The sequence below is a fragment of the Cereibacter sp. Soil_C_27 genome (genome assembly GCF_057657095.1).
In genome coordinates this window covers 403293-513233 of record NZ_JBDGJD010000002.1, presented here as the reverse complement: position 1 = coordinate 513233, position 109941 = coordinate 403293, and the positions used below count along the sequence as shown (strand labels likewise).

General features: G+C 68.2%; 111 protein-coding genes and 3 tRNA genes (2 of these 114 running past the window's edge). 49 read left to right on the top strand and 65 right to left on the bottom strand.

Features of this window, described 5'->3' with window-relative positions; translation table 11 throughout:
* On the bottom strand, positions 1-1407 hold the 5' portion of the coding sequence (locus AC3A5Z_RS09440; RefSeq protein WP_487519102.1) for a heavy metal translocating P-type ATPase. The gene continues 1029 nt to the left of window position 1, outside the view; 1407 of the gene's 2436 nt are visible here — the first part of the coding sequence; it begins with the start codon at positions 1405-1407; its stop codon lies off the left edge, out of view.
* 133 nt (positions 1408-1540) lie between these two features.
* Between AC3A5Z_RS09440 and AC3A5Z_RS09435 the strand changes: the two genes are divergently transcribed.
* The 3 genes from AC3A5Z_RS09435 (at position 1541) to AC3A5Z_RS09425 (ending at position 2467) form a co-directional block, all read left to right on the top strand.
* Complete coding sequence (locus AC3A5Z_RS09435) at positions 1541-1741, top strand: heavy-metal-associated domain-containing protein (protein WP_487519101.1); 201 nt, start codon at positions 1541-1543, stop codon at positions 1739-1741.
* Between the two features lie 186 nt (positions 1742-1927).
* On the top strand, positions 1928-2059 hold the full coding sequence (locus AC3A5Z_RS09430; RefSeq protein WP_258186475.1) for a hypothetical protein: 132 nt from the start codon (positions 1928-1930) through the stop codon (positions 2057-2059).
* Between the two features lie 81 nt (positions 2060-2140).
* Entirely contained in the window at positions 2141-2467 is a 327-nt protein-coding gene (locus AC3A5Z_RS09425) for a TfoX/Sxy family protein (RefSeq protein WP_487519100.1), read from the top strand.
* A gap of 20 nt (positions 2468-2487) precedes the next feature.
* On the opposite strand, the gene ndk is transcribed toward AC3A5Z_RS09425, so the two are convergent.
* Complete coding sequence (gene ndk / locus AC3A5Z_RS09420; protein ID WP_107662089.1) at positions 2488-2910, bottom strand: nucleoside-diphosphate kinase; 423 nt, start codon at positions 2908-2910, stop codon at positions 2488-2490.
* Positions 2911-3047: 137 nt separating this feature from the next.
* On the opposite strand from ndk, the gene AC3A5Z_RS09415 reads away from it, so the two are divergent.
* From AC3A5Z_RS09415 to AC3A5Z_RS09400, 4 genes are all read left to right on the top strand, one after another.
* A complete protein-coding gene (locus tag AC3A5Z_RS09415) occupies positions 3048-4895 on the top strand; it encodes an ABC-F family ATP-binding cassette domain-containing protein (protein WP_107662088.1) in 1848 nt (615 codons plus the stop codon).
* Between the two features lie 9 nt (positions 4896-4904).
* Positions 4905-5522: a MarC family protein gene (locus tag AC3A5Z_RS09410; RefSeq protein ID WP_107662087.1), complete on the top strand. Its 618-nt coding sequence runs from the start codon at positions 4905-4907 to the stop codon at positions 5520-5522.
* 45 nt (positions 5523-5567) lie between these two features.
* Complete coding sequence (locus AC3A5Z_RS09405) at positions 5568-6143, top strand: retropepsin-like aspartic protease family protein (RefSeq protein ID WP_111467363.1); 576 nt, start codon at positions 5568-5570, stop codon at positions 6141-6143.
* A gap of 76 nt (positions 6144-6219) precedes the next feature.
* Complete coding sequence (locus AC3A5Z_RS09400; RefSeq protein WP_258186474.1) at positions 6220-6345, top strand: hypothetical protein; 126 nt, start codon at positions 6220-6222, stop codon at positions 6343-6345.
* Between the two features lie 2 nt (positions 6346-6347).
* On the opposite strand, the gene AC3A5Z_RS09395 is transcribed toward AC3A5Z_RS09400, so the two are convergent.
* Together AC3A5Z_RS09395 and AC3A5Z_RS09390 are read right to left on the bottom strand one after the other, a co-directional pair.
* Positions 6348-6803 (bottom strand): DNA polymerase III subunit chi, encoded by a 456-nt coding sequence (locus AC3A5Z_RS09395; protein ID WP_487519099.1) that lies wholly within the window; start codon positions 6801-6803, stop codon positions 6348-6350.
* Positions 6804-6823: 20 nt separating this feature from the next.
* The gene (locus tag AC3A5Z_RS09390) at positions 6824-8293 is read right to left on the bottom strand and encodes a leucyl aminopeptidase (RefSeq protein ID WP_487519098.1); all 1470 of its coding nucleotides are present in this window, start codon (positions 8291-8293) and stop codon (positions 6824-6826) included.
* Positions 8294-8432: 139 nt separating this feature from the next.
* On the opposite strand from AC3A5Z_RS09390, the gene lptF reads away from it, so the two are divergent.
* The 6 genes from lptF to rsmA all read left to right on the top strand — a co-directional run bounded on the left by lptF (position 8433) and on the right by rsmA (position 15993).
* A complete protein-coding gene (gene lptF / locus AC3A5Z_RS09385) occupies positions 8433-9563 on the top strand; it encodes an LPS export ABC transporter permease LptF (protein ID WP_487519097.1) in 1131 nt (376 codons plus the stop codon).
* Positions 9560-10654 (top strand): LPS export ABC transporter permease LptG, encoded by a 1095-nt coding sequence (gene lptG, locus AC3A5Z_RS09380; protein ID WP_487519096.1) that lies wholly within the window; start codon positions 9560-9562, stop codon positions 10652-10654. The genes lptF and lptG overlap by 4 nt, the downstream gene beginning before the upstream one ends.
* Positions 10654-12795, top strand: coding sequence for an LPS-assembly protein LptD (locus AC3A5Z_RS09375; protein ID WP_487519095.1), 2142 nt, complete (start codon positions 10654-10656; stop codon positions 12793-12795). Before lptG ends, AC3A5Z_RS09375 begins: the two co-directional genes overlap by 1 nt.
* 87 nt (positions 12796-12882) lie before the next feature.
* Complete coding sequence (locus AC3A5Z_RS09370) at positions 12883-14097, top strand: peptidylprolyl isomerase (protein ID WP_487519094.1); 1215 nt, start codon at positions 12883-12885, stop codon at positions 14095-14097.
* A gap of 14 nt (positions 14098-14111) precedes the next feature.
* Positions 14112-15068, top strand: a complete 957-nt coding sequence (pdxA, locus tag AC3A5Z_RS09365; protein ID WP_487519093.1) for a 4-hydroxythreonine-4-phosphate dehydrogenase PdxA — start codon at positions 14112-14114, stop codon at positions 15066-15068.
* A gap of 85 nt (positions 15069-15153) precedes the next feature.
* Positions 15154-15993 (top strand): 16S rRNA (adenine(1518)-N(6)/adenine(1519)-N(6))-dimethyltransferase RsmA, encoded by an 840-nt coding sequence (gene rsmA / locus AC3A5Z_RS09360; protein WP_487519092.1) that lies wholly within the window; start codon positions 15154-15156, stop codon positions 15991-15993.
* A gap of 59 nt (positions 15994-16052) precedes the next feature.
* Here the strand turns inward: rsmA and AC3A5Z_RS09355 are convergent, their stop codons facing one another.
* The 7 genes from AC3A5Z_RS09355 to AC3A5Z_RS09325 all read right to left on the bottom strand — a co-directional run bounded on the left by AC3A5Z_RS09355 (position 16053) and on the right by AC3A5Z_RS09325 (position 23368).
* Positions 16053-17024 carry a DUF4167 domain-containing protein gene (locus tag AC3A5Z_RS09355; protein WP_487519091.1) on the bottom strand — a complete coding sequence of 324 codons (972 nt, stop codon included), beginning with the start codon at positions 17022-17024 and terminating at the stop codon, positions 16053-16055.
* A gap of 265 nt (positions 17025-17289) precedes the next feature.
* Positions 17290-18120, bottom strand: coding sequence for a peptide chain release factor N(5)-glutamine methyltransferase (gene prmC / locus AC3A5Z_RS09350; RefSeq protein WP_487519090.1), 831 nt, complete (start codon positions 18118-18120; stop codon positions 17290-17292).
* Entirely contained in the window at positions 18117-19172 is a 1056-nt protein-coding gene (gene prfA, locus AC3A5Z_RS09345) for a peptide chain release factor 1 (RefSeq protein ID WP_487519089.1), read from the bottom strand. Before prfA ends, prmC begins: the two co-directional genes overlap by 4 nt.
* A gap of 119 nt (positions 19173-19291) precedes the next feature.
* Entirely contained in the window at positions 19292-19744 is a 453-nt protein-coding gene (locus tag AC3A5Z_RS09340; protein WP_487519088.1) for a DUF1499 domain-containing protein, read from the bottom strand.
* Positions 19741-20706 (bottom strand): agmatinase, encoded by a 966-nt coding sequence (gene speB, locus AC3A5Z_RS09335; protein ID WP_487519087.1) that lies wholly within the window; start codon positions 20704-20706, stop codon positions 19741-19743. The genes AC3A5Z_RS09340 and speB overlap by 4 nt, the downstream gene beginning before the upstream one ends.
* Positions 20706-22091, bottom strand: coding sequence for an aminotransferase (locus AC3A5Z_RS09330; protein ID WP_487519086.1), 1386 nt, complete (start codon positions 22089-22091; stop codon positions 20706-20708). The genes speB and AC3A5Z_RS09330 overlap by 1 nt, the downstream gene beginning before the upstream one ends.
* A 113-nt stretch (positions 22092-22204) precedes the next feature.
* A complete protein-coding gene (locus tag AC3A5Z_RS09325; protein WP_487519085.1) occupies positions 22205-23368 on the bottom strand; it encodes a M20 aminoacylase family protein in 1164 nt (387 codons plus the stop codon).
* 63 nt (positions 23369-23431) lie between these two features.
* Here AC3A5Z_RS09325 and mazG point away from each other — a divergent pair, with 63 nt between their 5' ends.
* The 3 genes from mazG (at position 23432) to AC3A5Z_RS09310 (ending at position 26416) form a co-directional block, all read left to right on the top strand.
* Complete coding sequence (gene mazG, locus AC3A5Z_RS09320) at positions 23432-24307, top strand: nucleoside triphosphate pyrophosphohydrolase (RefSeq protein WP_487519084.1); 876 nt, start codon at positions 23432-23434, stop codon at positions 24305-24307.
* A gap of 55 nt (positions 24308-24362) precedes the next feature.
* Positions 24363-25367 carry a Fe(3+) ABC transporter substrate-binding protein gene (locus tag AC3A5Z_RS09315; RefSeq protein ID WP_487519083.1) on the top strand — a complete coding sequence of 335 codons (1005 nt, stop codon included), beginning with the start codon at positions 24363-24365 and terminating at the stop codon, positions 25365-25367.
* 104 nt (positions 25368-25471) lie between these two features.
* Complete coding sequence (locus AC3A5Z_RS09310) at positions 25472-26416, top strand: nucleoside hydrolase (protein ID WP_487519082.1); 945 nt, start codon at positions 25472-25474, stop codon at positions 26414-26416.
* Positions 26417-26477: 61 nt separating this feature from the next.
* On the opposite strand, the gene AC3A5Z_RS09305 is transcribed toward AC3A5Z_RS09310, so the two are convergent.
* Entirely contained in the window at positions 26478-27518 is a 1041-nt protein-coding gene (locus AC3A5Z_RS09305; RefSeq protein ID WP_487519081.1) for a sensor histidine kinase, read from the bottom strand.
* A 193-nt stretch (positions 27519-27711) separates the two neighbouring features.
* Here AC3A5Z_RS09305 and AC3A5Z_RS09300 point away from each other — a divergent pair, with 193 nt between their 5' ends.
* Entirely contained in the window at positions 27712-28158 is a 447-nt protein-coding gene (locus AC3A5Z_RS09300) for a hypothetical protein (protein ID WP_487519080.1), read from the top strand.
* Here AC3A5Z_RS09300 and iolB read toward each other — a convergent pair.
* From iolB to AC3A5Z_RS09275, 5 genes are all read right to left on the bottom strand, one after another.
* Positions 28155-28961, bottom strand: a complete 807-nt coding sequence (iolB, locus tag AC3A5Z_RS09295; protein WP_487519079.1) for a 5-deoxy-glucuronate isomerase — start codon at positions 28959-28961, stop codon at positions 28155-28157. The genes AC3A5Z_RS09300 and iolB overlap by 4 nt on opposite strands.
* 134 nt (positions 28962-29095) lie before the next feature.
* Positions 29096-30001 carry a myo-inosose-2 dehydratase gene (gene iolE / locus AC3A5Z_RS09290; protein ID WP_487519078.1) on the bottom strand — a complete coding sequence of 302 codons (906 nt, stop codon included), beginning with the start codon at positions 29999-30001 and terminating at the stop codon, positions 29096-29098.
* Between the two features lie 14 nt (positions 30002-30015).
* Entirely contained in the window at positions 30016-31845 is a 1830-nt protein-coding gene (gene iolD / locus AC3A5Z_RS09285) for a 3D-(3,5/4)-trihydroxycyclohexane-1,2-dione acylhydrolase (decyclizing) (protein WP_487519077.1), read from the bottom strand.
* Complete coding sequence (locus AC3A5Z_RS09280; protein ID WP_487519076.1) at positions 31842-33749, bottom strand: bifunctional 5-dehydro-2-deoxygluconokinase/5-dehydro-2-deoxyphosphogluconate aldolase; 1908 nt, start codon at positions 33747-33749, stop codon at positions 31842-31844. The genes iolD and AC3A5Z_RS09280 overlap by 4 nt, the downstream gene beginning before the upstream one ends.
* Positions 33750-33868: 119 nt before the next feature.
* On the bottom strand, positions 33869-34708 hold the full coding sequence (locus AC3A5Z_RS09275; RefSeq protein ID WP_487519075.1) for a MurR/RpiR family transcriptional regulator: 840 nt from the start codon (positions 34706-34708) through the stop codon (positions 33869-33871).
* A gap of 80 nt (positions 34709-34788) precedes the next feature.
* Between AC3A5Z_RS09275 and AC3A5Z_RS09270 the strand changes: the two genes are divergently transcribed.
* Positions 34789-35904: a Gfo/Idh/MocA family protein gene (locus AC3A5Z_RS09270; protein WP_487519074.1), complete on the top strand. Its 1116-nt coding sequence runs from the start codon at positions 34789-34791 to the stop codon at positions 35902-35904.
* On the opposite strand, the gene AC3A5Z_RS09265 is transcribed toward AC3A5Z_RS09270, so the two are convergent.
* A complete protein-coding gene (locus AC3A5Z_RS09265; RefSeq protein WP_487519073.1) occupies positions 35901-36638 on the bottom strand; it encodes a GNAT family N-acetyltransferase in 738 nt (245 codons plus the stop codon). The genes AC3A5Z_RS09270 and AC3A5Z_RS09265 overlap by 4 nt on opposite strands.
* A gap of 117 nt (positions 36639-36755) precedes the next feature.
* Here AC3A5Z_RS09265 and msrB point away from each other — a divergent pair, with 117 nt between their 5' ends.
* The gene (gene msrB / locus AC3A5Z_RS09260; RefSeq protein WP_487519072.1) at positions 36756-37151 is read left to right on the top strand and encodes a peptide-methionine (R)-S-oxide reductase MsrB; all 396 of its coding nucleotides are present in this window, start codon (positions 36756-36758) and stop codon (positions 37149-37151) included.
* A 60-nt stretch (positions 37152-37211) separates the two neighbouring features.
* Here msrB and AC3A5Z_RS09255 read toward each other — a convergent pair whose 3' ends face one another.
* A complete protein-coding gene (locus AC3A5Z_RS09255) occupies positions 37212-37703 on the bottom strand; it encodes an outer membrane protein assembly factor BamE (protein ID WP_487519071.1) in 492 nt (163 codons plus the stop codon).
* Positions 37704-37934: 231 nt separating this feature from the next.
* On the opposite strand from AC3A5Z_RS09255, the gene AC3A5Z_RS09250 reads away from it, so the two are divergent.
* The 8 genes from AC3A5Z_RS09250 (at position 37935) to AC3A5Z_RS09215 (ending at position 43676) form a co-directional block, all read left to right on the top strand.
* Positions 37935-38519, top strand: a complete 585-nt coding sequence (locus tag AC3A5Z_RS09250) for a YceD family protein (protein ID WP_487519070.1) — start codon at positions 37935-37937, stop codon at positions 38517-38519.
* A gap of 160 nt (positions 38520-38679) precedes the next feature.
* Positions 38680-38886, top strand: a complete 207-nt coding sequence (gene rpmF, locus AC3A5Z_RS09245) for a 50S ribosomal protein L32 (RefSeq protein ID WP_107662060.1) — start codon at positions 38680-38682, stop codon at positions 38884-38886.
* Positions 38887-38913: 27 nt separating this feature from the next.
* Entirely contained in the window at positions 38914-40032 is a 1119-nt protein-coding gene (gene plsX / locus AC3A5Z_RS09240) for a phosphate acyltransferase PlsX (protein WP_487519069.1), read from the top strand.
* Positions 40032-41003, top strand: a complete 972-nt coding sequence (locus AC3A5Z_RS09235) for a beta-ketoacyl-ACP synthase III (protein ID WP_487519068.1) — start codon at positions 40032-40034, stop codon at positions 41001-41003. The genes plsX and AC3A5Z_RS09235 overlap by 1 nt, the downstream gene beginning before the upstream one ends.
* Positions 41004-41091: 88 nt before the next feature.
* Positions 41092-41394 (top strand): integration host factor subunit alpha, encoded by a 303-nt coding sequence (gene ihfA / locus AC3A5Z_RS09230; protein WP_487519067.1) that lies wholly within the window; start codon positions 41092-41094, stop codon positions 41392-41394.
* A gap of 11 nt (positions 41395-41405) precedes the next feature.
* A complete protein-coding gene (locus AC3A5Z_RS09225) occupies positions 41406-42389 on the top strand; it encodes a MerR family transcriptional regulator (RefSeq protein ID WP_487519066.1) in 984 nt (327 codons plus the stop codon).
* A gap of 63 nt (positions 42390-42452) precedes the next feature.
* Positions 42453-42530 (top strand) — tRNA-Pro (locus AC3A5Z_RS09220).
* Between the two features lie 63 nt (positions 42531-42593).
* Positions 42594-43676, top strand: coding sequence for a 2'-deoxycytidine 5'-triphosphate deaminase (locus AC3A5Z_RS09215; RefSeq protein ID WP_487519065.1), 1083 nt, complete (start codon positions 42594-42596; stop codon positions 43674-43676).
* Positions 43677-43757: 81 nt separating this feature from the next.
* Here the strand turns inward: AC3A5Z_RS09215 and AC3A5Z_RS09210 are convergent, their stop codons facing one another.
* The 12 genes from AC3A5Z_RS09210 to AC3A5Z_RS09155 form a co-directional block, all read right to left on the bottom strand.
* On the bottom strand, positions 43758-43943 hold the full coding sequence (locus tag AC3A5Z_RS09210) for a hypothetical protein (RefSeq protein WP_487519064.1): 186 nt from the start codon (positions 43941-43943) through the stop codon (positions 43758-43760).
* Between the two features lie 9 nt (positions 43944-43952).
* Positions 43953-44588 (bottom strand): SMC-Scp complex subunit ScpB, encoded by a 636-nt coding sequence (gene scpB / locus AC3A5Z_RS09205; protein WP_487519063.1) that lies wholly within the window; start codon positions 44586-44588, stop codon positions 43953-43955.
* On the bottom strand, positions 44585-45373 hold the full coding sequence (locus tag AC3A5Z_RS09200; RefSeq protein ID WP_487519062.1) for a segregation and condensation protein A: 789 nt from the start codon (positions 45371-45373) through the stop codon (positions 44585-44587). The genes scpB and AC3A5Z_RS09200 overlap by 4 nt, the downstream gene beginning before the upstream one ends.
* On the bottom strand, positions 45366-46379 hold the full coding sequence (locus tag AC3A5Z_RS09195) for a glycoside hydrolase family 3 N-terminal domain-containing protein (RefSeq protein WP_487519061.1): 1014 nt from the start codon (positions 46377-46379) through the stop codon (positions 45366-45368). The genes AC3A5Z_RS09200 and AC3A5Z_RS09195 overlap by 8 nt, the downstream gene beginning before the upstream one ends.
* A complete protein-coding gene (locus AC3A5Z_RS09190) occupies positions 46376-47407 on the bottom strand; it encodes an SPOR domain-containing protein (protein WP_487519060.1) in 1032 nt (343 codons plus the stop codon). The genes AC3A5Z_RS09195 and AC3A5Z_RS09190 overlap by 4 nt, the downstream gene beginning before the upstream one ends.
* Before the next feature lie 71 nt (positions 47408-47478).
* On the bottom strand, positions 47479-49221 hold the full coding sequence (argS, locus tag AC3A5Z_RS09185) for an arginine--tRNA ligase (protein WP_487519059.1): 1743 nt from the start codon (positions 49219-49221) through the stop codon (positions 47479-47481).
* An 85-nt stretch (positions 49222-49306) separates the two neighbouring features.
* Positions 49307-49783 (bottom strand): holin family protein, encoded by a 477-nt coding sequence (locus AC3A5Z_RS09180; RefSeq protein WP_487519058.1) that lies wholly within the window; start codon positions 49781-49783, stop codon positions 49307-49309.
* A complete protein-coding gene (locus AC3A5Z_RS09175; protein WP_487519057.1) occupies positions 49774-50385 on the bottom strand; it encodes a holin-associated N-acetylmuramidase in 612 nt (203 codons plus the stop codon). The genes AC3A5Z_RS09180 and AC3A5Z_RS09175 overlap by 10 nt, the downstream gene beginning before the upstream one ends.
* A gap of 58 nt (positions 50386-50443) precedes the next feature.
* Positions 50444-50899 (bottom strand): cytochrome c maturation protein CcmE, encoded by a 456-nt coding sequence (ccmE, locus tag AC3A5Z_RS09170; RefSeq protein ID WP_487519056.1) that lies wholly within the window; start codon positions 50897-50899, stop codon positions 50444-50446.
* 18 nt (positions 50900-50917) lie between these two features.
* The gene (gene argC / locus AC3A5Z_RS09165; RefSeq protein ID WP_487519055.1) at positions 50918-51946 is read right to left on the bottom strand and encodes an N-acetyl-gamma-glutamyl-phosphate reductase; all 1029 of its coding nucleotides are present in this window, start codon (positions 51944-51946) and stop codon (positions 50918-50920) included.
* A gap of 35 nt (positions 51947-51981) precedes the next feature.
* A complete protein-coding gene (locus AC3A5Z_RS09160; protein WP_136793134.1) occupies positions 51982-52794 on the bottom strand; it encodes a glutamate racemase in 813 nt (270 codons plus the stop codon).
* Positions 52795-52922: 128 nt separating this feature from the next.
* Positions 52923-56312: an indolepyruvate ferredoxin oxidoreductase family protein gene (locus AC3A5Z_RS09155; RefSeq protein WP_487519054.1), complete on the bottom strand. Its 3390-nt coding sequence runs from the start codon at positions 56310-56312 to the stop codon at positions 52923-52925.
* 159 nt (positions 56313-56471) lie between these two features.
* On the opposite strand from AC3A5Z_RS09155, the gene AC3A5Z_RS09150 reads away from it, so the two are divergent.
* The 6 genes from AC3A5Z_RS09150 to AC3A5Z_RS09125 all read left to right on the top strand — a co-directional run bounded on the left by AC3A5Z_RS09150 (position 56472) and on the right by AC3A5Z_RS09125 (position 62561).
* Positions 56472-57365, top strand: coding sequence for a LysR family transcriptional regulator (locus AC3A5Z_RS09150; protein ID WP_487519053.1), 894 nt, complete (start codon positions 56472-56474; stop codon positions 57363-57365).
* Between the two features lie 473 nt (positions 57366-57838).
* Positions 57839-59998, top strand: a complete 2160-nt coding sequence (gene purL / locus AC3A5Z_RS09145) for a phosphoribosylformylglycinamidine synthase subunit PurL (RefSeq protein WP_487519052.1) — start codon at positions 57839-57841, stop codon at positions 59996-59998.
* Entirely contained in the window at positions 59998-60483 is a 486-nt protein-coding gene (locus tag AC3A5Z_RS09140) for a GNAT family N-acetyltransferase (protein ID WP_487519051.1), read from the top strand. Before purL ends, AC3A5Z_RS09140 begins: the two co-directional genes overlap by 1 nt.
* Positions 60484-60531: 48 nt before the next feature.
* Positions 60532-60774 (top strand): BolA/IbaG family iron-sulfur metabolism protein, encoded by a 243-nt coding sequence (locus AC3A5Z_RS09135; RefSeq protein WP_107662039.1) that lies wholly within the window; start codon positions 60532-60534, stop codon positions 60772-60774.
* Between the two features lie 40 nt (positions 60775-60814).
* Complete coding sequence (gene grxD, locus AC3A5Z_RS09130; RefSeq protein WP_107662038.1) at positions 60815-61183, top strand: Grx4 family monothiol glutaredoxin; 369 nt, start codon at positions 60815-60817, stop codon at positions 61181-61183.
* Positions 61184-61370: 187 nt separating this feature from the next.
* Entirely contained in the window at positions 61371-62561 is a 1191-nt protein-coding gene (locus AC3A5Z_RS09125; protein WP_487519050.1) for a multidrug effflux MFS transporter, read from the top strand.
* Here AC3A5Z_RS09125 and dusA read toward each other — a convergent pair.
* Positions 62543-63484: a tRNA dihydrouridine(20/20a) synthase DusA gene (gene dusA, locus AC3A5Z_RS09120; protein ID WP_487519599.1), complete on the bottom strand. Its 942-nt coding sequence runs from the start codon at positions 63482-63484 to the stop codon at positions 62543-62545. The genes AC3A5Z_RS09125 and dusA overlap by 19 nt on opposite strands.
* Before the next feature lie 270 nt (positions 63485-63754).
* Here dusA and AC3A5Z_RS09115 point away from each other — a divergent pair, with 270 nt between their 5' ends.
* Complete coding sequence (locus AC3A5Z_RS09115; RefSeq protein ID WP_487519049.1) at positions 63755-65431, top strand: methyl-accepting chemotaxis protein; 1677 nt, start codon at positions 63755-63757, stop codon at positions 65429-65431.
* 112 nt (positions 65432-65543) lie between these two features.
* Here the strand turns inward: AC3A5Z_RS09115 and AC3A5Z_RS09110 are convergent.
* From AC3A5Z_RS09110 to iscR, 10 genes are all read right to left on the bottom strand, one after another.
* Positions 65544-65620: transfer RNA gene (locus tag AC3A5Z_RS09110), tRNA-Arg, on the bottom strand.
* Positions 65621-65702: 82 nt separating this feature from the next.
* Complete coding sequence (locus tag AC3A5Z_RS09105) at positions 65703-66923, bottom strand: cysteine desulfurase (protein WP_487519048.1); 1221 nt, start codon at positions 66921-66923, stop codon at positions 65703-65705.
* Between the two features lie 3 nt (positions 66924-66926).
* Positions 66927-67514, bottom strand: a complete 588-nt coding sequence (locus tag AC3A5Z_RS09100; protein ID WP_487519047.1) for a Yip1 family protein — start codon at positions 67512-67514, stop codon at positions 66927-66929.
* Positions 67511-67987, bottom strand: coding sequence for a YIP1 family protein (locus tag AC3A5Z_RS09095; protein WP_487519046.1), 477 nt, complete (start codon positions 67985-67987; stop codon positions 67511-67513). The genes AC3A5Z_RS09100 and AC3A5Z_RS09095 overlap by 4 nt, the downstream gene beginning before the upstream one ends.
* Positions 67988-69271 carry a Fe-S cluster assembly protein SufD gene (sufD, locus tag AC3A5Z_RS09090; RefSeq protein ID WP_487519045.1) on the bottom strand — a complete coding sequence of 428 codons (1284 nt, stop codon included), beginning with the start codon at positions 69269-69271 and terminating at the stop codon, positions 67988-67990.
* Positions 69271-70026 carry a Fe-S cluster assembly ATPase SufC gene (gene sufC, locus AC3A5Z_RS09085; protein ID WP_487519044.1) on the bottom strand — a complete coding sequence of 252 codons (756 nt, stop codon included), beginning with the start codon at positions 70024-70026 and terminating at the stop codon, positions 69271-69273. The genes sufD and sufC overlap by 1 nt, the downstream gene beginning before the upstream one ends.
* A gap of 9 nt (positions 70027-70035) precedes the next feature.
* Positions 70036-70347, bottom strand: coding sequence for a heavy metal-binding domain-containing protein (locus AC3A5Z_RS09080; RefSeq protein ID WP_487519043.1), 312 nt, complete (start codon positions 70345-70347; stop codon positions 70036-70038).
* On the bottom strand, positions 70344-71864 hold the full coding sequence (sufB, locus tag AC3A5Z_RS09075; RefSeq protein ID WP_487519042.1) for a Fe-S cluster assembly protein SufB: 1521 nt from the start codon (positions 71862-71864) through the stop codon (positions 70344-70346). The genes AC3A5Z_RS09080 and sufB overlap by 4 nt, the downstream gene beginning before the upstream one ends.
* Positions 71865-71905: 41 nt before the next feature.
* On the bottom strand, positions 71906-72952 hold the full coding sequence (locus AC3A5Z_RS09070; protein ID WP_487519041.1) for a cysteine desulfurase family protein: 1047 nt from the start codon (positions 72950-72952) through the stop codon (positions 71906-71908).
* A gap of 40 nt (positions 72953-72992) precedes the next feature.
* A complete protein-coding gene (gene iscR / locus AC3A5Z_RS09065; RefSeq protein ID WP_487519040.1) occupies positions 72993-73466 on the bottom strand; it encodes a Fe-S cluster assembly transcriptional regulator IscR in 474 nt (157 codons plus the stop codon).
* A gap of 142 nt (positions 73467-73608) precedes the next feature.
* Here iscR and AC3A5Z_RS09060 point away from each other — a divergent pair, with 142 nt between their 5' ends.
* The 6 genes from AC3A5Z_RS09060 to typA all read left to right on the top strand — a co-directional run bounded on the left by AC3A5Z_RS09060 (position 73609) and on the right by typA (position 79281).
* Positions 73609-74268 carry an alpha/beta hydrolase gene (locus AC3A5Z_RS09060; protein WP_107663521.1) on the top strand — a complete coding sequence of 220 codons (660 nt, stop codon included), beginning with the start codon at positions 73609-73611 and terminating at the stop codon, positions 74266-74268.
* Positions 74265-74858 (top strand): HD domain-containing protein, encoded by a 594-nt coding sequence (locus tag AC3A5Z_RS09055; RefSeq protein WP_487519039.1) that lies wholly within the window; start codon positions 74265-74267, stop codon positions 74856-74858. Before AC3A5Z_RS09060 ends, AC3A5Z_RS09055 begins: the two co-directional genes overlap by 4 nt.
* The gene (locus AC3A5Z_RS09050; RefSeq protein ID WP_487519038.1) at positions 74855-75196 is read left to right on the top strand and encodes a hypothetical protein; all 342 of its coding nucleotides are present in this window, start codon (positions 74855-74857) and stop codon (positions 75194-75196) included. Before AC3A5Z_RS09055 ends, AC3A5Z_RS09050 begins: the two co-directional genes overlap by 4 nt.
* Positions 75197-75304: 108 nt before the next feature.
* Positions 75305-76519 carry an NADP-dependent isocitrate dehydrogenase gene (locus AC3A5Z_RS09045; RefSeq protein ID WP_487519037.1) on the top strand — a complete coding sequence of 405 codons (1215 nt, stop codon included), beginning with the start codon at positions 75305-75307 and terminating at the stop codon, positions 76517-76519.
* Positions 76520-76751: 232 nt separating this feature from the next.
* Positions 76752-77354, top strand: coding sequence for a YitT family protein (locus tag AC3A5Z_RS09040; protein WP_487519036.1), 603 nt, complete (start codon positions 76752-76754; stop codon positions 77352-77354).
* Positions 77355-77463: 109 nt separating this feature from the next.
* The gene (typA, locus tag AC3A5Z_RS09035; RefSeq protein ID WP_487519035.1) at positions 77464-79281 is read left to right on the top strand and encodes a translational GTPase TypA; all 1818 of its coding nucleotides are present in this window, start codon (positions 77464-77466) and stop codon (positions 79279-79281) included.
* Positions 79282-79361: 80 nt separating this feature from the next.
* On the opposite strand, the gene AC3A5Z_RS09030 is transcribed toward typA, so the two are convergent.
* The 4 genes from AC3A5Z_RS09030 to recA all read right to left on the bottom strand — a co-directional run bounded on the left by AC3A5Z_RS09030 (position 79362) and on the right by recA (position 84585).
* Complete coding sequence (locus AC3A5Z_RS09030; protein ID WP_487519034.1) at positions 79362-80156, bottom strand: class II glutamine amidotransferase; 795 nt, start codon at positions 80154-80156, stop codon at positions 79362-79364.
* Between the two features lie 272 nt (positions 80157-80428).
* Positions 80429-80719, bottom strand: coding sequence for a DUF1330 domain-containing protein (locus AC3A5Z_RS09025; protein WP_136791222.1), 291 nt, complete (start codon positions 80717-80719; stop codon positions 80429-80431).
* Position 80720: 1 nt separating this feature from the next.
* A complete protein-coding gene (gene alaS, locus AC3A5Z_RS09020; RefSeq protein ID WP_487519033.1) occupies positions 80721-83369 on the bottom strand; it encodes an alanine--tRNA ligase in 2649 nt (882 codons plus the stop codon).
* Positions 83370-83511: 142 nt separating this feature from the next.
* Entirely contained in the window at positions 83512-84585 is a 1074-nt protein-coding gene (gene recA / locus AC3A5Z_RS09015) for a recombinase RecA (protein ID WP_487519032.1), read from the bottom strand.
* A 193-nt stretch (positions 84586-84778) separates the two neighbouring features.
* Between recA and AC3A5Z_RS09010 the strand changes: the two genes are divergently transcribed.
* Positions 84779-85372: a hypothetical protein gene (locus tag AC3A5Z_RS09010; protein WP_487519031.1), complete on the top strand. Its 594-nt coding sequence runs from the start codon at positions 84779-84781 to the stop codon at positions 85370-85372.
* 9 nt (positions 85373-85381) lie between these two features.
* Here AC3A5Z_RS09010 and AC3A5Z_RS09005 read toward each other — a convergent pair whose 3' ends face one another.
* Both AC3A5Z_RS09005 and AC3A5Z_RS09000 read right to left on the bottom strand, forming a co-directional pair.
* Positions 85382-87601, bottom strand: coding sequence for a hybrid sensor histidine kinase/response regulator (locus AC3A5Z_RS09005; RefSeq protein ID WP_487519598.1), 2220 nt, complete (start codon positions 87599-87601; stop codon positions 85382-85384).
* A 174-nt stretch (positions 87602-87775) separates the two neighbouring features.
* Complete coding sequence (locus AC3A5Z_RS09000) at positions 87776-88945, bottom strand: RsmB/NOP family class I SAM-dependent RNA methyltransferase (RefSeq protein ID WP_487519030.1); 1170 nt, start codon at positions 88943-88945, stop codon at positions 87776-87778.
* A gap of 168 nt (positions 88946-89113) precedes the next feature.
* On the opposite strand from AC3A5Z_RS09000, the gene AC3A5Z_RS08995 reads away from it, so the two are divergent.
* Together AC3A5Z_RS08995 and AC3A5Z_RS08990 are read left to right on the top strand one after the other, a co-directional pair.
* The gene (locus tag AC3A5Z_RS08995; RefSeq protein ID WP_487519029.1) at positions 89114-89872 is read left to right on the top strand and encodes a DeoR/GlpR family DNA-binding transcription regulator; all 759 of its coding nucleotides are present in this window, start codon (positions 89114-89116) and stop codon (positions 89870-89872) included.
* A gap of 360 nt (positions 89873-90232) precedes the next feature.
* Positions 90233-91306 carry a DUF475 domain-containing protein gene (locus tag AC3A5Z_RS08990; protein ID WP_487519028.1) on the top strand — a complete coding sequence of 358 codons (1074 nt, stop codon included), beginning with the start codon at positions 90233-90235 and terminating at the stop codon, positions 91304-91306.
* Positions 91307-91352: 46 nt separating this feature from the next.
* On the opposite strand, the gene AC3A5Z_RS08985 is transcribed toward AC3A5Z_RS08990, so the two are convergent.
* From AC3A5Z_RS08985 to ubiT, 5 genes are all read right to left on the bottom strand, one after another.
* Positions 91353-91517, bottom strand: a complete 165-nt coding sequence (locus tag AC3A5Z_RS08985; RefSeq protein WP_487519027.1) for a hypothetical protein — start codon at positions 91515-91517, stop codon at positions 91353-91355.
* Positions 91518-91744: 227 nt separating this feature from the next.
* Positions 91745-92632 (bottom strand): cation diffusion facilitator family transporter, encoded by an 888-nt coding sequence (locus AC3A5Z_RS08980; protein WP_487519026.1) that lies wholly within the window; start codon positions 92630-92632, stop codon positions 91745-91747.
* A gap of 112 nt (positions 92633-92744) precedes the next feature.
* Positions 92745-93641 (bottom strand): ubiquinone anaerobic biosynthesis protein UbiV, encoded by an 897-nt coding sequence (gene ubiV, locus AC3A5Z_RS08975; protein WP_487519025.1) that lies wholly within the window; start codon positions 93639-93641, stop codon positions 92745-92747.
* A 4-nt stretch (positions 93642-93645) separates the two neighbouring features.
* Positions 93646-94623 (bottom strand): ubiquinone anaerobic biosynthesis protein UbiU, encoded by a 978-nt coding sequence (gene ubiU / locus AC3A5Z_RS08970; protein ID WP_487519024.1) that lies wholly within the window; start codon positions 94621-94623, stop codon positions 93646-93648.
* On the bottom strand, positions 94623-95147 hold the full coding sequence (gene ubiT, locus AC3A5Z_RS08965) for a ubiquinone anaerobic biosynthesis accessory factor UbiT (RefSeq protein WP_487519023.1): 525 nt from the start codon (positions 95145-95147) through the stop codon (positions 94623-94625). Before ubiT ends, ubiU begins: the two co-directional genes overlap by 1 nt.
* 121 nt (positions 95148-95268) lie before the next feature.
* Here ubiT and AC3A5Z_RS08960 point away from each other — a divergent pair, with 121 nt between their 5' ends.
* The gene (locus AC3A5Z_RS08960; protein ID WP_487519022.1) at positions 95269-96762 is read left to right on the top strand and encodes a UbiD family decarboxylase; all 1494 of its coding nucleotides are present in this window, start codon (positions 95269-95271) and stop codon (positions 96760-96762) included.
* The gene (locus AC3A5Z_RS08955; RefSeq protein WP_487519021.1) at positions 96759-97313 is read left to right on the top strand and encodes a UbiX family flavin prenyltransferase; all 555 of its coding nucleotides are present in this window, start codon (positions 96759-96761) and stop codon (positions 97311-97313) included. Before AC3A5Z_RS08960 ends, AC3A5Z_RS08955 begins: the two co-directional genes overlap by 4 nt.
* Here AC3A5Z_RS08955 and lhgO read toward each other — a convergent pair.
* Positions 97310-98500 carry an L-2-hydroxyglutarate oxidase gene (gene lhgO / locus AC3A5Z_RS08950; protein WP_487519020.1) on the bottom strand — a complete coding sequence of 397 codons (1191 nt, stop codon included), beginning with the start codon at positions 98498-98500 and terminating at the stop codon, positions 97310-97312. The two genes, AC3A5Z_RS08955 and lhgO, sit on opposite strands and share 4 nt — an antisense overlap.
* 117 nt (positions 98501-98617) lie before the next feature.
* On the opposite strand from lhgO, the gene AC3A5Z_RS08945 reads away from it, so the two are divergent.
* A complete protein-coding gene (locus AC3A5Z_RS08945; protein WP_487519019.1) occupies positions 98618-99133 on the top strand; it encodes a superoxide dismutase family protein in 516 nt (171 codons plus the stop codon).
* A 5-nt stretch (positions 99134-99138) separates the two neighbouring features.
* Here the strand turns inward: AC3A5Z_RS08945 and AC3A5Z_RS08940 are convergent.
* Both AC3A5Z_RS08940 and AC3A5Z_RS08935 read right to left on the bottom strand, forming a co-directional pair.
* Positions 99139-99213, bottom strand: a tRNA-Thr gene (locus AC3A5Z_RS08940).
* A gap of 45 nt (positions 99214-99258) precedes the next feature.
* Complete coding sequence (locus AC3A5Z_RS08935) at positions 99259-100920, bottom strand: ABC transporter permease (RefSeq protein ID WP_487519018.1); 1662 nt, start codon at positions 100918-100920, stop codon at positions 99259-99261.
* An 89-nt stretch (positions 100921-101009) separates the two neighbouring features.
* On the opposite strand from AC3A5Z_RS08935, the gene AC3A5Z_RS08930 reads away from it, so the two are divergent.
* A complete protein-coding gene (locus AC3A5Z_RS08930) occupies positions 101010-101882 on the top strand; it encodes a hypothetical protein (protein WP_487519017.1) in 873 nt (290 codons plus the stop codon).
* 89 nt (positions 101883-101971) lie between these two features.
* On the opposite strand, the gene AC3A5Z_RS08925 is transcribed toward AC3A5Z_RS08930, so the two are convergent.
* Positions 101972-102226: a DUF2312 domain-containing protein gene (locus tag AC3A5Z_RS08925; protein ID WP_487519016.1), complete on the bottom strand. Its 255-nt coding sequence runs from the start codon at positions 102224-102226 to the stop codon at positions 101972-101974.
* A gap of 150 nt (positions 102227-102376) precedes the next feature.
* On the opposite strand from AC3A5Z_RS08925, the gene AC3A5Z_RS08920 reads away from it, so the two are divergent.
* Positions 102377-102592: a hypothetical protein gene (locus AC3A5Z_RS08920; protein WP_487519015.1), complete on the top strand. Its 216-nt coding sequence runs from the start codon at positions 102377-102379 to the stop codon at positions 102590-102592.
* On the opposite strand, the gene AC3A5Z_RS08915 is transcribed toward AC3A5Z_RS08920, so the two are convergent.
* From AC3A5Z_RS08915 to AC3A5Z_RS08905, 3 genes are all read right to left on the bottom strand, one after another.
* Entirely contained in the window at positions 102589-104253 is a 1665-nt protein-coding gene (locus tag AC3A5Z_RS08915) for an enoyl-CoA hydratase-related protein (RefSeq protein ID WP_487519014.1), read from the bottom strand. The genes AC3A5Z_RS08920 and AC3A5Z_RS08915 overlap by 4 nt on opposite strands.
* Before the next feature lie 78 nt (positions 104254-104331).
* Positions 104332-104502 (bottom strand): hypothetical protein, encoded by a 171-nt coding sequence (locus tag AC3A5Z_RS08910; protein ID WP_487519013.1) that lies wholly within the window; start codon positions 104500-104502, stop codon positions 104332-104334.
* Between the two features lie 24 nt (positions 104503-104526).
* Positions 104527-104844 carry a TraR/DksA family transcriptional regulator gene (locus AC3A5Z_RS08905; RefSeq protein ID WP_487519012.1) on the bottom strand — a complete coding sequence of 106 codons (318 nt, stop codon included), beginning with the start codon at positions 104842-104844 and terminating at the stop codon, positions 104527-104529.
* Between the two features lie 139 nt (positions 104845-104983).
* Between AC3A5Z_RS08905 and AC3A5Z_RS08900 the strand changes: the two genes are divergently transcribed.
* A complete protein-coding gene (locus AC3A5Z_RS08900; protein WP_487519011.1) occupies positions 104984-105412 on the top strand; it encodes a protein tyrosine phosphatase family protein in 429 nt (142 codons plus the stop codon).
* Between the two features lie 7 nt (positions 105413-105419).
* Here AC3A5Z_RS08900 and AC3A5Z_RS08895 read toward each other — a convergent pair whose 3' ends face one another.
* The 5 genes from AC3A5Z_RS08895 to AC3A5Z_RS08875 all read right to left on the bottom strand — a co-directional run.
* On the bottom strand, positions 105420-106328 hold the full coding sequence (locus AC3A5Z_RS08895; RefSeq protein WP_487519010.1) for a FliM/FliN family flagellar motor switch protein: 909 nt from the start codon (positions 106326-106328) through the stop codon (positions 105420-105422).
* A 120-nt stretch (positions 106329-106448) separates the two neighbouring features.
* Positions 106449-109130, bottom strand: a complete 2682-nt coding sequence (locus tag AC3A5Z_RS08890) for an ATP-binding protein (protein ID WP_487519009.1) — start codon at positions 109128-109130, stop codon at positions 106449-106451.
* Positions 109130-109396: a hypothetical protein gene (locus AC3A5Z_RS08885; RefSeq protein ID WP_487519008.1), complete on the bottom strand. Its 267-nt coding sequence runs from the start codon at positions 109394-109396 to the stop codon at positions 109130-109132. Before AC3A5Z_RS08885 ends, AC3A5Z_RS08890 begins: the two co-directional genes overlap by 1 nt.
* On the bottom strand, positions 109396-109764 hold the full coding sequence (locus AC3A5Z_RS08880) for a response regulator transcription factor (RefSeq protein ID WP_487519007.1): 369 nt from the start codon (positions 109762-109764) through the stop codon (positions 109396-109398). Before AC3A5Z_RS08880 ends, AC3A5Z_RS08885 begins: the two co-directional genes overlap by 1 nt.
* Before the next feature lie 101 nt (positions 109765-109865).
* Positions 109866-109941, bottom strand: the final stretch of a protein-coding gene (locus tag AC3A5Z_RS08875; RefSeq protein WP_487519006.1) for a helix-turn-helix domain-containing protein. Its footprint extends 1199 nt past the window's final position; 76 of the gene's 1275 nt are visible here — the last part of the coding sequence; the start codon falls outside the window, past its right edge — the gene reads right to left on this strand; the stop codon is at positions 109866-109868.

Here is a 109941-nt window from a genome sequence, read left to right as displayed (position 1 = left end):
GACCGGCGTCGCCAGCCCCATGGCGCAGGGACAGGCGATGATGAGGACCGAGACACCCGCCACCAGCGCCTGCCCGATCCCCGGGCCGAAGATCAGCCAGCCGAACACGGTCAGCGCGGCGATGGCCATCACCACCGGCACGAAGCGCAGGGTGATGCGGTCGACCAGCGCCTGCACCGGCAGTTTCGCGCCCTGCGCCTCCTCGACCATGGCGATGATCCGGCTCAGCACCGTGTCGGCGCCAACCTTGGTCACCCGCATCACCAGCGCCCCGGTGCCGTTCACCGTGCCCCCGGTCAGCGCGTCGCCCTCGGCCTTGGCCACCGGCAGCGCCTCTCCGGTCAGCATCGCCTCGTCCACTGCGCTGCTGCCCGAGACCACGACGCCATCCAGCGCGATCCGCTCGCCCGGACGGATATGCAGCACCGCCCCCGGCATCAGCGTCTCGATCGGCACTTCGCTGACCTGCCCCCCGATCTCGGCCCGCGCCGTCTTCGGCTGCAGTTGCAGAAGCCCGGCGATTGCCGCCCCTGCCCGGCCCCGCGCCCGCGCCTCCAGCACGCGGCCCAGCAGGATCAGCACGACGATTACCGCCGCCGCCTCGAAATAGACGGCCCGCGACGCCTCGGGCAACAGACCCGGCGCGAAGGTCGCCACGGAGGAATAGCCCCAGGCCGCCAGCGTCCCGACCGCGACGAGGCTGTTCATGTCGGGGGCCCCCCGCCAGAGCGCGGGCAGGCCCTTGGTCAGGAAGCGCCGCCCCGGCCCGGCCAGCACCAGCGTGGTCAGCACGAATTGCAGGACCCATGAGGTCTGCAGGCCGATGGTTCCGGCGATCCAGTGGTGCAGCGCCGGCACCAGATGCCCGCCCATCTCGCCCAGGAACACCGGCAGCGCCAGCGCCGCGGCGATCCAGGTGTCGCGGGTCAGACGCGCCAGATCCTCGGCCCGGCGATCCGTCGTACCCGTCTCGGCCGAAGCGGCGAAGTCCGCCCGCGTCACCGCCGCCGCCAGCGCCTGCGCCGTCGCCGCGCCCTCCCAGAGCACCACCTGCGCTCGGCCCGTCGCCAGATTGGCGCTGGCCGAGATCACTCCCGGCTGCGCCTTTAGCACCCGCTCCACCCGCCCGGTGCAGGAGGCGCAGGTCATGCCTTCCACCGAAAGCGTCAGCGCCTGCTGCCGCGCCGGGTAGCCGGCCTTGGCCACAGCCTCCGTCAGGGTCTCAGGCGTGGCGGGCGCCGCGAAGCGGATCTCGGCGGCCTCGTCGGTCAGGCTGACACGGGCTGTGGTCACCCCGGGCACGGCGGCGAGCGCCCGCTCCACCCGCGCCACGCAGGAAGCGCAGCTCATGCCGTCGAGATGCAGACGCAGGCTGGAGGCTGGGGATACCGGCTGGGAAATGGTCATGGGACTCTCCTTCGCCACCCTACATGGGGTTTCCAGTCACTGGAAGGTCAAGCCCCGCGGCGAAATGTCCTTGCCCCTTGACCTTCCCGCCACTGGAAGCCCCATCTGAGGGGGAAAGCCACAGGAGCCGCCGATGACCACGCTTTCCATCCCCGACATGAGCTGCGGCCATTGCCGCGCCTCGATCGAGACCGGCCTCGCCGCAATTCCCGGCGCCGGGCCCGTCCGCTTCGACGCCGAGGCCCGCACCGCTCGCGTCGAGGGCGATGCCGCGCCCGAGACCCTGATCGCCGCGCTGGACGGCATCGGATTTCCGGCGACGGTGCTGCGCTGACCGGCGGATTGTTTCAGTTTCGTGCAGGTTTGCGCCATTTGCTGCCAAGGCGGTAAGCACGTTGCAGAAATGACGCGGCTGTTACCGCTATCCCGCTTGTGGCCTCTGAAGGCAGGGCCTAGATCGAGCGGACTGTGTCAAGATGTCCCAGCGACAGACACGAAGAGCCAGCACCGGAGCAGTCAAATGGCCACCACCTCGCAGACCCCGCAACCGCAGCAGGGCAGCACCCCGTCTTCCTCGCAGATGACGGGCCAGTCCAGCCCGCAGCAGCCGGGTCAGCAGAAGCCGATCTTCCGCGACTGGGCCTCGATCTGATCCCGATCTGATCCGGCCCTGAACGATCTTGCGCGACGATGGCCAGCGGTTACGCTGGCCTTTTGCATTCCGGGCCAGCGCATGACCGCAATCACCACCATCCCCAATCTTGGCCCCGCCACCGAGGCCGCCTTCGCCCGCGCCGGGATCACGACGGCCGAGGAAATCCGCGCGCTGGGGCCGGATGCCGCCTATCGCCGCCTGATGGAAAGCGGCACGCCGCCGCATTTCATCGGTTACTATGTTCTGGTGATGGGGCTGCAGGGTCGGCCCTGGAACGACTGCAAGGGCGCCGAAAAGGCGGCGTTGCGCAAGCGCTTCGACGCGCTGAAGGATGGAATGCCGAAGGGCCGCTCCGAGCTGGAAGCGGCCCTCGACAGGATCGGTGTGGTGGAGCGGCGGCGCTGAGGCGCGCCGCCCCGGCCGGATCAGCCGACCAGTTCGAGGCCGGAGAAGAAGAAGGCGATCTCTTCCGCGGCGGTTTCCGGCGCGTCCGACCCGTGGACCGAGTTCTCGCCGACCGAGAGGGCGAATTCCTTGCGGATGGTGCCCGCATCGGCGTTGGCCGGGTTGGTCGCGCCCATCACTTCGCGGTTCTTCAGGATCGCGCCTTCGCCTTCCAGCACCTGCACGACCACCGGCTCGGACGCCATGAACTCGGTCAGCTCGGCGAAGAAGCCGCGCTCGGAGTGGACGGCGTAGAACTTCTGCGCCTGGGCGAGCGACAGGTGGATGCGCTTCTGCGCGACGATGCGCAGGCCGGCATCCTCGAACTTGGCGTTGATCTTGCCGGTCAGGTTGCGGCGGGTGGCGTCGGGCTTGATGATCGAGAGCGTGCGTTCGATGGCCATGAGGCGTCTCCTCGGAGTGGTGAAAACTTGCCCGCGGCCTCTACCATGCGGGCTTCTGCGACAAAAGGGCCAATCCGCGCCGCCTGCCCTGCCGGGCTGCGGTTGACATGCGCCGGTGGGTCGGTCAATCACCCGCCATGCTGCGCATCTCAGACATCACCTATTCGGTCGAAGGCCGGCCCCTGCTCGTCGGGGCCTCCGCCACCATTCCCACCGGCCACAAGGTCGGCCTCGTCGGCCGCAACGGCTCCGGCAAGACCACGCTGTTCAAGCTGATCCGCCGTGAGCTGGTGCTGGAGGGCGGCGACATCAGCCTGCCCGCCCGCTCCCGCATCGGCGGCGTGGCGCAGGAGGTGCCGTCTTCGTCCACCTCGCTGCTCGACACCGTGCTGCAGGCCGACACCGAGCGCGCCGAGCTCTTGGCGGAGTCGGAAACCGCGCGCGACCCGCACCGCATCGCCGAGATCCAGAACCGGCTCGCCGATATCGACGCCTGGTCGGCGGAGGGCCGCGCCTCGGCCATCCTCAAGGGCCTCGGCTTCGACGCCGAGGCGCAGCTGCGCCCCTGTTCCGATTTCTCGGGCGGCTGGCGGATGCGCGTGGCGCTGGCCGGGGTGCTCTTCGCCCAGCCCGACCTGCTGCTGCTCGACGAACCGACCAACTACCTCGACCTCGAGGGCGCGCTCTGGCTGGAAAGCTATCTCGCAAAATATCCGCATACCGTCATCATCATCAGCCACGACCGCGGCCTTCTGAACCGCGCGGTGCAGGGCATCCTGCATCTGGACGCCAAGAAGCTGACCTACTGGAATGGCCCCTACGACCAGTTCGCCCGGCAGATGGCGGAAAAGCGCGCCGTGCTGCAGGCCGAGGCCAAGAAGCAGGACGCCCGCCGCGCCCATCTTCAAAGCTTCGTCGACCGCTTCAAGGCCAAGGCCTCGAAGGCGGTGCAGGCGCAGTCCCGCGTGAAGATGCTGGAGAAGATGACCCCGATCACGCCTCCCGAAGAGGCGAAGAAGCAGGTCTTCACCTTCCCCAAGCCGGAAGAGCTGTCGCCGCCGATCATCACCATGGAAGGTGTCTCGGTCGGCTACGACGGCCCGCCGGTGCTGAAGAAGCTGTCGCTGCGCATCGATCAGGACGACCGCATCGCGCTGCTCGGCCGCAACGGCGAGGGCAAGTCGACCCTGTCGAAGCTGCTCGCCGGCAAGCTGGAGCCGCGCGACGGCAAGATGGTCAGCTCCTCGAAGCTGCGCATCGGCTATTTCGCCCAGCATCAGGTCGACGAGCTGCACATCGACGAAACACCCTTGCAGCACATCATGCGGCTGCGCCCGGCCGAGGGCCAGCCCCGGCTGCGCGCGCGGCTGGCGGGCTTCGGGCTGATGGCGGATCAGGCGGAAACCGTGGTTGGACGGCTCTCGGGCGGGCAGAAGGCGCGGCTCTCGCTGCTTCTGGCCACCATCGACGCGCCGCATCTCCTGATCCTCGACGAACCGACCAACCACCTCGACATGGAAAGCCGCGAGGCGCTGGTCGAGGCGCTGACGGAATATTCCGGCGCCGTGGTGCTGGTCAGCCATGACATGCACCTTCTCGGCCTCGTGGCCGACCGGCTCTGGCTGGTGAAGGGCGGCGCTGTGGTGCCCTATACCGAGGATCTGGAGGAATACCGCCGCCAGCTTCTGGCCGGGGACGAGACGCCGAAGGAAAAGCCCGCCGTCGAGAAGCCCAAACGCGCCAGCCGCGACGACATCCTCGCGATGCGCGCCGAAGTGCGCAAATGCGAGGAACGGCTCGACAAACTGAACGTGATGCGCGACCGTCTGGCCAAGAAGCTGGCCGATCCCGAGCTCTACGAGCCGGGACGCGGGTCGGAGGCCGAGACCTGGCAGAAGAAATATGCCGAGGTCATGGAAGGGCTCGACCGGGCCGAGGCGATGTGGCTGAAAGCGCAGGAAAAGCTGGAGACAGCCAGCGCATAAGAGGGACGGATGGTCGAGAGCGCATTCCTGATCACCGCCTTCGCCACCATGTTCGTGGTGGTCGATCCGCCCGGGCTGATCCCGATGTTCATCGCCCTGACGCCGGGCATGACGCGCGAACAGCGCCGCGCCATCGGCCTGCGCGCCTGCGTGGTGGCCATCGGCATCCTCATGGCCTTCGGCCTGCTGGGCGAGGCTCTCCTGGGCTTCATCGGCATCTCGATGTCGGCCTTCCGCATCGCGGGCGGCATCCTTCTGTTTCTCACCGCGCTCGACATGCTGTTCGAGCGGCGCACCCAGCGGCGGCAGGGCCAGACCGCCGAGCATGATCACGACCCGTCGGTGTTCCCGCTAGCGATCCCGCTGATCGCCGGGCCCGGGGCCATCGCCTCGATGATCCTGCTGGTCGGGCAGGCCGATGATCTGGCGGGCGCCGTCGCCGTGCATCTGGTGATGATCGTCACCGTGGCCTCGGCCTTCCTTCTGTTCCTCGTCGCCGGCCCGATCGAGCGTTTCCTCGGCCGTACCGGCAACGTCGTCATCACCCGGCTTCTGGGCATGCTGCTCGCCGCCCTCGCCGTTCAGTTCGTCATTGACGGAATCGTGGGCACCGGCCTGCTGGACTGAGCCGCTCCCGCCCCCCATATTGCCCGGGGCAGAGCGGAGGGCAGGATGGACGGAGACATGATCGGGCGGCTGGGCTATCTCGGCCTGCTCATCGCGGTGCTCGGCGCGTGGGTCATCGTGGAGTATCGCGGGCGCCTCGGGGCGGCGATCCGCGCGGGCATGGCCTGGGCGCTGATCTTCGTCGCGGTGCTGGCGGGCTACGGGCTCTGGTCCGACATCCGCGGCGAGCTGATGCCGCAGCAGGCGGTGATGCAGAGCGGCCAGATCGAGATCCCCCGCGCCCGCGACGGGCATTTCTACATCACCCTCACCATCGACGGCACGCCTCTTCAGTTCATGGCCGATACCGGCGCCACCTCGGTGGTGCTGTCGCAGGCCGATGCCGAAAAGCTCGGCATCGACATCGACGGCCTTGCCTATGGCGGCGAGGCACGGACGGCCAATGGCATCGTGCGCACCTCGCGGGTGCGGCTCAGCGATGTGACGCTGGGGCCGATCACCGACAACCGGCTCGACGCCTGGGTGAACGAGGGGCCGATGGACGGCTCGCTCTTGGGGATGGACTATCTGCGCCGCTACCGGATCGAGATCGACGGCGACAAGATGATCCTGACCCGCTGAGCCGGGAACCCGCGCGGCGCAACCGGCGTCGCCTCCTATCACCGGTCTGCGGCGGTCCTTTGGGAGGAGGCATCGCATGAATCTTTTCGACCCCGGCGGGCACGGATCGCGCCTGCCCTTCGCGCTCTGCATCGCGGCTCTGGCGCTGTTGGCCGTGCTGGCGGCGGTGCTCGACCTGCAGCTGATCCTGCCGCACGGCTGAGGCTACTTCTCGGCCTTCTTTTCCCAGCGGCCCGACTCCTCGGACCAGTATTGCGCCGGCAACCCCGCCGCGACGACGGCCTTCCACTGGCCGCGCGCGTGGTTCAGCGCCGCCTCGTCCATCCCGTCGAACAGCACCCAGACCCGTTGCAGCGGTTCGGCCTCCACCGGATCGACCGGCGCGCCGTCGAGCAGCATCAGCACCGAGGCGCCATTGCGGATCGGCCCCTCTCCCAGCAGGATCGGCTGGTCGGAGTCATGCGGCCCGCCCTCCAGCCCGTGCGGCAGGAAGTGATCGTCCGGCCCGCGCCAGAGGGCGTCGTCCAGATCGCGCAGCCGAGCCGGATCGGCGCCGCGCACCATCGCCCGCCACCCGGCCTGCAGGGCGCGCGGCAGCAGTTGCGCCGCCGTCTCCTCCGGCGTGGACCGGGTGAGATGGTAGAACATCACGACGCCCATCTGCCCGTCCTAGGCCCGGCTCACTTCTCGAACATGTCGTGGATCAGCCGGTTCAGCGCCATCACGCCCCAGCCGGTCGCGCCCTTGGGCGCCAGCGTGCTGTCGGCCTTCAACAGCGCCGTTCCGGCGATGTCGAGGTGGATCCACGGCGTTTCCGGCTTCACGAAGCGCTGCAGGAACTGCGCCGCCGTGATCGAACCGCCGTCACGCCCGCAGGAGTTCACCATGTCGGCAATGCGCGACTTCAGCTTGGCGTCATAGCCATCGCCCATCGGCAGCCGCCAGGCCCCCTCGCCCTCCGCCGCCGCGGCCTTCAGGAAGGCGTTGCAGAGCGCGTCGTTGTTCGAGAACACCCCGGTGTTCTCGTGCCCCAGCGCCACGATCACAGCACCGGTGAGCGTGGCCAGATCGATCATGCCGGTCGGCTTGAACCGCTCCTGCGCATACCAGAGCACATCGGCCAGCACCAAGCGCCCCTCGGCGTCGGTGTTGATCACTTCGATCGTGTCGCCCTTCATCGAGCGCACCACGTCGCCCGGGCGCTGCGCCTTGCCGTCGGGCATGTTCTCGACGATGCCGACGAGGCCGACGACATTGGCCTTGCACTTGCGCATCGCCAGCGTCCGCATGACGCCCGCGACGACACCGGCGCCGCCCATGTCCATCGTCATCTCTTCCATGCCGGCAGAGGGCTTGATCGAGATGCCGCCGGTGTCGAACACCACGCCCTTGCCGACCAGCGCGAAGGGCGCCTCGCCCTTGGGCCCGCCGTTCCACTGCATCACCACCAGCTTCGAGGGATGCTCCGACCCCTGCCCGACGCCGAGCAGCGCGCGCATCCCGAGCTTCTCCATATCCTCTTCCTCGAGGATCTCGACCTCCAGCCCCAGCTCGTGCATCGCGGCGAGACGGGCGGCGAAATCGAAGGTGGAAAGCACGTTGGCAGGCTCGTTCACCAGATCGCGGGTGAAGAACACGCCCTCCGCCAGCGCCGCCATCGGCGCGGCCTCGGCGGCCACGGCTTCGGGCGACTGGGTCATCAGGGTCACCGGGCCGGGCAGCGGGTGCTCGCCCGACTTGTGCGGCGTGAACTCGTAGGCACGCATCGCGATGCCGAAGGACAGATCGGCGGTGCGCTGCAGCCCGTCGGCCAGCACCAGCGTCGCGACCTTGCTCAGGCTGCGCCCGATGGCCCCGCCCGCCTTGCGCGCGGCGGCGATGTCGGCGCGGCGGTCGAGCTTGATCAGCTGCACCGCATCCGCCTCGAGCCCGGCGGGAAAGCCCAGCTCCATCGCCTCGCCCGGCTTCAGCTTGCCGAAGGCCTCCGATCCCACCGCCCGCTCCAGCGCACCGCGGGTCAGCTTGTTGATCCGCTTGGCCCCGGCCCCCAACGCTCCGCCTTCCGCCGCAAGGACGACGATCCTTCCCTTGGCACTGGCAAGCTGGTCGAGATCGACGTCTTGGAACTGAAGCGGGACGGGATGGGTCATGGCATTTCTCCGGAACAGGACGGGCAGCGCCGTTTCGCCGGACGGTAGCCGCTGCCTTCCCGGTTGACCAGATATGAGTTTTCCCCGCCCCCGATTTCCGCTAGCGTCCGCCGAAAAGCAAAAGAGGGAGCAGGCCCGCGTGTCGAGATTCGACAGATACATGCTGTCGCAACTGGTTGCGCTGTTCGGCTTCTTTTCGCTGGTGCTCGTGCTGGTCTACTGGATCAACCGCGCCGTCGGGCTGTTTGACGATCTGATCTCCGATGGGCAGTCGGCGCTGGTCTTTCTCGAATTCTCGCTCCTCGCCCTGCCCAACGTGATCCGCCTCGTGCTGCCGATCTCGGCCTTCGCCGCTACCGTCTACACCGTCAACCGGCTGACGCAGGACTCCGAGCTGGTGGTGATGCAGGCCACCGGCTTTTCCGCCTTCCGGCTCGCGCGGCCGGTAGTTTATTTCGGGCTGATCGTGGCGCTGATGATGCTGGTGCTGATGAACGTGCTGGTGCCGCAGAGCCGTGCCACGCTCTCCGCCCGCAGCGCCGAGATCTCCGAGAACGTGACCGCGCAGTTCCTCAAGGACGGTCAGTTCATGCATCCCGCCGATGGGGTGACGCTCTACATCCGCGAGATCACCGACCTGGGCGAGCTGCGCGACATCTTCCTCGCCGATGACCGCGGCACCGCCGAGCGCACCACCTTCACCGCCCGCAGCGCGCTTCTGGCCCGCGGCGACAGCGGGCCGAAGCTGGTGATGTTCTCCGGCATGGCCCAGACGCTGACGCGGGCGAACCAGCACCTTGCGGTGACGCGCTTCGACGATTTCACCTATGACCTCGGCGCGGTGCTCAGCCCGTCCGGCCCCAAGCGTCGGGTGATGGAGGAACTCTCCACCCTCGAGCTCCTCTCCCCCACCGAGGCGCTCCTGACCGAGACCCGCTCCGACCGCGCCGCCTTCCTCTTCGAGGCGCACAGCCGGATCGGCCAGCCCTTCCTCGGCACGGCGGCGGCGTTGATCGGTTTTGCCGCGCTGCTTCTGGGCGCCTTCAGCCGCTTCGGGCTCTGGCGGCAGATCCTGTTCTCGGTGCTGCTGCTGATCCTGATGCAGATGATCAACATCGCCGCCTCCGGAGCCGGGGCGCGCAACGAGGCGCTCTGGCCGCTCGCTTATGTCGCGCCGCTGGCGGGCCTCCTGACCGGCGGCTTCCTTCTGTGGCTGTCGCAGCGGCCCCGCCGGATCCGGCGCTCCCTGCGCGCGACGGTGGCGCCATGACGCTCGCCCTCTACATCGCCCGCCGGTTCCTGCGGATGTTCATCGTCGTCTTCCTGATCTTCTTCGGGATCATGATGCTGATCGACATCCTCGACCAGATGCGCCGCTTCTCTGACGAGGCGATCACCTTGGGACAGGCGGCGCAGCTCTCGGCGATGAACGTGCCCGCCAGTCTCTACCGCATCCTGCCGCTGATCGTGATCCTCGCCTCGGTCTCGATGTTCCTCGGCCTCGCCCGCACCAGCGAGCTTGTCGTGGTCCGCGCGGCGGGCCAGTCGGGGCTGCGCTTCCTGATGATCCCGGTGCTGGTGGCGCTCGGCATCGGCGTCTTCGCCGTGACCGTGCTGAACCCGATCGTCGCCGGCACCTCCAAGCACTACGACACCGTCTTCAACCGCATGGCGCGCGGCAGCGGCAGCGTGCTGTCGATCAGCGACGAGGGCCTCTGGCTGCGGCAGGGCACCGGCGGCGGCCAGACGGTGATCCATGCCGCCCGCGCCAATCTCGACGGCACCCGGCTCTATGCCGTGACCTTCATGACCTACGATCAGGAAGGCCAACTGAGCCAGCGGGTCGAGGCGGAACAGGCGACGCTGGAGACCGGCTACTGGCAGCTTTCCGGTGCCAAGAGCTGGGATCTCGAGGCCGCCAACCCCGAGGCCGAGGCCACCGTCGACGGCGCGCTGCGGCTCGCCTCGGACCTGACGCGCGACGCGATCCACGACAGCTTCGGCACGCCCTCGGCGATCCCGATCTGGAAACTGCCCGCCTATATCGCCTCGCTGGAGCGTGCCGGCTTCTCCTCGCGCCAGCACCGCGTCTGGCTGCAGATGGAGTTGGCGCTGCCGCTGCTTCTCGCCGCCATGGTGCTGATCGCCGCCGGCTTCACCATGCGCCACGTCCGCTTCGGCAAGACCGGCACCATGGTGCTCTTCGCGCTGCTCGGCGGCTTCGGCATCTTCTTTCTGCGCAACTTCGCCCAGGTCATGGGCGAGAACGGCCAGATACCCATCGCACTCGCCGCGTGGAGCCCGCCGCTCGCCGCGGTTCTCGGCTCGCTCGGCCTGCTTCTGCATCTGGAGGATGGTTGATGCGCCCTCTGTTCCGCCTCGCCCTCTGGATCGCGCTGCTGGCGAGCCCCGCCGCCGCACAGGAAACCGCCAGCCTGATCGCCGACAGCGTCTCGATCGACGGCAATTCGGTTCTGGTGGCCCAGGGCAATGTCGAGGTGCTCTATCAGGGTCGCCGCCTGAATGCCGCGCGCATCGTCTACGACAAGTCGGGCGACAGCCTGACCATCGACGGGCCGATCGTGCTGAAGGACGGCAGCGGCAGCTTCATCCTCGCCGATCAGGCGGCGCTCTCCGCCGATCTCGAGAACGGGGTGCTGACCTCGGCGCGGCTGGTGCTGAACCAGCAGCTGCAGCTTGCTGCCGCCGAGCTCAGCCGCGTCGGCGGGCGCTACACCTCGCTCGGCAAGACCGTCGCCTCCTCCTGCCAGATCTGCGCCAGCAACCCAACCCCGCTCTGGGAGATCCGGGCACGGCGCGTGGTGCATGACCAGCTGGAGCGGCAAATCTACTTCGACAACGCCACCCTGCGCCTCGTCGGCGTGCCGGTGTTCTATATCCCGCGGCTGCGGATGCCCGATCCGACGCTTGACCGCAGCCCCGGCGTGCTGACCCCGCGCTTCCGCACCACCTCGGGCCTCGGGCCGGGGATCAAGCTGCCCTATTTCGTGCCGCTGGGCGACAGCCGCGACCTGACGCTGACCCCCTATGTCACCGCCAAGGGCGGCCGCTCGCTCGACCTGCGCTACCGTCAGGCCTTCAGCTTCGGCGCGATCGAGGTGAACGGCGCCTTTTCGCGCGACGAGATGCTGCAGGACGAGCGGCGGGGCTATCTGCTGGCGCAGGGCCTCTTCACCCTGCCGCGCGATTTCGAGCTGAGCTTCCAGATCGAGGAGGTCAGCGACTCCGCCTATTACTACGACTACGGCATGGAGGAGAAAGACCGTCTCGACAGCCGGGTGGAGATCACCCGCACCCGCCGCAACGAGTTCATCGGCGCGCGGGTCATCAAGTTCCGCTCGCTGCGCGACGACGAGGACAACGACACCCTGCCATCGGTGATCGGCGACCTCCTGTTCCACCGCCGCTTCAGCGGTGGCCCGCTCGGCGGTCAGGGCGGGCTCCGGATCGAGACGCACAGCCATTACCGCAGCTCGACCGATCCGGTCGACAGCGCGAAGGACGGCGACAGCATCGCCGACGGGCGCGACATGTCGCGGCTGTCGCTGATGCTCGACTGGCGGCGCAACTGGGTGCTGCCGGGCGGCGTCATCGGCTCGACGCTGGGCGAGGCCGGGGCGGATTTCTACCGTGTCGAGGATGACGCCACCTTCGGCGGCAAGACCACCCGCGCCCATGGCGCCGGCGCGGTCGAACTGCGCTGGCCCTGGACCCGCGCCGAAGCGAATGGCGCGAGCACGGTGATCGAGCCGGTCGCCCAGCTCGTCTGGTCGCGCGAACATGACGACAGCCTGCCCAACGAGGATTCGGCGCTGGTCGAATTCGACGAGGGCAATCTCTTCTCGCTCAACCGCTTCCCCGGCTCGGATGCGGTGGAGGAAGGTCGCAGGCTGAACATCGGCCTGTCCTGGACGCGCTACGACCCGGCCGGCTGGTCCTTCGGCGCAACCGTGGGCCGGGTGCTTCGGCAGGACGAGTTGAACCAGTTCGGCGTGGCCTCCGGCCTCAGCGGCTCCTCCTCGGACTGGCTGGCGGCAACGCAGGTCTCGCTGGCCAGCGGTTTCGTGATGACCAACCGCCTCCTGATCGACGACGACTTCGAGATCGGCAAGGCCGAGCTGCGCATGGATCTGAATCGCGACCGCTACGGCCTCTCCTCCAGCTACGTCCGCGTCCTCGCCGACGAGACCGAGAACCGCCCCGAACCGGTGGCCGAGCTGATGCTGGACGGGCGCTACCGCGTCACCGATTTCTGGACCGCCCGCGCCTCGGGCCGCTACGACTTCGAGGCCGAGCGCACCGCCCGCGCCGGGCTGGGGATGGAGTTCCGCAACGAATGCCTGAAGCTCGATCTTTCCCTCTCGCGTCGCTTCACATCCTCGACTAGTGTGAAGCCCGATACGGATTTCGGCCTTTCGGTCGATCTTCTCGGCTTTGGCAGCGGCGCGGAAGCGGGTCCGTCGCGCGTCTGTCGCAGGTGACGAGACCGCCCCGCCACGATCCTCGCGTCCGGCAACGACCGGCCGTGCGACCCAAGAGCAGAAACGGCTGACCGACAGATGAAGACCATGCCCCTCACGCGCCACGCCCTCCTGACGGCCGCAGGCCTGTCCTTGTGCCTTGTCGCCCAAGGCGCCGCGGCGCAGGAAAATCTCTTCGCGCCGCGCCTCATCGTGAACGACCGCGTCATCACCAACTTCGAGGTGCAGCAGCGCATCCAGTTCCTCAAGCTGCTGCGCGCCCCCGGCGACCCGGAGGAGCAGGCGCTCGACGCGCTGATCGATGACAAGCTGCGCCTTCAGGCCGCCGAGGCCGCCGATGTGAAGATCACCGAAGAGCAGCTGACCCAGGGCCTCACCGAATTTGCCAGCCGCGCCAATCTCTCGGCCGAGGAATTCACCGCGGCGATCGGCGAGGTCGGCGTGGCACCCGAAACCTTCCGCGACTTCGTCGAGGCCGGCGTGGTCTGGCGCGAGGTGGTGCGCAAGAAATACGGCGGCAGCGCCCGCCCGACGGGGGTCGAGATCGACCGCGCCCTCACCAACATGACCCGCACCGCCGCCGTGCGGGTGCTGCTGTCGGAAATCATCATCCCCGCCGAACCGGGCCGCGAGGCCGAGGCGCTGGAACTGGCGACCCGGCTCAGCGCCGATATCGACAGCGAGGGTGGGTTCGCTGCCGCCGCCCGCCAGTATTCCGCTTCGCCCTCCGGCCAGCGCGGCGGCGGCATCGACTGGCTGCCGCTCGCCAACCTGCCGCCCGCGCTCGCGCCGCTGGTGCTGGCGCTGCGGCCCGGCGAGGTCTCCGACCCGCTGCCCATCCCGAATGCCGTGGCGATCTTCCAGCTCCGCGCGCTGGAAGAGACCAACGAGCCCGCGCCGGATGGTGTCGAGGTCGACTATGCCCAGATCTCGCTGCCGAACGACGATCAGGCGCTGCAGACCGCTGCCCGACTGACCGCTGCCACCGACACCTGCGACGATCTCTACAGCGCCGCCAGGGGCACCCCGCCCGACCAGATCCGCCGCCAGACCCTGCCGATGGCGCAGGTGCCGCAGGACGTGGCGCTGGAGCTGGCGCGGCTCGATGCGGGCGAAACCTCGGCCTCGCTGGTCAGCGGCCCCGCCCGGCAGTTCCTCATGCTCTGCCAGCGCCGCGCCATCACGGAGACGCCGCCCGCCCGCAACGAGATCGGCCAGCAACTGCTGAACCAGAAGCTCGGCGGTCTGGCCGATGGCTATCTCGCGGATCTTCGCGCCAACGCCATCATCCGCCAGCCGTGAGCGCGCAGGGCCCGGTGGCACTGACCTGCGGCGAACCCGCAGGCGTCGGACCAGAGATCGCGGTGAAGGCCCGGCAGGCACTCGGTGCGCGGCTGCCGTTCTTCTGGATCGGCGACCCCGCGCATCTGCCCGAGGGCACCGATTTCCAGGTGATCGCCGCCCCCTTCGAGGCGCAGGAGGTGCCTGCGGGTGCGCTCCCCGTGCTCCTGCACCGCTTCCCCGATCCGGCCCGTCCCGGCCAGCCCTCGGCCGGCAATGCCGCCGAGGTGGTGGCGGTGATCGCCCGCGCCGTCTCGCTGGTGCAGTCCGGCGCGGCCTCGGCGATCTGCACCGCGCCGATTAACAAGAAGGCGCTGAAGGACGGCGCGGGCTTCGCCTTTCCCGGCCATACCGAATATCTCGCCTCGCTCGCCGGCTGCGAACGCGTGGTGATGATGCTCGCCTGCCCCGGCCTGCGCGTCGTGCCGGTGACGATCCACATTCCCATTGCGGACGTGCCCGCCGCCCTGACCCCCGACCTGCTGGAAGCCTCGTTGCGCATCACCCATGCCGCGCTGATCCGCGACTTCGGCGTGGCTGCACCGCGGATCTGGGTGACCGGGCTGAACCCGCATGCGGGGGAAGGCGGCGCGATGGGGGCCGAGGATCTGACGGTCATCGCCCCGGTGCTGGAGCGGTTGAAGGCCGAGGGCATGGACCTCAGCGGCCCGCAGCCCGCCGACACCATGTTCCATGCCGCCGCCCGCGCCCGCTACGACTGCGCGGTGGCGATGTATCACGATCAGGCGCTGATCCCGATCAAGACCATCGACTTCGCCGGAGGCGTGAACGTGACGCTGGGCCTGCCCTTCATCCGCACCTCGCCCGACCACGGCACCGCCTTCGACATCGCCGGAAAAGGGCTGGCCGATCCGACCAGCCTGATCGCGGCGCTGGAGATGGCCGCGGAGATGGCCGCGGCGCGAAACTGACGCCGCCTATTTGCGGACAGGCCGGGGGTTTTGCCCCCCCGGACCCCCGCAGGATATTTTTGCCGAGATGAAAGAGGAACGTGCCATGGCTGCCATCGACGGTCTGCCGCCGCTGCGCGAGGTGATCAAGACGCATGATCTGGTGGCGAAGAAGCAGCTGGGGCAGAACTTCCTGCTCGACCTGAACCTGACCGCCAAGATCGCCCGGGCGGCGGGCGATCTGACCGGCTCAGATGTGCTCGAGGTCGGTCCCGGCCCCGGCGGCCTGACCCGCGGGCTGCTGGCCGAGGGCGCCCGCCGGGTGCTCGCGGTGGAGAAGGACCCGCGCTGCCTGCCCGCGCTGGCCGAGATCGCCGCCGCCTATCCGGGGCGGCTCGAGGTGGTGAATGAGGATGCGCTGAAGCTGGATGCGGCGGCGCTGCTGACCCCGCCGATCCGCATCGTCGCCAACCTGCCCTACAATGTCGGCACCGAGCTGCTGATCCGCTGGCTGACCCCCGCCGTCTGGCCGCCGTTCTGGGAGAGCCTGACCCTGATGTTCCAGAAGGAGGTCGCCGAGCGCATCGTGGCGAAACCCCGAACCGAGCACTACGGCCGGCTTGCGCTGCTGGCGCAATGGCGCTGCGACGCCCGCATCGTTCTGGTGCTGCCGCCCGAGGCCTTCACCCCGGCGCCCAAGGTGCATTCGGCGGTGGTGCATCTGACCCGGCTGCCCGAACCGCGCTATCCGGCGGATGAGGCGGTGCTGGGGCGGATCACCGCCATGGCCTTCAACCAACGCCGCAAGATGCTGCGCTCAAGCCTGAAGGGGATGGGGCCGGATATCGAGGAGAAGCTGCGCGCGGCCGGGATCGAGCCGACGGCGCGGGCCGAGGAGATCTCGCTGGAGAAGTTCTGCGCACTCGCCCGCGAAGTGGCGCGCTGAGACCCCGATATGAAAACGGGGCCGATCACGGCCCCGCCTCCTGCATCATCCTGCGCCGATCACTCGGCGGCTTCGCGCGGGTCGCCCTCGGGCGTGTTGCCTTCGCCCCCCTCGCTGCTCGCCTTGGGCTTGCGCGGGCCACGCGGGCGGCGCGGACGTTCGGGCTTCTCGGCAGGGGCCTCGCCGGAGTCGGCGGGCGCCGGCTGCGCGGGCGCTTCGGCCTGCGGGGCCTCGACGGCTGCGGGCTCCTGAGCCTGGGGCTGGGCCGCCTCGGCACTGCGGCGGCGCTGCGGGGCGCGGCTACGGGTGCGGGTTTCCGGCGTTTCCACCAGACCCGTGTCATCGGCGGCATCCGACAGGTCGATCACCTCGGGGTCGGGGCTGCGCTGCGGCTCCTCGGCGCGGACCTCGGGCTGCTCGTCGCGCACCCGCTCGTCCCGACGCTCCTCGCGCGGGCGCTCGTCCCGGGGGCGGTCGTCGCGCGGACGGTCATCGCGAGGCCGCTCATTGCGCGGCTGGTCGCCCCGCGGCTGGTCGCCCCGCGACCGCTCGTTGCGCGGCTGGTCACCGCGCGGGCGGTCGTCCCGCGGCTGCTCGTTGCGCGGACGGTCCTCGCGCGACTGCTCGCCCCTCGGGCGATCCTCGCGCGGCTGGTCGTTGCGGGGACGGTCGTCACGGGGGCGCTCGTCGCGCGGCTGGTCGCCCTGCCGATCGTCGCGCATCTGCGGCTGGCCGCCCTGCTGCTGATAGCCCCCCTCGGGACGGCGGCTGTCCTGCTCGGCAAGCTCGCGCTGCGCCTCGCCCAGCATCCGGGTGTAATGCTCGGCATGCTGAAGGAAATTCTCGGCGGCCACCCGGTCGTTGGACAGCTGGGCGTCACGGGCGAGGAAGAGATATTTCTCGATGATCTGGGTCGGCGTGCCGCGCACCTTGCCCTCGGGGCCGGAGCTGTCGAAGACGCGGTTGACCACATTGCCGAGGGTGCGCGGGCGGTTCGACTTCGAACGCGAGCGGGACTTGGAGGATCTCATCTTGTCCTTGTATCCAGATGAACTGGCCTTGCCCGACCGCCCGCAGCTTTCTCGTGCTGCTCCCGATCCGGTGACTTCGGCTCGAGGCGTGTCGTGCATTTTTGGCTTGGCCGCGCGGAGAACGGTCTGGCCATCCCCTCGTCGCGTAGGTCTGAGTAATCACGCCGAACATTGCCTGACAAGAGAAAAGTGCCAAGGACAGCGGGTTTTCGCGGAAACCGCGACCAATTGCCCGGGCTGGAGGGGCGAGTCTCCGCCCGATGCCTCAGCCCGGGTGCGCGAGAACCACCCGGTCGCGCCCGTCGAGATCGGGCAGCACCCGGATCGCCCGCAGTCCCGCCGCAGCAAACAGCGCCGAGACTGCCGCCCCCTGCGTCGGCCCGATCTCGACCATCAGCCGTCCGCCCGGCGCCAGGTGCGCCCCCGCCTCTGCAGCGATGGCGCGGTAGGCGGCCAGCCCGTCGCCACCCGGGGTCAGCGCCAGATGCGGCTCCCAGTCGCGCACCTCGGGCGACAGCCCGGCCATTTCCTCTTCGGCGATGTAGGGCGGGTTCGAGACGATCAGATCGAAGCGCCCCTCCACCCCGGCAAACCAGTCCGCGCCTTGGAACCGCGCGCGCCCGGCAAGCCCCAGCGCCGCCGCATTGCCCTCGGCCACTGCCAGAGCCGCGGGCGACAGATCGGTGCCGAGCCCCTGCGCGGCGGGGCGTTCGGCCAGCAATGTCAGCAGGATCGCCCCCGTCCCGGTCCCGAGATCGAGCAACGAGCCAAAAGGCGCCTCCAGCGCCGCCTCGATCAGCGTCTCGGTCTCCGGCCGCGGGTCCAGCACGTCCCGCGTCACGCGGAAGCTGCGGCCCCAGAACAGCCGCGTGCCGGTGATCTGCGCCACCGGCTGCCGCGCCTCGCGTGCCACCAGCGCCGCTTCGAGCCGGGCGGCGGCCTCGGGGGGCAGCGGGTCGTGCAGATGCAGCGTCAGGCGCTCGGCGGCGATCTGCATGGCATGGGCCAGAAGACGCCGGGCATCGCGGGCCGGATCGTCGATCCCCGCCCCCGCCAGCCGCAGGATCGCGGCTCTGAGCGCCGTCTGCGCCGTCATGCCTCCATCTCGGCCAGCTTCGCCGCCTGATCGTGGGCGGCCAGCGCCTGCACCACTTCCGAGAGATCCCCCGCCATGATCTGCGGCAGGGCATAGAGCGTCAGGTTGATCCGGTGATCGGTCAGCCGTCCTTGCGGGAAGTTGTAGGTGCGGATGCGCTCGCTGCGGTCGCCAGAGCCCACCTGCGACTTGCGGTCGGCCGAGCGCGCCTCGTCCACCCGCTGCCGCTCCAGATCGTAGAGCCGGGCGCGCAGCACCTGCATGGCGATCTCGCGGTTGCGGTGCTGCGACTTCTCCGAGGAGGTGACGATGAGCCCGGTCGGCAGATGGGTGATCCGCACCGCCGAGTCGGTGGTGTTCACATGCTGTCCGCCAGCGCCGGACGAACGCATCGTGTCGATGCGGATGTCGGAGGCCGGGATTTCCAGCTCCACCGCCTCGGCCTCGGGCAGGACGGCGACGGTGGCAGCGGAGGTATGGATGCGGCCCTGCGCCTCGGTCTCGGGCACACGCTGCACCCGGTGCACGCCGGATTCGTATTTCAGCCGGGCAAAGACCCCCTCGCCCTCGACATGCGCCGTCACCTCGCGGATGCCGCCCAGATCGCTCTGCTGCAGCTCGAGGATCTCGAAGCGCCAGCCTTGGGTCTCGGCAAAGCGCTGGTACATGCGCAAGAGGTCCCCGGCGAACAGCGCGGCCTCCTCGCCCCCGGTGCCGGGCCGGATCTCGAGAATGGCGGGCCGGGCGTCGGCGGCGTCCTTGGGCAGGAGTGCCACCCGCAACGCCTGCTCCATCGCCGGGATGCGCGCCTTCAACAGCGGGATCTCGTCTTCCGCCAGCCCGCGCATCTCTGGGTCCTTCAGCATCGCCTCGGCATCGGCCAGATCGTCCAGCGCCTGCTGATAGGCACGGATCTCCGTGACCACCGGCTTCAGCTCGGAATATTCCCGGCTGAGCGCCGCGATCTCGGCAGGCGGCGCCCCGGCAGAGAGCTTGGCCTCGAGAAACTCGAAGCGGCGGATGATCTGGAGGAGTTTGTCCATGGGCAGCATGGCGCGGGTGTGGCGCAGCGCGGCTGGCCGGTCAAGGGGTTGCTGGCCGGAGCGGGGGGCCGTCTGCCCCCGGCAGGCCGCTCACGCTCCCCCGAGGGTATTTCCGCAAGGCAGAGAGCTCAGCGCGCGAGCTCTGCCAGCCAGTCTTCCGCCCGCTTGCGGTTCACCCCCATGTCGCCCTTGCCGAAGCGCGAGCGGGCAAAGAGGCTGACGCTGGTGCCCCTGTCATCGGTCGGGCTGAGCCGGACCGAGGTGTAGTCGGGAAAGCCCCAGAGCGCCGAGCGGGTGATCCAGGTCTTCTGGAAGCCCTCGCCCCCCAGAAGCTCGGTCCGCGGAGTGGCATGGGTGATCGCGTCGAGCCTGGCCGCGATCTGGTCCGGCGGCAGGTCGTAGATCACCGGCTCGACATCGCCCCCCGGCGCCACCAGCCAGCTTTTCAGCGTGCTGTGGCCCGTCACCTCCAGCGGATCGACATGCCAGACCGGCACATCGCTCGGCGCCGTGCGCACATAGATGGCAAAGCTCAGCACGAGGACCGCCAGCGCCAGCAGAACATAGGTCATCCGTTTCATTCCCCTCGCCTTGTCCACCCGTAGAGACAGATCAACTCGTAAGCCACATGGGCGCCCGCGATGGCGGTGGCGCCGGTGGTGTCGAAGGGCGGCGAGACCTCGACCACATCGCCGCCGACGAGGTTGATCCCCGCCAGATCGCGCAGGATCGCCGCCGCCTGCCACGAGGCGAGCCCGCCCCAGACCGGCGTCCCAGTTCCGGGCGCGAAGGCGGGGTCGAGCGCGTCTATGTCGAAGGTCAGGTAGGTCGGGTTGTCGCCGACGATGGCCTTCGCCTTGGCGACGACGGCCGCCACGCCCGTCTCATGCACCTCGCGCGCGTCGATCATGTGCATGCCGAGGTAGTCGTCGCAATGCGTGCGGATGCCGATCTGCACCGAACGCGCGGGGTCGACGTAGCCCAGCTTCACCGCCTTGTACATCATCGTGCCATGGTCGATGCGGCTGAAGTCGTCGTCCTGCCAGAGGTCGGAATGCGCGTCGAACTGGATCACCGAGATCGGGCCGAACTTCTCGGCATAGGCCTTCAGGATCGGCAGGGTGATGTAATGGTCGCCCCCCAGCGTCACCGTCCCCGCCCCGGCCTGCAGGATGCCGCGGATATGCGCCGTCAGCGTCTCGGGAAAATCGGCCACCTTGGCATAATCGAACGCCAGATCGCCGTAGTCGATCACCGACATCTCCTCCAGCGGATCAAAGCCCCAGCCATAGGGCGGGTCGTAGGGCTGCAGCGACGAAGCCTCGCGGATGGCGCGCGGGCCGAAGCGGGTGCCGGTGCGATGCGTCACCGCCTGATCGAAGGGCACGCCGGTCACCGCCAGATCGACGCCGGTCAGATCCTTGGTGTAGCTGCGCCGAAGAAAGCTCGTCGCGCCGCCGAAGGCATTCTCGAAGGCATAGCCGCGCAGGCCCTTGCGGGTGAAGGCGGTATCGACCTCGTTCTTCGCATCTTCCAGAGCCATCAGCCTAGTCTCACCTTCTCGCGGATCAGGGCGTCCGTCACCTGACGGATCGCGGTTTCAAGCGTGTCGCCCACCAGCTCCACATCGCTGGCGGTCAGGGTCAGCGGCGGCGACATGACGTTCAGATGGCCCAGGGGGCGCACGATCAGCCCCATCGCCTCGCAGGCATCGGCGATGCGGGTGCCCACGTCCAGATCGTCGGGCAGCAGCCGCTTCGTCGCCTTGTCGGCCACGTTCTCGACGCAGATCATCAGCTTGCGGCCCCGCACCTCGCCTACCAGCGGCAGGGCCTCCAGCGCGTGCATCCGTTCCTCGAACAGGGCGCCCACCCGCATGGCGTTGCCCAGAAGATCCTCGCGCTCGATGATCTCGATGTTCTTCAGCGCCGCGGCGCAGGCGACGGGATGGCCGGAATAGGTGAAACCCGAGGTGAACCAGCGCGATCCGTCCTCGGCCATCGCCGCCCAGATCCGGTCGGAAAAGATCATTGCGCCCAAGGGGATATAGCCCGACGTCAATCCTTTGGCGCAGGTGATGATGTCGGGCTCTACCCCGAATTCCTCCAGCGAGGCGAACCAGTGGCCGATGCGTCCGAAGGCCGTCACCACCTCGTCGGCGATGAACAGGATGTCATGCCGCCGGCAGACCTGCCACATGCGGTGGAGGTAATCCTTCGGCGGCACGATCACCCCGCCCGACGCCTGGATCGGCTCGGCGAAGAAGCCGCCGATATTGCCCGCGCCGACCCGGTCGATCAGCGCCTCGAACTCGGCAACCAGATGATCGCAGAACGCCGCCTCGTCCATGCCCTCCGGCGCGCGGTAGAGATAGGGCGCGGACAGATGGTGGATGCCGTCCTCCTTGTAGCGGAATTGCGGCACCCGGTCGCCGTTGCGCTTGCCGATGCTCTGCGACAGATAGGTCGAGCCGTGATAGCTCGCCTCGCGCGCCACCAGCTGCACCTTGTCGGGGCGGCCCATGCAGGTCTGATAGAAGGCCACCATCCGCGCGGCGGTATCCACCGCGGTGGAGCCGCCGGTGGTGAAATGCACCCGGTTCAGATCGCCCGGCGCAAGACTCGCAAGCTTGCCCGCCAGCCGCGCCGAAGGGTCGTTGGTATTGTCGACGAAGCTGTTGGAGAAGCCCAGTTTCAGCGCCTGTGCTGCGATGGCGTCGGCCATCTCCTGCCGCCCCAAGCCGATGTTGGTGCACCACATGCCGCCGACCGCATCGAAATACTGCCGCCCCTCGGCGTCCCACAGAAGACAGCCCTCGCCACGCTCGATGACCATGGAGCCCTTGGCCTCGAACGGGCCGAAGTTGGTCCAGGGGTGCAGCGCATGGGCGCGGTCCAGTTCCCAGGTGGAGACATTCGAGAGCGTCATGAAAGGCCTGTCCGTTGTTGCGACGCGGGCAGTCTAGCCGACGCATTGCCGAACGCCAGCCCGCATCGGCGGGGAGGTCCCCGCCTGCAGGCTGGCAATCGACGGAGGGCGGCTCAGCGCAGCGGCTGCGCCCGTTCGACCAGCCGGGCGAAGAAGCTGGCCCCGATCGGCGCCGCCTCGTCGTTGAAATCATAGGCCGGATGGTGCAGCCCCGCCCCCGGCCCGATCCCCATGAAGAGATAGGCCCCCGGCCGCGCTTCCAGCATGTAGGCGAAATCCTCCGACCCCATCTCGCGGTTGGCGCGCGCATCGACCCCCTCGGCGCCGGAGACTTCGCGGGCCACCTCGGCGGCGAAATCGGTCTCGTCGGGATGGTTCACCGTGGGCGGATAGCCCAGCTGATAGTCGATACGCGCCTCGACCCCATAGGCCGCGGCATGGCCTGCAACGATCTCGCGGAACCGCGTCTCGGCCAGCTTGCGCACCTCGGGGGTGAAGCTGCGGATCGTGGCGCAGAACCAAGCCTCCTCGGGGATGATGTTCGAGGCGGTGCCGGAATGCACCTGCGTCACCGACAGCACCAGCTCGTCCAGCGCATAGAGGTTGCGGCTGATGATGGTCTGCAACGCCCCCACCATGCCGCACATCGCCACCACCGGATCGACCGTCTCATGCGGCGTGGCGCCATGCCCGCCCTTGCCGGTGAGATAGACATAGGCCGTGTCCACCGCCGCCATCAGCGGCCCCGGCGTGGTGATGAACTTGCCCAGCGGGATGTTCGGGGCATTGTGGATGCCGTAGACCTGGGTGACGCCGAAGCGGTCCATGACCCCTTCCTTCACCATGATCTCGCCGCCGCCGCCATCTTCCTCGGCCGGTTGGAACATCAGCGCCACGCGACCGGCGAAGTTGCGGGTCTCGGCCAGGTATTTCGCGGCGCCGAGCAGCATGGTCACATGGCCGTCATGGCCGCAGGCATGCATGCGCCCCGGCACGGTCGAGGCATGCTCCGCCCCGGTGATCTCCTCGATCGGCAGCGCATCCATGTCGGCGCGCAGCCCGATGGTCGGGCCTTCGCCCTGCCCCTCGATGATCGCGACGATGCCCGAGGTCGCGATTCCCTCGTGGATCTCGTCCACCCCGAACTCGCGCAACCGCTCGGCGATGAAGCCCGCCGTGGCGTGGCAGTTGAATTCCAGCTCGGGATGCTGGTGCAGATAGCGGCGCCACCCTGTCATCTCGGCCGAGTAATCGGCGATACGGTTCAGAACGGGCATGGTGGACTCCTGCAGGCTGTCGATGGCAAGACCGCAACAGACCCGAAAACCGGAAGGCCCGCAATGCCAGATCAGCCCCGCATCGCCCCGCTTGACCCAGCGTCCTCCAACGCGCTGATCGCCGATCCCGAGGGCGGCCTGCCGCGCCTTCTGGAGATCATGCGCCGCCTGCGCGACCCCGCCACCGGCTGCCCCTGGGACATCGAGCAGGACTTCGCCAGCATCGCGCCCTACACCATCGAAGAGGCGCATGAGGTGGCCGACGCGATCCAGCGCGAGGCCTGGGACGAGCTGGAAGGCGAGCTGGGCGATCTGCTGCTGCAGACCGTTTATCACGCGCAGATGGGGGCCGAGGCCGGGCTCTTCGACTTCGGCTCCGTCACCCGGGCCATCGCCGACAAAATGGTTGCCCGCCATCCGCATGTCTTCGGCGCTGAGTCGCGCGACAAGTCCCCCGATCAGCAGACCGCCGACTGGGAACGGATCAAGGCGGCGGAGCGCGCGGGCAAGGCGCAGGACCGCGTGCTTGACGGCGTGGCGCTGGGGCTTCCGGCGCTCACCCGCGCGGTAAAGCTGCAGAAGCGCGCCGCCCGCGTCGGCTTCGACTGGCCCTCCACCGACGAGGTGCTGGACAAGCTGATCGAGGAATCGCGCGAGCTGGTCGAGGCCCGCGACACTCTGACCCAGACCGAGGTCGAGGAGGAGTTCGGCGACCTGATGTTCGTCATGGCCAATCTGGCCCGGCACATGAAGGTCGATCCGGAAGCCGCTCTGCGGGCGGCAAATTCCAAGTTCACCCGTCGCTTTGCCCGCATCGAGGACTGGCTGGCCCAAACCGGCCGCAGCCCCGCCGACAGCGATCTGGCCGAGATGGACGACCTCTGGAACCGCGCCAAGGCGGAGGACAAGGCGAGGCGATCCGACGCGCAAGACGGTTGACTTGAGTAAAACACTCGGGAATAAAACCGCCATATTCCGAGTAGAGGACTCAACAATGCTCCGCACCAGCCTTCTCGCGCTCGCCCTCGGCAGCACCGCCCTTCCCGCGCTCGCCGAGGAAATGAACATCTATTCCCACCGCCAGCCCGAGCTGATCCAGCCGCTGATCGACGCTTTTACCGCCGAGACCGGAATCGACGTGAACATCGCCTTCGTCGACAAGGGCATGGTCGAGCGGCTGCAGGCCGAGGGCGACCGCTCGCCCGCCGATCTGGTGCTGACCGTCGACATCGCCCGGCTGATGCAGGTGGTCGATGCCGGCGTCACCCAGCCCGTGCAGTCCGAGGTGCTGGAAGCCAACATCCCCGCCGAATTCCGCGATCCCGATGACCAGTGGTTCGGCCTGACCACCCGCGCCCGCATCGTCTACGCCAGCAAGGAGCGCGTGGCCGATGGCGAGGTGACCACCTACGAGGATCTGGCCTCCGACAAGTGGAAGGGCCGCATCTGCACTCGCTCGGGCACCAACGACTACAACGTGGCGCTGCTCGGCGCGGTCATCGCGCATGACGGGCTGGAGACGGCGAAGACCTGGGTCGAGGGGCTGAAGGCCAATCTCGCCAAGAAGCCCGACGGCGGCGACCGCGATCAGGTGAAATCGATCTGGGCCGGCGAATGCGACATTAGCCTCGGCAACACCTATTACATGGGCCAGATGGTGAACGACTCCGAGCAGAAGGAATGGGCCGACTCGGTGCGGATCGTGTTCCCGACCTTCGAAGACGGCGGCACCCACATGAACGTCTCGGGTGTGGCGATGACCAAATCGGCGCCGAACAAGGACGCCGCGCTGAAGCTGATGGAGTTCCTCTCCTCCGACGAGGCGCAGCACATCTATGCCGAGACCAACCACGAATTCCCGGTGAAGCCGGGCGTGGAGCGCTCGGAGCTGGTGGCAAGCTGGGGCGAGTTCACCCCCGACACGCTCAACCTGATGGAGGTCGCGGCACAGCGCGCCGACGCGCTGAAGCTGATGGAAGAAGTCGACTTCGACGGCTGATCCAGCCTGTCACGAAGACCAGGATAAGGAGGGCTGCGGCCCTCCTTTCACATGGACAACTCCGACAGCTTGGGGTTTTGTGCTCAGCTTAAGGAGGAGCAGTCATGCCGGCACCGCGCAAGATCATCATCGACACCGACCCCGGTCAGGACGACGCCGTGGCGATCCTCCTCGCTCTGGCCAGCCCGCAGGAGCTGACCGTGCTGGGGATCACCGCCGTCGCCGGCAACGTGCCGCTGCCGCTGACCCAGAAGAACGCCCGCATCATCTGCGAACTGGCCGGGCGCTGGGACATGAAGGTGTTCTCCGGCTGCGACGCGCCCTTGGCCCGCGCCCTCGTCACCGCCGAGCATGTGCATGGCAAGACCGGCCTCGACGGCCCGGTGCTGCCCGAGCCGGTGATGGCGCTGCAGGAGCAGCACGCCGTCGACTTCATCATCGACACCCTGCGCCGCGAGGCTCCGGGCACCGTGACGCTCTGCGCGCTGGGCCCGCTGACCAACATCGCCACCGCCTTCGACCGCGCCCCCGACATCGTCGAGCGGGTGCAGGAAATCGTGCTGATGGGCGGCGCCTATTTCGAGGTGGGCAACATCACCCCCGCCGCCGAGTTCAACATCTACGTCGATCCCGAAGCCGCCGAGATCGTCTTCAAGTCCGGTATCCCGCTGGTGGTCATGCCACTCGACGTAACCCACGGCGCCCTGACCACCTCCGAGCGGGTCGAGGCCTTCCGCGCCATGGGCACCAACCCCGGCTCGATGGTCGCCGAGTGGACCGATTTCTTCGAACGCTACGACAAGGCGAAATACGGCTCCGACGGCGCCCCCCTGCATGACCCCTGCGTCATCGCCTGGCTGATCCGCCCCGAGCTCTTCTCGGGCCGCCGCATCAATGTCGAGATCGAGACCGAGGGAAAATTCACCACCGGCATGACCGTGGCCGACTGGTGGGGCGTCAGCGGCCGCGCCCCGAACGCGCTCTTCATGCGCGAGCTCGACGCCGACGGCTTCTTCGCCCTCCTCACCGACCGCATCGCCCGCCTCTGATGACGCCCGCGTAGGGTGGGGTTCCACTCCCCCCAAGCGCCAGAAGCGCCCCGCCGAAACCTCACCCCTTCGGCAAGATGACGATGAACCGGCTGCCCTGCCCCAGCTCGCTCTCGATCCGGAACCGCCCCCGGTGGCGGTTGATGATGTGCTTGACGATCGCCAGCCCCAGCCCGGTCCCGCCCTGTTCGCGTGAGCGGTGGCTGTCGACGCGGTAGAACCGCTCGGTCAGCCGCGGCAGGTGGATCGGGTCGATGCCCTCGCCGCGGTCGACCACCTCGATCCGCACCGCCGGCCCCAGACGCCCGAGCGCCTGCGCCTCCGGCCCGACCTGCACCGTCACCAGCTTGCCCGGCGCGCCGTATTTCACTGCATTCTCGATCAGGTTGTGGAACACCTGCGTCAGCTGATCGCCGTCTCCCGGCAGCATCAGCGGCCCCGGCAGCCCCACCCGTTCGATCTGCACGCCCGCCGCCTGAGCCATCGGGCGCAGCGTCGTCGCCGTGCTGTCGATCAGCCCGATGATGTCGATCAGCCCGGTCGGCCGCACCCGCTCGTCCGATTCGACCCGGCTCAGCGACAGGAGATCCCGCACCAGCCGGTTCATCCGCTCGGCCTCGCGCGCCATGATCCCGAGGAACTTCGCCCGCGCCGCTGGATCGTCGCGCGCCGCCCCCTGCAACGTCTCGATAAAACCCAGAAGCGCGGTCAGCGGCGTGCGCAGCTCGTGGCTGACATTGGCCACGAAGTCGCGGCGGATCTGCCCCATCTGCTCCTGCTCGGTGATATCCTCGAAGGCGCAGAGCGCCCCGCCCCGGCCCTCGCCATCCACGGGCGAGACGGTGACGCGGTAGGTCACCTCGCGCGACGGGCCGGTCACGATATGCCGCGCCTGCCCGCGCTGGCGGTGCCGCAACGTGCCCTCGATCGCGTCGAGCAGTCCCGGCTGGCGCATCGCGAGGATGTAGTGGCGCCCGACGATCCCTTCGCCGAACAGCGCAATCGCCGGGGCGTTGGCGGCGCGGATCCGCTCGGCCGCGTCGATCAGCACGAGCGGCAGCGGCACCCCGGCGAGCACCGATCTCATGAACTTCGATTCCATCCTGCTCCCGCCCGAGACTGCTCCCGCGCTCTATAGCCGAAGCCGGGGCCGGGGCCAATTCTCGCATTTCCGCCGTCTGACGTTACGTCACGCTGTCGGCACGGAACCGATTATCCTATCCGCCGCATTCCAATTTTATCCGCGGCAGCTTCCGCCACGTTTTCGCCCCACGTCTCTGGTCTAGGCTTGTCCTGTGTCACATCTACGTCTCATCCGCACCGAAAGCCCGGCACCCTCGCCGTCCCCCCGCGCCCTCCGGCTGTCGGGTGGTGCGGCGCTGACGCTGCCGCCTCTGGGGTTTCCGGCGCCCGAAGAGCATGACGAGACGCTGCTCCTCATCCAATCGCCCGAGTCGCTGGCGCTGATCAACCGCCTGCCGCGGCATGCGACGATAGAGCTCACCCGATTCTCCACCCTGACGAAAAGCCTGCTCACCCGGCTGTCCCCGCACCGCGTCCTGTTTCCCCTCGTCTCCGACAGTCTCGACGCCGCCGAGGTGGTGATGCGGCTGCACCGGCTGCGCTACGCCGGACAGGCCGTGGTGCTGATGCCCTCGCTGCCCGACCCGCAGATGGTCGAGGCCGAACTGCACGGCAATGCGCCGGGCCTCCGGCTCGCCCTGATGACGGTCGACGGCTAGGCGTTGTCGCGCTGCCAGATCCAGTCGTGGTCGGGGTGGTTGCCGAAGCGCCACTTGCGGATCGGCCCGGCCATGACGTTCAGGTAATACATTTCGTAGCCATAGGGCACACCGCAGGGGTGATGCCCCTTCGGCACCAGCACCACGTCATGATCCTGCACCGCCATGGTCTTGTCGAGCGTCCCGTCTTCGGTGAAGACCCGCTGGATGCCATAGCCCTGCGCCGGGTTGAGCCTGTGGTAATAGGTCTCCTCCAGATAGGTCATGCGCGGGAAGTCGTCCTCGTCATGCCGGTGCGGCGGGTAGGAGGACCAGTTGCCCGAGGGAGTGAAGACCTCGGTCACCAGCAGGCTGTCGGCATAATCCTCGGTCTCCATCGCGATGTTGTTGATGAAGCGGGTGTTGGCGCCCTGCCCGCGCTGGGTCAGCGCGATGCCCTCCGGCCCGATCCGCCGGGCGGCGTGGCCGCCCTTGCCCGGTGCCGAGCAGACGGCGAGCACGCAGTCGGTGCTGGCCTCCGCCGCCCAGTCGCTGCCGTTCGGCACATAGAGACAATGCGGCGGCGTCTTCTCGAAGACGCTCATCCGCTCCCCCAGCTCGCCGAAGTCCTCGCCCCCCGCCGAAAGCCGCGCCTTGCCCTCGACCAGCACGAGGATCACCTCCCGCTCTCCCGTCACCTCCGCCGCGAGCTCGCCCGCAGCCAGTCGGTAAAGCCCGAAACCGACATAGCCCCAGCCTGCATCCTCCACGGAGATGTCATGCACCTTCCCCGAAACGCCCCTCGGCTTGCGCAACAATTCCATCCCGCCCCTCATTTTCTGTCCTTAAATATCCTCGGGGGTGCTGAGCGCCCGGAAAACCTGCCAGTGGCAGGTTTTCAGCGAAGCACGCGCATTCCCCCGGAATGCGCTGGGGGGCGCGAAGCCCCCCGGCGCTCTCAACCAGCGGAACGATCCAGCCCCACAGCCTCCGCCATCTCCCGCAGCGCCTTCAGCCCCATCGACTGATAGACCACCGGGTCGCGCACTGCCGCATCCTGCTCGGCCTCTATCACCAGCCAGCCCTCGTAGCCATGTTCCGCGGCGACCTTCAGCACCGGCACGAAATCGACGCCGCCTTCGGCATCGCCCGGCACGGTGAAGACGCCGCGGCGCACGCCTTCGAGGAAGGACAGCCCCTGATCGCGCACCTCGCGCATGATCGCCGGGCGCACGTTCTTGGCATGGATATGCCGCACCCGGCCCATGTGGCGCTGCGCCAGCGCCTCGGGATTGCCGCCGCCGAAGAAGCAATGCCCAGTGTCGAGCAAGAGATGGGTATGCGGCCCGGTGCCCGCCATCAGCCGGTCGATCTCGGCCTCGGTCTCGACGATGGTGCCCATGTGGTGATGGTAGACCAGCGCGATGCCCTGCGCCGCGGAGAAGGCCGCCAGCGCCTCGATCCCGGCGCAGAAGCCGGGCCAATCGGCCTCGTCCAGCACGGGGCGGTCGTTCACCGCCGTGCCGTCGGCGCCATGGATGGCGTTCGAGGTCTCGCAGACGATGATGACCTTGCAGCCCATGCCCTTGAGGATGTCGAGAAACGGCTGCATCGCCGCCTTTTCGGCCTCGACCGGGTTCACCAGCAGGTTGGTCGAATGCCAGCCCGAGACGAAGCGCAGGCCGCGCGGCTCCAGAACGCCCTTCAGCCCCTCGACCGTGGTCGGGAACTTGTGGCCCTTCTCGATGCCGTCGAAGCCGATCTTCGCGCAATCGTCGAGACAGTTCTCCAGCGAGATATGCGCGCCGAGCGTCTGGTCGTCATCGTTCGACCAGGCGATCGGATTGGTGCCGTAGAGGATCATGCATCACCTTCTGTTCAGCCGCCAACCTGCTGACGGCCCACGTTCACTTCATAGTCCTTCCGCGCCTGCGCCAGTTTCTCGGTCCGCCCGACCTCCGGCACCGCCACATCCCACCAGCCGCCGCCGATCCCCGCGCCGGTCTCGGCCTCGGTGTCGATGACGATCACCGAAGGCCCGGCGCGCTCCTGCGCCGCCGCCAGCTCCGCCTCCAGCGCCGCGATATCCGCGGCCTTCACCGCAAAGGCCCCCATCGAGCCCGCATGGGCGACGAAATCCAGCGCCGGCGGGTTCACGATCCGGCTCTGGGCATAGAGGTTGTTGAACGGCATCCCGCCCGTGCCCTGCTGCAGCCGGTTGATGCAGCCATAGCCGCGGTTGTCGGTCAGCACGACAGTGAAGCGGATACCCATCATCGCCGCCGTCGCCAGCTCGGAATTGGCCATCATGTAGCTGCCGTCGCCGACGAAGCAGATCACCTCGCGCTCCGGCTCGGCCATGGCAATGCCAAGCGCCCCCGCGATCTCGTAGCCCATGCAGGAAAAGCCGTATTCCATGTGATAGCCGCCCTTCGACGACCGCCAGAGCACCTGCAGCGCCCCCGGCATGGTCCCCGCCGCGCACATCACCAGCGTCCGCGGCCCGGCATGGCGCTGCACCGCGCCGATCACCTGCGCATCCGACGGCAGCGCATTCCCTGCCTCCGGCGCCGCCATAACCTTGCCCGTCGCCGCGAACCAGGCCTCGCGCAGCCCGGGGTCCGGGCCCTCGAAGCGATGCGCCCCGAGGCCTTCCCCGATCCGCTCCAGCGCCACCTTGGCGTCGCAGGCAAGCGGCATCGCCCCGTGTTTCGACGCATCATAGCCCGCGAGGTTCACCGAGATCAGCCGCCGCGCCGGGTTGGCGAACAGCGTCCGGCTGCCGGTGGTGAAATCCTGAAACCGCGTGCCGATCCCCAGCACCAGATCCGCCTCGGCACAAATCCTGTTGGCGCAGTCGCTGCCGCAGACCCCGGGCGAGCCGAAGTTCAGCGGATCTTCCCAATCCACCGCCCCCTTGCCCGCCTGCGTCTCCACCACCGGAATCCCGTGCCTCGCCGCAAAGGCCGCCAGCGCCGCCTCCGCCCCGGAATAAAGCACCCCGCCCCCCGCCACGATCACCGGCGCCTTCGCCGCCTTCAGCGCCGCCGCCACCTCCCCCAGCTCCCGCGCGTCGGGCTCGGGGCGGCGGATGTGCCAGACCGTCGGCGCGAAAAACTCTTCCGGCCAGTCGAAGCCCTCGGCCTGCACGTCCTGGCAGAAGGCCAGCACCACCGGCCCGCAATTCGCCGGGTCGGTCATCACCCGCATCGCCCGCGGCAGCGCGGTCAGCAGGTGTTCGGGCCGCGAGATCCGGTCGAAATAGCGGCTGACCGGCCGGAAGCAGTCGTTGGCCGAGACCGTCCCGTCGTCGAAATCCTCGATCTGCTGCAGCACCGGGTCCGGCCCCCGGTTGGCAAAGACATCGCCCGGGATCAGCAGCACCGGCAGCCGGTTCACATGCGCCAGCGCCGCCGCCGTCACCATGTTGGTCGCCCCCGGCCCGATCGAGGAGGTCACCGCCATCGCCCGCCGCCGCTGCTTGGCCTTGGCATAGGCAATGGCCGCATGGGCCATGGTCTGCTCGTTCTGGCCGCGCCAGGTCGGCAGCGCGTCGCCCATGCCCTCGAGCGCCTCGCCGATCCCCGCCACATTGCCATGGCCGAAGATCGCCCAGACGCCCTCGATGAAACGGTCGCCCTCCGGCGTCAGCTGCACCGAAAGCCAGCGCATCATCGCCTGCGCGGCGGTCAGACGGATCGTGGTCATGCTGCAAGTCCTCTCGTCCCGCGCGCCGCATCCCAGAGCGCACAGAGCCTCCGGTAACGCTGCGCCATCATCTCGACCGCCGCGGCGTCGTCCATTTCTCCGGCCAGCCAGCCGCGCGCCGCATCGGCAAAGATGGTGCGGCCCACGGCGAAACCCTTCACCAGATCATGCCGCGCCGCAAGCGCCAGCGAGGCGGCCAGTTCGGCCTCGCCCGCATCCAGCCCCAGCACCACAACGCCGCGCACATGCGGGTCGTTCTCGGTGATCGCCGCGCAGGCCCCGGCCCAGGCGGCGTCAGTGGTGAAAGGCTCCAGCTTCCACCAGTCCGGGTAGATGCCGATCTCGTAGAACCGCCGGATCAGCGTTGCCGAGGTCTCGTCGTCCACCGGCCCGACCTTCGACGGGATGATCTCCAGCAGGAACTCCAACCGGTTGCGCCGCGCCGCGTGGAACAGCCGCGTCACCGTCGCCTCCTGCGCTGCCTGCATCTCCGGCGTATCTGTCGGGTGGCAGAAGCACAGCACCTTCACCACATGCTCCAGCGGCCACTCCGACAACCCGCCGAAATCCGGCCCGATCTCCGGCTCCAGTTCCAGCGGGCGCGAGCCGGGCCATTCCACCGGCCGCCCGATCCAGAGACCGGTGCCCGCCGCACGATGCAGCGCCCGCCGCCCCAGACGGCTGTCGCAGAGAATGCCGTGGCCCGGCTGGTCCTCCGCCACCTGCAGCGCCGCCGCAAGGCACAGCTCCTTGAAGGCGCCGATCTTCCGCGCATCCGCCCCCGGCATCGCTTCCAGCTGCATCCGGTGGTCGAAGGCGAAGACCCGCATGGTCTGCCGGTCGCCATGCCGGTTGGTCGCCCAATGCACCTGCTCCAGCGCCGCATCCTTGCGCAGCGCCGGGGTGACGACGCCGCGTTTCAGGAAGAACTGCAGCTCTTCCCAGCTCGGATAAGCGGGGGTGCAGCCGTGCCGGCTGACCGCGAAGGCGCCGCAGGCATTGGCATAGGTCAGCGCCACCGGCCAGGGCTCGCCGTCGAGCCAGCCCTTCAGCAGCCCCGACATGAAGCCGTCGCCCGCCCCCAGCACGTTGAACACCTCGATGGGAAAGCCCGGCCCCGCCTCGCCCTCGTCCAGACTGTCGGGAATGGCGCCGCTGAAGGCCGCGGCCCCCATCGGCCCGCGCTTGCACACCAGCGTCGCGGCCGAAACCGCGCGCACCGCCCGCAGCGCCGCGATGGTGTCGGTGGTGCCGCCCGCGATGTGGAACTCCTCTTCGGTGCCGACGATCAGGTCAAAGAGTTGCAGCGTCGCCTGCAATTTCGCGGTGACGGCGGCGCTCTCGATGAAGCGGCTCTCGCCCGCGCCATGGCCGGCGAGCCCCCAGAGGTTCGGGCGATAGTCGATGTCGAGCGCGGTCTGCGCCCCGGCCTCCCGCGCCAGATGCAGCGCCTTCAGCACGGCGGCCTCGGTGCGCGGATGCGACAGATGCGTGCCGGTCGCCACCACCGCCCGCGCCTCGCCGATGAAGGCCGGATCGATGTCCTCCTCGCAAAGCGCCATGTCGGCGCAATTCTCGCGGTAGAAGATCAGCGGAAACTGGGTCTCGTCGCGGATGCCCAGGAGCACCAGCGCCGTCAGCCGTTCGGGGTCGGTGACCACGCCGCGCACGTCGACGCCCTCGCGCGCCAGCTCCTCGCGGATGAAGCGGCCCATGTGCTCGTCGCCGACCCGGGTGATCAGCGCCGACTTCAGCCCCAGTCGCGCGGTGCCCGCCGCCATGTTGGTGGGCGAGCCGCCGATGTATTTCTGGAAAGACCCCATGTCCTCCAGCCGCCCGCCGACCTGCGCGCCGTAGAGGTCGACCGACGAGCGGCCGATGGTGATGACGTCGAGCGTCTTCATGGACTCCCCTCCCGTGCATGTCCTGTGCATCGGTTGTGCATCGCCGTGTGGAGCCGGCTCGCAGGACGTTTTGGAATATTTATTCCATTCGCCCCGTCAGGGGAAGCATTTTCTGCGGCTCAGCTGGTCGAGGCCTCATCCCGCGCCGAACCCACGGCAACCGCCAGTGCAAGCGCCATGGCGATGGTGGCGGAAAGCGAGCGGAAGGCGCCGAAATCCACCTCGGGCACCGCCACCACCGCATCGGCCAGCCGGGCCAGCGGGCTGGTCAGATGGTCGGTCATGGCCACCACCGGCAACCCCCGCGCCCGCGCATCCTGCGCCAGCGTCAGCGTCTCCTCGGAATAGGGCGCGAAGGTGATCGCCAGCAGCGCGTCACCCGGCCGCAGCGCGAAACGGTGGTCGAGCTTGCCGACCCCGTCATGCAGCATCGCCGGAACCGACATCTTTTCAAAGACATAGGCGAGGTAACTCGCCACCGGAAAGGCCCGCCGCAGCCCGACGACATGCACTGTCTCGGCCTTGGCCAGCCGCGCCACCGCCGCCTCCAGCGCCGCCTCGTCCACCGATTTCGCCAGCGCTTCCAGCGACAGCCGCCCGGCTTCGACAAACTCCGCCAACAACGCCGCAGGGCTGCCCGCGCCATTGTCCTTCAGGTTGCGCAGCCGCGTGGAATAATCCGGCCAGCCGGGGGTATAGGCGTCGCGGAACAGCTTCTGCATTTCCGAGAAGCCGGAAAACCCCATGATCTGACAGAAGCGCATCAGCGCCGAAGGCGGCACCTCCGCCCCCGCCGCCAGTTCCGCCACGGTCGAGACCGCGATCCGATCGGCATTGGCGGCGACGAAATCGGCGCATTGCCGCATCCGCCGCGGCAGGCTGTCCGACAGCGCCGAAAGACGGTCGCGGAACTCCTCCACCGTGGTCGGAGCCGGAAACGGCGGGGCAGCATGATCCATGCGGTTTTCCTTGCAGGACGAAACGGGCTCAGGCTACACGGATGGAACAAATATTCCAATCGGAAAGCTCGGAGGGCGGAATGACAAAGATCGGCGTCGGCGTGATCGGCACGGGTTTCATGGGCAAAACCCATGCCCTCGCCTGGCGCAATGTCAAGGCGGTGATGGGTTGCGCGGCGGTGCCGGAGCTGGCGGTGCTCTGTGACACGCCGCTGGACCGGGCCGAGGCCTTTGCCGGACAGCTGGGCTTTGCCCGCGCCACCGACGACTGGCGGGCGCTGGTGGCGGATCCGGCGGTGCAGGTGGTGTCGATCACAACGCCGAACCGGCTGCATCACGAGATGGCGCTCGCGGCGCTGGCGGCGGGCAAGCATGTCTGGTGCGAGAAGCCGATGGCGCTGACACTGGCGCAGGCCGAGGAAATGGAAGCGGCGGCGCGCAAGGCGGGGGTGGTGACGCTGGTCGGCTACAACTACCTGCGCAACCCCGCCTATGCCCATGCGCAGCGCCTGCTGGACGAGGGCGCCATCGGCCGCGTGGTGCAGTTCCGCGGCTGGGTGGACGAGGATTATCAGGCCGATCCCGAGCTGCCCTGGACCTGGCGCGCGACGTTGGCCGAGGCGGGGCTGGGCGCGCTCGGCGATCTCGGCTGCCACCTCGTCTCGCTCGCGACCGGGCTCATGGGGCCGGTGGAGAGCCTGATCGCCGACACGCAGGTGATCCATCAGACCCGGCCCCTGCCCGAAGGCGGGCGCGCGGCGGTGGAGAACGAGGACGCCGCCTCGGCACTCCTGCGCTTTGCCGGCGGCGCGCAGGGGTCGATGGTGATCTCGCGCTCGGCCTGGGGGCGGAAGTCGCGGCTGGGGTTCGAAGTGCATGGCACCGAGGGCATGATCGTCTACGATCAGGAGCGAATGAACGAGCTGCAGCTCTACCAGAACCGCGGGCCGCTGGCCGAGCAGGGCTTCAAGACCATCCTCACCGGCCCGGCGCATCCGCCCTACGGCGCCTTCTGCCCGGCACCGGGGCATCAGCTGGGGTTCAACGACCTGAAGGTGATCGAATGCGCGGCGCTGGTCGAGGCGCTGTCGGGCGGCGCGAAGGCCCATCCCGATTTCACCGATGCGCTGGCCTTCGAGCGGGCGATCCATGCCATGGCCGAAAGCGCGCGAACGGGGCAGCGGGTGACGCTCTAACCCGCCACCCCACGCAGCAGCCTTGCCCGGGCGGGCGGGATGGCACGGATCTCGAGCCCGGTGAAGACATGCAGGGTGTTCAGGTCGCGGTCCACCACCGCATGATCCGACACCCAGCCCCCCATCAGCAGATAGGTGCGCAAGAGCGGCGGCATCCCCAGCATGGCGCGCTTGATGTCGGGGGTCTTGCGCGCCAGCTTCTGGGCGAAGCGGAAGACGTTGGGCGCCTTCACCCGCGGAAGCCAGCGGCTGGGCGCGAGATGGCTGTCCTTCAGCATGGCGAAGGCATCGGCGTGATCCTCGGCCTCGGTACCCTGGAAGGAGGAGCAGCCGAAGAGCATCTCCACCCCGGTCTCGTCCACCATGCGCGTCATCGCCCCCCAGGCCACGCGCAGGATATCGGGGTCGCGCCAATCGGGATGGATGCAGAACCGCCCGAGTTCAACCATCGGCCCGGCGAAGCTCTCGAGCGCCGAAAGCTCGTAGAACTGCGCCGAATAGCTGCGGCCGATCTCGCCCCCGCCGGTCAGCGGCAGCAGGCGGAAGCAGCAGACAAGGCTGCCGCTCTTCGTCTCCTCCACCATCACATGGCTGCAGAGCGCGTCGAAGGCATCGGCGTCCAGCCCCTCGCCCGTCTTGCGAAAGGCACGTTGGCGCAGGGCCTGACAGGCTTGAAGGTCTTGGGGCGAGAGCGCCATGCGCGCGGCATAGCGGCCTTTGCTCAGGGCCAGCACAGGCGAACTCCTCATGCCTTGGCGAAGCGGGACGGGCATCCTAGATATGACTGCGACATATCCTGCAGGCAAGCGGCCACCGCAATGCGACAGGATGGAGCCATCAGGAGTGAAAGAATGACAGACCGTATCACCAAGACGGATGCCGAATGGCGCGCCCAGCTCTCGCCCGAGGCCTACAAGGTCACGCGCCAGCACGGCACCGAACGTGCGGGCACGCATGACGATTTCCCCAAGCAGCCGGGCGTCTTCCATTGCGTGGGCTGCGGCGCGGCGCTGTTCGATCAGGCGCAGAAGTTCGAGAGCGGCACCGGCTGGCCAAGCTTCTGGGCGCCGATCGGTGAGGAGGCGGTGGAGACCAGCGAGGATCGCAAGTTCTTCATGCGCCGCACCGAGGTTCATTGCGCCACCTGCGAGTCGCATCTGGGCCACGTCTTCCCCGACGGGCCGCAGCCGACCGGGCTGCGCTACTGCATGAACGGCGTGGCGATGACCTTCGAGCCGAAGGAGTGATCCTTCGGCCCCGGGGCTGGCGACCGCAGGTCGCCGGCTGCCGGGTCAGCGGTCGTCGGGTCAGCGATCGTCGGGCTCGATGAACTGGTCGGCGCGGAACTGGCCGATGTTGCCCAGAAGCTGGCCGATCAGGCTGACGCCCTTGATGTTGGTCTTCGTCACGCGGCGCGACAGCGGCACCACCTTGCCCTCGGCCAGACCGAAGCGCTCGACATTCTCGACGATGCCGCCGGGGGTGAAGCTGATCGCCACCACCTGACGCTCGATCTCCTCGGGCTTCTTGGCGCCGAAGAGGCGATAGCGGCTCTGGACGTAATACCAGCCCTCGTCGTTCAGCAGACCCGCCGCCGAGGGGCGGCCGACGATCTCGGCCACGGTTTCGCGCGTGTCCTGGCCGACGGTGATTTGCGCCAGGGCGCTGTCCTCGGGGGCATAGCCGTGATTGCGATAGACGGGCGCACAGGCCACGACCGCGAAGACACACAGACCCAGCACCGCGCGCCGCGCGCCCCGGATCAGCGCAACCGTCTTGAACCCGCCTGCCCCGCCCATACCGACCTCTTGCCTTGGGGGCCGAAGCCCCGTATCCCAAACCGGACGCTACCGTCCGTCCCGGCTTTGTCTCCGGCTTACAGAAGGTCAGCCTCGGGTTCAAGAAAGGAACGCGTGGCCGGCTCGCCGCCGAGGGATGCTGCCGGACCTGCCGACCACCGCAGGGATGCGCTGCCCGCAGGAGGCGGGGGTGCATGCCAGAAATACCCCGTATTCCGAAAGAAACACGCCATGTCCGACCCGATGCACGCTTCGAGCGAAGACCTGCCGGTCTCCCTCCCGTTCCGCGTCTCGGCGCTGCCGTCGCGCAAGCCGACCCATTTCGCCATCAAGCCAAACGCGGCCACGCAGGCGCTGGTGGCGGCGCTCCTCGGCATTTCCGAGGTGCGCGGCTTCAGCTTCAAGGGCGAGATCCGGGCGGCGGGCCGGCACGACTTCGTGCTGGAGGCGCGACTCGTTGCCACGGTGGTGCAGCCCTGCAGCATCACCCTTGCCCCGGTGACGACCGCGATCGACGAGCCGGTGACGCGCCGCTATCTGGCGGAGTACGCCGCGCCCGAGGGTGACGAGGTCGAGATGCCGGAGGATGACACCAGCGAGCAACTGCCGGAGGTCATCGATGCCGGGGCCGTGGCGGTCGAGGCGCTTGCACTGGCGCTGCCGCTCTATCCCCGCGCGCCGGGGGCGGAGTTGGGAGAGCTGGCCGTGGCACCCCCCGGTGCCGCGCCGCTGCGCAACGAGGATCTGCGTCCCTTCGCCGGGCTTTCGGCGTTGAAGGACAAGCTCACGGGTGGTGGCGAGGGCGGAAGCGCCTGATCGCCGGGCCGAGATGCGAAAGGGGCTTGCGCCGGGCCAGAATCCCACTATGTTCCGCGCCTCGTTCAAAGCGTGGATCCGACGCGCCCTGCCGTTTGGGCAATGGCCAGATCCCAAAGGAAAATCAGGGGCTTGCCCCTCAGTAACCCAAGGTTGAGACATGGCAGTCCCTCAGAACCGAGTCACCAAATCCAAGCGCAACATGCGCCGGGCCCATGACGCTCTCGTGGCCTCGAACCCCGCCGAATGCTCGAACTGCGGCGAGCTGAAGCGCCCGCACCACGTCTGCGGCGCCTGCGGCCACTATGATGCCCGCGAAGTCGTCGCCATGACGACCGAGACCGATCTGGACGAGGACGCGGCGTAAGCCGCTCCGGTCAGCGCCAGAGCCGCCATGTCGAACGGAAGCACATCTCCGGTCAAGGGCGCGGGGCGCATCGTCATCTCCGTTGACGCGATGGGTGGGGATCGCGGGCCGGCAGCCGTCGTTGCCGGTCTGGTCCAGTCTGCGGAGAAGAACCCCGACGTCGCCTTCATCCTGCATGGCGACGAGGCCGAGCTGCGTGGCCTCATCGGCCGCCGCAAGGAGCTGGCCGATCGCTGCGAGCTGCGTCACGCCCCCCGCGTCGTCACCATGCACGACAAGCCCAGCCAAGTCATGCGCCATGGCGAGGGCACCTCGATGTGGTCCTGCATCGAGAGCGTGAAGAAGGGCGAGGCCACGGTCGCGGTCTCCTGCGGCAATACCGGCGCGCTGATGGCGGTGTCGATGATCCGGCTGCGCAAGCTGCCCGGGGTCAACCGCCCGGCCATCGCCTGCCTCTGGCCCTCGCGCAATCCCGGCGGCTTCAACGTGATGCTGGACGTGGGCGCCGACATCAAGGCGGACGCCGGCGACTTCCTGCAATATGCCACGATGGGCGCCTCCTATGCGCGCAACGGCCTGAACCTCGACCGTCCGCGCGTCGGGCTGCTGAACGTCGGCACCGAGGATCACAAGGGCAGCGCCGAGCTGAAGCTGGCCAATGACCTGATCGCGGCCCATGCCACGGCAGGCGGCTACGAATATGTCGGCTTCATCGAAGGCGGTGACATTCCCGGCAACCGCTGTGACGTGATCGTGACCGACGGCTTCACCGGGAATATCGCGCTGAAGACCGGCGAGGGCACTGCCAAGCTGATCTCGGACTTCCTGCGAGAGGCCTTCGGGGCCAACGTCCTGTCTAAGATGGCCGCCGTGCTGGCGCTCGGATCGCTGAAAAGGCTGCAGAAACGGATAGATCCGCGCCGGGTGAACGGCGGCGTCTTCCTCGGGCTGAACGGCACCGTGGTCAAATCGCACGGCTCGGCGGATGCGACCGGCGTCTCGGCGGCGATCAAGCTGGCCTTCCAACTGGCGCAGTCGGGCTTCAACGACCGGCTTGCGGCACGGGTTGCATCGGCTGGCCGCGCGGGGCAGGATGCCCCCCGGGACGACAGCGCCCCAAGCAATTCAGGCAACGGTATCAAATAATGACAACGCGCGCCGTGGTGATGGGCGTCGGGCATTACCTGCCCGATCGGATCGTGCCGAACTCTGAACTCGAAGCACGGATCGACACCTCCGACGAATGGATCCGCAGCCGCTCCGGGATCGAACGGCGGCATTTCGCGGCGGAGGGCCAGACGACCTCCGATCTTGCCGCCCGCGCCGCGCGTGCCGCCCTCGACGATGCGGGGATGCAGGCCGACGATCTCGACGCGATCATCCTTGCCACCTCGACCGCCGATCTCACCTTCCCCTCCGCCGCGACCATGGTGCAGGCGGCGATCGGCATGAGCCGGGGCTTTGCCTATGACGTGCAGGCGGTCTGCGCCGGCTTCGTCTTCGCGCTGGCCAACGCCGATGCGCTGATCCGCTCGGGTCAGGCGAAACGCGTGATGGTGATCGGAGCCGAGACCTTCAGCCGGCTGATGGACTGGACCGACCGCACCACCTGCGTGCTCTTCGGTGACGGCGCGGGAGCGCTGATCCTCGAGGCCGCCGAGACGGAGGGCGCGCCGTCGGACCGCGGCATCCTGTCCACCGATCTTCACTCCGACGGGCGCTACCGAGATCTCCTCTATGTCGATGGCGGCTCCTCCACCGGGACGACCGGCTACCTGCGCATGCAGGGCAAGGAGGTCTTCCGCCATGCTGTCGAGAAACTCGCCGAGACGGCGCATGTCGCGCTCGACAAGGCGGGACTCTCCAGCGCCGATGTCGACTGGATCGTGCCGCATCAGGCCAATCTGCGCATCATCAGTGCCACGGCGCAGCGGATGCAGGTTCCGATGGACCGCGTGGTGCTGACGGTGCAGGATCATGGCAACACCTCGGCAGCCTCGATTCCCCTCGCGCTGTCGGTCGGCAAGGCGCGTGGACAGATCAAGCGCGGCGACCTTCTGGTGACCGAGGCGATCGGTGGCGGGCTGGCCTGGGGCTCGGTGGTTTTGCGCTGGTAAGCGCGCATCAACCTGCCCTTCCAAGCCGTTGATATTGACTCGGAAAATCAAACCGCTCATCCTGCGTGAAATCAATCCGGGGGATGGGATGAGCGAAAAGACTCTGACGCGCATGGATCTAAGCGAAGCCGTCTTCCGCGAGGTCGGCCTGTCGCGCAACGAATCCGCGCAACTTGTTGAATCGGTTCTGCAACATCTCTCCGATGTGCTGGCCTCGGGCGAGACGGTGAAGATCTCGTCCTTCGGCACCTTCTCGGTGCGCGACAAGTCGGCCCGCATCGGCCGCAACCCCAAGACCGGCGACGAAGTGCCGATCAGCCCGCGCCGCGTGCTGACCTTCCGGCCGTCGCATCTGATGAAAGATCGCGTGGCCGCTGGCGCGAAACGCTGATCGGAAACCGGATGGAAAAATCTGCCGACGCCTTTCGCACGATCAGCGAGGTCGCCGAGGTTCTCGAGACCCCGGCCCATGTGCTGCGCTTCTGGGAAAGCCGGTTTCCGCAGATCCGTCCGGTCAAGCGTGCGGGCGGTCGCCGCTACTACCGCCCAGCCGACATCGCGCTTCTGGCGGGGATCAAGCGGCTTCTGCATGACGAGGGCATGACCATCCGCGGCGTGCAGAAGATCCTGCGCGAGCAGGGCGTGCGCCATGTGGCCGGTCTGGGCGGCGACGCCCGCGGCATCGATCTCGGCCCGCAGATCGACGAGGCCGAGGTGGATCAGGCGGGCTTTGCCTATGTGGCCGAGCCCGAGGCCCCGCGGCGGGGCGAGGTGGTGGCCTTCGCCCCCGTCGCTTCCGTGCCGGAGCCGGTGGCGGAGGCGATTGCGGCTGAGGAACCCGCGGAGGCCGATCCGGCGCGCCTGGAGGCGGCAGAGGCCGTCGCAGAGCCGCCTGAGGCCTCTGCCGAGGAGTTTGCCGACCCCGAGCCCACGCTCGACCCGGCGGGCGACACGCTGGCCCCCGATGCTGCCGAGACGCAGCTGGTGGAGGAGGGCCCGGTGGAGCTGCCCGATCTGGTGGGGGAGCCGGAGGAGCTCGCCATCTCCGCGGACGAGAGCGAAGAGCCCGCCGTCGAACCGGAGGCGCTCGCCTTCGAGACGGAAGACGGCGGCGAGCCTGCCGACGAACCGACCTCCGTCGCCACGCAGGAGAGCACCGCACCCGCTGCCCCCCCGGCAGCCCCTGCCCCGGCGCCGGTCGATTCGGCCGCCGATTTCGACCCCGATTCCCTGCCCGAGGAGCCTGGCTTCTGGTTGCCCGCCGCGCTTCGGTCGCTGCCGCCGGGGGCGCTGCGCGGCCGCCAGGCGGCGCTGGCGCCTTTGCAGGCACGGCTTCTGGAGCTGCGCGAGCGGCTGGCTTCGGCCCATCGCGGCGGGCGCAGGTAAGGCGAAAAAGGATGCGCTTTCCTGCTTGCTCCTGCCGGTAAACTCGTTATGTATCCCGCGTGTCGGGCCGTGGCGCAGCCTGGTTAGCGCGTCCGTCTGGGGGGCGGAAGGCCGCGAGTTCGAATCTCGCCGGCCCGACCAACCGAAACGGCCCGCCCTTGGCAACAGGGGCGGGCCGTTGCGTTTTCACCGAAGGGGAATGACATGACCGGCGTGCTCGCATCGCAAACCCTCCGGTCGATGATCGACGCCGGCGTGATCCGTGCCGAGCCGCCGGTGCTGGCCGAGCAGATTCAGCCCGCCAGCCTCGACCTGCGGCTGGGCCATGTCGCCTACCGTGTCCGCGCCTCCTTCCTGGCGGGGCATGGCCGCTCGGTCGCCGACCGCATCGCCGAATTCGAGATGCACCGCGTCGATCTCTCCGCCGGGGCCGTGCTGGAGAAGGGCTGTGTCTATGTCATCCCGCTCCTGGAATCGCTTGCCCTGCCCGAGGGCGTGACGGCGGTCGCCAATGCGAAATCCTCCACCGGGCGGCTGGACCTTCTGACCCGCACCATCGCCGATGGCGGGGTGGAGTTCGACCGCATCCCCGAGGGCTACACCGGCCCGCTCTATGCCGAGGTCTGCCCGCGCAGTTTTTCGGTGCTGGTGCGGCCCGGCATGCGGCTGAACCAGATCCGCTTCCGCAGCGGTCAGGCGGTGCTCTCTGACGTTGAACTGCACGCGCTGCACCGCAAGGAGCCGCTCGTCTCGGGCGAGGCGCTGATTTCCGAGGGGTTGGGCTTCTCGGTCGATCTGCGGCCGTCAGAGGGCGATCTGGTGGGCTACAGGGCCAAGCCACATACCGGGGTGATCGACCTCGACCGCATCGGCCATTACGCCGCCCCGGACTACTGGGAGGAGGTGCGGACCACCGAAGGCCGGATCATCCTCGACCCCGGCGCCTTCTACATCCTCGTCAGCCGCGAATCCGTGACGATCCCGCCGGACTGCGCCGCCGAGATGGCGCCCTATCTGGCGATGGTGGGCGAGTTCCGCGTGCATTACGCGGGCTTCTTCGACCCCGGCTTCGGCCATTCCGCGGCCGGAGGCTCGGGCTCGCGCGGGGTGCTGGAGGTTCGCTGCCACGAGGCGCCCTTCGTGCTGGAGCACGGTCAGGTGGTCGGGCGGCTGGTCTACGAGAGGATGAGTGTCCTGCCCGACATGCTCTATGGCGCGGGCATCGCCTCGAACTATCAGGGCCAGGGGCTTAAACTGTCGAAGCATTTCCGCGTCAGCGGCGCCTGAGCCGAAGCAGCCCTGAGGGCTGCCCCGGTCTTCCAGCACCGAACGCCGCTCCCGAAGCCCGCGCGGGCAGCAGAGCTTGCCTCACCGCCCCACGCGGCGGGTGATGCGGGCGGCCTTGCGGGCGCGCTTGGCGGCCTCGCGGGCGGTGTTGCCCTGCAGCCGCTGGGCGGTCGCGTCTTCCTTGGTCTTCTTCGCCACCGTCTTGGCGGGCTTCGCGCCCTTGCCGAAGATCCCGGTGATCTTGCCGATGATGCTGCTCAGTTTCATGCGCTCGTCCTAATCCTCGAAAAGCTCGCTCTGCCCGGTGACCGGCTCGTCCTCTTCCGGCTGGCGCATCGTCCCCGGCAGCGGCCGGTTGTCGAGCAACCCCGCCGCGCGCAGTTCCTTCAGCCCCGGCAGGTCGCGCGCCGATTCCAGTCCGAAATGGTCGAGGAACTGCTCGGTCACCACGAATGTCACCGGACGGCCCGGGGTCATGCGGCGGCGACCGAAGCGAATCCACTCCAGCTCCAGCAGCTGATCTACCGTGCCGCGCGACACCGCGACACCCCGAATTTCCTCGATCTCGGCGCGTGTGACCGGCTGGTGATAGGAGACGATGGCCAGCGTCTCGATGGCGGCACGAGAGAGCTTGCGCTGCTCGACCGTCTCCTTGCGCATGAGGTGCCCGAGATCGGGCGCGGTGCGGAAGGCCCAAGCATCGCCCACCCGCACGACGCTGACGCCGCGCCCCTCGTAGCGGCGACGCAGCGCCACCAGCGCCTCGGCCGGGTCGGAGCCATGCGGCATGCGCGCGGCCAGCTCGGCCACCGTCACCGGATCGGCGGAGGCGAAGAGGATGGCTTCGACCATCCGCTCCTGTTCGGGCATTGCGGGGGCCTCGAACAGGCTGGGCTCGGGGGACTCGTTCATTCGCCCTCCTTCCGGCGGATCTGGATCGGGGCGAAGGTATCGCCCTGCCGCAGCTCGATCTGGCCGCGCTTGGTCATCTCGAGCACGGCGGCGAAATGCGCGGCGGTGGCCGAGCGGCGGCGCTGCGGATGCCCGCCCCAGCCGTCCGGCAGATAGCTCGTGAGGTCGGCCCAGTCGCCAAACCAGTTCAGCATGCCACGCATCCGGTCAAGCGCCTGCTCCATCGTGTAGACATGGTCGCGGTCCATTACGAAGGGGCGGAACTCGTCCTTGGTGCGGATCCGGGCATAGGCGCGCATCAGGTCGATCAGCGTGGCGGAATAGGTGACATGCCGGTGCCGGGTGATGTCTTCCGGCAGGCCCCGGGCGAAGAAGTCGCGGCCCTTCTGGTCGCGCGCCATCAGCTGTGCTGCCGCCTCGCGCATCGCCTGCAGCCGCTCCAGCTGGAAGGCCAGATGCGCCGCGAGATCCTCGGCGGAGGGGCCTTCCTCGGTCGGATCGGGCGGGAGCAGCAGGCGGGATTTCAGATAGGCGAGCCAGGCGGCCATCACCAGATAGTCGGCGGCAAGCTCGATCCGCAGGGCCTTGGCCTCGGTGACGAAGACCAGATACTGCTCGGCCAGTTGCAACACGGAGATGCGGCGCAGATCGACCTTCTGGGTGCGCGACAGGGTCAGGAGCAGGTCGAGCGGGCCTTCGAAGCCCTCGACATCGACGATCAGCGCCTCGGCTGCCAGCCGATCCGCAACGCTGAGCCTCTCGCCGCCTTCCCAGTCGTCAGCCATGCCCACGCCCGCTCAGAAGGCCCGAATGCTCGGCCTCCAGCGCCGAGATGTCAACCGGCTCGGGCGGACGACGGGCGGCAAGCGCCGCCCCGGCCCGGCGCAGCGCCTCCGGTCCCATGTCCCCCGCTGCGGCGGCGACGCCCGTCATCTCGTCCATCTTGCCGTTGCAATGCAGGGCGATGTCGCAGCCCGCCGAGATGGCCGCCGCCGCGCGCTCGGCCTTGGTGCCCGAGAGCGCCTCCATCCCGACGTCATCGGTCATCAGGAGGCCCGCGAAGCCGATCCGCTCGCGGATCAGCCGGATCATCGGCGGCGAGCAGGTGGCGGGGCGGTCATCGACCGCGGAGAAGACGATATGTGCCGTCATCGCCATCGGCAGGTGGTTCAACGCGCGGAAGACGGCGAAATCAGTGGCGAGCAGGGTCTCCAGATCGGCGGAGACCGTGGGCAGCGCCAGATGGGTGTCGCCCGCCGCCCGGCCATGGCCCGGCATGTGCTTGATGACCGGCAGCACCCCGCTTGCCAGATGCGCCTCCGCCACCACGCGGGCAAGCTCGGTCACGGTGGCCGGGTCGTCGGAATAGCAGCGGTTGGCGAGGAAGGGATGCGTCGCCTCCGTCAGTACGTCGCCCACCGGGGCGCAGTTGCTGTCGATGCCCACAACGCGCAGCTCCTCGGCGATCAGCCGATAGCGCAGCGCCATCATCCGCGGCGCCTGCGGCCCCGCCGCGCGCACCGCGTCGAGCGGCGGCGGATACTCGCGCCACGCCGGGCTGCGCAGCCGCTGCACGCGCCCGCCCTCCTGATCGACCAAGACCGGCGCGTCGCGGCCCACGGCCTCGCGCAGGTCGGAGGTCAGGCGGCGGAGCTGATCGGGCGTCTCGACGTTGCGGGCAAAGAGTATGAAGCCGAAAGGATCGGCGTCGCGGAAAAACGCCCGCTCCTCGGCCATGAGGACAGGACCGGCACAGCCGAAGATGCAGGCCCCACGACCGACGGAGGTCATCGCACGGCGACCGGGATGCAGGCAGTGTTCTCGGCCAGGAGCGCCGAGCAGAAGCGGCGCGCGTCATCCTCGTCGGCGAAGCCTTCGGCGCGCAGCCGGTAGAAGGTGCGCCCGCCGCTCTGCGCCGATTGCACTACCCGGGCCTTGCCCTGCATCAGGTCGCCGAAATTGCCCGCAAGCTTGTCCCATTCGCGCCGCGCGGTCTCGGCATCGTCGAAGGCGCCGAGCTGCACCAGACGGGTGCCGGAGGCCAGCGTCTTGGGATCGACCTCCTTCACCGGGGCCGCCGCCGCCGGCGCGGCCGCAGCCAGCGTCACCGGCGCCGCGATCGAGGCGGGGCGCTGCGGCGGGCGCGGCGAGCGGGTGACGGCGCCTTCCGGCGCGGGTGCCACCTCGGGCTCGGCCAGAGGATCGTCGAGCGCGCTCGGGTCGGGCATCGAGGCATCTGAGGCCAGAGGTTCCACCGTGTCGGCCAAGGCCTCGGCCAGCGCGAGGCGGGTGGCATCCTCGGTGATCGCTTCCGCGGCGGGCAGCTCCGCCGCCGCTTCCGTCGCGGGCTCCTCGGTGATCTCCTCGGCAACGGCGAGGTCGGTCGCCTCGTCTTCCGGCGCGGCCTCGGGCAAAGCCTGCGCGGCGGCGGCGGCGGCTTCCGCCGGGCTGGGAGCATCGTCGTCGGTCAGGCCGGGGCCGTCTTCCAGCGTCAGCTCCACCGGGCGCGGCGCCAGCACCAGCCGTTCGGGCGGCGGGGCGGCCACGCCGACCGCGGCCACATCGTTCACGGCAAGCCCCTGATGCGCCGCGATCTCGCCACCCGGATCTTCCGGGGCGATCCGCATCGGGCCTTCCATCGCGCGCACCACCGGAATGCCGGTCACGTCGCGCACGGCAAGCTTGTAGCCCCAGACCGCCAGTCCGAGGATCAGCGCAACCGAGATGATCCCGCCCGAGAGGTTGAGCAGCCGCTGCACCCGCGCGGGTCGAGGCGCGTCATAGTCGCCTTCGAAATCATCGAATTCCACGTCAGCCATGCTCTGCCTCACTGCGTCGAAGGTCTGCCTCGACGCTGTCCTGCCCGTTTCACCCCGGCGGGCGCCGTTGATCAGCGCATTTCCTCGACCGGAGTGACGCCCAAGATACCCAAACCCGCAGAAATCACAACGCCCACACTCCGCGCGAGGGCAATTTTCGCTTGCGTCGTTGCGGGATCGTCCTGAACGAAGCGCAGGGCCGGTTCGTCATTGCCCCGATTCCACAGGCCGTGCAGGTCGGAAGCCAGTTCGTAGAGGTAGAAGGCCACCCGATGCGGCTCGTTGTTGCGTGCGGCAACCTCCACCAGACGCGGCCATTCGGCGATCTTGCCGATCAGCGACAGCTCGGCGGCATGGTCGAGCTTGGCCATGTCGGCCCCGGCCAGCGCCGCGTCGGTCACGTCCACGCCCGCCTCACGCGCCTTGCGCAGCACCGAATTGATCCGGGCATTGGCATATTGCACGTAGAAGACCGGGTTGTCCTTCGACTGCTCCAGCACCTTGTCGAAATCGAAATCCAGCGCCGCGTCGTTCTTGCGGGTCAGCATGACGAAGCGCGTCACGTCGGCGCCCACCTGATCGACCACGTCGCGCAGCGTGACGAAGGTGCCCGCCCGCTTCGACATCTTGAAGGGCTCGCCGTTCTTCCAGAGCTTGACCAGCTGCACCAGCTTGATGTCCAGCGGCACCCGGCCGCCCGACAGCGCCGAGACTGCCGCCTTCATCCGCTTCACATAGCCGCCATGGTCGGCACCGAAGATGTCGATCAGCTGATCGAAGCCGCGGGTGACCTTGTCGTAGTGATAGGCGATGTCGGGGGCGAAATAGGTCCAGCCGCCGTCGGATTTCTTCACCGGGCGGTCCACGTCGTCGCCATGCGCGGTGGAGCGGAACAGCGTCTGCTCGCGCGGCTCCCAGTCTTCCAGCGTCTTACCCTTCGGCGGCTCCAGCACGCCCTCGTAGATCAGCCCCTGCCGCTCGAGCTCGGCCAGCGCCGCCTCGATCTTGCCGGTGCCATAGAGCGCCTTCTCCGAGGAATAGACATCCATCTCGACGCCGAGCTGGGCCAGATCCTCGCGGATCATCGCCATCATCCGCCGCACGGCGAAATCGCGCACCGTCACCAGCCATTCGGCCTCGGGCTTGTCGAGCAGGGCGGCGCCGAAGGCCTCCTTCAGCGCCTCGCCCACCGGGATCAGGTAGTCGCCGGGGTAGAGACCCTCGCGGATCTCCGGCTCCAGCCCATGCGCCTCGCGGTAGCGCTCGTAGGCCGAGCGCGCCAGCACATCGACCTGCGCGCCCCCGTCGTTGATGTAATATTCGCGCGTCACGTCCCAGCCGGCGAAGGCCAGCAGCCGCGCCAGCGCATCGCCCACCACGGCGCCGCGGACGTGGCCGACATGCATCGGCCCGGTCGGGTTGGCCGAGACGAATTCCACGTTTACCCGCTGGCCCTGCCCGATGTCGGCGCGCCCATAATCGGCGCCGTCGGTCAGCACCCCGGCGACCAGACCCTGCCAGACGGAAGGATAGAGACGGAGGTTCAGAAAGCCCGGCCCCGCAACTTCGGCCCCGGCGATGCGCGGATCAGCCGCGAGGCGCTTGGCCAGCGCCTCGGCGATGGCGCGGGGGGAGAGACCGGCGGGCTTGGCCAGCACCATCGCGGCATTGGTCGCCATGTCGCCATGCGCCGGATCGCGCGGCGGCTCCACCGCGACGGCGGCGGTATCGAGACCGGAGGGAAGCTCACCCGCGCGGGCCATGTCATCCAGCGAGGCGATGACGAGACTGCGGATTTCGGAAAAGAGGTTCATAGGTTGCGTCCTGATTATCGCAACCGGGAATGCCAGAGCCGGGCCTGCGGGTCAATGGCGGCAGGGTCGCCCCCGCCGCCCCTGCTCAGCCGCGCGCCGCGCGCCAGTCGTCCAGCGCGGGGTTTTCCTCCGCGACCGCCGCTGTCGCTGGCGGCGTGGCAATCGGGCGGAAGCGGAAGTAATGCGCCTCGCGCGCGCCGAAGTAGAAGCCGACGATCGCCGCCAAGAGCCACCACAGCGGCTCGGGCACCAGGTTCAGCCCCACCATGCGCCGCCCGAAACTGTCGGGATCGACCATGGCATAGCCGAACAGAGCCAGCGTGCCGAAGGCCAGGAGCGGGCGCGGCAGACGGTTCAGCCCGTTGACGAAGCGGTCGAAGCCCCCTGGCCCGGCGCTCTGGTATTCCGCGCCAAGCTGCGCCAGCGCCGCCTGCTGCGCCTCGGACGACAGTTCCTGCGCCCGGGTGGCGTTTGGCGTGAACACCTCGGCCACGCCCTGCGCCGCCTCTCCCAGCGCCGAGACCGCGCCCGGCGCGCCGATCAGCCGCGAGATCACGCCCATGCCGCCACCCGCGCCCGATGCTGCGCCTCGGTCAGCCGGTATCGTGGCTGCATGAAGCTCTCGGCCCGGGTGATCCAGCCGCCCTTGCCGCCATCGCGCCGCCGCGCGTATTTGCGCGAGGCCGGGCGGCCGTCGGCCAGAGCGTAATAGTAGTTCCGCCGCGCGATCGCATAAGCATCGGCCAGATGCCCGGGCGCCGCCTCCTGCGCCAGCTGCGCGGCGCGGATGGTCTGCGGCCCGACGAGGCCGTCGACGGCGCAGGCAAAGCCCATGTCCTCCAAGAGCCGCTGCAGGATCTTCACCGCCGCCGGGCCCGCGTTCACATACATGTCGAAGACGCTGGGCTGCAGCGGCTCGGGCAGGCTGCCGAGCTCGGGCTTCCTGAAATACTGCTCAACGAAGATCGTCTCGGCCTGCGCCCGGCTCAGCCGCCGCAGATCCTCGACCGATGTCTGTCCGTCGCCGGTCAGATCAAACCCCAGCCGCCGCAGCGTGGCCAGCGTCACCCCATGTTGCGTCGGCCCGCCCGGATCGTCCGGGTCGTCGACGAAGCCGCCCTCGCGGGCGACGATCTCTCTGGCAATCTCCTGAACCGTCTGCATGGGGCCTCCCGAGTTGCGACCCGGGAAGGCTGGCGTCAGGCGGTCAAGATCGGGTTACTCAACCGTTCGGCTGGTCGCTGGGGGACTCGTAGACGCCCTGCTCCTTCAACGCGTCCACGACCTCCTTCGGCATGTAGGTCTCGTCATGCTTGGCGAGGATCTCGGTCGCCTTGAACACGCCGTTCTCCATGCTGCCGGTGCCGACCATGCCGGCGTTCTCGGCAAAGAGGTCGGGCAGCACGCCGGCGAAGGTGACGGGGATCGTCTCGTTCGTGTCGGTCACGCTGAAACTGACCGTCTCGCCCTGCCCGCGCACGAGGCTGCCTTCGGCCACCAGACCGCCGATGCGGAACACCTCGCCCTGCGAGGGCGGATCGCTGACCACCTGGCTGGGCGAGCGGAAGAAGTTGATCCCGTCGCGCATCGCATAGCCGATCAGCGCGGTCGAGACGCCCAGCAGCACGAAGGCCAGCACGATGATCTGAATCCGGCGTTTCTTCTTCAGGCCCCGCATGGTCTTTTCACACTCCCCTCAAGGAAAGACGGGAGCGAGCCGCAGCCCGGAGGCCTCGTCGATCCCCAGCATCAGATTGGCGTTCTGCATCGCCTGGCCGGACGAGCCCTTGCACAGGTTGTCCAGTACCGCCACCACCATGGCGCGGCCGGGCACCCGGTCACCAATCACACCTATGTGCACATAGTTGGACCCGCGGATGTCGCGTGTCGAGGGCAGTGCGCCAAAAGGTAGCACCTTGAGAAACTCCTCGGCGGCATAGCGGCTGGCCAGCGCGTCGTGCACCGCGGCCGGATCGCCGCTGACATAGACCGAGGCGAGGATGCCGCGGTTCATCGGCGTGAGATGCGGCGTGAAGCGCACCAGCACCGGGCGACCGGCGGCCTTGGAGAACTCCTGATCGAACTCGCCCAGATGCCGGTGCTTGCCGCCGGCCGAATAGGCATGGGTGCCCTCCGACAGCTCGGCATGCAGCAGGTTCTCCTTCAGGCTGCGCCCCGCACCGGAGACGCCCGCCTTCAGGTCGATCAGGATGTCGTCGAGCCCGATCACCCCGGCCTCGATCAGCGGCCGCAGCGCATATTGCCCCGTCGCGGCGTTGCAGCCGGTGCCTGCGACCAGCCGCGCGCCCTTGATCTCGTCGCGGTAGAATTCGGTCAGGCCGTAGACCGCCTCCTTCTGCAGCTCCGGCGCGGAATGCGGCTTGCCGTACCACTTCTCATACTCCGCCGGATCGCGCAGCCGGAAGTCGGCGGAAAGATCGACCACCTTCAGATCGCGCGGCAGCTCGGCGATCACCGCTTGCGAGGTCGCATGCGGAAGCGCGCAGAAGGCCAGATCGACATCGGAGAAATCGATCTCCTCGATCTTCTGCAGGCGCGGCAGGTCTAGATGGCGCAGGAAGGGGAACACCTCGGCCATTTCCATCCCCGCCTTGCGGTCGCCGGACAGCGCGACGATCTTCATCGTCGGATGGGTGGCGATCAGCCTGACCAGTTCCGCGCCCGTGTAGCCAGAGGCGCCGAGAATGGCAATCTTGTGTTCCATGTCAGTCTCTTCCGTGGGAATCTTCATATGATGCGTCAGGCGGATTCGAAGATGATCCGCCGCCGCAGGAATTGCGTGGCCTTGCTGGAGACCGATTTCGGATCCCCGGTGGTCAGGGCTTTCGAGACCTGCCCGGCGCCGACGAACTCCGGCCGCCGCGCCAGATAGTCGGCAAGGCTCTCGGCCACCAGATTGGCCTGGCTGTAGACGGCGACCTCAGGCCCGAGCGCTTCCTGGAAGGCGGCGGCCATCAGCGGGTAGTGGGTGCAGCCGAGGATCGCCGCCTGCGGATGCGGCATCCGCCGCTTCAGCGCCTCGACATGGCTGCGCACCAGCGCCTCGGCCAGGATCTCGTCGCCCTGCTCGATGGCGTCGACCACCCCGCCGCAGGGCTGGGCCTCGACATCGACCCCGATGGCGCGGAAGGCCAGCTCGCGCTGGAAGGCGCGGCTCGCCACCGTGGCGGGCGTGGCGAACAGCGCGACATGCTTCACCGCGACCTCGCGCGGCGGCGAGTTGTCGCCCCATTGCCGCTCGGTCAGCGCCTCGATCAGCGGCACGAAGACGCCGAGCACGCGCTTGTCCTGCGGGATCCAGCCGTCCTGCATCCGCCTGAGCGCCGCCGCCGAGGCGGTGTTGCAGGCGAGGATGACCAGATCGCAGCCCTCGGCCCAGAGCCGTTCGGTCGCGGCGCAGGTCAGTGCGAAGATGTCATCGGCATCCCGCACCCCGTAGGGCGCATGGGCGTTGTCGCCGAAATAGACGAAGGGCACCTCCGGCAGACGCTTCTGCAGCGCGTCCAGCACCGTGAGCCCGCCGAGCCCCGAATCGAATACCCCAACCGCCATGCCCGCACCCCGCCCGTTTCAGGACTTGTCCCTGCCTCGCCCCCGTTGCCGGCGAGCATAGGATTTCGCCGCCCCGGGTGAAAGCGCATTGGTGAGGCGGCGCGGATTTTCCGCGTCGCAGCCCCGGTTCACTCCGCCGCATGCTGCAAGGGTGCGCCGCCCGCCCGGAAGGCCTGCAGCAGCGCCAACCGCCGGGCCGCAGCCTTCCCGGCATTGGCCTCCTTCACCGGGCCGTAGCCGCGGATGGTCAGCGGCAGCTCCGCCAGCTCTCGGGCGATCGGGAGCGTCGCGGGCGTGACCTTCGGCAGCACCTCGGCCATGTCGGCCTCGAACTCCGCGATCAGCGCGCGCTCCATCCGCCGCTCCGCCGTGCGCCCGAACGGGTCGAGCGGCGTGCCGCGCAGCAGCTTCAGCCGGGCGAGCACACGGAAGGCGGGCAGCATCCACGCGCCAAAAGCGCGCTTCTTCGGCCGCCCGTCGCTGGCCGAGCCCCCCATGAAGGGCGGCGCCAGATGGAAGACCGGGCGCAGGTCGCCGTCAAAGGTCGCGCGGGCCTTTTCCATCGTCGACAGATGCAGCCGCGCCACCTCGTATTCGTCCTTGTAGGCCAGCAGGTGATGATAGCCCTTGGCCACCGCCTCGCGCAGCTCCGGCGGCGCGCTCTCGACCAGCGCAAGGAAGCGCCGCGCCAGTCTGCGGCTCTGATACGCCTCCAGCCGCTGCGCGCGGTAAGCCACCGGATCGACCGGAGCAGCCGCCGCGGGCGCCAGCAGCCTTGAGGCCTCCGCCGGATGCAGCACCGCCCAGCGGCCCAGAGCGAAGGCGCGCGCGTTCTGCTCCACCGCCGTGCCATTCAGCGCGATGGCCTGCAGGATCGCCGCCTCGCTCAGCGGGATCAGCCCGCGCTGCCAGGCCGCGCCGAAGACCATCATGTTGGAGTAGATCGAGTCGCCCATCAGCGCCCGCGCCAGCTCCGAAGCGTCGAAAAAGGCCAGCCGGTCCTGCAACCGCGCTTCAAGCGACAGCTGCAAGCGGTCGGACGGAATGCGGAATTCGGTGTTGCGGGTGAACTCGCCGGTGACGATGTCATGGCTGTTGACCACCGCGCCGGTGCGGCCTGTGGTCATCAGGCCCAGCGTCTTCGCCCCCGCCGTCACCACCAGATCGCCGCCGATCACCGCATCCGCCTCGCCCACGGCGACGCGGATCGCGCTGATCTCGCCCGGGCTCGCCGCGATCCGGCAGTGGATATGCACCGCGCCGCCCTTCTGCGCGAGCCCGGCCATCTCCATCATCGCCGCACCCTTGCCGTCGAGATGCGCCGCCATCGACAGGATCGCCCCCACCGTCACCACGCCGGTGCCGCCGACGCCGGTGATGACCACGTTATGCGTGCCGCGGATTTCGGGAAGCACGGGTTGCGGCAGGTCCGGCAGGTCGATCTGCGCCGTCGCCGCCTTCTTCGGCTTTGCGCCCTCCAGCGTGACGAAGGAGGGGCAGAAGCCGGCGAGGCAGGAGAAGTCCTTGTTGCAGGACGACTGGTCGATGGCGCGCTTGCGGCCGAGCTCGGTCTCGACCGGCACGATCGAGACGCAGTTCGACTGCACGCCACAATCGCCGCAGCCTTCGCAGACCTCGGTGTTGATGAAGACGCGCTTGTCGATGTCGGGGAAGGCGCCGCGCTTCCTGCGACGGCGCTTCTCGGCGGCGCAGGTCTGCACGTAAACGATGGCCGACACGCCCTTGACGGCGCTCATCTTTTTCTGGACCTCCATCAGCTCGGCCCGCTCATGCACCGCGATGCCCGAGGGGAAGGCCGAAAGATCCAGCCCCTCTTTCGCGTCATGCACCAGCGCGATGGTTTCGACCCCCATCGCCTGGATCTCGCGCACGATCCGGTCGGCGGTCAGCCCGCCCTCGTTGCTCTGGCCGCCGGTCATGGCGACGGCATCGTTGAACAGGATCTTGTAGGTGATGTTCGTCCCTGCCGCCAAGGCCGCGCGGATCGCCTGCACGCCGGAGTGGTTGTATGTGCCGTCGCCGAGATTCTGGAACACATGGGCGCGGGTGGAGAACGGCGCCTCGCCGATCCAGTTCGCGCCCTCGCCGCCCATCTGGGTGAAGCCGGTGGTCTCGCGGTCCATCCACTGCACCATGTAGTGACAGCCGATCCCGGCATAGGCGCGGCTGCCTTCCGGCAGGCGGGTCGACGTATTGTGCGGGCAGCCCGAGCAGAAATAGGGCAGCCGCGCCGCCATGTCCTTGGCATTGTCGGCCCGCCGCGCCTCGGCCAGCCGGGCCAGAGCGCCGCGCAGGGCATCCGTCCCGCGCCCCTCCTCGATCAGGATGGCGCCGATTTTCTCGGCAATGCCAACAGGTTCCAGTGCGAACCTCGTCGGGAACAGCTCCTCGCCCCGGTCGGTCTGCCAGCCATAGATCCGCCGCCCCCGACGGTCGTTGAAGATCGCCTCCTTGGCCTGCACCTCGATCAGCTTGCGCTTCTCCTCGACGCAGACGATCAGCTCCAGCCCCTCGGCCCAGTCGTGGAAGCCGCGGAAATCCATCGGCCAGACCTGCCCGACCTTGTAGGTGGTGATCCCCAGCCGCTCCGCCTCGGCCTCGTCGATGCCCAGAAGCGCCAGCGCATGCACCAGATCGAGCCAGTTCTTGCCCGCCGCGACGAAGCCGATCTTCGCGCCCGGCCGGCCCCAGACCCGCCGGTCCATCCGGTTGGCATGGCTGAAGGCTTCGGCGGCAAAGCGCTTGTGGTCGATCATCCGCGCTTCCTGAGCGACGGGCGTATCGCCCAGCCGGATGTTCAGCCCGCCCTCGGGCAGCTGGAAGTCGGGACGCAGGAATGTCAGGCGATGCGGATCGCCATCCACGACCGCCGTCGCCTCCACCGTGTCCTTCATGGTCTTCAGCCCGACCCAGACCCCGGCGAAGCGCGACAGCGCCCAGCCGTAGAGTCCGAAGTCCATCACCTCCTGCACCCCGGCAGGCGAGACGACCGGCATGTAGGCATCCACCATCGCCCAGTCCGACTGGTGCAGCGTGGTCGAGGACTCGCCGGTATGGTCGTCGCCCATCGCCATCAGCACGCCGCCGTGCCGCGACGAGCCCGCCATGTTGGCGTGGCGCATCACGTCGCCGGAGCGGTCCACCCCCGGGCCCTTGCCGTACCAGAGCGCGAAGACCCCGTCGAAACGCCCCTCGCCGCGCAGCTCGGCCTGCTGGCTGCCCCAGACGGCGGTGGCCGCCAGATCCTCGTTCAGCCCCGGCTGGAACAGCACATCCGCCGCCTCCAGCTCGCGTTTCGCGCGGGCCATGGTCTGATCGACCGCCCCCAGCGGCGAGCCGCGATAGCCGGTGACATAGCCCGCCGTATGCAGCCCCGCGGCCATGTCGCGCGCCTTCTGCATCAGCATCAGCCGCACCATGGCTTGCGTGCCGTTCAACAGAACCGGAGACTTGGCGAGATCGTAGCGGTCGGACAAAGACACATCCTGCCTGCTCATCATGCACCTCCCGTTGCTTTCAGAACATGAGACCAATGATAGGTCAAAATGGCTGACCTACAAAGCGCTTTGTCAGCTATGTTTCATTTGCAACTCTGCTATGCAGTCCCTAGATGAATGTTGCCGCCGCGTCGGCTCCTAACGGCGAAGAGTTACTATATGGATTGGGACAAGCTTAGAATCTTTCATTCGGTCGCGGATGCGGGCAGCCTCACCCACGCCGGTGAAACGCTGCACCTGTCGCAATCGGCGGTAAGCCGCCAGATCCGTGCCCTGGAAGAGAGCCTGAACGTCACGCTTTTTCACCGCCACGCCCGCGGCCTGATTCTCACCGAACAGGGCGAGCTGTTGTTTGATGCGACCAATGCCATGGTCAAGCGTCTGGATGCCGCAGCCGCCCGCATCCGCGACAGCGAGGACGAGGTCTTCGGCGAGTTGCGCATCACCACGACCACCGGTTTCGGCACGCTCTGGCTCGCGCCGCGGCTGACGGCGCTCTACCGCAAGTATCCAGCGCTGAAGATCGACCTCATGCTGGAAGAGCGCGTGCTCGACCTGCCGATGCGCGAGGCCGATGTGGCGATCCGCATGAAGGAGCCGTCGCAGGCCGACCTGATCCGCAAGCGGCTGATGAACATCCGCATGCGGCTCTACGCCTCGGCCGATTATCTGGCCGAGCATGGCACGCCGCAGCGGATGGAGGATTTCTCGCAGCACCGGTTGATCTGCCAGCATGCCGGCGCGCCGCAGGTGGCGGCCGGCGCCCTGCTGGTGCAGGAGCTGATGAGCCACGACATCCCGTCCATGCTGACGGTGAACAACTATTTCGGTGTGCTGCAGGGGGTGCTGAACAACCTCGGCATCGGCGTGCTGCCGGATTACAATGCGGTGGCCTTCCCCAATCTCGTCCGCGTCCTGCCGGATGTGGAATCGAGCGATGTGCCGGTGTTTCTCGCCTATCCCGAGGAATTGCGTCATTCAAAGCGCGTCGCGGCCTTCCGCGAATTCGTCACCGAAGAGATCTTCAACTACCGCAAGAGCCAGCAGACCTGAGCGCGCACCCCGTCTGCGGGGTTCCGCCTGCACCCGATCCGGGCGCAGGTGGCTGTTCTTGTTGACAAATATGCGTTGCGCACAAAGGTATGCACGGCACGCATGGCTGCCATGTTTCGCCAACGGGCATAATCGCCTTGAAAGGACCCAGAGCGGGGCCTAAATCCCAACTCGAAGGCAGCGATTGAGCTTTCTCTTGCTGACTTCATACCTCCCTGTTGGACTTGGGCCGAGCTTCTGCTCGGCCTTTTTTTTGTTTTTCGCGCAGGCTTTGCCAACTGCCTGCCGAATGGCCGCTCCTCCGGATCGTTTGCATGCAAAGGATGCGCGGGCAGAATGGGCTGCTCCCGCCCCCGGCGCATCCGCCGAAAAAACTTCGGCCTTTCCCCAAGCCACCACCTTCCCCTGTCCCCGCCCATGTCCTAGAACGCGCGCGAGCCCATCCGCGATGGCCCAGAGCGAAGGATAGCGTCATGACCGAGCCCGACATCACCCCCGAGCTGATCGCGGCCCACGGGTTGAAGCCCGATGAATACGAACGTCTCCTCGGCATCATCGGCCGCGAGCCGACCTTCACCGAGCTCGGCATCTTCTCGGCGATGTGGAACGAGCACTGCTCCTACAAGTCGTCGAAGAAATGGCTGCGCACCCTGCCCACCACCGGGCCTCAGGTGATCTGCGGGCCGGGCGAGAATGCGGGCGTGGTCGATATCGGCGACGGTCAGGCGGTCATCTTCAAGATGGAGAGCCACAACCACCCCTCCTACATCGAGCCGCATCAGGGCGCCGCGACCGGCGTCGGCGGCATCCTGCGCGACGTCTTCACCATGGGCGCGCGGCCGATCGCGGCGATGAACGCGCTGAGCTTCGGCCTGCCCTCGCATCCGAAGACCGCGCATCTGGTGAAGGGCGTGGTCGAGGGCGTCGGCGGCTATGGCAATGCCTTCGGCGTGCCGACCGTCGGCGGCGAGGTGCGGTTCCACCGCAGCTACAACGGCAACTGTCTGGTCAATGCCTTCGCCGCTGGCCTCGCGGATGCCGACAAGATCTTCTACTCCGTCGCCTCGGGCGTCGGCATGCCGGTGGTCTATCTCGGCGCCAAGACCGGGCGCGACGGCGTCGGCGGCGCGACCATGGCCTCGGCGGAGTTCGACGACACCATCGAGGAAAAGCGCCCGACGGTTCAGGTTGGCGACCCCTTCACCGAGAAGCGCCTGCTCGAGGCCTGTCTCGAACTAATGGCCTCCGGCGCCGTCATCTCGATCCAGGATATGGGCGCGGCGGGTCTGACCTGCTCGGCGGTGGAGATGGGCGACAAGGGCGATCTCGGCATCAAGCTGCAGCTCGACGCCGTGCCGCAGCGCGAGGCGAACATGACCGCCTACGAGATGATGCTGTCGGAAAGCCAGGAGCGGATGCTCATGGTGCTGAAACCCGAGAAGGAGGCCGAAGCGCGGGCGATCTTCGTGAAATGGGATCTCGACTTCGCCATCGTCGGCGAGACCATCCCGGAAGACCGTTTCCTCATCCTGCACGGCAACGAGATCAAGGCGGACCTGCCGCTGAAGGCCCTGTCGGGCACCGCGCCGGAATACGACCGGCCGTGGGTCGAGACGCCGAAGGCCGCGGCGCTGACCGATGCGCCCGAGGTCAATCCGATCGAGGGCCTGCGCGCGCTGATCGGCTCGCCGAGCTACGCCCACAAGGCCTGGGTCTACGAGCAGTATGACAGCATGGTGATGGCCGACACCGTCCGCGCGCCGGGCCTCGGCGCCGGCGTGGTGCGGGTGCACGGCACCGGCAAGGCGCTGGCCTTCACCTCCGACGTGACGCCGCGCTACGTCAAGGCCAACCCCTTCGAGGGCGGCAAGCAGGCGGTGGCCGAGGCCTACCGCAACCTCAGCGCCGTGGGCGCCCTGCCGCTCGCCACCACCGACAACCTGAACTTCGGCAACCCCGAGAAGCCCGAGATCATGGGCCAGCTGGTCGGGGCCATCAAGGGCATCGGGGAGGCCTGCCGCGCGCTCGACTTTCCCATCGTCTCGGGCAACGTCTCGCTCTACAACGAGACCGACGGCACGGGCATCCTGCCCACCCCGACCATCGGCGCGGTGGGGCTGCTTTCCAGCCTCGACGAGCTGATCTCGGGCCTGCCGACCGAAGGCTGCCTCGCGCTGGTGATCGGCGAGACGGCGGGCCACCTCGGCCAGTCGGCGCTTCTGGCCGAGATGTTCGACCGCGAAGAGGGCGATGCCCCGACGGTCGATCTGGCCGCCGAGCGCAAACATGGCGAGTTCCTCCGCGCCAACCGGGAAAAGGTGACAGCCGCAACCGATCTCGCGGACGGCGGGCTGGCGCTGGCCGCTTTCGAGTTGGCCGAGGCCTCAGGGCTTGGCGTCACTCTCGACGCTGCCGACACGGCGACGCTCTTCGGCGAGGATCAGGCGCGCTATCTGGTGGCCTGCACCGAGGCCCAGGCTCAGGCGCTGGAGGCTGCGGCGGATGCGGCGGGCGTTCCGCTGTCCCGCGTCGGGCGCTTCGGCGGCGACAGCGTGAGCTTCGGCGGCAAGAGCGCCCCGCTCGCCGATCTCTCCGGCCTCTACCGCTCGGCCTTCGAGGCGGCGGTCGGCTGATGCTGCGTCGGGCGGAGACGGCGGAGCTTGCCGCCATCGCCGCCCTGATCGCCCGGCATCCGATGCAGCTCCTCGCCATGGGCGAGGACTGGCTGGCCGAGATCGCCGCCGATCCGGCCAACCGGGTCATGGTCTGGGACAGAGGCGGTTTCGCCGGTTTCGCCATAATCGAGACCGCCTATCCGCAGGTGCTCACCCTGCCGAACCTCGCCGTCACCAAGGCTGGCGAGGGCCGCGCCCTGATCGCGGCGGTGCTGGAACTGGCCTTCGCAGAGATGGGCGCGCACCGGCTGTTCCTCGACACGGTCTTCGACAACCCGCGCGCCCTCGAAGCCTTCCGCCGGGCGGGCTTCACCGAGGAAGGCCGCTTCCGCCAGTGCTGGCTGCGGCCCGACGGGCTCTGGGCCGATTGCATCGGCATGGCCATCCTGCGCGACGAATGGGCCCGCAAGCGCGCCGGAGACGCGGCTGCGCTTGCACCGTAGCAACACCGGGATTACATCTGGGGCGACAGAGATCGCACAGGACATCCCATGCCCATTGAAGCCCGTGACATTGAAAACCTGATCCGGGGCAGCTTCCCTCAGGCAAAGATCACCATCACCGATCTGGCGGGCGACGGCAATCACTGGGCCGCCGAGGTGATCGACGAAAGCTTCAAGGGCATGAACCGCGTCCAGCAGCAACGCGCGGTCTATGCCTCGCTGAAGGGCAAGATGGACGGCCCGAACGGCGATCTGCACGCGCTGGCGCTGACCACCAAGGCGCCCGAGTGAAACACCGCAGGCCAGAGCCCTGCCACCGAAAGGACTTCCGATGACCACGACCACAGCCGAAGACCAGATCCGCGACACGGTCGCCAAGAATGACGTCGTGCTGTTCATGAAGGGCACCAAGGCGATGCCGCAATGCGGCTTCTCCAGCCGCGTCGCCGGCGTGCTGAACTTTATGGGCGTCGAGTATGCCGATGTGAACGTGCTGGCCGATGCCGAGATCCGTCAGGGCATCAAGGACTTCTCCGACTGGCCGACCATCCCGCAGCTCTACGTGAAGGGCGAATTCGTCGGCGGTTGCGACATCGTCACCGAGATGACCCTCTCGGGCGAGCTCGACCAGCTGTTCGAGGCCAAGGGCGTCACCTATGACAAGGCCGCCGCCGACAAGATCCGCGAAGCCAACGCCTGAGCGGCGCCGAACCTTTAAGCGCAGGCGGCCGCCGCCTGCGCTTTCCGCCTCTCTTGCGGGCAGCGCGACCTTGAGACGCAGAGCGGGAGCGGAGCGCCTTCCCCCGCGCCGCGAAATCGGTTAATCGCAGACATTCCTTCCAGTCAGATTGCCGGCACGCCCGACATTCCCCATCGGGATTGCCCTCATGGCCTCCTCCATCCTCCGCAGTGCGCTCGTGCTTGGCGCGCTTTCCTCGGTCGGCCCCTTCGCCATCGACATGTATCTGCCCGCCCTGCCCGCCATCGGCGCCGATCTGGGCAGCTCGGTCACCGCGATGCAGAGCACGATCACCGCCTACTTCCTCGCCTTCGGCGTGGCACAGCTCGTCTACGGGCCCTGGGCCGATCAGGCCGGGCGGCGGCTGCCGCTTTATGTCGGGCTCGCGATCTTCTTCCTGGGGTCGGTGGTCTGCACGCTGGCGGGCTCGGCCGAGATGCTCTTGGCCGGGCGCTTCGTGCAGGGGCTCGGCGGGGCGGCGGTCATGGTGGTGCCGCGCGCCATCATCCGCGACCTGCACACGGGGCATGAGGCGACGCGGCTGATGGCGGCGATCATGCTGGTGATCTCGGTCTCGCCGATGCTGGCGCCGCTGGCGGGCGCGGGGCTGATCGCGGTGGCCGACTGGCGGGCGATCTTCGCCGTGCTCAGCCTCGGCGCGCTGGCGAGTCTCGTGATGACCCGCTTTGCCCTGCGCGAGACCCTGCCGCCCGAGGCGCGTCAGCCGGTGCGGCCCCGCGCGCTGCTGGCGGCGGCGCGGATGCTTCTCGGCCATCGCGGTTTTCTGGGGCTGACCCTGCTCGGCGGCTTCGGCATGGCGAGCTTCTTCGTCTTCATCGCCTCGGCCTCCTTCGTCTATACCGAGCAGTTCGGCATGTCGCCCACCGGCTTCTCGCTGGCCTTCGCGGTCAATGCGATCGGCTTCTTCGGCGCCTCGCAGATGGCCGCCGGTCTCGGGCTGCGCTTCGGCGCGGTGCCGGTGGTGCTGGTGGCGGCGGCGGGCTTCGCCGCCTCGACCATGGCGCTCTTCGCGCTGGCGCTCTTGGGCCTTGCCTCGCTGCCGGTGGTGATGGTCGGGCTCTTCGTCGCCAATGGCTTCCTCGGGCTGGTGATCCCGACGACGATGGTGCTGGCGCTGGAGGAGCATGGCGAGCATGCGGGCCTCGCCTCCTCGCTTGGCGGAACGCTGCAGATGCTGGTCGGCGGCGCGATGATCGTGCTGGCCGGACCGTTCTTCGACGGCAGCGTGGTGCCGATGCTGGGCGCCATCGCCGTCTGCGGCGTCATGGCCTTCGCGCTGAGCCGGATCGTCGTGCCGCGTCAGGCGGCGCTGGCCTGAAGCCCGGCCAGCGCCTCGTCCAGCACCTCGAGCCCCGCCCCCGGCCGCGACGCCCCTTCCGAGAGCACCCGCCGCCAGAGCCGCGCCCCGGGCCGCCCGGTGAAGAGGCCGAGCATGTGGCGGGTGATCTGGTGCAACCGCCCCCCCGCCGCGAGATGCGCGGCGATATACGGCCGCATCGCCTCCACCGCCTGCCAGACGTCGCGCTCCGGCGCCTCGCCCCAGAGCCGGTCCGCGCCCAGCAACACCTCGGGATCGTGGTAGGCGGCGCGGCCCAGCATCACCCCGTCGAGCCCCTGCGCCAGCAGCCCCTCGGCCTGCGCGAGGCTGGTGACTCCGCCGTTCAGGCAGATGGTGAACTCCGGAAAGCGCCGCTTCATCGCCACCACCAGATGGTAGTCGAGCGGCGGGATCTCGCGGTTCTCCTTCGGGCTCAATCCCTGCAGCCAGGCCTTGCGGGCATGGATCACGAAATGCGACACGCCCGCCGCGGCCACAGTCTCCAGAAAGGCCGGCAGCACCTCTTCCGGCAGCTGATCGTCCACCCCGATCCGGCATTTCACCGTCACCGGCACATCGGCCTCGGCGATCATCGCCGCGACGCAATCGGCGACCAGCGCCGGCCGCTCCATCAGCACCGCGCCGAAACAGCCCGACTGCACCCGGTCCGAGGGGCAGCCGACATTGAGGTTGATCTCGTCATAGCCGAAGGGCCGCGCCAGCCGCACCGCCGCCGCCAACTCCGCCGGATCGGAGCCGCCGAGCTGCAGCGCCACCGGATGTTCGACCTCGGAGTAGCCCAGGAGCCGCTCGCGCGGCCCATGCACCACTGCAGGCGCCGTCACCATCTCGGTATAGAGCATCGCCCGCCGCGTCATCAGCCGGTGAAACACGCGGCAATGGCGATCGGTCCAGTCCATCATCGGCGCGACGGAGAGGCGGTGAGCCTCGGCCCCTTGCGGTCTTGCTTCGCTTCCGGTCATCTCCACCTCGCAGCCCCGGTCTTCTGGCAAGCCGAGGCTTTACCATTGCCTGCGGCCGGAGACAAACCGTCAGGCCTCAGGTCGAGACCCGTAAGGTTCGAGACAGTTTTCGCGACGGGGCCGGAAATCCTTACCACTCCTTAAGCCTGCTCCGCACACCATCCTCTCGGGCGACGTGCAGCAGCCCGGCATCACCCTTGCGAGGACTGGATGAAACTGACGATCAAAGTGAAACTGGCGCTGACCTTCCTGCTCGTCTTCCTCCTCTCGGGCACCGCCATTGCCCTGGCCATCTCGCAGATCGGGACGCTGAAGCAATCCTTCGACGAGATGGCCGATGTGCATACCTCGACCGCCATCCTCGCGGGCAAGCTGAACACCGAGCAGCTGCGGCTCAAGGCGGCGGTGCGCGACCAACTTCTCGCCACCTCGCCCGAGGTCGCCACCCGCGTCGCCGCCGAAATGGACGCGGCCCGCGCCGGGCAGAAACAGGCGTATGAGGCGCTCAACGCCATGGTCTCCGAACCGCGCGAGCGCGAAATCCTGACCCGCTACAAGGAGTTGTGGGACAAGATGAAGCCGACGAACGACCGCGTGTTCGAGCTGTCGTCGAAGGGAGATCAGGAGGGCGCGCGGCAGCTGCTGTTCGGTGACGAACAGGTCGGCATGCAGGAGGAACGGCTGACGCTTGTGGCAGAGCTGGTGGAGTACCGCGCCAAGGCGCTGGACGCGGCGCAGGCCGAAGTGGCCGAGGCCTACCGGCTGTCGGTGGCCGAACTTCTCGCCCTCGTCGGGGTTGCGGTGCTGGTGGGGGTCGGCGCGGCGACGCTGGTGATCCTGTCGATAGACCGGGGACTGCGGCAGGCGATCACCCTCACCCGTCGCGTCGCCAGCGGCGATCTGACCGAAACCGCTCCCGATCGCGGCAGCGACGAGATCGCCGACCTGCTGCGCGCCAGCAACGACATGGTGCTGCGGCTCCGATCCGTCGTCAGCACCGTCACCTCGGCGGTGCGTCAGGTGACCTCCGGCTCCTCGTCGATGGCCGCCACCTCGGAAGAGATGAGCCAGGGCGCCAGCGAACAGGCCTCCGCCTCGGAAGAGGCCTCGGCCTCGGTCGAACAGATGGCAGCCAGCATCCGGCAGAGCGCAGACAATGCCGGACAGACCGAACGGATGGCCCAGCAATCGGCGCTTGATGCGCGGGAAAGCGGGCAAGCTGTCTCAGATGCAGTGCAGGCAATGGAATCGATCGCCGAGCGCATCCTGATCGTCCAGGAGATCGCGCGGCAGACCGACCTTCTGGCGCTGAACGCCGCAGTGGAGGCGGCGCGCGCGGGGGAACATGGCCGGGGCTTCGCCGTCGTCGCGTCGGAGGTGCGCAAGCTGGCCGAACGCAGCCAGACCGCCGCAACCGAGATTTCGGCGCTTTCCGGCAACACGGTGCGGATGGCCTCCCATGCAGGTGAGATGCTGGGCAGGCTGGTACCCGATATCGAAAAGACCTCGCATCTCGTCAGCGAGATTTCCGTGGCCTCGCGCGAACTGACGACCGGCGCGGCGCAGATCGCGCTGGCGATCCAGCAGCTCGATCAGGTGACGCAGCAGAACTCCTCCGCCGCGCAAGAGCTTTCCGGCGGCGCGGCCAGCCTCTCCGGCCAGGCCGAACAGCTGGAATCCGCCATGTCCTATTTCCGCCTCAGCGGCGATGGCATGGTGCAGCCCGGCCCTGTGGCCGCCGCTGCCCCGATGCCTGCCACTCCTCGCACAAACCCTCCGGCCCCGCGCAAGGCGCCGCCCGACAAACCCGCCAGCTTCAACTTCGACATGAGCGCCGATGACGACAGCGCGCTCGACGCAAGCTTCCTGCGCAATACGGCAGCCTGACGGGTCCGCGTGTCATGTCTGAGGCAGCCCGGCAGAGGCAGGTCCAGACTGCCGCGCAGATGCACGGCCGCTGCGGTCAAACGATGCGATCGATCATCGGAGAAGAAGAGACTGGCGCACCCGAAGGGATTCGAACCCCTGGCCTCTGCCTTCGGAGGGCAGCGCTCTATCCAGCTGAGCTACGGGTGCGTCGCAGATGCGTATAGCCACTTGCAGGACGGGCTGCAACATCAAGAGTGCAGACCGCAGAAGAGTTTCACGCGCGCCTGCCTCAGCCGAAGAGCTCGTGGCAGAACTCCAGCGCCTCGACCAGGGAATCGACCTCCGCGGTGGTGTTGTAGAGACCAAAGGAGGCGCGACAGGTGGCGCCGACGCCCATATGGGTCATCAGCGGCATGGCACAATGCGTGCCCGCCCGCACCGCAACACCCTTCTTGTCGAGCACGGTCGAGATGTCATGCGCATGGGCCGCGCCCTGCAGCGTGAAGGAGAAGATCGCCCCCTTGCCCGCCGACTGGCCCTGCACATTCAGCCAGTTCAGCCCGGCCAGCCGCTCGCGCGCGTAATCGCGCAGCGACCGCTCATGCGCCGCGATCTGGTCCATCCCAAGCGTCATCATGTAATGCAGCGCCACGCCCATGCCGATCTGCGGCACGATGCCCGGCGTGCCGGCCTCGAAACGCATCGGCGGGCGGGCATAGCTCACCGCGTCGCGGCTCACCTCGTGAATCATGTCGCCGCCGCCGAGGAAGGGCCGCATCTCCTCCATCCGCTCCGAGCGGATGAAGATCGCGCCCGAGCCGCTGGGGCCATAGAGCTTGTGGCCGGTAATCGCATAGAAGTCGCAGCCGATCGCCGCCACATCGACCGGCATGTGCACTGCCGCCTGCGATCCGTCGACCAGCACCGGCACGCCCTTCTCGCGCGCCTCCGCGCAGATGGCCGCAACATCGACCACGGTGCCCAGCACGTTCGACATATGCGTCACCGCGATCAGCCGCGTGCGCGGCCCGATCGCATCGAGCACCGCCTGCGGGTCGAGATCGCCATTGGCGTCGACATCGACCCATCTAAGCACCACGCCCTGCCGCTCGCGCAGGAAGTGCCAGGGCACGATATTGGCGTGATGTTCCATGATCGACAGCACGATCTCATCGCCGGGCTGCAGCCGCGGCGCGGCCCAGCCGTAGGAGATCAGGTTGATCGCCTCGGTGGTGCCGGTGGTGAAGACGATCTCCTCCGGCGAGGGCGCGTTGAGGAAGTGGGCGACGGTGCCGCGCACCGCCTCGTACTTGTCGGTCGCCAGGTTGGAAAGGTAGTGCAAGCCCCGGTGGACATTGGCATATTCGTGGCTGTAGGCCCGGGTCATCGCGTCGATCACCACCTGCGGCTTCTGCGCCGAGGCCCCGTTGTCGAGATAGACCAGCGGTCTGCCATTCACCTCGCGCGAGAGGATCGGGAAATCCTTGCGGACTGCGGCCACGTCATACATCGCTCAGACCCCTTGTGCCGAAATGAACGGCATCACCACCAGCGCCAGCACGAAAGACAGCGCCACCATCGTCAGCAGGATGCCGGCGAAGACCTTGCCCAGCGAACGGAAGCCATGCAGCTCCGCCACGAAATTGGTGAGCAACCAGAAAAACAGCGCGATCCCGGCAATGCCGATGATCTCGGAAATCAGCGGCATCACCAGCTGGGTGACGAGCTGCAGTGCCTGCACGCAGAGCAGGATGAACTGCAGCCAGCCGACCAGCAGCAGCGCATCGGCAAAGCTGCCCGCCCCGCCGCGCCAGCGCCCGACCCGGTGGATCGTCAGCGTCAGCAGCAACAGCGCCAGCATCTGCAACCCGGCGCTGACCAGCGGGCTCGGTAGGTCGTCGCCCAGCATGTCGCGCAGCTCGGCAGGCAGCAGCGCGATGGAGAGGGAGGTGAGCAGCGCCGCCCCGATCGCCATCAGCACCAGCGCGACCCAGCGCGCCTCGTTCGGCAGGCCGAGCGAGAGCACGGCGCGCGCGCCCTCGCGCGGGCTCTGCACGGTGAAGCGCGCCAGCTGCAGGATCGAGCCGAAGGTCAGGGTCATGTCTCGGCCTCGATCAGCATGAGCATCCAGATGACGGCGAAGGCCGCGAAGGCGAAGGTGCCGACCAGAAGGCTCTGCGCCCCCGATCCGCTGAAGCCGAGGGTCAGCCCGTGCAGAAGCACCAAGGGCGAGGCAGCGAGCAGCGCCATGAAGAGGGCGATGCGCGCGCCGTAAAAGCCGCCGCGCCCGCCGAATAGCCGGGCAATGCCATGGCTGGCAGCGGCCAGCAGATAGAAGAGCGGGATGGTGGCGAGGAGCGCGAGCCCCGTGGCGACGAACCCCTGCACCAGAGGCACGTCGGGTGTCAGCACCGATTGGCGCGACAGGCGCGGCCATTGGGCGACGAAGGCCAGCAGCAGGAAGACCAGCAGCAGGCTGAAAGCGAAGGGTTCGGACCGGCCACGTGCCAGATGGCTGGCGATCACCCTGCGCGGGTGTCGCCAGCTTGCCACGATGTCAGAGGTGACGGCCATTCAATGCTCGTGGCTCACAAGCCAGTCTTCCAACCGCTGACGGATGTCCTCGGCAATGCCCTCGTCCTCGATCTCGGCAATGGATTCGGCGAGGAAGGCCAGCACCATCAGCGACTGCGCCTGCTTCAGCGGCACGCCGCGCGAGCGCAGGTAGAACAGCGCCGTGTCGTCGATCGCGCCCGAGGTCGAGCCATGCGAGCATTTCACGTCGTCGGCGTAGATCTCGAGCTCTGGCTTGGCGAGGAAGACCGAATCCTCGTCGAGCAGCAGCGACTGGCTGATCTGGTAGCCGTCGGTCTTCTGCGCACCGGGCTTCACGAGGATCTTGCCCTGGAAGACGCCGGTGGCGCCGTTCTTCAGCACCTTCTTGAATACCTGACGGCTTTCGCAGCGCTGGCCCTCGTGGGTGATGAACACGGTGTCGTCGTGGTGGAATATGCCGTCGCCCACCGCGGCGCCCGCGACATGGGCCACGCAATCGTCGCCCACCAGCTCCAGCACCGCGTCGTTGCGGGTCATCACGCCATTGGCGGTCAGGGTGAAGCTCTTGAACAGGGCCTCCTCGGCCAGCCGCGCGAAGATATGCGTCGCGGCGCGGCGGTCCTGATCCGGGCCCTGGGCGCGGATGTGGTGGAAGCGACCGCCCTCGGCCACGTCGACTTCCATGACCTTGGTGAAGCGCGCCGCGGCAGGACCGCTTTCCAGCACCGTCACCTCGGCACCGGCTTCGACCCGGATGCAGTTGTGCAGGATCACGTCGGAGGTTTCCGAGCGATGAACGTAGATCAGCGCGATGGGCTTCGCCGCCTTGGCGGTGGCGCGGATCAGCACGCCCTCGGTGGCGAAGGCGGTGCCGAGCGCCGCAAGCGGCCGCTGCACCGGGACCTGGCCACGCGCCTCGAGCACGCCGTAGACGTCGCGCGCCCAGTGGATGTCGCTCTGCGCCTGCGACAGCAGGTCGATCTCGACGCCCGACAGCGCCAGATCGTCCGAAGCCTCGGCATCAAAGACGCCATCGACGAAGACCAGCTTCAGCCGGTCGATCGCGTCGAAGACCATCGTTTCGGCCGTGTCGACGAAGACCGGCGCCGGCAGCGGCTCGGGCGAGGTCAGCGAGGACGGGTCGGTGTAGCGCCAGTATTCGTCGCGCCGCCCGGGCATCCCCATGGCGCCCAGCCGCTCCAGCGCGTCGAACCGCGCCGGGGCCTGCCAGCCCTCGTTCGGGAAGGACAGGCCGGCGATCCGCGCCTCCAGCGTGTCCTGCTTGGCTTGCGCCACAGCCATCACACCACCTCCGAGAGGAGGTCGGCATAGCCGTTCTTCTCGACTTCCAGCGCCAACTCCGGCCCGCCGGTCTTCACGATGCGACCGTTGGCCATGATATGCACCACGTCGGGGTGGATATGGTCCAGGAGGCGCTGGTAATGGGTGATGACGAGGAAGGCGCGGCCCGCGTCGCGCAGCGCGTTCACGCCGTCGGAGACCAGCTTCATCGCATCGACGTCAAGACCCGAGTCGGTCTCGTCGAGGATGCACATGCGCGGCTCCAGCATCGCCATCTGCAGGATCTCGTTGCGCTTCTTCTCGCCGCCCGAGAAGCCCACGTTGACCGGGCGCTTCATCATGTCGGCGTCGATCTTCAGCGCCTTGGCCTTCTCGCGCACCAGCTTGAGGAAGTCGCCCGCGCTCAGCTCGTCCTGCCCGCGCGCCTTGCGCTGCGCGTTCATCGCGGTGCGCAGGAAGGTCATGTTGCCCACACCCGGGATCTCGACCGGATACTGGAAGGCGAGGAAGAGGCCAGCGGCGGCACGCTCTTCCGGCTCCATCTCCAGCAGTTCGGCGCCTTCGAGCCGGGCCGAGCCCTCGGTCACGGTATAGCCGTCGCGGCCCGCCAGCACATAGGAAAGCGTCGACTTGCCGGAGCCGTTCGGCCCCATGATGGCATGGACCGAGCCGGCCTCGACCTTCAGGTCGACGCCGCGGAGGATCACCTTGTCCTCTTCCTCAAGTTTCACATGCAGGTTGTTGATCTCAAGCATATTTTTCCCTCAGGCAATGGTAACGGCAGTGCCGGAGGCCGACACCATCAGCATGTTGTTGATGACCTCGTAGTCGAGATCGACTCCCACCACGGCATTCGCCCCGGCGGCACGGGCCTGGTCTTCCATTTCGGCCAGTGCGGTCTTGCGCGCCTTGCCGAGCTCTTTCTCGTAGGCGCCCGACCGGCCGCCCAGAATGTCGGTGATCCCGGCGAAAAGATCATGGATCACATTGGCACCGAGGATCGCCTCGCCACAGACGATGCCATGATATTCGGCGATCAGATGACCCTCGATATTCGGCGTCGTCGTGACGATCATCCCACCGATCCTTCGAGGCTGATTGCCACCAGCGCCTGCGCTTCCATGGCAAATTCCATCGGCAGCGCCTGCAGCACTTCCTTGCAGAAGCCGTTCACCACCAGCGCCACCGCCTCCTCCTCGTCCATGCCGCGCGACCGGCAGTAGAAGAGCTGGTCGTCATCGACCTTGGAGGTCGTTGCCTCGTGCTCGACGCGGGAGGAGTTGTTCTTCACCTCGATATAGGGAACGGTATGCGCCCCGCATTTGTCGCCGATCAGCAGGCTGTCGCACTGGGTGTAGTTGCGCGAGTTGGTCGCCTTGGGGTGCATCGACACGAGCCCCCGGTAGGTGTTCTGCGCCCGGCCCGCCGAGATCCCCTTGGACACGATGCGCGAGCGGGTGTTCTTGCCGAGATGGATCATCTTGGTGCCGGTATCGGCCTGCTGCGCATTATTAGCGATGGCGATGGAGTAGAACTCGCCCTGGCTCGCCTCGCCGCGCAGGATGCAGGACGGGTATTTCCAGGTGATCGCAGAGCCGGTCTCGACCTGGGTCCACATCACCTTCGCCCGGTCCTCGCGGCAATCGGCGCGCTTGGTGACGAAGTTGTAGATGCCGCCCAGACCGTTCTCGTCGCCCGGATACCAGTTCTGCACCGTCGAATACTTCACCTCGGCATCCTCGAGGATGACGATCTCCACCACCGCCGCATGAAGCTGGTTGGTGTCGCGCTTCGGCGCGGTGCAGCCCTCGAGGTAGCTCACGTAGGAGCCCTTGTCGGCGATGATCAGCGTCCGCTCGAACTGGCCGGTGTTCTCGGCGTTAATGCGGAAATAGGTCGACAGCTCCATCGGGCAGCGCACGCCCGGCGGGATGTAGACGAAGGAGCCGTCCGAGAAGACCGCCGAGTTCAGCGTGGCGAAGAAGTTGTCCGACTGCGGCACGACCGAGCCGATGTATTTCTTCACCAGCTCCGGATGCTCGCGCACCGCCTCGGAGATCGAGCAGAAGATCACCCCTGCCTTCGCCAGCTCCGCCTTGAAGGTGGTGCCGACCGAGACGCTATCAAACACCGCGTCCACCGCCACCTGACGCGGCGGCTCGGCGCCCTCGACACCCGCCAGCAGCATCTGCTCCTTCAGCGGGATGCCGAGTTTGGCATAGGTCGCCAGCAGCTTGGGGTCGACCTCGTCCAGCGACTTCGGCTTGCCCTCCATGCTCTTGGGGCTCGCGTAGTAGTAGATGTCCTGGTAGTCGATGTCCGGGTAGTTCAGCATGGCCCAGCGGGGCTCCTGCATCTGCAGCCAGCGGCGATAGGCGGTCAGCCGCCACTCCAGCATCCACTCCGGCTCGCCGTTCTTGGCCGAGATCAGCCGCACGATGTCCTCGTTCAGCCCCTTGGGGGCGAAGTCCATCTCGATCTCGGTGTCCCAGCCGTATTTGTATTTCCCGGCCATGGCATGGACGGTTTCGATGGTCTCCCGGTCGACGCCATCGCGGACTTCGGGAAGCTCGATCTCTTGAAGTGCAGCCATCGGTCTCAATCTCCGTTTCCTGCGGGGATATCCCCAATTCCTTACGCGGCCCGCGCCCTGTGCCGGGCCCGCGCGGCAAGCCAGGCCTCTGCGAAGCGCAGCACCTCGGCCTCTGTCGTCATGGGCCCGAGCGAAACCCGGATCGCCGATGCGGCGGCGGTCTCGTCGAAACCCATCGCCTTGAGCACGCGGCTGGCCCGCACCTTTCCCGAAGAACAGGCCGAGCCCGCGGATATCGCGAAACCGGCCAGATCCATCTGCATCACCTGCGTCTCGCCTTTCCAGCCCGGCGTGACAAGGCACAGCGTGTTGGGAAGGCGCCCGGCGTCTTTCCCGACAGAAATAGTCCCTTTCTCATCAACGCACAATGCCGAATCTAGAATATCTCTAAGTTGGCCAACTTGTTCCCAGATGCCTGCGGAAAGATCGCGCGCCGCAGCCTCGGCTGCAGCCCCGAAACCGGCGATGCCGATCAGGTTCTCGGTGCCTGCGCGCCGCCCCATCTCCTGTCCGCCGCCCCTGAGCTGCGCCGATATGTCCAGCCCGCGCCGCAGGATCAGCGCGCCGATCCCCTTGGGTCCGCCCAGCTTGTGCGCAGAGATCAGCGCCATGTCGCAGCCGAGCCAGTTGAAGGCGAAGGCCACCTTGCCGAAGGCCTGCGTCAGATCGGTGACAGCCAGCCCCTCGGGAAGGCGCTGCATCACCCCGGTCTCGGAATTGGCCAGCTGCAGCGCCGTCCGCGCCGGATCGCCCACCGCCACCTGCCCCGACGCATCGGCGGCAAGCGAAGTGTCGCACCAGGCGACCACCGCCTCGTGTTCCAGATCGGCGCAGACGAGCTCGCGCCCGGCACAGGCCAGCGCCGCCGCCTCGGTCGCGCCGGAGGTGAAGACGATATCCGCCCCCTCGGCCCCCAGCGCCGCGGCAATCTGCCCCCGCGCCCGCTCGATCAGCGCTTTCGCGGCCCGCCCCTCGGCATGGACCGAAGACGGGTTGCCCACCAGATCCATCGCGTCGAGCATCGCCGCCCGCGCCTCGGGGCGCAGCGGTGTCGTCGCGTTCCAGTCGAGATAGCTGCGCGTCTTCACCGCGATCCCTCCCCGGGACAGCGCCGCGAGACCCCCGGCCTCACTCTTCGTCCACTACGCGGAACAGCGCCGGGACCGCCGGACAGGGGCGCATCTCGTTCTTGATCACGTCGGACAGCCGGGTCTGGTGCAGGAAGACATAGACATGCGCCGAAAGTCCCTCCCAGAGCCGGTTGGTCAAGGACTGCGCCCGGCTGCCCGAGACGCCGCCATTGGCGCCCGCCCCGGTGTGCATCGCATTCACCGTCTCCTCGACCGCCTCCATGATCTCGCTGACCCGGATCGAATCCGCCGAGCGCGCCAGCCGGTAGCCGCCGCCCGGGCCCCGCACCGCCTCGACCAGACCGGCGCGGCGCAGCTTGACGAAAAGCTGCTCCAGATAGGGCAGAGAGATGTCCTGCCGCCGCGACACTTCGGCCAGCGAGACGAGGCCCTCCTCGGCGGTTTTCTTCTGGGCCAGCGCGAGGTCGGCCAGAGCCACCATCGCATACCGCCCCTTGGTCGACAGTTTCATCGCAGTCTCCGCCCAAATACATTGACGCCAAGCGGCAGGCCGCTTAACTCACCTACACTTCCGGGGCGCTCTGCCCTTTGGAACCGTTCTAAGTTCTCCGAGCGATTCAGTCAACAATCGTCGGACAAGAAAGAGGCGAGCGATGCCCGAAGTCATCTTTGCCGGCCCGGAGGGCAGGCTCGAAGGTCGCTACCACCCGCAAAAGGAACGTGACGCCCCCATCGCCATCGTGCTGCATCCCCATCCGCAGTTCGGCGGCTCGATGAACAACAAGGTCGTCTACAACCTGCACTATGCCTTCTATCGTCTGGGTTTCACAGTGCTGCGCTTCAACTTCCGCGGCGTCGGACGGTCGCAGGGCGAATACGATCAGGGCATCGGCGAGCTGTCCGATGCAGCCTCGGCGCTCGACTACCTGCAGTCGATGAACCAGAACGCCAAGCACTGCTGGGTCGCGGGCTTCTCCTTCGGGGCGTGGATCGGCATGCAGCTCTTGATGCGCCGCCCGGAGATCACCGGCTTCATCTCGGTCTCGCCACCGGCGAACATGTATGATTTCTCTTTCCTCGCGCCCTGCCCCTCCTCCGGCCTGATCATCAACGGCACCGCCGACCGGGTGGCCCAGCCGAAGGATACGGTGACGCTGGTGAACAAGCTGCACGAGCAGAAGGGCATCAAGATCACCCACGAGCAGATCGAAGGCGCCGACCACTTCTTCAAGGACGAGGAAGCCCATATGACGCCGATGATCTCGACCGTGTCGAGCTATGTGAAGCGGCGGCTCACCGAGGCCTCGCGTTGACCGACCGGCTTGAGGCCCAGTTCGCCTTCCTGAACGAGGCCGACCGGCTGAAATCGGTGCTGCGCGCCACCACGCTCTGCGACGGCTCGCGGCGCGAGAATTCGGGCGAGCATTCCTGGCATCTGGCGCTCTATGCGCTGGTGCTGGCCGATCAGGCCGGCCCCGGCGTCAACATCGACCGGGTGGTCAGGATGCTGATCCTGCACGATCTGGTCGAGATCGACGTGGGCGATGTGCCGATCCATTCGGCGAATGGCGCGGCGCATGGATCGGAAGCCACGCTGGCCGCCGAGGCCCGCGCCGCCGACCGGATCTTCGGCCTGCTGCCGCCCGACATCGGCGGCGATCTCCGCGCCCTCTGGGCCGAGTTCGAGGCCGCCGAGACCCCCGACGCCATCTTCGCCAAATCGCTCGACCGGGTGCAGCCGGTGATGCACAACATCGAAAGCGGCGGTGGCACCTGGACGGAATATGCCGTGACCGCCGATCAGCTCGAGACCCGCGTCGGCAGCAAGATCGCTCGCGGCGCCCCCCGGCTCTGGGACTACGTGAAGGGCAGAAGCGCCCGTTTCTTCAGGGTATCCGCATGACCCCGCGCTATGATCCCGCCCGTGACGATGCCGCGCTGAAGGAGCTGCTGGAAGATGGCGCGCTCACGGTCGCTTCGCTCGATGATCTCGGCCATCTTGCCGCCCGGCTCGAGGGGCTCGACGAATGGGTGCACACGCTCGAAGTGACAGAATGTCGCGGCGAGCGCGAGATCGGCCGGATCGACCTGTCGATCATGGGGCTCGACGGCGAGGACGAGTGGGAGATCCCACTCGAACCCGCCCGGATGCGTGCCCTGCTTGACGAAAAGCTGGCCCGCATGCGCGAGACCGGCGGCGCCTTCCGCTTCGAGCTCTGGCTCGGCGAGACTGCCGACTGACGTTTCGTCAGATCATGACAATTCGGTATACAATCGCATACCGCTCTTCCCAAGCGCCGCGAAACCGGCTATGTCCGGCGCATCGCAACCCTTCCCCGAGAGGCCCGCATGTCGAAGATCAAGGTAGCCAACCCCGTCGTCGAACTCGACGGCGACGAGATGACCCGGATCATCTGGGATTTCATCAAGCAGAAGCTGATCCTTCCCTATCTCGACCTCGACCTGCACTACTACGATCTTGGCATCGAGGAGCGTGACCGCACCTCCGACCAGATCACCATCGATGCCGCCCATGCGATCAAGCAGCACGGCGTCGGCGTGAAATGTGCGACCATCACCCCCGACGAGGCGAGGGTCGAGGAATTCGGCCTGAAGCAGATGTGGAAATCGCCCAACGGCACGATCCGCAACATTCTCGGCGGGGTGATCTTCCGTCAGCCGATCATCTGCAAGAACGTGCCGCGCCTCGTGCCGGGCTGGACCCGGCCCATCGTCGTCGGCCGCCACGCCTTCGGCGACCAGTATCGCGCCACCGACTTCCGCTTCCCCGGCAAGGGCAAGCTCACGCTGAAATTCGTCGGCGACGACGGCACGGTGATCGAGCGCGACGTCTACGATGCCCCCTCCGCCGGGGTGACGATGGCGATGTACAACCTCGACGATTCGATCATCGATTTCGCCCGCGCCTCGATGAACTACGGGCTCTCGCTCGGCTGGCCGGTCTATCTCTCGACCAAGAACACCATCCTGAAGGCCTATGACGGCCGCTTCAAGGACCTCTTCCAGCAGGTCTACGAAGAGGAATTCGCCGACCGCTTCAAGAAAGCCGGTATCCATTACGAGCACCGGCTGATCGACGACATGGTGGCCTCGGCGATGAAATGGTCGGGTGGCTATGTCTGGGCCTGCAAGAACTACGACGGCGATGTGCAGTCCGACACCGTGGCCCAGGGCTTCGGTTCGCTCGGCCTGATGACCTCCGTGCTGATGACGCCCGACGGCAAGACCGTGGAGGCCGAGGCCGCCCATGGCACCGTCACCCGCCACTTCCGCCAGCACCAGCAGGGCAAGCAGACCTCGACCAATTCCATCGCCTCGATCTTCGCCTGGACCGGCGGGCTCAAGCACCGCGCCAAGCTCGACGACAACGCGCAGCTCCTGCGCTTTGCCGAGACGCTGGAGCGCGTGACGGTGCAGGCGGTGGAGGACGGCCACATGACCAAGGATCTGGCGCTTCTGGTCGGCCCCGACCAGAAATGGCTGACCACGATGGGCTATATGGAAAAGGTCGACGAATACCTCAACAAGGCCCTCGTGGGCTGAACACGGCTGAGGGCGACCCGGTTCCGGGCCGCCCCTCCCAGCTTTCACCTCGCACCAATCTCACACGGGGTGATGAGCGAAGGGAAATCCTTTTGTGGAGGATTTCAGCGAATAACGCCAAGCCCGTGGCAGCGCTGGGGGCGTGAAGCCCCGGCGCTGGACCCGATGCGCGCCCTCCCCCCTCCGCGCCAAAGTTTCGCAGAAACTTTGCCCGCCCCGCCCCGAGCCGCCGATGACCGATCCCGCCCGCCACAGCCTCACCGAAGACGCTCAGGCGCTCGCCTATGGCGCGGGCATGGCGGCCTTCGGCATCACGCTGCTCACCCATCTCGGCCTCGTCACCGGCCAGACGGCGGGGCTTGCGGTGCTGATCTCCTACGCCACCGGCTGGAGCTTCGGCCCGGTGTTCTTCTGCATCAACATCCCGTTCTATTGGCTCGGCTACCGCCGCATGGGCTGGGAGTTCACGCTCAAGACCTTCCTTGCCGTGGGCATCCTCTCCGCCCTCAGCCTCTGGATGCCGGGCTGGGTCAGCTTCGCCAGCCTGAACCCCGTCTTCGGTGCCATACTCTTCGGCGCGATCTCCGGCTCGGCGCTGCTGGCGCTCTTTCGCCATGGCGCGAGCCTCGGCGGCGTCGGCATCCTCGCCCTCATCCTGCAGGACAAGACCGGCTTTCGCGCCGGCAACACCCAGCTTCTCTTCGACGCCGTCCTCTTCGCCGTTGCAGCGACGCTGCTCGACTGGCGTACCGTCGCGCTCTCCTTTCTCGGCGCCGTGGTGGTGAACCTCGTCATAGCCATCAACCACCGCCGCGACCGCTACATCGCCACCTGAGCGGGAATTCCGCGCCTTCTCCTGGTGCCGATGCGAAGACCTCTGGCCTTTTCGGGGCTTCTCCTGTAACGCCGCCCCAACTTCTGACAAAACCAAAGAGAGTCCCCCGATGGAGCTTCGCAACATCGCCATTATCGCGCACGTCGACCATGGCAAGACAACACTGGTGGACGAGCTGCTCAAACAGTCCGGTGCCTTCCGTGACAACCAAGCCGTCGCCGAGCGGGCGATGGACAGCAACGACATCGAGCGCGAGCGTGGCATCACCATCCTCGCCAAATGCACCTCGCTCGAATGGGCGGGCAAGCGTGTCAATATCGTCGACACCCCCGGCCACGCCGACTTCGGCGGCGAGGTGGAGCGGATCCTGTCGATGGTCGATGGCGTGGTGCTGCTGGTCGACGCCGCCGAAGGTCCGATGCCGCAGACCAAGTTCGTCACCTCCAAGGCGCTGGCCCTCGGCCTGCGCCCGATCGTGGTGCTGAACAAGGTCGACAAGCCCGATGCCGAGCCCGACCGCGCGCTGAACGAGGTCTTCGACCTCTTCGCCAACCTCGGTGCCGACGACGACCAACTCGACTTCCCGGTGCTCTACGCCTCGGGCCGTTCCGGCTGGGCGGACGAGGCGCTGGACGGGCCGCGCAAGGATCTCTCGGCGCTCTACGAGCTGGTGCTGCGCCATGTGCCGCAGCCCAAGCAGCTCTCGCGCCGCGACGAGCCGTTCCAGATGCTGGCGACCACCCTCTCCGCCGACCCGTTCATCGGCCGCATCCTCACCGGCCGCGTCGAAGCGGGCACGCTGAAGGCCGGCGACACGCTCAAGGCGCTGCACCGCGACGGCGAGCGGATCGAGCAGTTCCGCGTCTCCAAGGTTCTGGCCTTCCGCGGCCTGTCGCAGACCCCGATCGACGTGGCCGAGGCCGGCGACATCGTGACCGTCGCCGGCATGTCGAAGGCCACGGTGGCCGACACGCTCTGCGATCTCTCGGTGGAGGCGGCGATTCCCGCCCAGCCGATCGACCCGCCGACCATCTCGGTCACCTTCGGCATCAACGACTCGCCGCTGGCCGGCAAGGACGGCTCCAAGGTGCAGTCCCGCGTCATCCGCGAGCGGCTGATGAAAGAGGCCGAGATCAACGTCGCGATCAAGGTCACCGACTCGCCGCAGGGCGACTCCTTCGAGGTCGCGGGTCGCGGCGAACTCCAGATGGGCGTGCTGATCGAGAACATGCGCCGCGAGGGCTTCGAGCTCTCGATCTCGCGCCCGCGCGTGCTGTTCCAGGAGATCGACGGCGTGCGGCACGAGCCGATCGAGGAAGTCACCATCGACGTGGATGACGAATTCACCGGCGCGGTGATCGAGAAGCTGACCGGCCCGCGCAAGGGCGATCTGGTCGAGATGAAGGCCGCTGGCGCCGGCAAGACCCGGATCATCGCCCATGTGCCCTCGCGCGGCCTGATCGGCTACCACGGCCAGTTCCTGACCGACACCCGCGGCACCGGCGTGCTGAACCGCGTCTTCCACGAATGGGCCCCGCACAAGGGCCCGATCGAGGGCCGCCGCGCTGGCGTGCTGATCTCGATGGAAAGCGGCACCTCGGTCGCCTATGCGATGTGGAAGCTGGAAGATCGCGGCCACTTCTTCATCGGCGTTCAGGAAGCGGTCTACACCGGCATGATCATCGGCGAGCACAACCGGGAGAACGACCTGGAAGTGAACCCGCTGAAGGGCAAGCAGCTGACCAACGTCCGCGCCTCCGGCACCGACGAGGCCGTGCGCCTGACGACGCCGGTGCGGCTCTCGCTGGAGCAGGCCATCGCCTATATCGACGATGACGAGCTGGTCGAGGTCACGCCGAAGAACATCCGCATGCGCAAGCGCTACCTCGACCCCCACGAGCGCAAGCGCCAGTCGCGCGCCAGCTGAGCCGACGACGCCCTAAAACCCGAAGGCCGCGCCCAAAGCGCGGCCTTTGTCTTTTGTGGAGGGCTCGAGCCCGTGGGCGCCTAGGCCGCGGCGCGCCGCGCCTCGGGCAGGAAGGGCTCCACCGTCACCGCCTCGCCCTCGAAGGTGCAGAACGACCCCGGCGCCACCGCCTGCCAGTCCCCCTCGTCGCTCTCCAGCGGCTCCGACACCACCGCCCGGCCCTGCCGCCGCGCGCTCCAGCGGTGATAGAGCGTCGGCGCATGCTCGTCGCTGGCATAGCGCACCGCATGGAGCCGCTCGCCATCCGACAGCGCCGCCGTCAGACGCAGATGCGGGGCGCAGCCCTTCTCGCGGCTGATCGTCTCGAAGCGCCGCACCGCCCTCTCCAGCGCGCCCCTGGGGTCCTCCGCCAGCCCCTCGGCCAGGGCAACGAGAAACAGCGCCTCGCTGTCGGTCGCGCCGCGCCGGTGCGGGTAGAGCCCATCCGGCACCAGCATGTCGGCATCGCGGCGGAAACTGTCATAGCCGCCGACCTGCCCGTTGTGCATGAAGCTCCAGCGGCCGACGGCGAAGGGATGGCAATTGTTGCGGCTGGTCGCCGTGCCGGTCGAGGCGCGGACATGGGCAAGGAACAGCCGCGACTTCACCTGTGCGGTCAGGCTGCGCAGGTTCGGGTCCGACCAGGCCGGCAGCACGTCGCGGTAGAGCCCCGGCTCGGGCCGCTCGCCATACCAGGCGATGCCGAAGCCGTCGGCATTGATCGCCGTCTTGCATTCGGTGGCGCAGTGGCTCTGGTGGATCAGCGAATGTCCGGGGCGGCTGACGATCTCCTCGAGGAAGATCGGCGCGCCGATATAGGCGGCCCAACGGCACATCTCAGAAAGCCCCCGCTCGAGGGCCCGAAGTCAAAGAAGCCTGCCCGTTCATCGCTGCCCCGGTTCTTGTTTGGCCAAGGATAGCAAAGCCCCGAACCGCAGGCATCATCAAAACGTCACAGACCGGAGCCCCCGCCTTCATCTTGGCCCAAATATCCACGGGAGGTGGAGCGCGGCCAGGACATCTTCAGGTGGAGGATGTCCCGCGCGAAACGCCCGGCCCTTGGCCGGGCTATGGGGCGTGAAGCCCCCGGCGGGTAGCCGCCAGAACCTCACTCCGCCTCTTCGACCACCACCAGATCGCGCACCGAGGCGCCGCGGGCATGGTCCAGCGCCGCCTGATACTCGGCCGAGTTGTAGCAGGCCACCGCCGCCTCCAGCGACGGAAAGCGCGCCACCACATTGCGCGAGCGGTCACGCCCCTCGAGCTGCACATGCCGCCCGCCGCGGGCGAGGAAGACCCCGCCATGCGCGGCAATGGCCGGCCCCGCGCCCTTGGCGTAGAGCGCATAGGCCTCCGCGTCGGTCACCTCGACATTCGCGATCCACAATGCCGTCGCCATCTCAGCCTCCGATCACGGCTTCAGCCGCCTTCACTGCCGCTTCCGCTTGCGAGGCATCCGCCGCCCCGGCCTGCGCCATGTCCGGACGGCCACCGCCGCCCTTGCCGCCAAGCGCCTCGGCCGCCGCCTTCACCAGCGTCACCGCCGAGATCCGGTCGGTCAGATCCGCCGTGACACCCGCCGCCAGCGCTGCCTTGCCGCCGGTGTCGGAGATCAGCAGCACCGCGCCCGAGCCGACCCGCGCCTTCATCTCGTCGATCAGCCCCGGCATGTCCTTGCCGGCAACGCCCTGCACGATCTGCGCGAGGAACTTCACCCCGCCGATCTCCTTGGCCTCCGCCGCGGCGCCGCCACCCATCGCGGCCTCGCGCCGCAGCTGCGCCACCTCGTTGGAGAGCTGCCGCCGCTCCTCGACCAGCGCCTTCACCCGGTCGACGACCTCCGCCGGCGCCGCCTTCAGCGCCGCGGCCACGTCGGCCAGACGCTTCATCTGCTCGTTGAGATAGGCCAGCGCCCCCTCGCCGGTCAGCGCCTCGACCCGGCGCACACCGGCGGAAGAGGCGGAATCGCCGAGGATCACGCAGAGCCCGATATCGCCCAGCCGCGCCACATGGGTGCCGCCGCAGAGCTCGAGGCTGTAGGTCCGCCCGTCGGCGCCCTTGCCCGAGCCCTCCTGCGCGCCCATCGACACGACGCGCACCTCGTCGCCGTATTTCTCGCCGAACAGCGCCTGCGCCCCCAGCGCCCGCGCGTCGTCGGGCGTCATGATCCGCGTCTCGACCGCACCGTTCGAGCGGATGAAGCCGTTCACCTCGGCCTCGACCTGCGCCAGTTCCTTGGGCGAGAGCGCCTTGGAATGGCTGAAGTCGAAGCGCAGCCGGTCCGGCGCGTTCAGAGAGCCGCGCTGCGCCACATGGTCACCGAGCGCGCGCCGCAGCGCCTCGTGCAGGAGGTGCGTCGCCGAATGGTTCGCCCGGATCGCCGAGCGCCCCGCGTGATTCACCACCAGCGAGGCGCCCTGCCCCTGCCGGATCTCGCCCTCGGTCACTTCGGCGAAATGGATGAACAGCCCCTGACCCTTCTTGGTATCGGTGATCCGCGCAACGCCGCTGTCAGTCTTCAACAGGCCGGTGTCGCCCACCTGCCCGCCCGATTCCGCATAGAACGGCGTCTGGTTCAGCACGATCTGCACCGTGTCGCCGGCCTTGGCCACATCGACCGCGCCGCCCATGACCAGCGCCAGAACCTGACCTTCCGCCGTCTCGGTGTCATAGCCGAGGAACTCGGTCGCGCCATGCTGCTCGGCCAGGTCGAACCAGATCGCCGCATCCTTGGTCTCGCCCGACCCGGCCCAGCTCGCCCGCGCCTTGGCCTTCTGCTCGGCCATCGCCGCGTCGAAGCCCTCTGTATCGACCGCCAGCCCCTTCTCGCGCAGCGCGTCCTGTGTCAGGTCGAGCGGGAAGCCGTAGGTGTCGTAAAGCTTGAAGGCCGCGGCCCCCGACAGAGCCTGCCCCTCGCCAAGACCCGAAACCTCATCCTCCAGCAGCTTCAGACCGCGGTCCAGCGTCTGGCGGAAGCGGGTCTCCTCCAGCCGCAGCGTCTCCTCGATCAGCGCCTGCCCGCGCTGCAGCTCCGGATAGGCCCCACCCATCTGCCGCACCAGCGCCGGCACCAGACGGTGCATCACCGGGTCCTGCGCGCCCAGCTGATGCGCGTGGCGCATCGCGCGGCGCATGATCCGGCGCAGCACATAGCCACGCCCCTCGTTCGAGGGCATCACCCCGTCGGCGATCAGGAAACTGGTCGAACGCAGATGGTCGGCGATGACGCGGTGATGCGTCTTGCCGGGGCCGTCCGGATCCGAGCTCGTCGCATGGGCGGACGCCTCGATCAGCGCGCGCATGAGGTCGGTGTCGTAGTTGTCGTGCTTGCCCTGCAGCAGCGCGCCGATCCGCTCCAACCCCATGCCGGTGTCGATCGACTGCGACGGCAGCGGCGTCATCGACCCGTCGGGATGCTGCTCGTTTTGCATGAAGACGAGGTTCCAGATCTCAATGAAGCGATCGCCATCCTCGTCGGCCGAGCCGGGTGGTCCGCCCCAGATCTTGTCGCCGTGGTCGAAGAAGATCTCGGTGCAGGGGCCGCAGGGGCCGGTCGGGCCCATCATCCAGAAGTTGTCGTTGGTCGGGATGCGGATGATCCGGTCATCGGTCAGCCCGGCGACCTTCTTCCAGATCGCCGCCGCCTCGTCATCGGTGTGATAGACGGTGACCAGCAGCCGGTCCTTCGGGATGTCGAAATCCTTGGTCAGCAGCTCCCAGGCGAAGGGGATCGCCTCGTTCTTGAAATAGTCGCCGAAGCTGAAATTGCCCAGCATCTCGAAAAAGGTGTGGTGCCGCGCCGTGTAGCCCACGTTGTCGAGGTCGTTGTGCTTGCCGCCCGCGCGCACGCATTTCTGCGCGGTGGTGGCCCGCTTGTAGTCGCGGGTCTCGACCCCGGTGAAGCAGTTCTTGAACTGCACCATGCCCGAGTTGGCGAACATCAGCGTGGGATCGTTGCGCGGGACCAGCGGCGAGCTTTCGACCACCCGGTGGCCGTTGCGTTCGAAGAAGTCGAGGAAGGTGGAACGGATATCGTTCAGCGACGGCATGCAAGGCCCCCATGTCAGGCGGATGGCGTGTTCGGCGTTCCGTTTAGCGGCGCGGGCGGGGGCTGTCCACCGCGACAGCGCCGCGCCATGCAAAAGGGGCCGGCGCTTGCGCGTCCGGCCCCTTCGACGTCAGCTTTCCCGCTCACATATCGAGGATTTCATCGTCCTTGCCGCCTTCGCTGGCGCTGAAATCCAGCCCGTGCGAGGCGCGGATCTTCTCTTCGATGTCGGCGGCGACCGAGGGGTTCGACTTGAGGAAGGTCTTGGCATTCTCGCGCCCCTGACCGATCCGCTCGTCGCCATAGGAATACCAGGAGCCGGATTTCTCCACCACACCCGCCTTCACCCCCAGATCGACCAGTTCGCCGGTCTTGGAGATGCCCTCGCCATACATGATGTCGAATTCGACCTGCTTGAAGGGCGGTGCCACCTTGTTCTTTACCACCTTCACCCGCGTCGAGTTGCCGACGACATCCTCGCGCTCCTTGATCGAGCCGGTGCGCCGGATGTCGAGCCGGACCGAAGCGTAGAACTTCAGCGCGTTGCCGCCCGTGGTCGTCTCGGGGCTGCCGAACATCACGCCGATCTTCATGCGGATCTGGTTGATGAAGATCACCATGCAGTTCGAACGCCCGATCGAGGCGGTCAGCTTGCGCATCGCCTGGCTCATCAGACGGGCCTGCGCGCCCATCTGCATGTCGCCCATGTCGCCCTCGATCTCGGATTTCGGCGTCAGCGCCGCCACCGAGTCGACCACGATCAGGCTCACCGCGCCCGAGCGCACCAGCGTGTCGACGATCTCCAGCGCCTGCTCGCCCGTGTCGGGCTGGCTGATCAGCAGCTCGTCAAGGTTCACGCCCAGCTTCTTGGCATATTGCGGATCGAGCGCGTGCTCGGCATCGACAAAGGCGCAGACGCCGCCTTTTTTCTGTTCTTCGGCAACCACATGCAGGGTGAGCGTGGTCTTGCCCGAGCTTTCCGGCCCGTAGATTTCAATGATCCGGCCCTTCGGCAGGCCGCCGATGCCCAGAGCGATGTCGAGGCCCAGCGATCCGGTGGAGGTCGCTTCAATGTCCATCACCGGGTTGTTCGTGCCGAGCTTCATGATCGAGCCCTTGCCGAACTGCCGTTCGATCTGGGCCAGCGCGCTTTCGAGCGCCTTCGCCTTGTCCATTTCGCGCTTTCCGTTCAAATCGAGGAGGTTCGCCGTCGCCATGTCCTGTTCCTTATTCCACAGCCGCGGGTGCGCAGCAATCATTCCCGGTGTTCCCCAAGCGTTCCTGTCGTTATGCGATCAAAACGGGAACATATCAACCGGTTTCTCGTAAATTCAGCTTTTTCAGAAAATGGTTACGGGATAGTTTCCGCGCGGGCGCCGCCGGGGGGCGGCCTGCGAAAAAGGGACGGGTATGCTGGTTTTCTGGGAGCAACGGCTGGCATTTCTGGCCACGCCCAAGACGGGCTCCACCGCGATCGAGGCCGCGCTCGAATCGCTGGCCTCGGTCTCGCTGCAGCGACCCCCGGTGCTGAAGCATACCACCGTGCAGCGCTATCATCGTTTCCTCGGTCCCTATTTCGAGGCTGCCTCGGGGCATGACTTCACCGTCGTGGCACTGATGCGCGAGCCGCGCGACTGGCTCGGCAGCTGGTATCGCTACCGCCAGCGCGAAGACGAGGGGATCGCGCCGGAAAAGAGCACCCTGGGTATCAGCTTCGACGCCTTCATCCGCGGTTATGCCGCCGATCCGCAGCCGGCCTATGCGGCGGTGGGCTCGCAGGCGCGCTTCCTGCAGCCGCGCAACGGGCGGGGAGTGGACCGGCTGTTCCGCTACGAGGATATCGACAGTTTCGTCGATTTCCTCGAGGAGCGGCTCGACTGCCATATCGTGCTGCCCCGGCTCAACGTCTCGCCCGAGGCGGCCATGGAGCTGCCGGAGGAGACCGAGGCGCTGCTGCGGCAGGTGGCGGCACGGGATTATGACCTTTACGCCACGCTCTGCTGAGCCTTGGCTTCAGTGCAGCTGGCCCTGCACCGTGGTGGTCAGCTCGTTCAGCGAGAAGGGTTTCGGCAGGAAGACCGAATTCGGGATCCGGGCCTGCGATTCCGCCAGGCATTCCTCGGCATAGCCCGAGACGAAGACTACCTTTACATCCGGCCGATGCTCCAGCGCCCGCCGCACCCAGGTCGGGCCGTCCATCCCGGGCATCACCACATCGGTCACGAAGACATCGACATCGAGCGCAGGGTCCTCCAGCGTCTTCAGCGCCTCCTCGGCATTCTCGGCCTCCAGCACGGTATAGCCGCGCATCCGGAGCGCCCGCGAGGCAAAGGCCCGCACCGGCGCCTCATCCTCCACCAAGAGCACCACCCCCTCGCCCGGCCGCATCATGTGGCGCAGCGCCGGGCTCGGCAGCGGTTCCGCCAGTTCGGCGGGCTCGTTGTTGATCGGGAAATAGAGCTGGAACACCGACCCTTGCCCCAGCTCGCTGTCGACGAAGATGAACCCGCCCGATTGTTTCACGATGCCATAGGCGGTGGAGAGCCCGAGCCCGGTGCCCTCGCCGGTGCGCTTGGTCGTGTAGAACGGCTCGAAGATCTTCTGCAGGCGATCGGGCGCGATGCCGGTGCCGGTGTCCTGCACCCGGATCAGCGCATAGTCGCCCGGCGGCACCACCGCCCGGTCGCGGCGCAGGTCTTCGCCGAGGGTCACCGCTTCGGTCGAGATGCGGATCACCCCGCCTTCGGGCATGGCGTCGCGGGCATTGACCACGAGGTTCATCAGCACCTGCTCCAGCTGCCGCTTGTCGGCGCGGATCGGTCCCAGATCGGCGGCATGCGACAGCTTCAGGCTGACCCTCTCGCCCACCAGCCGGTTCAGCAGATGGGTGAGATCCGACAGCACCTCCTGCAGGTCGACCCGCTCGGGCTTCAGCGTCTGCTTGCGCGAGAAGGCCAAAAGCTGGCCCACGAGGCTGGCCGCGCGATTGGCGTTCTGGTGGATCTGGACCAGATCGGCAAACTCGGGGTCCTCGCGGCTGTGGCGCAGCAGCAGGAGGTCGCAATGACCCGAGATCGCTGTCAGGAGATTGTTGAAATCATGGGCGATCCCGCCCGCAAGCTGGCCGATGGCCTGCATCTTCTGGCTCTGGACGAACTGCGCCTCGAGCGTCTTGAGGGCAGTCGCGTCGTTCAGCACCGCCAGAACCAGCGCGCGGCCCTGCTCGACGATGCGGCGCAGGGTGATCTGCAGGAAGACATCCTCGTCGGCGCAGCGCAGCCGCAGCACTTCGGCGCTGCCTGGCGTGCGTTCGGCGCAGACATCGGCCAGCCAGTCCGAGACCGAGCGGCCCAGCCCCTCGAACAGCGCGGGAAACTCCGCCGCGCTGTCGGGGTGCAGCCGGGCGAGGTCGCGGGCAGCGCGATTGGCGGCGCGAAGCCTGCCGTCGCCGCCGAATTTCATCAGCGCCACCGGCAGATGCTCGAAATCCGCGAGGCCCGGGTCGCTGGTGGCGCGCTGCGGCACGGGCATCAGATAGATCTCCCGCCGCTCCCCCGCGCCATCCACCTCGGCCAGCAGGGCGCGCACCGGGCCCTCCAGCGCCGCGATCTCCACCTCCTCGCCCGAGCGCAGCACCGGCGTGGTGAAGACCCGGTCGAGCCGCTTCGGCCTCTGCCCCAGCAGGCGCCGCATCGCCTCGTTGCTGAACAGCACCACCCCCGCCTTGTTGGCGATCAGCATCGGCAGGCTCAGCGTCTCGGCGCCGCGACCGGCGCCGGAGCGGTCGAGAAACTCCTCCAGCCGCCAGAGAAAGGTCGCCCGCCCCACCCGATGCACCGAGAGCCGGGTGTGGCCGCGCCGCGTCACCACATCCTCGCGCGCGAAGCCCAGATGGGTGGCGCGGCTCTGCAGCCGGTAGAGCACCGAGGCGGGGCTGGCGAAATGATCGTGCAGGGCCGCGACAAGCGTCGAGCCGTTGCGCTCGCCGAAGCGGTCGAAGGCGGCCTTGTTCTGATAGCCGATCTGGCCCAATGGATCGGTGCTGAAGCAGGGCGCCGCATCCTGCCCGATCAGCCGCGACAACCGCCCGTCCAGCCGCCGCCCCTCCATCCAGCCGAAGAACACGAGCGCGCGTGAGACGACCACCATGCCGACGAAGGTGAGCCCGGTCATCGCGGCGACCAGCCGCAGGTCGGGGTCGGGGGCGAACAGCGCCACGGTGAAGCTGGCCATGGCCACCGCCAGCAGCAGCCAGAGGCGGGAAGAGAAGCCGCGCGCCGTCGCGATCAGATCCAGGGTCTGTGTCACGGTTCTGCTCACCTCCCGCGGGATTCGCCCTTCCTCTATTCGCGGCAGAAATCGTTAATCATGCCTTAACCGCCGGGGAAAAATCCGCGGGAGCTGCGGTCAAGCCCGGCCAATTCTTGCCAAAATGGCCAGAAAGAACCCGTCGCCCCCATCAAGCGGGGTGAACCGGCGCTCCAGACGCCGCTCCCAGCCCGGATGGCGGGCAAGGAAGGCGTCGATCTGGCGCGCATTCTCCTCGTCCAGAAGCGAGCAGGTGGCATAGGCCAGATGCCCGGTCTCGGCCACCAGCGGCGCCACCCGGTCGAGGATCTCGCCCTGGATCGCGCAGAGCGCCTGCAGCCGCTCCTCGGTCAGCGCCCATTTCGCCTCGGGGGCGCGGCGCCAGCTGCCCGAGCCGCTGCAGGGCACGTCGGCCAGCACAAGATCATAGGGCGCCTGCCGCTCCACCGCCGCCGGGCCCAGCACCGTGACCTGCGCACCTGCCCGCTTCGCCCGCACCGGCAGGTCGCGCATCCGCCCGGCATCGGCGTCATGCGCAAAGAGCTTCAGCCGGGCCCGCGCCGCCATCGCCAGCGTCTTGCCGCCGCCGCCCGCGCAATAGTCGAGCGCGCTCTGCCCCGTCGCCAGCGGCAGCGCCGCGACCACCGCCTGCGAGGCGGCATCCTGCAGCTCCACCAGCCCCTCGGCAAAGGCGGCCGAGGCATGCACCCGGCGCGCGCCCTCGGTCACCCGCAGCGCGGTGTCGGCCAGGGGATGCGGCTCGGTCGCGATCCCCTCGGCGGCAAGGCGCTGCTGCGCCCCGGCCAAGGTCGTGCGCGCGCTGTTGACCCGCAGGAAGACCGGGGCGCGGTGGCGCAGCGCCTGCATCACCGGGGCGAAATCGTCGCCCAGACTGTCCTGCAGCCGGGGCGCCAGCCAGTCGGGACAATCCAGCGCCTCGAGCGGCGCGGGCTCGGGCTGCCCGGTGGCCTCGGCCTCGGTCAGCGCCGCCGGGGCATGGCCCTCGCCGCTGAAGAGCGCCGCCACATCCGCCCCCGCGGCCCGCAGCCCGCCAAGGATCAGCCCGCGCCCGCCCGGCCCGCCAAGCGCCGCAAACGACCGCCGGCAGCGCAAGGCGTCGAACACCAGATCGCGCACCGCCGCCCGGTCGCCCGATCCGGCGAAGCGGCTGGAGCGGCCCCAGTTGGTCAGGGCCTGCTCTGCGGGGGTGCCGGCAAGCACCCGGTCGAGGATCTCGATCGCGGCGGAAAGGCGGGCGGAGGGGGTCATGCGCGGTGGTCCTGCTCTGGGTTGCGGCAGCACCGATGGCAGGCCCGACGCCGCCACCGGGGAAAAAGCGCCAATCCCGTGGTTCCGCGCCCATTTGCCACCATGCGGAGGCATGACACGTCGCGGGAAGCATGGCAAACAGGTCGCACCCTCAAGCACGAGACCCAGATGGCCCTCAACTTCCGGCAGACCGAAATCCTGGAAATGGCACGCAGCGAAGGCCGCGTGGTGGTGGAACAGCTCGCCGAGCGCTTCGCGGTGACGCTGCAGACCATCCGGCGCGACCTGACCGAGCTTTCCGAGGCCGGGCTGCTCGACCGGGTGCATGGTGGCGCGGTGATGCGCACGGGCGTGTCGAACATCGGCTACGAGGAACGGCGGCGGATGCACGACAGCGCCAAGGCCGCCATCGGTCGCTGCTGCGCCCGGGCCATCCCCGACAACAGCTCGATGATCCTCAACATCGGTACCACCACCGAAGCCGTGGCGCGCGAGCTGCTGAACCACCGCAACATCACCGTCGTCACCAACAACATGAACGTGGCCAACATCCTCGTCGCCAACGAGAGCTGCGAGATCATGGTGGCCGGCGGCGGGCTCAGGCGGTCGGACGGCGGTTTGGTCGGCGATCTGACCACCCAGTTCATCGAGCAGTTCAAGGTCGATTTCGCCATCATCGGCATCTCGGCGCTCGACCGCGACGGCGACCTTCTGGACTTCGATCTGGCCGAGGTGCGCGTCGCCAAGGCGATCATCCGCCAGTCGCGCCAGACCTTCCTCGTCTCCGACGCCTCCAAGCTCGACCGCTCCGCCCCGGTGAAGCTTGCCTCGCTCTCCGAGATCGACGCGATCTTCACCGATCAGCCGCTGCCCGAGGATCTGACCGAGCGCTGCGCCGACTGGAAGACCGCCGTCCACGTCGCCTGACGCGGCGACATTCCGCCGCGCCGGGCTTCCGAAGGCAGTGGGGAATACCTATCTGCGAGATTCCGCCTTCCGATCACGAATTCGGGAGCGGTGCGGGTTGACATGCGGGGGGCCAATCCCACATGCGGAGGTATCGCAGCTGTCTTCCGCCTTGGCGGACGGTCGCCGCGTATGCCGCCCTGGTCGGGGCGGTCCTACGATGGCCGGGCCCCTCTGGCGAGAGAACTGCGGCACTCTCGTGATGTCGGCATCGCAGCGTCACTGCCGCATTGGACCTGTTTTCATGACTCCACCCGTATCGCGCGCCCGCACCGGTGCCTGCCCGACGATGATGTCTCCCTCTGGCGCGGAGCACCGCGCATGACCGGGGCCGGCAAGAAGAACCCGCTCAGCTATTTCACCTGGGCCTTCATTGTCACCGCAGTCGGCCTCGCCCTCGGCGCGCTGCTCGGCTGGCAGAGCTCGGGCACCGTCTCGGGCATGCTCACCATCTTCTTCATCTGTGCCGTGCTCGCGGTGCTGGAAATCTCGCTCTCCTTCGACAACGCCATCGTCAACGCCAACAAGCTCAAGACGATGAGCCCGGTCTGGCAGCACCGCTTCCTGACCTGGGGCATCATCATCGCCGTCTTCGGCATGCGGATCGTCTTCCCGCTGCTGATCGTGGTGATCGCCGCCAACATCGGCCCGATCGACGCGCTGGTTCTCGCTGCCTCGCAGCCCGAGGAATATGCCCGCATCATGAACGATGCCCACCTGCCGATCGCGGCCTTCGGTGGCGCCTTCCTGATGATGGTGGGCCTGTCCTACTTCTTCGACCACGAGAAGGACGTCCACTGGGTCGCATGGATCGAGGAGCAGGCCGCGCGCTACTCGTCGATCCGCGGCATCGAGGTGGCGCTGGTTCTGTCCATCATCCTCGGCTTCTCGCAGCTTCTCGAAGGGCCCGAGCAGCAGACCTTCGTCAATGCCGCGATCTACGGCCTGCTGACCTTCCTGCTGGTCGAAGTGCTGGGCGGCTTTCTCGACGCGAGCCAGCAGACCACCGATGCGGCGGTCAAGGGCGGTCTGGGTGCCTTCCTCTATCTCGAAGTGCTGGATGCCTCCTTCTCCTTCGACGGGGTGATCGGGGCCTTCGCGCTCAGCCAGAACCTTTTCGTCATCGCCATCGGTCTGGGGATCGGCGCGATGTATGTCCGCTCCATGACCATCATGCTGGTCGAGCAGGGCACGCTGGCGCAATACCGCTATCTCGAGCATGGCGCCTTCTACGCCATCCTGATCCTCTCGGTGATCATGTTTGTCCAGACGCTCTACCACATCCCGGAGGTCATCACCGGCCTCGGTGGCGCGGCGCTGATCGGCGTGTCGCTCTGGTCCTCGATCCGCTGGAACCGCAACAATCCGGAACCCCTGGCCGAAGCGACGGCCTGATCCGGCAAAGGCCCGCGGCAACGCGGGCCTTTTTCATTTGGCCCTGTCAGAGCCGGGTGGGAAACTCGTCTTCCGGGATGCCGAGCCGCCGCAGGTCGGCAACGCTGGGGCGGTGATGGGAACGAACCGCCGCGCTGGCGGAAAAGGCGGCCCCCAGCACATCCAGAAGCCCGACGAGGCTGCGGACGGTCGAGGTGGTCAGGCCGGTCATGATGGTCTCGCTTTCTCTCTTGCTGCGATGACCCGAGCCTGAGCCCCAGACCTTGCCAAGACATTGACCCGCATCAAGTCCATGCCGCCGAGCCGCCGCAGCGCTTGGGCAAGGGATGTGCACAAAAGCCGCCAAGCCGCTGATCCGGCGGGAAAACGCCCGGATTTCAGGCGGTATCACGAAGCCCTCGCCCCCGATCCTGCGCCGAACGGTCGCAGGCCCCTGCCTCAGAGCACGACGATGCCGGAATGCTTGGCCTTGAACTCCGGCTCGACATGGATGTTCACCGAACAATCCGGCACCACCCGGCGCAGCGCCGCCTCGATCCGGTCGCAGATCTCATGCGCCGCGGCGACAGTGGTCTCGCCCGTGACGACCAGATGGAAGTCGATGAAGGTGATCCGCCCGGCGTGACGGGTGCGCAGGTCATGCGCCTCCACCGCCCCGCTGGCCTCGGTCGAGATCACCGCCTTCACCGAGGCCAGCGTCTCGTCGGACACGGATTCGTCGAGAAGGCCGCTCAGCGAGGTCGACATGACCTTCCAGCCCGACCACAGGATATTCACCGCCACCAGCGCCGCCAGCAAGGGGTCGAGGATCGCCCAGCCGGTCGAGATCGCCAGCAGCACCCCCGCCGTCACCCCGATCGACGAGACGACATCGGTCAGCAGATGCTTGCCATCCGCCACCAGCGCAGGCGAGCGCAACAGCCGCCCCCGGGTGATCAGCACCCAGCACCAGCCGGCGTTCAGCAGCGAAGCCGCGATGTTCACCGCGAGCCCGTCCAGCGGCGCGTCGAGCGGTGTCGGGTTCAGGAAGCCGAAGTAGGCCTCGCGCAGGATCAGGAGCGCCGCGATGATGATCAGCACCCCCTCCAGCACCGCGCTGAGGAACTCCGCCTTGTGATGGCCGTAGGGGTGGTTGGCATCGGCGGGAATCGCCGCGATCCGGATCGCCACCAGCGCCACGATGGCGGTGGCGACGTTAACGATGCTCTCCATCGCATCCGACAGCAGCGCGATGGAGCCGGTCATCTGCCAGGCAAGCGTCTTCAGCCCCAGCACGAGGATGCCAACAATCAGGCTGCCGACGGCAAGCTTCAGGACAGGGGTCATCGGCGCGCTCCGGCTCTCTGGGGTAGAGCGGCTGTCTAGCAGAAAGCGGCGGCGCGTTTCAAGATGAGAAATCCCTGAGAATGTCTCGCATTCTCAGGGACTTGGCGAGGTTTCAGGCCGGCGCCCACTCGGCCCCCGCATGGCCGCGCAGATAGCCGTTGGCGAGCTGCCCGCCCGGCGCTGCCGCACGGGCCGCGGCCTCCAGCGCCGGGCCCGCCCCACCCGCCGCGATCGCCGCCTCGAACTCCCGCGCCAGCGCCACCATGTCGCCGGTCTGCGGCGAGAGCCGCAGCGCCGAGACCTGCACCGCCGCCAGCGCGCCGATCTCGCCACCGGCAAAGGAGGTGGCCGCCGACAGCGTCTGCACCCCGTTCACCGCGAGGAAGCGTTCGCCGTCCAGCGTGTCGACCTCGCGCCCGTCGGGATCGGCGTTGCAGATGAACTGGCAGCTGTCCTTCGAGCGGTTGTGCAGCCGCGCATGATAGCAGCGCCCCGAGATTGCCAGCGGCTGCCGCCCGAAGCCCCAGACCTCGACCGCGACGCCGCGCTCGGCCCCCGCCGCGGCCAGCCGGGCGACCGAGGCCAGCGGCAGCTCGTTCGGCAGGCAGATCCGCTTCGCCCCGCGCTCGGCCAGCCAGTCGAGCGTGCCGATGTTGTAGACATTGATCAGCGGGCTCACCGAGAAGGGTGTGCCCTTCGGCAGATAGGCCAGTGTCGTCAGGTCCGAAATCTCGACCCCCACCCCGGCATCGACCAGCTCTTCGGTCAGCTGCCGTTCGCGTTTCAGCGTGACGAGGGCGAGCGAGGTCAGCCAGACTTCCTTGCCCGCCGCCTTCAGCCGCTCCACCGCCACCGGGATCTCGCCCTGCCAGAACGGCAGGCGCTTGGAGCAGACCAGTTCGCCCAGCACGACGCGGGCCACCGGGGCCTCGTCGGCGATGCGGGCGTAGAAGTCGCGGATGCGGGGGGCCTCCCAGAAGAACTGGATCGGGCCAAGGGTGAGATCCATGATGTTACCTCCAGGTCTTGGCATAGGCGCCGGTGGTCGAGGCCTGCCCTTCGGACAGGGCGGCCAGCGCCGAGGTCGGCATCGGCCGCCCCGCCTCCAGCGCATCGACGGCGGCGCGGAACGAGCGCACCACCTGCGCGACATAGGACCGCGAGCGCTGCCGCCCCTCGATCTTCAGCGCGGTCACCCCGGCCTTCTTCAGCTGCGGCAGAAGCTCGGTCGCGTTCAGCGACACGGCATCCTCGAAGATATGCCCGGTCTCGTCGCCCGAGGTGAAGCAGCCCTTGCAGAGCGTGGGATAAGGCGCGGGTTCGGAGGCGCCGACGCGGTGGATGGTGAAATTGCCAAGCCGCGCCGCCAGTTGCGCGCCTTCCTGCACATATTCCACCTCCGAAGCGGGCGAGCAGACGCCGTTCATGTTGGGCGATTGGCCGGTGGCATAGGAGGACAGCGAGCAGCGCCCCTCGGCCATGACGCAGAGCCCGCCGAAGACGAAGACCTCGGTCTCCACCTCGGTCTCGCGGTTGATCGCGGCGATCTCGGCCACGGTCAGCACACGCGGCAGCACCACCCGCCGCACGCCGAACTCGCGGGCGTAGAAGTTGATCACATCGGCATTGGCCGCCGCCGCCTGCACCGACAGATGACGCCGCAGGCCCGGATGATGCGCCGCCGCATGGGCCAGCAGCCCGATGTCGGCCAGGATCACCGCATCCACGCCGGCGCGCTTGGCATCGGCCACGGCGCGGTGCCAGATCGCCTCGTCCCCGGCGCGGGGGAAGGTGTTGATCGCCACCAGCACCTTGGCGCCATGCCGATGCGCGAAGGCCACGCCCTCGGCCAGTTCGGGACGCGAGAAGTTCAGGCCGGGGAAGTTGCGCGCATTGGTCTCGTCGGCGAAGCCGCAATAGACCGAATGGGCGCCCGCCTCGACGGCGGCGCGCAGGGCGGCGGGGGTGCCCGCAGGGCAGACCAGTTCCATCAGTTCACTCCAGAGGCGCGGTGCAGGGCCACGCCGGTTTGCCGCTCCAGCAGCGCCACCACCGGGCGCAGCGCCCGCGCCAAGGGCGGGGCGAGATGCTGCAGCTCTTCCATGATATCAAGCTCGGCATTGTCGATCGCATTGCGCAGGGCCAGCGCCGCCGCCGTATCCCCCGCGATCACCAGATCGCGCGAGAAGAACAGCGCGTCGCCATCCACCGCGCCATGCACCAGCGCAAACAGCGCCGAGAGCTTGCCCGAGATCCGGCAATCGGTTCCGGCATCATCCTTCTGCAGCCGGATGCGCGGCACGCCGCCCGGCAGGGTCAGGACCATCACCACCGGCAGGTCGGTCGGATCGAGCGCGAAGCTGGCCCCGGCATGGGAGCCGAGCCGCGAGACGATCTCGGGGTGGCGGGCGGCGATGCGGCGGGCGAGCAGGGTCAGCGCCACCGAGGCGGGCGGCTTCGGCAGAAGCCCGGCGAGCCGCGACAGCGGCGGGGCGAGAGTGGGCAAAGCGGTCATGGCGCACCTTCCGATCGGATGGGGCGGGTCTAACAGCCGTGTCGCGGGCAAGGATTGATGTATATCAAGCCATTGCATTGGCCGGGCTGCTAGGCCGCACGAAACAGACCGAAAGCCCCCGATGCGCAGCCTGCCCGTCTTCCCCGACCTTCGTTCCTTCACCGACTGGTGCGCCGCAAAAGGCCAGATATTGCGGATAGTTGATCCGGTCTCGCTGCAGCAGCAGACAACCGCTGTCGCTGACCGCGTGTTGCGCGCCGGCGGGCCGGTGCTGCGCTTCGACCATGTGACGGGGCCTGCGGGCCGCGTCGCGATGCCGCTGCTGGCCAATCTCTTCGGCACGCGCGAACGGGTGGCGGCGGGGCTGGGGCTGACGCTGGACCAGATCCCGGAGCTCGGCGCCTTTCTTGCCGCGCTGCGCACCCCTGCCCCGGTCGCCGGCATGCGCGACGCGCTGTCGCGCTGGCCGCATCTGCAGGCCGCGCTGAACACCCGGGCCAAGGTGGTGCGCTCCGCCGAGGTGCAGGAGGTGGTGCAGACCGCGCCCGACATGGGCAGGATCCCGGTGCCGACCTGCTGGCCGGGCGATGCCGGGCCGCTGATCACCTGGCCGGTGGTGCTGACCCGGCCCTATGGCTCGGCGCAGGAGGATACCGCCGCCTACAACGCCGGGGTCTACCGCGCGCAGGTCATCGGGCATGACCGGCTGATCCTGCGCTGGCTCGCCCATCGCGGCGGCGCCGGCCATCACCGGACGTGGGAGCGCGCGGGCCAGCCGATGCCCGTGGCCCTCGCCCTCGGCTGCGATCCGGCGCTGCTTCTGGGCGCCGCCCTGCCCCTGCCGGAGCAGGTGTCGGAGCTGACCTTCTCCGGCGTGCTGCGCGGCGCGCGCACCCCGCTCGTCGCGGCGAAGACGGTGCCGCTGATGGTGCCCGCCAATGCCGAGATCATCCTCGAGGGCTGGGTGCATCCCGGCGAGACAGCCCCTGAGGGCCCCTTCGGCGACCATACCGGCTATTACAACTCGGTGGACCGCTTCCCGGTGCTGCGGCTTTCGGCCATCACCCATCGCCGCGATCCGGTCTATCTCACCACCCACACCGGCCGCCCGCCCGACGAGCCCTCGGTGATCGGCGAGGTGTTCAACGAGCTGGCGCTGCCGGTCTTCCGCCAGCAGATCCCCGAGCTGCGCGATCTGTGGCTGCCGCCGGCCGCCTGCTCCTACCGCATCGCCATCCTGTCGATCGACAAGCGCTATCCCGGGCAGGCGCGGCGGGTGATGCTGGCGCTCTGGGGGATGCTGGCGCAGTTCTCCTACACCAAGATGGTGATCGTGGTGGATGCCGACATCAACCCGCGCGACTGGAACGATGTGGCCTGGGCCATGGCCACCCGGATGGACCCGTCGCGCGACGTGACGATCCTTGACCGGACGCCGATGGACTACCTCGATTTCGCCTCGCCCGAGCCGGGGCTGGCGGGCAAGATCGGCATCGACGCGACCAACAAGATCGGCCCCGAGACGGCCCGCGACTGGGGCGAGGTCATGGCCCAGGCGCCTGAGGCCGAGGCCTTTGCCGAGGCGCTTCTGGCCAAGCTGGGGCAACGGCGATGAGAGTGGTTTTGGGCATCTCCGGTGCCTCGGGCGCAGCGCTCGGGCTTGCGACGGCGCGGCTCCTCTCGCGGCTCGGGGCCGAGATCGACCTCGTCATCAGCAAGGCGGGCGAGCGGACGCTGGTCGAGGAGATCGGCCCCGAGGCCCCCGCTGCCCTGCGCGCCCTCGCGACCCGCAGCCATGCCATCGGCAATATTGGCGCCGCCATCGCCTCGGGCTCCTGCCCGGTGGCGGGAATGATCGTCGCCCCCTGCTCGATGCGCAGCCTCGCCGCCATCGCCATCGGGCTCGACGACAACCTCCTGACCCGCGCCGCCTCGGTGCAGCTGAAGGAACGCCGCCGCCTCGTGCTCCTCGCCCGGGAAAGCCCGCTAACGCTGGCGCATCTGCGCAACATGACCGCCGTGACCGAGATGGGCGCCGTCGTCGCCCCCCCGGTCCCCGCCTTCTACCTCGGCCCGACCGACCTCCAGGCCCTCACCGACCAGATCGCCGCCCGCGCGGTCGATCTTCTGCAGATCGCCCCGCCGCAGGCCCGCGCCTGGAGCTAGGCCATCAGCTCGCTGACGATATGCTCGGCGATCGGGATCGACGAGGTCGCCGCCGGCGAGGGCGCGTTGCAGACATGCAGCGAGTGGCGGCTTTTGACGAAGACAAAATCGTCGATCAGCTTGCCATCCGGCGCCACCGCCTGCGCTCTGACCCCGGCCTTGTAAGGCGCCAGATCCTCCAGCTTGATCCGGGCGCAGTATTTCTGCACCTTCTTCAGATAGAGCTGCCGCAGCAGCGACCCCGAAAGCTCGCCCATCGCCGGGCCGAGGTTGCGCGCCATCAGCCGCCAGAAGCCGGAATAGCTCAGGCTGTCGCCCAGATCCTCAAGGGACACATCGGTCTTGTGATAGCCCTCGCGCTTCATCGCCAGCACCGCATTCGGCCCCACGGTGAAGCCGCCGGTCATCTTGCGCGTGAGATGCACCCCGAGGAAGGGCCGCGCCGGATCGGGAACCGGGTAGATCAGGTGCTGCACCAGATCGGCGGGCTGGTTCTTGATGGCGAAATATTCGCCCCGGAACGGCACGATGCGGAAGGTCACCGCTGCGCCGAACATCCGTGCCAGCCGGTCGGCATGCAGCCCGCCGCAGAACACCGCCTTGCCCGCCGACAAAGGCCCGCGCGTCGTCTCGATGCGCAGCCCGGCCTCGGTCTCGGCCCCGCCGGTCACCTTGGTCCCCAGCCGGATCAACCCGCCGCGCTCCTGAAAGAGCTGCGCCATCCGCGCCGAGACCGCGCCGTAATCCACGATTCCCGTCGAGGGCGACAACAGCGCCGCCACCGCCGAGATGTTCGGCTCCAGCTTGCGTGCCTCCTCGCCCGAGAGCCGCTCGATCTCGATGCCATTGGCCCGCGCCCGCGTCTCGAGCGCGCCCATCCGCTCCGTCTCGGCGGCATCGGTCGCGACGATCAGCTTGCCGCAGAGCTGGTAGGGTATCCCCTGCTCGTCGCAGAAGGCCTTGGTGGCCGACACGCCCTGCGCGCAGAACTTCGCCTTGTGGCTGCCCGGCGCGTAATAGACCCCGGCGTGGATCACGCCCGAATTGCGCCCCGACTGATGCTGCGCCACCGCCGATTCCTTCTCCAGCAAGAGGATGCGCGCCTCGGGATGCAGCGCCTGCAGCCTGAGCCCCGTGGCCAGCCCGACAATACCGCCGCCCACGATCGTGAAATCCGTCGTCTCCATATGACTCTCCTGAAATACTGGCCCGAGTTTCACCGCATGCGGCGCGGCATACAAGGCCCCCGCGCGGGAACATCCGCGCCAAGCGCAGGTTTCGTGATCCTAACGGAGGAAAAAGCCATGAAAACACTCGCTCCCGTACTCGCCGCCCTGCTTCTGGCCAGCGCCGCCCAGGCTCAGGACGGTGCCGCCAGCGCCACGGCCACCGCCAGCTTCGTCAACGCCGAAGGCGCCGAGGCCGGCAGCGCCACGCTGACCGGCATCCGCAACGGCGTGCTGATCGACCTGGACCTCACCGGCCTGCCCGCCGGGCAATGGGTGGCCTTCCACGTCCACGAGACCGGCACCTGCGACCACACCACCGGGCATGAAAGCGCCGGCGGCCACTTCAACCCGACCGGGGTGGAGCACGGCTATCAGTCGGCGACCGGCCCGCATTCGGGAGACATGCCGAACCAGTATGTCGCCGCCGACGGGACGCTGAAATCGCAGGTGATGAACCCGCTCGTCACGCTTGTCGAGGGCGCGACCGACATCCGCGGTCGCGCGCTGATGATCCACGCCGGTCCCGACGACCACCAGAGCCAACCCAGCGGCGCCGCGGGCGACCGTCTGGCCTGTGCCGTGATCGAATGAGGATATGGTGCCGGATGAGGGGATCGAACCCCCGACCTTCGGTTTACAAAACCGCTGCACTACCGCTGTGCTAATCCGGCATCGCGGCAGCATGTAGCAACTGCCGCGCGCCGACGCAAGCGCGGCTAGGGCGCGCGGTTGGCCCTTGCCAGCAGGGCCACCGCCGCCAGCCCGACCAGCATCACCAGAAGGGCGGCGGGGGCGGCATCGCCCAGCCGTTCGAGGCTGGCCTGCTCATGCACCCGCGTTGCCAAGGTGTTGTAGTTGAAGGGCCGCAAGAGCAGCGTTGCGGGCAGCTCCTTCACGCAGTCGACGAAGACGACGAGCAGCGCCGTCGCCACCGAGCCCCGCATCAGCGGCAGATAGATCGCCCCCAGCGTGCCCCCCGGTCCCCGGCCGAGCGAGCGCGCGGCCATCGGCAGGCTGGGCGAGATCCGCCCGAAGGCCGCATCCACCGCGCCCTGCGCCACGCCGAAGAAGCGCACGATATAGGCCAGCACAAGCGCTGCCGCCGTCCCGGTCAGCAGAAGACCCGGGTCATGCCCGGTCAGCGCCTCCAGCCCGTCGGCCAGCCGGTGATCGAGCGCCGCCAGCGGCACGAGGAACCCCAGCGCCAGCACCGCTCCCGGCGCGGCATAGCCGACCGTGGTCAGGGGCAGCACAAGCCGCGGCAGCCCGCGCCCGGCCATCCGCACCCCGTAGACGAGGAAGATCGCGCCCCCCACCGTCAGCCCCGCCGCCGTGCCCCCCACCACCAGCGTGTTGACCAGGGCCTGCACCAGCCCCGACGACACCCAGGCATCCGGGTTGCGCAGCCCGTGCCCCAGCATCACGCCTACCGGCAGCAGGAAGCCCATGCCGAAGGGCAAGAGGCAAAGCCCCGTCGCGGCCCAGCCCCGCGCGCCGCGCAGCTCCGCCTGCACGATCGGCCGCGCCCCGCGCGACATCCGGTGATAACGGGCGTTGCGCCGGCTCAGCCGCTCCAGCGCCACCAGAAGGAAGATCAGCACGAGGATCACCGAGGCGATCTGCGCCGCCCCGCCCGCGTTGCCAGCTGTCAACCAGGTGGAAAAGATCCCCGCCGTCAGCGTCTGCACCCCAAAATGCTCCACCGTGCCGAAATCCGCGACCGTCTCCATCAGGGCCAGCGCCACCCCCGCCGCGATGGCGGGCCGGGCCAGCGGCAAACCGACACGGCGGAACAGCCCCCAGGGCCCGGTGCCGAGCGCGCGCGCCACCTCGTAGGAGGCGCCCGACTGCTCGCGGAAGGCGGCGCGGGCCAGCAGATAGACGTAAGGATAAAGCGCCGCCGACAGCACCAGCACCGCCACCTCGCGGGACCGCACCTCGGGGAACCAGTAGTCGCGCATCGACTGCCAGCCCATCAACCCGCGCAGGCCGGTCTGCACCGGCCCGGAATAATCGAAGAAATCCGCCAGCGCATAGGCTCCCACATAGGCGGGCACCGCCAGCGGGAAGAGCAGCGCGTAGTCGAGAAAGCGCGACAGCGGAAAGCGATACATCGCCACCAGCCAGGCAGCCCCGGTCCCGACCGAGGCCGTCAGCACCGCCACCCCGGCCATCAGATAGAGCGTATTCCCGAGATAGCGCGGCAGCACGGTGGAGAGCAGATGCGGCCAGATGTTCTCGACCGGGTGGAACGCGATCCAGATCACCGACAGGATCGGCGCCAGCACCAGCGCGGCGATCAGCACCGCCCCCAGCGACCAGCCGTCGAGGCGGGGCAGGATGGGCGTGCGGGACTGTTGACGGATTTGCTCGGGCATGGCGAATTCCGATTACAGGAAACCCGTTTAACTGTCCAGAAATGCGCCTATAGTCCCGGCGGTAATCAGTGGGCGCCGGGGTTTCGGGCATGCGGATCGTCTATCATCTCGGCGCGCATTGCACCGACGAGGAACGGCTGCTGAAATGTCTGTTGAAAAGCCGCGAGGTGCTTGCGGCCAAGGGTATCGTCGTCCCCGGCCCCGCGCGCTACCGCACGCTCCTGCGCGACACGGCCGTGACGCTGAAGGGGGCGACCGCCTCGCCCGAGACGCAGGCGATGGTGCTCGAGCAGATCACCGAGCAGGACCGGCCCGAGCGGCTGATCCTGTCCTGGGACAGTTTTCTCAGCTATCCGCAATGGGTTCTGCGCGGCACGCTCTATCCCGCTGCCGCCGAGCGCATCCGCGCCTTCACCCGGATCTTCCCCGAGAACGAGGCCGAGTTCCATCTGGCGATCCGCAACCCCGCGAGCTTCCTGCCCGCGCTGTTCCAGAAGCAGCGCGGCAAGAGCTATGCCGATTTCGTCGAGGGCAGCGATCTCGGCCTGCTGCGCTGGTCCGAGGTGATCGCCCGCATCCGCGCGCTCAACCCCGAGGTGCCGCTCACCGTCTGGTGCGACGAGGACACGCCGCTGATCTGGCCCGAGGTGGTGACGACCGTCGCCGGCTGCGACGATCCGGCGCTGCTGGCGCAGACCGGCGATCTTCTGGCCTCGATCCTCTCGACCGAGGGGATGGCGCGGCTGACCGCCTATCTCGCCGGGCATCCGCCTGCCACGGCGGCGCAGCGGCGGCGCATCGTCTCGGCCTTCCTCGACAAGTTCGCCCTGCCCGATCGGATCGAGATGGAGGTGGAGATGCCGGGCTGGACCGAGGAGCTGCTGGCGCTGATGACTGCGGGCTACGAGGCGGATGTGGCGCGCATCGCCCGGATCCCCGGCGTCACGCTGCTGGCGCCCTGACCGCCGCCCTCGCGTTTCGCGCGCAAAAATCTTCAGAAGATTTTTGCCAAGGCTTTTTCTGAAAAGCCTTGGCCCCGGAAGCCCCGGCCTCAGGCCATGCCGAGCGCGGTCTTGTAGAGTTCGAGGATCGTCTCTTCCTCGGCGATGTCGTCGGGCTTGCGCTTGCGCAGCGCCACGACCTTCTTCATCACCTTGGTGTCGTAGCCACGCCCCTTGGCCTCGGCCATCAGCTCTTTCTGCTGCTCGGTGACGTCCTTCTTCTCGGCCTCAAGCGTCTCGAAGCGTTCGATGAACTGGCGCAGCTCATCGGCGGTGACGTTGTAGGAATCCAGCGGGTCGCTCATCGTTCTGCCTCATCGGGTTGCCGGCCTCTCCCTATCCCTTCCCGGGGGGCGGGTTCAAGCGCGCTCGCGGCAAGGCAGGCTCCGACCGGCAATCTTGCGCAGAAGCCGCGCCGCGTGTAGGCCCGGGGCGCGTAGAACGAGGAGAGCGCGATGGACTGGCTGATCTGGATCGGGGCCGCGATCTCGCTGGCGGGGGTGGCCGGGCTGGTCTGGTGCATCCTGCTCGCGACCAGGGCACGCAAGGCCGGGCTCTCCGACGAGGAGATGCGCGCCCGGCTGCAGCGCGTGGTGATGCTGAACATGGCCGCGCTCGGGGTCTCGGCGCTTGGGCTGATGTGCGTGGTGCTGGGCATCCTGCTCGGCTAACGGTTCAGGCTGGCAAGCGGGCGCCCCTCGCGGATCAGCGCGTCGAAGAGCGGTGCCGGCTGCCAGAGCTCCGGCGCCTCCTCCGCCCAGAGCCGCAGCTCGCGGCGCAGCACCATCAGCCCGCGCCGCTCGGCCCAGAACATCGGCCCGCCCTCCCAAGCGGAAAAGCCCTGGCCGCGCACCAGCGCCAGATCGACCTCCGAGGGCCGGGCCACCACACCCGCCGCGAGCATCCCCGTCCCGGCATTGGCCATCGCCCCCAGCACCCGTCCGACGATCTCCGCCGCCGGAAGCTGGCTCCCTTCCCCCGGCACCGCCAGATCCTGCAGGCCGAAGCGCGCCAGCGCCGCCCGCAACGCATCGCCCGCCACGCCCCGCGCCTGCAGATGCGCCACCGCCCCGGCCCCCGCCGCAAGCACCGGCGCCCCCACCGCGCCCGCGCAGGGCAACACCTCGCGCCGCATTGCTTGCAAGAGCCCGGAGAGCGCCTCAACCGCCGCCTCCGGCGTGCCCGGCGGCAGCTCCAGTTCCACCAGTGTCCCGCGCCCCGGATGCAGCAGCAGCGGCACCTCGCCCAGCAGCGCCACCATCGGCACCGCCTCCGCCTCGAAGGCGAGATCTAGCCCCGCCAGCGCCGCGCCGCCCAACGCGGGCGTCAGCCGCGCCCAGTCGGCATCGCGCGCCTCGGGCGTCATCCGCCCCGCCGCAACCTCCGCCTCCTGCCGCGCCGCGATCCGCTCCAGCGCGGCGACCAGCCCCTCCCGCTCCGCCCCCGCCAGCGTCACCGCGAGCCCGGCGCGCAGCAGCCCGAAAGCCCAATCCGCGGCGACCTCCCCCGTCCCGAGCACGCCCGCCGTCGCGAAGGCCAGCGCACCCCGCCGCTCCGGTGCCCGCGCCGCGCCTGCGAGCCAGCCCAGCGCCGCCGCCTCCGGGCTCTCCGCCAGTTCGGCCAGCGCCGCGGCCTCGAAGGCGAGCCCCTGATCCAGGGGCAGCAGCAGCGCCGCCTCGACACAATCGACGATCCGCCCCGGCGCAGGCAGCGGCCCGGCTGTCGCTCGCCGCGCCCGCGCCACCGCCGCCTCATAGGCCAGCGGGTCGCGCATCCCCTCGCGCCGCGCGGAGGTCGGCAGCGGCTCGCCCGCAGCCTCGCGGCCCAGCGCCACGGCTGCCGCCTCCAGCCCCTCCTCCACCACCCCGTCGATCAATCCCAGCGCCAGCGCCTCGGCCGCGCCGATCGGCTGCCCCTCCAGCAGCATCCGCAGCGCCTCGGCGGCGCCGATCAGCCGCGGCAGGCGCTGGGTCGCTCCTGCCCCCGGCAAGAGCCCCGACTGCACCTCGGGAAAACCGAGCTCCGCCTCCGCATCGGCAATCCGCAGATGTGCCGCCAGCGCCAGACCGAGCCAGCCGTCCAGCACCGGCCCCTGCAGCGCCGCGATCACCGGGATCGGTGTCGCCTCGATCTGCTGGCAAAGCGCGGAGAGCGTGAGCCCACCCGGCGCGCCCGTATCGCCCCCGAGCCGGATCACCACCGCAGCGACCCCAGCCTCCACCGCCCGCGCGAGCCCCGCGGAAAGCGCGGCGCAGCCCGCCGCGTCTTCCGGCGTCAGCACCGGCACCTCGGCGCCCTCTCGGGCGGGCATGGCCTGCTCGATCCCGCTCATCCGCTCTCCCGCCGCAGGGGAAAAGACTTCCGCGTCATTTAAGCGGGCGGGCACGCCTCTTGGCAAGCCTGCAGGGCGTCAGACCGGCAGGTTGTCGAAGCTCGCCTCGATCTCGTCCTCGCTGCGCGGTGTTACCGGCAGCAAGAGCGACAGCGCCTGCCATTCGGCCAGAAGCGCCGCCAGACTGCGCTTGTCTTCCGGCAGGGGCGCCCGCGCGGGGGCGGGCTTGCGGGTTTCGATCAGCCTCATCTCTTCTCTCCTCCGGATCGCGCGTCAGCCCGCGCAGCCGCGGCAGAACGGGGTATAGGGCACCACATCCAGCCGGGCGTCGCCGATCTCGGCGCCGCAGGTGACGCAATAGCCGTAATCGCCGCTGTCGATCCGGGCGAGCGCCGCCGTGATCGCGCGGATCTCCTGCTGGCCCGAGACGCCCATGCTCTCCAGCACCTCGTCGGTCTCGCGTTCGGTGGCCAGCTCTTCCCAGTCGGGGGAATCATGCGAGTCGAGCTCCGCCTCGATCCCCTCGAGCCGCTGGCCCAGATCGGCGAGCCGTTCCGTCAGCTGGTGGCGGCGTTTGGCGATATCGGTCATGGGCGCGTCTCCCTTTGCCCCAGCCTAGGCGAAGGACCACCGAGCCTCCTTGACACAGGTCAACGTTTCGTCAGCGGCCTTCCTTCCGCCCCAGCGCGCCGTTATGGTCCCCCGCAAAAGCGCCGCAACAGGAGCCGCCATGGAAATCCGCCCGCTCACCGACAGCTACGCCGTCTCGCCGCAGATCTCGCCGGAGGATCTGCCCGCGCTGAAGGCGGCAGGCTATACCGTCGTGATCAACAACCGCCCCGATGCCGAGATCCCCGGCGCGCTGCAGGACGCCGCGATGCGGCAGGCGGTGGAGGCCGCGGGCCTGAGCTACGTTCGCAACCCGGTGATCGGCGGGGCGATGACCATGGCCAATGTCGAGGCGCAGCGGGCGGCACTGGACGAAGCCACCGGCCCGGTTCTGGCCTATTGCGCCTCGGGCAACCGCTCGTCGCAGGTCTGGGCGCTGGCCAATGCGGGCAAGCTGCCGACCGACGAGCTGATCGGCACCCCCGCCCGCTTCGGCTACCAGCTCGAAGGGCTGCGCGGCCAGATCGAGGCGCTGGCCCAGCGCGGCTGAGCGTCCGTCACTCCTCGGTTTCGCTGAAGTCGAAGGCGGGCATCTCGATCTCCATCGCCTCGCCCTCCACCTCGGCCTCCTCGATCTGCGGGGCGGCGACCATCGCCGGGGGAGCAAGTCGCACCGCGCGCATCCCCCGGTTCTGCCCCAGCCGCCCCTCGGCCAGCCGCCGCCCGTCGCCGCCCTCCAGCCCGATGCGGTCGAGCGCCGCCATCGGCAGCGGCACCAGATCGCCCGACTGCAGCGCCATCACCGCCGAGAGCGGGATCGTCATGCGGTGCAGCACCGCCTCCAGCACGCAGTCCACCGCCATCACCTGATCGCCCAGCGCCGCGGCAAAGGCCCGCTCCTCCGCCGGTTCGTGCAGATCGACCATGCCCACGGGACGCTCGCCCCGGCCATCGGCGGGCACGACCAGCATCAGCCCCCCGGTCTTCACCCCCAGCGCCAGCGATACCTCGGTCTGCAGCACGCGGTAGGGGCAATCCTCCAGCAGCAGCCCCAGCGGGCGAGGATCGTCGAGGAAGGAGGCATAGCGAAAGCCGCTGGTCCAGATCAGGTCGGGATCGGTCTGCAGCCCGTCCTCCAGCATCTCCAGCGCCATGTCGATGAAGCCCGCCACCATCGCCGCATCGGTGCGCGTCGGCTTGCGCGCAGTCGGCGGGTGGGGCGAGACCTTGCCGATGGTCTGCACCTCCAGCAGCGCGGCCAGCACCGGCGGCGACAGCACGATCAGCCCCAGCGCCTCTCTCGGGCCCTCGAGCACCGCGATCAGCGCCAGCTCCGGCGGCATGTCGAGCAGTTCGGGCAGCGAGCGGCGGTCGCAGGTCAGCCGCGTCACCTCCAGATCCAGCGCGAAGCAGTCGCGTGCCGAGCGCGCCAGCGCCAGACGCCAGCTGCGTTCGGCCCCCGCCAAACCCGCCTCCGCCGGTTTGGTCGACGCCTCGATCTTTCGCCTGATTGCGCCTCGATCCACGTCTGCCCCGCTGATCCTCGCCCCCAGCCATCGCATGACAGGCTTACCAAAGCGTTAGGCTCAGGCGGCTTTCTGCAGCCGCAAGGGCAGCGTCACCCGGAAGGCGGCGCCACCCTGCCCCGGCAGATAGCTGATCGTGCCGCCGAGATTGGCCATCACCTCTCGGCAGATCGCGAGCCCGAGCCCCGCGCCGCCCGCCCGGGTCTCGTCGCTCAGCCGGGCGAACTTCTCGAAGATCAGCGCCTGACTGGCCTTCGGGATGCCCGACCCGTTGTCGACGAAATCCACCGTCACCCGCCCGCCCTTCTGCCGGACCGAGATCCGCAGCTCCGGTCGGGCGGCGTCGCAGTATTTGCGGGCATTGGAGATCAGGTTGATGAAGACCTGCGCCAGACGATCGGCATCGGTCTGCACGAACAGCGCCTCCGCGCCCGGATCGCGCAGGACGACGAAGCTGCGCTCGGGCCGGGTATGCGCCGCCGATTGCAGCGCCCGGTCCAGCATCTCGCCGATATGCGCCAGACCGAGGTTCAGCTGCACCGAGCCGTTCTCCAGCACGCTCAGGTCCAGAAGATCGTCGAGCAGCCGCGTCAACCGGATCGCCTCCTGATGGATGATCCCCGCCTGCCGCGCCGCGACCTCCGCCGGCAGCCCTCCCTCCATCAGGATCTCGGAAAACGCCCGGATCGAGGTCATCGGCGTGCGCAGCTCGTGGCTGATCTGGTTCAGGAAGGCATCCTTCTGGACCGAGAGCTGGGTCAGCTTCTCGTTCACCTCGCGCAGCTGCCGCGCGGTGCGGGTCAGCTCGGTCTGCTGCTGCTCCAGCCGCGCCGAATACTCCATGATCTGCGCCGTCTCGTTGGCCACTGCCATCAGATCCTCGACCGAGACCGCCGCCCGCCCCGCCAGCTGCGAGATCATCGCATGCGCCGTCGCCGCCCCGACCGACCCGGCCAGCCGGCGCTCCAGCCGCTCGACGAAGGCGGGCAGCGGGTCGGGCAGATAGCCCGCCTTGCCCTGCGCCCGCGCCTCGGCCTGAAACAACGCCAGCGCCGGCTCCTCGCCGAGGATCCGCTGGGTCATCACCAGCAGATCCTCCGCCTCGGCCTTGCCCTGCGCCCAGCCCAGCGGCCCCGGCCCGCCCCGCTCGAAGACATTGACGAAGGCCGCGCCCTGCGCCCGCTCCACCGGACCGGGGAAGGTCAGCACCGACCCGAGGCAGAAGGCCGTGGCATTCATCACCATCGACCAGAAGGTCGCATGCAGCAGCGGGTCCATGCCCTCGACCCCGAAGAGCGCCTGCGGCCGCAGCCAGCCGATGCCGAAGGGCCCCTCGGCCAGCACCCGCGCCGGCATCAGCGCCTCGCCGAAGGAGGGCAGGAACAGCGTGTAGCACCAGAGCCCGAACCCCACGCCCAGCCCCAGCACCGCCCCCACCCGCGTCGCTCCGCGCCAGAAGATCCCCCCCAGCATCGCCGGCAGGATCTGCGCGACCCCCACGAAGGAAATGAGCCCGATCGCCGCCAGCGCCCCGGCCCCGCCCGACATCCGGTAATAGCCGTAGCCCAGCGCCAGCACCCCGGCGATGGAGAGCCTGCGCGACAGCAGCACCAGCCGCCGCACGTCGCCCGACACCGCCGGCGTCGGCCGCGCCGAGAGCCACAGCGGCATGACGATATGGTTCGACACCATCGTCGCCAGCGCGATGGCCGCGACGATCACCATCGAGGTCGCGCTGGAAAAGCCGCCGAGGAAGGCCAGCATCGCCAGCCCCCCCTGATCGAAGTGCAAGGGCAGCGTCAGCACGAAGAGGTCGGGGTTCGTGCCCTCCGGCATCACCTGCAGCCCGACCACGGCAATCGGCACCACGAAGAGGCTCATCAGGAACATGTAGAACGGAAAGGCCCAGCTTGCCGTCGCCAGATGCCGCTCGTCCGAATTCTCCACCACCAGCACCTGAAACATCCGCGGCAGGCAGATCACCGCCGCCGCCGACAAGAACATCAGCCCGCCCCAGCGCCCCGGCTCCAGATGCCAGTCTGCGATGCTCGAAGCATCGATCCGCGCGATGATGTCGGCCGGCCCCGAGGCGATGCCCCAGACCACGAAGACGCCCACGGCAAGCAGCGCCACCAGCTTCACCACCGCCTCGACCGCAATCGCCGTCACCACGCCGGTATGCTGCTCGTTGGCATCCAGATTGCGGGTGCCGAACAGGATGGTGAAGAGCGCGAGCCCCCCCGCCACCCAGATCGCCGTGCCGTCCCGCCCCGGCATGGCCCAGCCCTCTGGTGTGGCACTGGCGAAGACGTTGAACGACAGCGTCACCGATTGCAGCTGCAGCGCGATATAGGGCGTCGCCGCCAGCACCGCGATCAGCGTCACGATCACGCCGAGAAGATTAGACTTGCCGTAACGGCTCGAGATCAGGTCGGCGATCGAGGTCACCCGCTGCTGTCGCCCGATCCGGACCAGCTTGCGCAACACCCACCACCAGCCGATGAAGACCAGCGTCGGCCCGAGATAGATCGTGAGATATTCCAGCCCCGAGCGCGCCGCATAGCCGACCGCGCCGTAGAAGGTCCAGGCCGTGCAATAGATCGACAGCGACAGCGTGTAGACCATGGGCGAGCGCAGCCAGGGCACCGCCCCCAGCGCCGCGCGCCGCTCGACGATGAAGGCCACGAGGAACAGCAGGATCACATAGGCGACGCAGGACAGGACCAGCACGTTGAACGGCATCAGCGCTCGTCGTCCTCCGCCGCATCGGCATCCGCCTCGGCGCTGAGCCCCGGCGACAGCGCCGCCGCGACCAGCACCAGCAGGAACCATGTGCCGAAGAGATAGATGCCGTCCGGCGCCGTGTCGCGCCGCTCGGTCAGCCCCGGCGCCCAGAGGATCGGCAGAAGGAACAGGAAGGCGCCGAACACCGGCAGCATCCGCGCCGCATCCCGGAGCCGCCGCCGCCGATAGCTGCGCCGCGCCAGAAAGATCGGCCGCCGCGCCATCAGCGCGCCACCAGCGCGCGCACCTGCTCCAGCATCTCGGCATTGGAGAAGGGCTTCGACATGAACCGGCTCACCCCGGCGCGCTCGGCCGCCTCGCGGTCGCGGCCCTGCCCCTTGGCGGTCAGCATCAGCACCGGCAGCGCCTCGGTCGCCGGATCGGCGCGGATCGCGGTCAGGATGTCGTAGCCGCTGATTCCCGGCAGCATCAGGTCCAGAATCAACAGGTCGGGCCGCGCCGTCCGCACCGCCTCCAGCGCATCCGAGCCGCCCTCATGCGTCGAGACCCGCCAGCCATCCCGGGTCAGGATGAACCGGATGGCCTCGGCAATATTGGGCTCATCCTCGATCAGCAGGACATGGGCCGCCATCGTCTCCCCCCGAGTCGGTCGCGCCGGGCGATCTGACGTCGCCCTTCCGCGACTATCGGGGCAAAGCCACCCCCTGTCAAAGCCCCAACCCGGTCAGGGTCTCAGCCCACCTCGCTCAGGATCGAGGGCTCGCGCCGGGCGACGCAGGCGAGCCGCGGACAGACCCGGCAGGTGGAG

Excerpts from the sequence above, each read along its gene's own strand:
- AC3A5Z_RS09435 (WP_487519101.1), top strand. The coding sequence starts at position 1,541 with ATGACCACGCTTTCCATCCCCGACATGAGCTGCGGCCATTGCCGCGCC.
- AC3A5Z_RS09430 (WP_258186475.1), top strand. The coding sequence starts at position 1,928 with ATGGCCACCACCTCGCAGACCCCGCAACCGCAGCAGGGCAGCACCCCG.
- AC3A5Z_RS09425 (WP_487519100.1), top strand. The coding sequence starts at position 2,141 with ATGACCGCAATCACCACCATCCCCAATCTTGGCCCCGCCACCGAGGCC.
- ndk (WP_107662089.1), bottom strand. The coding sequence starts at position 2,910 with ATGGCCATCGAACGCACGCTCTCGATCATCAAGCCCGACGCCACCCGC.
- AC3A5Z_RS09415 (WP_107662088.1), top strand. The coding sequence starts at position 3,048 with ATGCTGCGCATCTCAGACATCACCTATTCGGTCGAAGGCCGGCCCCTG.
- AC3A5Z_RS09410 (WP_107662087.1), top strand. The coding sequence starts at position 4,905 with ATGGTCGAGAGCGCATTCCTGATCACCGCCTTCGCCACCATGTTCGTG.
- AC3A5Z_RS09405 (WP_111467363.1), top strand. The coding sequence starts at position 5,568 with ATGGACGGAGACATGATCGGGCGGCTGGGCTATCTCGGCCTGCTCATC.
- AC3A5Z_RS09400 (WP_258186474.1), top strand. The coding sequence starts at position 6,220 with ATGAATCTTTTCGACCCCGGCGGGCACGGATCGCGCCTGCCCTTCGCG.
- AC3A5Z_RS09395 (WP_487519099.1), bottom strand. The coding sequence starts at position 6,803 with ATGGGCGTCGTGATGTTCTACCATCTCACCCGGTCCACGCCGGAGGAG.
- AC3A5Z_RS09390 (WP_487519098.1), bottom strand. The coding sequence starts at position 8,293 with ATGACCCATCCCGTCCCGCTTCAGTTCCAAGACGTCGATCTCGACCAG.
- lptG (WP_487519096.1), top strand. The coding sequence starts at position 9,560 with ATGACGCTCGCCCTCTACATCGCCCGCCGGTTCCTGCGGATGTTCATC.
- AC3A5Z_RS09375 (WP_487519095.1), top strand. The coding sequence starts at position 10,654 with ATGCGCCCTCTGTTCCGCCTCGCCCTCTGGATCGCGCTGCTGGCGAGC.
- AC3A5Z_RS09370 (WP_487519094.1), top strand. The coding sequence starts at position 12,883 with ATGCCCCTCACGCGCCACGCCCTCCTGACGGCCGCAGGCCTGTCCTTG.
- rsmA (WP_487519092.1), top strand. The coding sequence starts at position 15,154 with ATGGCTGCCATCGACGGTCTGCCGCCGCTGCGCGAGGTGATCAAGACG.
- AC3A5Z_RS09355 (WP_487519091.1), bottom strand. The coding sequence starts at position 17,024 with ATGAGATCCTCCAAGTCCCGCTCGCGTTCGAAGTCGAACCGCCCGCGC.
- prmC (WP_487519090.1), bottom strand. The coding sequence starts at position 18,120 with ATGACGGCGCAGACGGCGCTCAGAGCCGCGATCCTGCGGCTGGCGGGG.
- prfA (WP_487519089.1), bottom strand. The coding sequence starts at position 19,172 with ATGCTGCCCATGGACAAACTCCTCCAGATCATCCGCCGCTTCGAGTTT.
- AC3A5Z_RS09340 (WP_487519088.1), bottom strand. The coding sequence starts at position 19,744 with ATGAAACGGATGACCTATGTTCTGCTGGCGCTGGCGGTCCTCGTGCTG.
- speB (WP_487519087.1), bottom strand. The coding sequence starts at position 20,706 with ATGGCTCTGGAAGATGCGAAGAACGAGGTCGATACCGCCTTCACCCGC.
- AC3A5Z_RS09330 (WP_487519086.1), bottom strand. The coding sequence starts at position 22,091 with ATGACGCTCTCGAATGTCTCCACCTGGGAACTGGACCGCGCCCATGCG.
- AC3A5Z_RS09325 (WP_487519085.1), bottom strand. The coding sequence starts at position 23,368 with ATGCCCGTTCTGAACCGTATCGCCGATTACTCGGCCGAGATGACAGGG.
- mazG (WP_487519084.1), top strand. The coding sequence starts at position 23,432 with ATGCCAGATCAGCCCCGCATCGCCCCGCTTGACCCAGCGTCCTCCAAC.
- AC3A5Z_RS09315 (WP_487519083.1), top strand. The coding sequence starts at position 24,363 with ATGCTCCGCACCAGCCTTCTCGCGCTCGCCCTCGGCAGCACCGCCCTT.
- AC3A5Z_RS09310 (WP_487519082.1), top strand. The coding sequence starts at position 25,472 with ATGCCGGCACCGCGCAAGATCATCATCGACACCGACCCCGGTCAGGAC.
- AC3A5Z_RS09305 (WP_487519081.1), bottom strand. The coding sequence starts at position 27,518 with ATGGAATCGAAGTTCATGAGATCGGTGCTCGCCGGGGTGCCGCTGCCG.
- iolB (WP_487519079.1), bottom strand. The coding sequence starts at position 28,961 with ATGGAATTGTTGCGCAAGCCGAGGGGCGTTTCGGGGAAGGTGCATGAC.
- iolE (WP_487519078.1), bottom strand. The coding sequence starts at position 30,001 with ATGATCCTCTACGGCACCAATCCGATCGCCTGGTCGAACGATGACGAC.
- iolD (WP_487519077.1), bottom strand. The coding sequence starts at position 31,845 with ATGACCACGATCCGTCTGACCGCCGCGCAGGCGATGATGCGCTGGCTT.
- AC3A5Z_RS09280 (WP_487519076.1), bottom strand. The coding sequence starts at position 33,749 with ATGAAGACGCTCGACGTCATCACCATCGGCCGCTCGTCGGTCGACCTC.
- AC3A5Z_RS09275 (WP_487519075.1), bottom strand. The coding sequence starts at position 34,708 with ATGGATCATGCTGCCCCGCCGTTTCCGGCTCCGACCACGGTGGAGGAG.
- AC3A5Z_RS09270 (WP_487519074.1), top strand. The coding sequence starts at position 34,789 with ATGACAAAGATCGGCGTCGGCGTGATCGGCACGGGTTTCATGGGCAAA.
- msrB (WP_487519072.1), top strand. The coding sequence starts at position 36,756 with ATGACAGACCGTATCACCAAGACGGATGCCGAATGGCGCGCCCAGCTC.
- AC3A5Z_RS09255 (WP_487519071.1), bottom strand. The coding sequence starts at position 37,703 with ATGGGCGGGGCAGGCGGGTTCAAGACGGTTGCGCTGATCCGGGGCGCG.
- AC3A5Z_RS09250 (WP_487519070.1), top strand. The coding sequence starts at position 37,935 with ATGTCCGACCCGATGCACGCTTCGAGCGAAGACCTGCCGGTCTCCCTC.
- rpmF (WP_107662060.1), top strand. The coding sequence starts at position 38,680 with ATGGCAGTCCCTCAGAACCGAGTCACCAAATCCAAGCGCAACATGCGC.
- plsX (WP_487519069.1), top strand. The coding sequence starts at position 38,914 with ATGTCGAACGGAAGCACATCTCCGGTCAAGGGCGCGGGGCGCATCGTC.
- AC3A5Z_RS09235 (WP_487519068.1), top strand. The coding sequence starts at position 40,032 with ATGACAACGCGCGCCGTGGTGATGGGCGTCGGGCATTACCTGCCCGAT.
- ihfA (WP_487519067.1), top strand. The coding sequence starts at position 41,092 with ATGAGCGAAAAGACTCTGACGCGCATGGATCTAAGCGAAGCCGTCTTC.
- AC3A5Z_RS09225 (WP_487519066.1), top strand. The coding sequence starts at position 41,406 with ATGGAAAAATCTGCCGACGCCTTTCGCACGATCAGCGAGGTCGCCGAG.
- AC3A5Z_RS09215 (WP_487519065.1), top strand. The coding sequence starts at position 42,594 with ATGACCGGCGTGCTCGCATCGCAAACCCTCCGGTCGATGATCGACGCC.
- AC3A5Z_RS09210 (WP_487519064.1), bottom strand. The coding sequence starts at position 43,943 with ATGAAACTGAGCAGCATCATCGGCAAGATCACCGGGATCTTCGGCAAG.
- scpB (WP_487519063.1), bottom strand. The coding sequence starts at position 44,588 with ATGAACGAGTCCCCCGAGCCCAGCCTGTTCGAGGCCCCCGCAATGCCC.
- AC3A5Z_RS09200 (WP_487519062.1), bottom strand. The coding sequence starts at position 45,373 with ATGGCTGACGACTGGGAAGGCGGCGAGAGGCTCAGCGTTGCGGATCGG.
- AC3A5Z_RS09195 (WP_487519061.1), bottom strand. The coding sequence starts at position 46,379 with ATGACCTCCGTCGGTCGTGGGGCCTGCATCTTCGGCTGTGCCGGTCCT.
- AC3A5Z_RS09190 (WP_487519060.1), bottom strand. The coding sequence starts at position 47,407 with ATGGCTGACGTGGAATTCGATGATTTCGAAGGCGACTATGACGCGCCT.
- argS (WP_487519059.1), bottom strand. The coding sequence starts at position 49,221 with ATGAACCTCTTTTCCGAAATCCGCAGTCTCGTCATCGCCTCGCTGGAT.
- AC3A5Z_RS09180 (WP_487519058.1), bottom strand. The coding sequence starts at position 49,783 with ATGGGCGTGATCTCGCGGCTGATCGGCGCGCCGGGCGCGGTCTCGGCG.
- AC3A5Z_RS09175 (WP_487519057.1), bottom strand. The coding sequence starts at position 50,385 with ATGCAGACGGTTCAGGAGATTGCCAGAGAGATCGTCGCCCGCGAGGGC.
- ccmE (WP_487519056.1), bottom strand. The coding sequence starts at position 50,899 with ATGCGGGGCCTGAAGAAGAAACGCCGGATTCAGATCATCGTGCTGGCC.
- argC (WP_487519055.1), bottom strand. The coding sequence starts at position 51,946 with ATGGAACACAAGATTGCCATTCTCGGCGCCTCTGGCTACACGGGCGCG.
- AC3A5Z_RS09160 (WP_136793134.1), bottom strand. The coding sequence starts at position 52,794 with ATGGCGGTTGGGGTATTCGATTCGGGGCTCGGCGGGCTCACGGTGCTG.
- AC3A5Z_RS09155 (WP_487519054.1), bottom strand. The coding sequence starts at position 56,312 with ATGAGCAGGCAGGATGTGTCTTTGTCCGACCGCTACGATCTCGCCAAG.
- AC3A5Z_RS09150 (WP_487519053.1), top strand. The coding sequence starts at position 56,472 with ATGGATTGGGACAAGCTTAGAATCTTTCATTCGGTCGCGGATGCGGGC.
- purL (WP_487519052.1), top strand. The coding sequence starts at position 57,839 with ATGACCGAGCCCGACATCACCCCCGAGCTGATCGCGGCCCACGGGTTG.
- AC3A5Z_RS09140 (WP_487519051.1), top strand. The coding sequence starts at position 59,998 with ATGCTGCGTCGGGCGGAGACGGCGGAGCTTGCCGCCATCGCCGCCCTG.
- AC3A5Z_RS09135 (WP_107662039.1), top strand. The coding sequence starts at position 60,532 with ATGCCCATTGAAGCCCGTGACATTGAAAACCTGATCCGGGGCAGCTTC.
- grxD (WP_107662038.1), top strand. The coding sequence starts at position 60,815 with ATGACCACGACCACAGCCGAAGACCAGATCCGCGACACGGTCGCCAAG.
- AC3A5Z_RS09125 (WP_487519050.1), top strand. The coding sequence starts at position 61,371 with ATGGCCTCCTCCATCCTCCGCAGTGCGCTCGTGCTTGGCGCGCTTTCC.
- dusA (WP_487519599.1), bottom strand. The coding sequence starts at position 63,484 with ATGATGGACTGGACCGATCGCCATTGCCGCGTGTTTCACCGGCTGATG.
- AC3A5Z_RS09115 (WP_487519049.1), top strand. The coding sequence starts at position 63,755 with ATGAAACTGACGATCAAAGTGAAACTGGCGCTGACCTTCCTGCTCGTC.
- AC3A5Z_RS09105 (WP_487519048.1), bottom strand. The coding sequence starts at position 66,923 with ATGTATGACGTGGCCGCAGTCCGCAAGGATTTCCCGATCCTCTCGCGC.
- AC3A5Z_RS09100 (WP_487519047.1), bottom strand. The coding sequence starts at position 67,514 with ATGACCCTGACCTTCGGCTCGATCCTGCAGCTGGCGCGCTTCACCGTG.
- AC3A5Z_RS09095 (WP_487519046.1), bottom strand. The coding sequence starts at position 67,987 with ATGGCCGTCACCTCTGACATCGTGGCAAGCTGGCGACACCCGCGCAGG.
- sufD (WP_487519045.1), bottom strand. The coding sequence starts at position 69,271 with ATGGCTGTGGCGCAAGCCAAGCAGGACACGCTGGAGGCGCGGATCGCC.
- sufC (WP_487519044.1), bottom strand. The coding sequence starts at position 70,026 with ATGCTTGAGATCAACAACCTGCATGTGAAACTTGAGGAAGAGGACAAG.
- AC3A5Z_RS09080 (WP_487519043.1), bottom strand. The coding sequence starts at position 70,347 with ATGATCGTCACGACGACGCCGAATATCGAGGGTCATCTGATCGCCGAA.
- sufB (WP_487519042.1), bottom strand. The coding sequence starts at position 71,864 with ATGGCTGCACTTCAAGAGATCGAGCTTCCCGAAGTCCGCGATGGCGTC.
- iscR (WP_487519040.1), bottom strand. The coding sequence starts at position 73,466 with ATGAAACTGTCGACCAAGGGGCGGTATGCGATGGTGGCTCTGGCCGAC.
- AC3A5Z_RS09060 (WP_107663521.1), top strand. The coding sequence starts at position 73,609 with ATGCCCGAAGTCATCTTTGCCGGCCCGGAGGGCAGGCTCGAAGGTCGC.
- AC3A5Z_RS09050 (WP_487519038.1), top strand. The coding sequence starts at position 74,855 with ATGACCCCGCGCTATGATCCCGCCCGTGACGATGCCGCGCTGAAGGAG.
- AC3A5Z_RS09045 (WP_487519037.1), top strand. The coding sequence starts at position 75,305 with ATGTCGAAGATCAAGGTAGCCAACCCCGTCGTCGAACTCGACGGCGAC.
- AC3A5Z_RS09040 (WP_487519036.1), top strand. The coding sequence starts at position 76,752 with ATGACCGATCCCGCCCGCCACAGCCTCACCGAAGACGCTCAGGCGCTC.
- typA (WP_487519035.1), top strand. The coding sequence starts at position 77,464 with ATGGAGCTTCGCAACATCGCCATTATCGCGCACGTCGACCATGGCAAG.
- AC3A5Z_RS09030 (WP_487519034.1), bottom strand. The coding sequence starts at position 80,156 with ATGTGCCGTTGGGCCGCCTATATCGGCGCGCCGATCTTCCTCGAGGAG.
- AC3A5Z_RS09025 (WP_136791222.1), bottom strand. The coding sequence starts at position 80,719 with ATGGCGACGGCATTGTGGATCGCGAATGTCGAGGTGACCGACGCGGAG.
- alaS (WP_487519033.1), bottom strand. The coding sequence starts at position 83,369 with ATGCCGTCGCTGAACGATATCCGTTCCACCTTCCTCGACTTCTTCGAA.
- recA (WP_487519032.1), bottom strand. The coding sequence starts at position 84,585 with ATGGCGACGGCGAACCTCCTCGATTTGAACGGAAAGCGCGAAATGGAC.
- AC3A5Z_RS09010 (WP_487519031.1), top strand. The coding sequence starts at position 84,779 with ATGCTGGTTTTCTGGGAGCAACGGCTGGCATTTCTGGCCACGCCCAAG.
- AC3A5Z_RS09005 (WP_487519598.1), bottom strand. The coding sequence starts at position 87,601 with ATGGCCAGCTTCACCGTGGCGCTGTTCGCCCCCGACCCCGACCTGCGG.
- AC3A5Z_RS09000 (WP_487519030.1), bottom strand. The coding sequence starts at position 88,945 with ATGACCCCCTCCGCCCGCCTTTCCGCCGCGATCGAGATCCTCGACCGG.
- AC3A5Z_RS08995 (WP_487519029.1), top strand. The coding sequence starts at position 89,114 with ATGGCCCTCAACTTCCGGCAGACCGAAATCCTGGAAATGGCACGCAGC.
- AC3A5Z_RS08990 (WP_487519028.1), top strand. The coding sequence starts at position 90,233 with ATGACCGGGGCCGGCAAGAAGAACCCGCTCAGCTATTTCACCTGGGCC.
- AC3A5Z_RS08985 (WP_487519027.1), bottom strand. The coding sequence starts at position 91,517 with ATGACCGGCCTGACCACCTCGACCGTCCGCAGCCTCGTCGGGCTTCTG.
- AC3A5Z_RS08980 (WP_487519026.1), bottom strand. The coding sequence starts at position 92,632 with ATGACCCCTGTCCTGAAGCTTGCCGTCGGCAGCCTGATTGTTGGCATC.
- ubiV (WP_487519025.1), bottom strand. The coding sequence starts at position 93,641 with ATGGATCTCACCCTTGGCCCGATCCAGTTCTTCTGGGAGGCCCCCCGC.
- ubiU (WP_487519024.1), bottom strand. The coding sequence starts at position 94,623 with ATGGAACTGGTCTGCCCTGCGGGCACCCCCGCCGCCCTGCGCGCCGCC.
- ubiT (WP_487519023.1), bottom strand. The coding sequence starts at position 95,147 with ATGACCGCTTTGCCCACTCTCGCCCCGCCGCTGTCGCGGCTCGCCGGG.
- AC3A5Z_RS08960 (WP_487519022.1), top strand. The coding sequence starts at position 95,269 with ATGCGCAGCCTGCCCGTCTTCCCCGACCTTCGTTCCTTCACCGACTGG.
- AC3A5Z_RS08955 (WP_487519021.1), top strand. The coding sequence starts at position 96,759 with ATGAGAGTGGTTTTGGGCATCTCCGGTGCCTCGGGCGCAGCGCTCGGG.
- lhgO (WP_487519020.1), bottom strand. The coding sequence starts at position 98,500 with ATGGAGACGACGGATTTCACGATCGTGGGCGGCGGTATTGTCGGGCTG.
- AC3A5Z_RS08945 (WP_487519019.1), top strand. The coding sequence starts at position 98,618 with ATGAAAACACTCGCTCCCGTACTCGCCGCCCTGCTTCTGGCCAGCGCC.
- AC3A5Z_RS08935 (WP_487519018.1), bottom strand. The coding sequence starts at position 100,920 with ATGCCCGAGCAAATCCGTCAACAGTCCCGCACGCCCATCCTGCCCCGC.
- AC3A5Z_RS08930 (WP_487519017.1), top strand. The coding sequence starts at position 101,010 with ATGCGGATCGTCTATCATCTCGGCGCGCATTGCACCGACGAGGAACGG.
- AC3A5Z_RS08925 (WP_487519016.1), bottom strand. The coding sequence starts at position 102,226 with ATGAGCGACCCGCTGGATTCCTACAACGTCACCGCCGATGAGCTGCGC.
- AC3A5Z_RS08920 (WP_487519015.1), top strand. The coding sequence starts at position 102,377 with ATGGACTGGCTGATCTGGATCGGGGCCGCGATCTCGCTGGCGGGGGTG.
- AC3A5Z_RS08915 (WP_487519014.1), bottom strand. The coding sequence starts at position 104,253 with ATGAGCGGGATCGAGCAGGCCATGCCCGCCCGAGAGGGCGCCGAGGTG.
- AC3A5Z_RS08910 (WP_487519013.1), bottom strand. The coding sequence starts at position 104,502 with ATGAGGCTGATCGAAACCCGCAAGCCCGCCCCCGCGCGGGCGCCCCTG.
- AC3A5Z_RS08905 (WP_487519012.1), bottom strand. The coding sequence starts at position 104,844 with ATGACCGATATCGCCAAACGCCGCCACCAGCTGACGGAACGGCTCGCC.
- AC3A5Z_RS08900 (WP_487519011.1), top strand. The coding sequence starts at position 104,984 with ATGGAAATCCGCCCGCTCACCGACAGCTACGCCGTCTCGCCGCAGATC.
- AC3A5Z_RS08890 (WP_487519009.1), bottom strand. The coding sequence starts at position 109,130 with ATGCCGTTCAACGTGCTGGTCCTGTCCTGCGTCGCCTATGTGATCCTG.
- AC3A5Z_RS08885 (WP_487519008.1), bottom strand. The coding sequence starts at position 109,396 with ATGGCGCGGCGGCCGATCTTTCTGGCGCGGCGCAGCTATCGGCGGCGG.
- AC3A5Z_RS08880 (WP_487519007.1), bottom strand. The coding sequence starts at position 109,764 with ATGGCGGCCCATGTCCTGCTGATCGAGGATGAGCCCAATATTGCCGAG.